This is a genomic window from Aquamicrobium lusatiense (genome assembly GCF_014201615.1).
Taxonomy (GTDB): domain Bacteria; phylum Pseudomonadota; class Alphaproteobacteria; order Rhizobiales; family Rhizobiaceae; genus Mesorhizobium; species Mesorhizobium lusatiense.
On record NZ_JACHEU010000004.1, the window covers coordinates 115,137 to 230,479 of the forward strand.

Below are 115,343 nucleotides of genomic sequence, written 5' to 3' on the forward strand. Positions count from 1 at the left end.
GCTGATCGCCTCCATCCAGGGCAATGTCGAGCGGCTGCGTTCCGCCTATGTGCAGACGCTATCGCTGGCCATGATCATGGCCGTTCCCATGAATCTGGGCCTGCTGGCGGTGGGCGACCTCGCCATCCGCGTGCTGTTCGGCGAAAAATGGCTCGATGCGGCACCGGTGATGTATGCCTTCGTGTTCATGGGAATTCTGGGGGCGATCAGCGGCGTGCAGCGATCCGTGGTTCAGGGCGGCGGGCGGCCCGACATGTGGTTCCGCATACAAGTGGTGCATACCATCGCCAACATGGCGGCGATCGTGGCGGCTGCGTCCTTCGGCATTTTCGCAATTGCCTGCGCGATGCTGCTGAGGGCGGTGCTGCTCAGCCCTCTGGCTTTCATCGCGGCGGGAAAGATGACGGGGGTCGGCAGGCGCCAGCATCTCGCCATCATGCGCGCTCCGGGCGAAGCCGGCCTCGCCATGCTGGTGGCTGTGCTGCTGGTTCGTGCAATGCTGCCCGCCGGCCTCGCGCCGGTGCTGTCGCTGGCGATACTGGTGACGCTCGGCGCGGCGGTCTATGCGGGAGCGCTGGCCCTGATCGCCAGAAGCGAGTTCCTGCATGCGCTGTCACTGGTCATGCCGAAAAGCCTGACCATGAAGCTGCATTCGCTTCGTGGCGGCACATCCTGAAAGGACGACCGGAACTGTTTTCCGGCATCGCGGCGTTTCATCCATAAGGGTGGGCGCAACGAGCCGCGGCCTCCCAAAGACTCAGGTCCGACGACCTGACGGGCGCGCGCCTCTCTCCTGAATGATTGGCACTGCCGCCTATTGCTGCGTCGCAGCACTTTGCATCTGCGGTTATCGTCTGAGGTCGGCGGATTTCGGTTCGTCGGGCTGCGGGGTCTTGTCGAGAGGGGCAGGGGAGGGACTGTGTTGAGCGATCCGATCCATACGGGTGCGGGGCCCGCTGCTGCCGGCCAGCCGGGCGAGGCTGCCCCGGCGCGCAGGGTCATGCTCATAGTCGCCATGCCGGGCGTCGTCTCGACAAGCCTGATCAGGGCGCTCGAACTGGAGTTCCCATGGATCGTCGTGGAGCAGCGTCCCGACATTTTTGCGGCCTGTCAGCCTTTTGATGAACCGCTGGCGCTGATCCTGTGTGAAGCGCATGTTCTGCCTGCGGTCGAGGCAATTTCATCTGAAATACTGCGCATTCATCCGCTCGCGAGCGCCGCCGTGATCGAGCAGGGTGATCGTGAACCGTCGTTTCGCCTGAAGGATGTGCTGGGTTCGCGGCTGGTGCGGGGCATATTGCCCATGAGCCTGAAGCTCGATGTCTGGCTCTCGGTCGTCCGCCTGCTTCTGCATGGAGGGGAATATTTCCCGGCGCGGATGCTTTTCAGCCAGATTGCAAGGGAAGCGGCATCATCCCCCGTTTCGGGCACCATCAGTCCGCCCTATGCCATTTCGGATGACGACGATCTGGCGACGCTGACGGCGCGGGAACTTCAGATTCTCGAGATGGTCGCGCGCGGCCTGCAAAACAGGACGATTGCGGCCGAATTTTCCCTGTCCGAGCATACGGTCAAGGTCCATCTCCACAACATCATCGGCAAACTTGGGGTCCGCAACCGCTCTGAAGCTGCGGCCTGTTTCCGCAAGGGCATGAACTTGCGGGCAGACGGGATGTTCCGGATCCGAAGATAACCACCCCGGCTCACGGGCACGGCGTTTCAGTGCACGGGCGCCTGATCGAGATAGGCAATCTCGAAGCCGGTTATATCCGCAGCGCGCTTGATATCCTGAAATTCCACCACGCCATCGCGAAACACGACGATCCTCGCTTCACGCAGCTGACGCAGCACCCGGTTGATGTGGATCGCGGTCATGCCAAGCGCATCGGCCAGAATGGACTGGGAAATAGGGCACGGATAGGTGCAGCCGTCGCCGATGCCGACCAGCTTGAGGCGTTCGCCGAGTTCCAGCAGAAAATGCGCCGTTCGCTCGAACGCGTCGCGCCGTCCGATACTGACCAGATGCTCCACCACCATGGCCTCGTCGCGGGACGCCGCCCACATCAGCCCGACCGCAAGCCTTGGCGTGCGACGGAATACCTCCAGCATCCGCTGCCTGTCGAGCCGCGCCACCTCGACGTCAGTTATGGTAAGAAAGCTATGGTCCGAACTGCGCAGCAGCAAGCTGCGAAGCCCGAGGAAATCTCCGGCTATCTGTATGTCGATGATTTGCCGGCTGCCGTCACGCAGCTGCTTGTAGGAACATGCCCAGCCTTCGCGCAATATATAGGCTGAATGCGGATACTGCCCCTCGTATACGACTTCTCTGCCAGCCTCTATCAGCGAGCGCTGCCTCTGCAACTCCCGCAGCATGATCAGGTCTTCGGGCCCCAGCCCTTTGAATGCCTGCAGTTTTCGGGTAAGCGCATCGCGCGTTTCATCCATCCGATCCCCCTTCTTGTTGTCTTTCCTCCTAGATTTCGCGCTGCAAGAGGTTGCTTCCAAACGGCGGTCTTCATCCGATGGTGCTCCAAAAGGCTACCAAAGGTTGTCTCAGGTTAACTTAAATCAATAAATAAAACAGTCCCTCGTTTGTGGGAGCTGCGTCACACTTCTTTATCGGAGCAGTTTTGTTTTGATCCAATGCCGTAAAACTGACCAGTAGTACTGCAGCGCAACATACATATCCGCAGGAAGAAATCTCTTCGTGCCAGGGGCACGCCATTGGAGTGGGAAGTGGCGTGCATGCAGAGCGTGCAGGGATTTCATGTCCCCGGCGTCCGGCTGTTCGATGGCTCCTTCTGTTCCTGAGACGGATGATCTCGCTCCCCCATAAGATGTACTCCCGGATTTAGCTTGATTAACGATCAGTTAATCTGGGTTAATTTTATGGTCCACGAAAAACGCTAAGGTTGCATTCGGCTTCGGGGGGGATTGCCCGGCCATGATATCACCACGGCTGGGGTTTCAACGTCGCGAATACCACTCAGAGCCGATGTCAGAACCTAAAGTTCAAAGGGGATTAAACCTATGAGTACGGGTATCGCTTTCAATTTCACAAAAACATCGATCTCTGAAACGCCGGTCAATTCTCCCATTTCACTCCATCGCATACATGATCCCGGCACCGAGCCCCCCGGAGGAGCGGAGGACGCGGGCCAGTCTGATCGAACGCTCGTCATCATCGACAATCGTGCCCTTGAGCGGGAATGCTTTGCCCAGAGCCTTATCGCGCGCGGCGTGGGACTGGAGGTGCTGGCGGTCGGCAGCATCGAGGAGTATACGGCCCGACGCGACGAGGTTCCGCCTGTTTGCGCTATTCTGCTCAATCTTGGCGGAAGACGTGTCGGCGATGCGCAGGTGGAGCATGAAATCCGGCGCCTTTCTGCCGAATTTGGAAAGATTCCCCTGATTGTTCTGGCCGATACGGATGAGCTGCCGCAAATTCTGCAGGCTCTCGAATATGGCGTAAGGGGCTTTATTCCAACCTCGGTCGGCATCGGTGTCTGCATAGAGGCAATCGGGCTGGCCATGGCAGGCGGCGTCTTCGTTCCCGCCAGCAGCGTGATTGCCATGCGGCGGCTGGTGGAATCCCGCCCGGAGACGCAGCCGCTGTCGGGCATGTTCACGCTGCGCCAGGCCGAGGTGGTGGAAGCGCTGCGCCGGGGCAAGGCCAACAAGATCATTGCCTACGAACTCAACCTGCGGGAAAGTACCGTCAAGGTCCATATCCGCAACATTATGCGCAAGCTCAAGGCGACCAATCGCACCGAAGTTGCCTTCAAGATCAATCACATGTTCCCCGGTTATGCGCAGGCAGGCGGATCGCACGCGACGCATCCGCGCTAGAAACCGCATCAGTCGCCTCCGGATAATTCCACGACCGGCGATTTTGAGGGGCTGTACGTGCGGTTGAAAAAGCAGCCTGCTCGCAATTGCGGCAACGACCAGATTGTGGGGCATGTGATCGCGCCCCTCAGCTGTTTCGCCGGACATTTCAGCAGCGGCTTGCGACGCGCAGTTGCGAATGCAGTCAGGAACTGCTCATCCGCTTTGTCCGTGGCGCTTCCGCCCGGAACACCACCAATGCCGGGATGGCTTTGCCGTTGGAAGTGAACATTCCAACGGTATCCACAGCCGCCGGGCCGGCGTTCCCGACCGGAATGTTCCGGCCGGCTCCGTCTGCCTTTTCAGAGCGGAAAACCGTGGCGGCGGGCGAGGGCCCAGATGTCGCGGTTGGTTTGCGCAAGCCTGCCAATCGAGCGGGTGATGTTGGCGATCTCGTCGGCGTCGATGGCATCCATCTTGCCGTATCTGAGCTGGTCACCGGTTTCGGAAACCCGCATCAGCAGGGTGGAGACGTTGTCGCCCGTGTCGTCGAACGAATAGATGCAGTGGTTGTATTTGTTGCGCAGCTTGGCTTCGGCCATCATCTTGCGGGTAACGTCGAGCACGTCCTTGCGAACGGGCGGCGGCGTGCGCGCCATCTTGGCCAGTCGCTCGACCAGATCGACGCGGGCGCGCGTGGTGTTGAGCGTCAGGAAGATGATGGTGGCCGTTTCCTTGTCCACCCCGGCGAGCCCGGCGATCAGGTGGATGAGAAGGCTTTCGGTGTTGGTCCAGGTGTAGTTGAGCTGACCCAGAAGGGTCAGCACATCCCTGAAAGGCGGCGCCGGTCGGTTCATCGCGAGGCTGCCTGCTTGCCCAAGACCGCAGCGATCCTATCATCCGGACCGCCCGGCGTCTAATTATCGTCTAATCCTCCCGGAAGGCGCGGTTCATGCTGTCGCGGATCGGCTTCGAGAGATAGTCGAAGAAGGTGCGCTCCGCCGTCTGGATCAGCACCTCCGCCGGCATGCCGGGCGTCGGCAGGAACCCATGCACACGCGCCAGCTCGCTGGACGAGAGGCGCACGCGGGCGAGGTAGATCTCGCGCACCTCCTGCACCGATTGCTCGCGCAGCGCATCGGCCGAGACGTAGTAGACCGTGCCGGTCAGCACCGGCGTGGTGCGTTGGTTCAGCGCGGTCAGCCGCACTGTCGCCTCCTGTCCGGTGCGGATGGCGTCGATCTTGGTGCGCGGTATCTGCGCCTCGATGATGAGCGGAACGTCGGACGGCAGGATTTCCGCGATGCTCTTGCCGCTTTCGATGACGCCGCCCGCCGTATGGTAGTAGAGCCGGACCACGGTTCCGCTGACGGGCGCGTTGATGGTCGCCCGCCGCAGCACGTTCGTGGCCGCGCGTGACTGCTCGCGCACCGAATCGAGTTCGGCCTCGACGCTCTGCATTTCGTCGAGCGCCGCCTGCCGGTATGCGGCGAGCGTCTGCTGCTTCTGCTGGCGGTAGCGCGCCATCTGGGACCGCGTCTCGTCGATTTCCGCCGCCAGCCGCCCGCTCTGGCCGTCCGCTTCGGCCATGACGCGCTGGATCGCCGAAATCTCGGGCTTGCGCAGCAGTCCCTGCTCATAGAGCTTGCGCTTGCCGACATATTCCTCCCTGAGGAAGCCGATCTGCTGCGACAGTGCCGCATGCTGCGCCTCATAGCCGCCGACACGGAATTCGAGGGCGGCGATGTTGTTGTTCAGAAGCTCGATTTCGCCGGTGAACTTGCGCTGCGAGGCCTCGAAATTGAGGCGCTGGCTGGCCAGGATTTCCGCAATCTCGGGATCGATGGCGTTGCTGGTCAGCTCGGCCGGAAAGGCGATGCTTTTCTGCCCCTCGGATTGGGCGGTAAGCCGCGCGACGATGGCATCGAGCCGCGCACGGCGCAGGAAAAGCTGGCGCTCGTTGGCCAGCGCGGAGGTCTCGTCCAGTTGCACCAGCGGTTGCCCCTCTTTCACATGGTCGCCCTCGGAAACGAGGATTTCCCTGATGACGCCCCCTTCCAGATGCTGGACGATCTTGTTCTGGCCGGTGGCCACGAAGCTGCCCTGCGCGATGACTGCGGCGGCAAGCGGCGCGAAGGTGGCCCACAGGCCGAAGCCGCCGAAGCACGCCACGAGCAGCACGACGCCGGCGATGCTTTGCTTTCTGATGGAACGGGGAACCCCGGCATACCAGGTGAGGTCCTGGAGTTTGGCGATATCCGTGCTCATGCTGAACCTGCTCTGGTCATATTGGCCGGCGCTGCATTGGGCTGCATCGCGCCCGGCCTGGGAAGATGCTCGCCGAACGGACTGTCGGGCAAATGGCCGGCGGTATGGGCCGCAAGGGCGCGCAGCACCTCGTCGCGCCGGCCGAACATGGAGATGGTGCCGTTGGTCATCAGCAGGATCTTGTCGACATGGCGCAGCAGCGCCGGCCGCTGGGTGATGACGATCACCGTGATGCGGTTTTCCTTGGCGTGGCGCAGCGCGCGTGCAAGTGCGGCATCGCCGGCCGCATCGAGATTGGAATTCGGCTCGTCGAGCACGATCATGCGCGGATCGCCGAAGAAGGCGCGGGCAAGGGCAATGCGCTGCTTCTGCCCGCCCGACAGGGGCGAGCCGTCGGCCGCCACCTGCGTTTCATAACCTTGCGGGAAGGTGGCGATCATCTCGTGAACGTCGGCGAGCACGGCGGCCCGGTAAATTTCGGCGTCGTCCACATCGTCGCGCATGCGCGCTATGTTGGCCTTGATCGAACCGGGGAAGAGCTGCACGTCCTGCGGCAGATAGCCGATATTGTCGCCGAACTGGCGCTGGTCCCAGTTGCGCAGGTCCATGAGGTCGAGGCGAACGGCGCCCGATGTCGGCAGGATGGAGCCGACCAGCATCTTGCCGAGCGTTGTCTTGCCCGCCCCCGAATTGCCGATCACGGCCAGTGAATCGCCCGGCTGAAGCGAGAAATTGATGCCGTTCAGCACCACGCGCTTGGTGCCCATCGGCACATAGAGCACGCGCTCCACATCGAGCCGGCCTTCCGGGTTGGGCAGCACCAGCCGTTCGAGATTAAGCGGGGAGGAACGCAGCAGCGCGCTGATGCGGCTGTAGGCGCCGCGCGACAGGATGAACTGGTTCCAGCCTTCGATAGAGCCTTCGATCGGGGCGAGCGCGCGGCCGGCGATGATGGAGGCGGCGATCACCATGCCGCCGGTGATCTCGCCCTCGATGGCAAGGAACGCGCCCCAGCCCAGCAGCGCCACCTGCGTCAGCAGGCGGATGGCGCGGGAGGTGGCGGCCGAGACGATGTTGCGGTCCTGCGCCTTCACCTGCGCCTTCAGCGATCCGGCCGTGTCCTGCCCCCAGATCTTCACCGCCTCGGGGATCATCGCCAGCGCATTGATGATCTGCGAATTGCGGGCCATGGAATCGAGATGCAGGTTGGCGCGGCTCTGGTAGACATTGGCCTCGCCGAAGGGAGCGGCGGTCATGCGCTGATTGACGAAGGCGACGATCAGCAAAAGCACGCCCGACAGGATGATGATGCTGCCCAGATGCGGATGCACCAGATAGACGGCCAGTATGAACAGCGGCGCGAAAGGAATGTCGAGGAAGGACAGCAAGGTTCCGGATACGAGGAAGGAGCGCAATTGCTGGAGATCGCCAAGCGTCTGGTATTCGCGCCCCGACCCATGCAGAGAGGCGCGGGCGGCAGCGCTCAGGATCGGCGCGCCGAGCTGTGCCGCGACCTCGACGGCGGTGCGCATGAGGATGAAGCGGCGGATCGCATCGAACGTCGCCTGCAACAGCACGGCGCCGACGATGACGATGGTGAGCATGATCAGCGTGTCGGTCGAGCGGCTGGTGAGCACCCGGTCCGAGATCTGGAAGAGATAGACCGGAATGGCCAGCACCAGAATGTTGCTGGCATTGGTGAACAGGAACACCATCAGAAGGTTCCTGCGCACCGCGCCGAGACCGGCGCCGAGGCTCCTCGACAGATCGACCGGCCCGAGGCGGCGGTGGAAGGTTCCGCTTTTTCTTTCCCTGCCGCCTGTGCCCCTATCATCGGCAACGGCATAGCGACCGGGTGCGGGCGGCTGTCCGCCGTCCTGATCCTTCGGTTGCGGCCGCGCCTCTATCGGGCCGCTCGCGCCTTCCAGCATGACCGTGGCGCCCGGTCTGGCCGGTTCGGGTCCGCAATCCTGCGATTGTCGCATCGTGGTCTCCGGGGCGGGATCGTTGCGCATCCTTTCGGACGCGGCCTCACGATCCGCCTGCTCGTTCGTGCGCCGGTGCTCTGACACGGCATCCTCGAGGGAGAGTTCGATCTCCCTTTCGAGCGCTGCCAGCACCCGTATCAGTGACCCGGGGTCGGGCTCGCGAAATGTCGTGTTGCCTGTCGCGGCCACATGTGCCGCATTTGCCTGAAACCTCTCCATGAAGACGCTCCCGCCCCCTCCCGTCCACACTGGTCAGTATGGCTCGTATCAACTCAGCATGGTCTGCATCAGATCGGCGGACCCGATGTCCGGTACCCCGCCGTCATGGGCGGTTGCGCCATCAGCGGTGTCGGGCGCCAGCAGGTCGTCGCTCAGGAACACCACGGCCTCGCTGACCAGCGCATTGGCGTCCTGCGTGTAGAGTCCGCTGTCATGCGAGATCAGCTCGGCCTGGATGAGCAATTCGTCCGAATACACATTGCCGCCGGCATAGACCGTGGAATCGACGCCGCCGTCGACGATGTGGGCATGGTTGACGAGTGCGTTGGTGCCGGTCGAGATGGTCCAGTCTGCATCGGCATATGCGCCTGCCTGATCCATGGCCAGCGCCACCTGATCGGCATCGCCGAGAATGTTGGTCTGGCTGATGTAGTTAAGGTCGACCACATTGCCGGAAACATAGAGCACCTTCAGCCCGCCCACGCCGCTGAAGGCTTCGTGCCGGAGCAGATCGGCCGGCGCGTCGGCGGGACCGGAGGCGAGCTTGTCCGCGGCCTCCCTGAACGACGGCGGAAGCCCCCCGAAACTCATCGTCCCGAACTGGGTGATCGACGCCTGGTTCCACAACAGATTGCCACCCGTCGACAGCGACGCTTCGCCCTCCGTATGGAAGTCGCCGACCGTACCGACGAGATCGTCGTCGAGCAGGATGTTTGTCTGGCTGATGATGTTGCCGTGATAGACGCTGCCGCCGACGATGATGAAATCATAATAATTGCCGAGCTCAGCCACGGACGCGATGTTGACGGCCGTGTTGTCGCCGAGCGTGATGGTGGTGCCGCCGCCGCAGGCCGCCATGACCGTGACGTCGTTGTCCTGCACGAAGCTGATCTGCCTGATCCAGTTGGCGATCACCAGATCGCCGTCGATCCGCGCAACCTGCCAGTAGGCGGGAAAGCCGGATCCTTCGGCAGCCTGCCCGCCATAGGCCGGGTTGGCGATGGTCTCGATGGTCGCCACATTATAGGCCTGCGTCGGCGTGTCCGTCAGCCGCTGCCAGCCGCCCAGCGCATCGGAGACCGCATCGCAATCGCTCCAGACATTCGTCTGGCTGATGGCGTTGACATGCATGTAGTCGCCGACCGCGGCAATCACCGGGGCGCCATGCCAGTTGTTCACCAGCACCGCCTCGTTCACCAGCAGATTGCCTCCCGCCTCCAGCCCGATCATCGGCGTGAGCGAATGGTCGACGCCGGTGGGCACCGGCGCGGCGTCCTGCGTCTGCGCGGATGGGTCTTCTGCGGGGGACTGGAATTTCACCGGCAGCAGATCTTCCAGAACCGGTGCTGCGTCGAGGCCTGCGCCGTTGACATGGATGCCAGCGGCCGCCGCACCCTGCGCCACGAACAGGCTGCCGCCCTCAGGCGCAGCGTCGGGTAGTGCATCGGCGGCGGCGGCCACCTGATGGATGAAATCGCCAGCACCGGATGGCGAATGCAGGCTGTCCATGTCGGCGACTGGCTGAAGCTGCGCAGCGTCTTCCATCAGCTTCGCCAGTGCTGCGACCGGGTCGCCTGCCGATTGCATCGCAAGCCCGTGATCGCCGATCGACAGATAGTCATTGTCGACAAGCTGTGCTTCCTGCCGCAGATAGACCGCCAGAGAGCCGATCGGCTCATATTCGGGGATCACCCTCTCACCGGCTCCCGGCACGTCATGCTGGCGGGCGGGACCGGCCACGCCGGCCATGTTGCCCGGCGGGATATGCACGGGGATTTGATGGGTGGGTACCGAAGTGGTCACGCTCGCCGGCACGATGTCGTAGGACGGCGGCGAATAGGTTACCTTCGGCGCGAACTGCCCCAGCGTGTAGGGGCTGGTCATGGCGAGCTTTATGTCGGGCAGCTCTCCCGCTTCAGGCGGCGCTTCGCGCTGGGCGGTGAATTTCGCATAGTCCAGCCGCAGCCGCACGTCCTCGACGGTCTGGGAAAACACTCCGATGAAATGGGCGATGATCTCGGTGGTCGAGTCCATATGCATGGTGCACTACCTCGCTGGCTTGCCAGCAGAACCGTTCGTCAGGGCCGCCCGCCCCTTGCAATGCCCGGGCATGCCGCTCTGGCGAGCGGCGCAGGGCTTCATTCCAGATCTGCTTCCCCCGTTTTCCGTGATTGCCCGCTGCGGGCATGAAGGGAAAAGTGCGGAGCTGTGCACGGGGACCATGCACAGCTCCAGAACCCGGCGCTCTTGGGGGGCGAGAGCGCCGGACCCGTGGACGGCATTTTTATCCGTCATCTTCCCCGACCAGCGTGCTGATCAGGTCGCCGCCGACCACAGTCATGTCAACCGTATTGCCAAGGACGTTTGCGCCCATGACGATCTGCTGGTTGAAGGCACTCGTATCGACGAGCGCGCTGGCAGAGGCCTGCGAGGAGCCGGTGACGTAGCCGTCATCGCCGTTGTTGGAGCCCCACACGCCGCCTGCGCCGCCAGCACCGCCGGCACCCGTAGTGGCTATGCCACCCATGCCGCCGAAGCCGCCATTGCCGCCCGATACTTCTCCTGCCCAGGCCGCGCCACCGTCACCGCCGGCCGCCAGAGCCCATCCGCCGAGGCCCGCACCGCCGTCGCCACCGGCGCCGCCGAGACCACCGCCAAGGCCGAGGCCGATGCCCTGACCCGCGCCGAAGCCGAGGCCGCCGCCGCCATCGGCGTCGCCGCCGGTGCCGCCTGCGCCACCCATGCCGCCCATGCCGCCGGTGCCGGAGCCGCCGAAGCCGCCGAAGCCGTCACCGCCGAGGCCGCCATTGCCGACGCCGCCAGCGCCGCCGGTGCCACCGGTACCGCCAGTGCCACCCGCTGCTGCTGCCGCTGCCGCATCAGCCGCCGCCGCACCCGCCAATCCGGACGCCGCCGCCGCTGCTGCATCGGCTGCCGCCGCACCTGCACCGCCATCGCCGGCCGTGCCGCCGCTGCCGCCGGTTCCACCGGCACCCGATCCGCCGGGGCCGCCGCTGCCTGCGCCGCCAGCACCGCCATAGGCAGAACCACCGGAGCCGCCGCCGCCACCTGCGCCGCCGTCACCGCCAGTGCCGCCGCTGCCACCGGCACCAATGCCGGCGCCAAGGCCGCCGAGCCCGAGCCCGAGGCCGGTGCCTGCCGCACCGTCGCCACCGGCCGCGCCATTGCCGTCGCCGGCGCTGGCGCTGGTGTGGCCGCCGAAGCCGCCGAAGGCGTCGGAACCATATGCCGAGCCGCGTCCGCCGGAGCCGCCATCGGCATTGGCATCGCCTCCACCGGTGCCGCCGCCACCGCCGGCATTGATGCCGTCACCGGTCTTGGCGAAGCCGCCCGTGGCGCTGCCCTGCTGCTGGAAGTTTGCGTTGTTGTGGACCTGCGGGTCGCTCAGCGTGTCGTTGTCGACCAGATCGTTGACCTGATTGAACACGAAGGCATTGTTGCCGGATCCGTTCAGCGAGCCGTTGAGGATGTCCTCGAAGGACACGTCGTCGCCCGGATCGTAGGAAATCACGCCGTCGCGATTGATGAAGAGCTGATCCACACTGGCGCCGCCGTAGAGATCGACGTCGGCGAAATCGTTGTCGCTGGGAATGATGCCGTCAAGGCCGACATTCACGGATGTCGATACCGAGGTCGCGACGTTCGTGGCGACATTGGTAGCGTTGGTGGCGACATTCTCCGCCACATTGCTGGCCGCATTCTCGGCCGCATTGGCCGCTGCATTGCTGGCTGCGTTGTTGGCCGCATTGCCGGCCTGGTTCGACGCGCCGTTTTGAGCGGCGTTCCCGGCAGCATTGGCGGCGTTGTTGGCCGCATTGTTACCGGCGTTGTTGGTGGCCTCGTTGTTGGCCGTATTCTGCGCGGATTGTTCCTGATCCTGGTTCTGCCAGGATTCCTGGTCCTGATGCTGGTCCTGCCCCTGATCCTGATGCTGGTCCTGATCCTGGCTTTGGTCCTGATTGCCGAGCGGCCAGCCAGGAAGATAAAGGCCAAACCCGCCAAACCCGTTATTGTTACCCATGATCGTGTCCTCGATTAAAGAACCGTGCGACACGATCACCCGTCATCTGTCAGGCGATATGGTGCCGGCACGGTTCCACTGGTTCGACGACCGAAACGGCCGTCGTCTGCTGTGTGCATCCCCCCCACGAAGATGGACAATGCACTGCTGTTTTGGGCACTGCTTGTTGGCCGGGAGCTTTCTGTCCGGAGACGCGGGACCCCCCTTGGTCAAGAACCCTCGTTCCCATTCCGGAAATTCTGGCTTGTCCGGCGTCTGGACTGTCGCGCCGGGAACTTCCATTGAACAGTTGCACCTGCGTCGTAATCCCCTGCGCAATAAGGCAATGGGCGCGCATTCCCTCATCCGGGAGGATGGGATTAGGGACGGGAGCTACGTCCCTTTGGCTACGCGTATCGGATGGTATCCGGGCCGTTTCAGCTCTGGATGCATGGGTGGCTATGGCTCTGCAGAACAAACTGAAAGCAGTTCTTCCGATGCATTCCGAGCCTGAACGAGGTCGCGGTCGCTGCGGATCCAATCGACATTCCAAGCGGGGACAGGCCGGACGCCACCGGCCTTGGGAGCTTTGCCGGGCAGGGCGGAAGCCGTGGTACAGCCCCCGATCACACCTGCTGCTATGAAGAGCCTGATCTGTCAGCCCTTTCGGCTAAGGATCTGGTCGTTCTTTCTTTGTGCATGCCCTTGCGTTTGTCATAAAACCGTTATCGGAAAACGGGAGAAACCGGCGTCCTCCCAGGACAGTTCAGGCAACAATCCAGGAATACAGGAAGCCACCCAATGAGCAACGTCACAAACCCGAACCGCTGGACGCTGCGCGCAGCGCTTGCGGCTCTGGCCTTTTCCACGGCCATGGGGCTTTCTGCAGCCCATGCCGACAGCATCACCGTCTATACCTCGTATGAAGAAGACGAGATCGCCGCTTTCCTTGAGAAGGCCAAGGCGGATCTTCCGGACCTCGACGTCAATGTGCTGCGCCTTTCGACCGGCGATCTGCACGCCCGCATTCTGGCTGAAGCCGCCAACCCGCAGCACGACGTGATCTGGGGCTGGGCCGTCACCTCGATGATCGATCCGCGTATCGGCGAGCTGCTGGAAGCCTATCAGCCGCAGGGCATCGACCGCATCGCCGACCAGTTCCGCGACAAGGATGGCAAGTGGTTCGCCACGACCGGCTACATGGCCGCTTTCTGCGTCAACAATGAAGTTCTGAAGGCCAAGAACCTGCCCATGCCCACCTCGTGGGCCGACCTCACCAAGCCTGAGTACAAGGGCGAGGTGGTGATGCCGAACCCGGCGTCTTCGGGCACCGGCTATCTGATGATCGCTTCGATCCTTCAGATGATGGGCGAGGAAAAGGGCTGGGAGTACCTCAAGGCTCTGGACGCCAACATTGCCCAGTACATCAAGAGCGGTTCGCGCCCCTGCAACGCGGCGAGCGAAGGCGAATTCGCCATCGGCGCCTCCTTCGCCCTGCGCGCCATCAAGAATATCGGGGAAGGCTATCCGATCACGATGGTCATTCCCTCGGAAGGTGCAGGCAACGAACTGGAGGCCAACGCGCTGATGGCCGGCTCTAAGAACAAGGACGCCGCCAGGCGCTTCCTCGACTGGACCGTCTCGGAAAACGCCGTGAACGAGTACTACAACTGGAAGGAAATCGTCACCGCTACCGGTGGTGCGATGCCTCAGAAGTTCAGGGACGCCGGTCTTCCCGAAGACATCTCTTCAGTGATGTGGAAGATGGATTTCGCCTCCTCGGCTGAAAACCGGGCCCTGGTTCTGGAACGCTGGCAGCGCGAACTGGAGCGCTGAGGCTTTCCTTTTTGCTATGCACAAGGCGGGGCGGGGCGCATAGGCTGCGCCCCGCCTCCCTTATCGAGATTATTGCAGGAAGATTGCGTGACGCTCACCCTCAACCACGTGACGAAGCGCTTCGGTGATACCGTTGCGCTCGACGACATTTCCCTCACCATAGAGCGTGGCGAGTTCATCAGCTTCCTGGGGCCTTCGGGCTGCGGAAAGACGACGCTGCTTCGCATCATCGCAGGCCTTGAACTGGCTGAGGAAGGCGAGGTGCTGCTCGACGGACGCGATCTGTCCGATACGCCGGCGCGCAAGCGCAATTTCGGCGTTGTTTTCCAGTCCTATTCGCTGTTTCCCAACATGACGGCGCAACGCAATGTCGGTTACGGGCTGGAATGCCGTCGGCAGCCGCGAACCGAGATTGAAACGCGCTCGGCCGAAATGCTGCGCCTGGTCGCGCTTTCCGAACATGCGCATAAGTTGCCCTCGCAGCTTTCCGGCGGGCAGCAGCAGCGTGTGGCGCTTGCCCGCGCACTGGCGCCTCGCCCTGACGTGTTGCTTCTCGATGAGCCGCTGTCGGCTCTCGATGCCAAGGTGCGCGAGACATTGCGCCTCGAAATCCGGGAGCTCCAGAAACGGCTCGGCATCACCACCATCATGGTCACCCACGATCAGGAAGAAGCGCTGACGATGGCCGACCGCATCGTGGTCATGAACACCGGCCACATTGCGCAGGTGGGCACCGCGCGTGAGCTTTATGACCGGCCCGCTACAAGGTTTGTCGCCGAATTCATCGGCCGCATGAACATACTGAAGCTGGATGAGGGGCGCTATGCCGGCAGGACAGTGGAACTGCCCGGCCAGCACCGGGATGCGAAGCTGATCGGCATTCGCCCGGAAGATGTTCGCGTTCATGCCGGCATCGCCGTGCCCAACGGCGGATGCTTTCAGGCCAGCCTGCGCAACGTCGTGTATCTCGGCAACCTCGCTCATCTGGTACTCGACATTGAGGGCGCACAGGGCGAAGTGGTTGCCGAAGTTGCAGGCCATGCGCTGCACGACCTCACCGCGGCCGGTCAGGTGGCTGTCGGGTTTCCACGCGAATCCATAAAAGTGCTCGGATGATTGCCATCAATAAGGAGGGCGCGCGGCCCGTCACCGTGCGCAGGCGCAACTGGCTGGCGCCCGCGCTGCCGGCGCTGATCGTCGCCATTCCGCTTGTCCTGTTCGTCCTTTATCCGCTCATCCATATCCTCGGCCGGTCGTTCTCGACGCCGGACGGGCTGGGTCTGGCCAATTATGTGGCGATGCTCGGCAATGAGCGGTTCCTGCGCATCACCGCAAACTCCTTTGCCGTCACCATCGTCAGCGCGGCGCTGGCGATCGTGCTTGCCTATGCGTTCGCCTATGCCGTGCAGCGCTCCACCATGCCCCTGCGCAATCTGTTCCGCCTCATTGCCGTGCTGCCGCTGTTCGCGCCATCGCTGGTGCAGGCGCAGGGGCTGGTCCTGCTGTTCGGCCGTAACGGGCTGATCAACCGCAGCTTTGGCCTCAGCATCGATCTTTACGGTTACTGGGGCATCGTCATCGCTTCGGTCCTCTACGTGTTTCCATACGCGTTTCTGATCCTTTCAGCTGCGCTCGCGGTGGCCGATGCGCGCATCTATGAAAGCGCGGAAATGCTCGGGGCCTCGAAGTGGCGGGCCTTTCGCACGGTGACGCTGCCGGGGACCCGGTATGGCCTCGCCGCTGCGATTTTCGTCTGCTTCACGCTCGTCATCACCGATTTCGGCAACCCGATGGTTATCGGCGGGGACTACATCGTGCTGGCGTCGGAAGTGTACAATCAGGTGATCGGTCAGGCGAATTTCGAAATGGGAACGGTGATCGGCATGGTGCTGCTCGTTCCCGCGGCGATTGCCGCCATCGTCGAAAAACGAGTCAGCGCCCGACAATTCTCGCTGATCAACGAACATTCGAAACCGCTGATCCCGCAAAAAGACCGTCTGCGCGACGCGCTGCTTCTTGGCGTCGTCCTGCTGATTTCGATGGCGATATTGTCGATCGTTCTGGTGGTTGTGTTCGCCTCATTCGTGCATCTGTGGCCATACAGGATGACCTTTTCGCTGCGCCACTACGCGTTCGACGTTCAGAACGGCACCCAGCCGCTGTGGAACTCGATCTATGTTTCACTAATGGCGGCGGGCATCGGCGTCATGGCGGTGACGGCGGCGGCCTACGTCATCGAGAAATTCCCGTCTCCGGCGGCGCGGGGGCTCTACTTCCTGTCAATTCTTCCGGCGGCTGTGCCGGGCATGGTGCTGGGCCTTGGCTATATTCTGGCCTTCAACAATCCCGCCAACCCGATATACGCCATCTATGGCACGCTGCTCATCATCGCCATCGCCAACGTCTATTACTATCATGCCCACGGTTTCCTGATCTCGGGAACCAGCATGAAGCAGATCAGCGGGCGCTTCGATGAAGCCTCGGCCACGCTGGGCGGCAGCCGGTTGCAGACCTTTGCCAGGGTCACGCTGCCGCTTCTGTTTCCGACGCTGGTGGGGATTGCCGTCTTCTTCTTCATGCGCTCGATGGTGACGTTGTCGGCGGTGATATTCCTCATCACGCCCAACACGCAGATGGCTGCGGTATCCGTGCTTTACCTTCAGGACCGGGGCGCAACCAATCAGGCCGCAGCTTTCTCGGTCTGCATCATCGCCATCATCATGATTGTGCTGCTGGCGATGCGCCTGCTGCTCAACGCCACCGGACACCGTCACATATCTCTGATCCGCTGAAGCGCGCCGCGATCTTTCCAGCCTCGCTTCGATTTCCTATTCTTGCTCATGTCGCCCGAGAACGGTGTTCTCTTTCGGGCGATATGCTTCAGGCATTTCCAATTGCCCGTGGACATGCAAGCGCCGTGTGCGCGCTGCAGCCTTGTGCTCCGAAGCGGAAACATCTCTCAGCGCAGGGATGGCGGGACATGCCCGCAGAGCGGCCCATTTTTTTCCGCTTGGTATAAGTGGTTTCGGTCCGGTGCCTGATCCGGCTTCCGTCCCTGGCTGACAAGCAAAGCTCGTGACGATCTAAGATACAACGCCTTCGGGCTTTGCCGTGCGTGCCCGGCACGATCTTCATGAAGCCAGCTGTCGGGTCAGGCTGTTTCCTCGCGGCTGCCGGCCTCGGCAGCGAAAAACCCCGCCGCATGGCGCGACGGGGTTTTCAAAACAGATCGGGAAAGGCCGGTTCGATAAAGATGAACCGGGCGGGTTCGCCTGCCTCAGACGAAGCGGAAGTCGTCGGCTCGCAGGGAGTCGAGCTGGGTTTCCGCCAGCGTCAGCGAATTGTCCGCATCGAAAGTGATGATGACATGGTCGCCCGCCTGAACCGCTGCGGCGAGCATGGCATCGAAATCGGTGAAGATCGATGTGTCGAACTCGATGGTGTCTTCATGCCAGTCGCGGAAGTCGGTGATCGTGTCGTTTCCGAAACCGGCAGCGAAATGGAAGACGTCATGGCCCGAGCCGCCGGTCAGGATGTCGTCGCCGGTGCCACCTTCGATGCGGTCGTCGCCGGAGCCGCCCGAGATGACGTCGTTGCCGGCCCCGCCGAGCAGGATGTCGTCACCCGAGCCGCCGGACAGGATGTCGTCGCCTTCGCCGCCATCGAGATGATCGTCGCCGGAGCCGCCATTCAGCGTATCGTTGCCCAGACCGCCGATCAGGGTGTCGTCGCCCGCACCGCCGGACAGGATATCGTCGCCGGCGCCGCCGTCGAAGCTGTCGTCGCCATTGCCGCCGGTGATGATGTTGTCGCCATCGCCGAAGGCAAGGTTTTCGATGCTGGTGAATGTCAGCGTACCGATGCCGGTGCCGGCTATGCGGCCCGAAGCCATGTCGACGAAAAGCGGTCCGGTTGCGGCCGACAGGTCGAGCGTGTCGTAACCGTCGCCGCCGTCGATGACGTCGTTGCCCGGACCGGCGATGATGATGTCGTCGCCTGCGCCGGCGTAGATCGTATTGTTGCCCGCGCCGCCGCTGATGATGTCGTTGCCTGCGCCGCCATAAATGGTGTCGTCACCATCTTCGCCGTAGAGGACGTCGTCGCCGTCGCCGCCATCGAGATGATCGTTGCCCGCACCGGCATGGATCGTGTCGTTGCCTGCACCGCCGAGCACATGGTCGGCACCGCCGCCCAGATGGATCACGTCGTCGCCTTCACCGGCGTCGATCTCGAAGCCCGCGGAGGAGGTGGAGGTGACGATGTCGTTGCCCGCGCCCAGACGGATGAGGCCTTCGACGGTTGCGCCGACATGCAGTGTCAGCTGGTCGTCCCCGTCGCCCATGTCGATGGCGGTGCCGCCGGTGGCGACGATGGCGCCGGAATTTTCCAGCTTGTCGTTGCCGCCACCCATGGAGACGCCGCCGACGATGCGTCCGGTGCCGGCGTTGATCATCTCGTCGTCATGGTTGCCAATGAGGTTGATGGCTTCGTTGCCGCGCAGGTCGAAGCGGGCGGCATCCTCGGCACTGACGTTCTCAGGGCCGTTTCCGTCGCCCTGGATCAGGCCTCGATTGACGATCAGCGTGGCGCCGAGGGCGTTCTGATTGCTCGAATCGTCAACCTGAATAGCGCGGCCATAGCCGTAGATGCGGCCGGTCTCCTCGTTGACGATGGAGCCGCCGCCCATCGAGATGCCTTCGGAGACGTTCGGCTCGCCGTTCTTGTAGCCGTTCGCGCCCAGACCCTCGACCGAGCCGGAGTTGATCAGGGTCAGCAGGCCGTCGACGTCGATGGCATCGCCATCGCTGTCGGCCAGAGCGGCCGAGCGGCCCTGCATCACGCCGCGGTTGGTGATGTAGATACGGTCGGCTTCGGAGCCGTCGCTGTCGATGTTGACGGCCGAACCGTTGCGGCCGATCATCGTGCCATCATTGACGATGGTGATGCCGCGCTCGCCGGTCACGGCGTGCTTTGCGCCTTCGATGAGGCCGCCGGCATGGTTGTTGACCTTGCCGCCCGCGTCGTCCTGAAAATCGATGGCGTCGCCTCCGGCCACAGCACCGGCTTCAGCGGAGATGATGCCCCAGTTGTTGACGGTGCCGTTCTGGCCCGGACGGATGATGTCGGTGTTTTCGCCATACTGGCGGATGATGCCGCCCGCGAGGTTGTTGATGGTGGCGCCGGCGCCGTTGTCGTCAAAGTCGCGGAAGTCGATGACGCGGCCGTCGGCTTCGATCACGCCGCTGTTGTTGATGATGATGGTGGCGTCGGCAGCGCCTGCCTTGTTGGGCTTGAGCGCACCCTGCAAGGTGCCGCCTTCCAGATTATTGATGGTCAGCGAGCCTGATGCACCCGCCGTCACCTGCAAGAGGCGCTCACCATCATCTGCTGCGACGAGGCCGGCATTGGTGAGCACCGCGTCGCCGCCGCCGGCCCAGGTCACCACATTCTTGTCAGCCCTGATCTGGCCGCCCGCGGCGATATCGACCACGTCGTCCTCATCGATCAGGATGCCGGAGGTGAGGGTCGCGCCGCTGTGAACGGAGATCCGCTCGAAATCCGGGCTGGCAATCACGTCCCACTCACCGGATTCGACTTCCAGCGTTTCGATGCCGGCGGCATGTTCGATCTTGCCGGCGCCCGTGCCTTTCAGCCTGAGCGTGTCATCGCCTTCGCCACCGTCGGCAACGATCGCGGCGTTGCCGCCCGCATGCGCCTCGATGGTGTCGTTGCCTTCGCCGCCCTCGGCAACGTCGCCGGCTCCAACGACGATGCGATCGTCACCCGCGCCGCCGATGAGGATGTTGGCGCTGTCATTGCCGATCAGGACGTCATTTCCGGCTCCGCCGATGACGTTTTCGATGTTGAGAAGCGTGTCACGGCCGATGCCGTCGCCATGAGCCTTGCCGGTGCTCAGGTCCACCGTCACGCCATGGGTATCTTCGGAATAGTCGACGGTATCGTTGCCTTCGCCGCCATCGATGTAATCATTGCCTTCGCCGCCGATCAGAATGTCGTCGCCGTCGCGTCCGAACAGGAAGTCGTCGCCGGCTCCGCCACGGATCCGGTCGTCGCCGTCACCGCCGTCCAGCACGTCGTCGCCGTCACCGCCATCGAGATAGTCATCGCCGGAGCCGCCACGGATCAGGTCATCGCCGTCGCCGCCGGTGACGAAGTCGTCGCCCGCGCCGGCATCGATCACCAGGTCATCCTTGACGCCGATGGCGGTCAGCGTGTCGTCGCCATCGCCAAGGCGGATTTCGCCATAGATCTGCGAGCCTTCCAGCAGGGTCACCCGGTCGTCGCCGTCGTCCATGTCGATGGCAACGCCGTCCTTGCCGATGATGGTGCCGGAGTTGACGAGAGTATCGTCGCCGCCCTTCATGTCGACGCCGTCGAGGATGACGCCGTCATTGATCAGCGTGTCATTGCCGTCGCCGTAACCGCTGCTTTGGCCGGGATTGGTCGGCGTACCGTTATCATCGCCGTCACCGCCCGGTGTGACGGTTCCGGGTCCGGTCGCGCCCGGCGTGCCGCCATTATCGGTATTGGTGGTTTCAGGCACGGATGAAATGCCGGACTTCGCGGCGCGGGCCTGGCCGCCGGTAGCCGTGCCGGAGGTGACTTCGGAAACCTCGACCGTTGCGAGCCCGGCCAGCGTCCTGATGCGCACGGGGTCGATGTTCAGGCCATCGGCTTCGATGACGCCTTCTTCATCCGAAGCCGTTTCACCGGCATCGGTGGTCAGCGCCTTAAGTGTCACGGTGGCGCCGGCGGGCAGGTCCTGATCGGCCACCCACGCCCAGCTTGCGCCCTGACCCTGGCCGAGATTTTCAAATCCGGAGTCATCGATGGCAACGATGTTGCCCTCCAGCACAGGTTCCAGAACCCGGAAGACGATGCCATCGGCATCGGAATTGTAGCCGGCAAAGCCGGCTGCACTGACTGTATGCGCCATGATAAAATCCTTGCAACGAGAGTAGGCGACAGTCCCGTACGGCGCGTGCCGGACGGAATCTGCCTGAATTGGGTTCGGCGCATTAATGACTTGTTAAGGATGACAGATTTTTAACAGAAATGGATAAGTTCTTATTTTCCGATCTGGAAAGATCAAAATTTAATTTCCGTTAAAATCACGCAAAATAATCCATAAGATCCGGATGTATTACGGACATGTAGATGAAAATAGGAAATAATAGATAGATGTGTTTGGATATTACTGAAATATCCGAAGATGACGCTTCAAAATCAGAAACGTTTGTCGGTCTCAGGGGGAAGTGACTGCTTCCCGGGCGCAAGGCCACGGCGAGAGAGGTTCGCCGGAATGAGAGTAATGCTGCCCTGAAGCCGAAGCGAATTCATATACGCAATAGTGGGCATTGTGATTTTCAATGCCTGTCCGGCCGCCGGATTTCACCGAGTTGTCATGCGCGACTTTTATGGGCCGTCTCGTCATCATGCCGTTCGGGACGTGGAAAACGTGTTGCCCAGATCCAGTAAGAACACAGCCAGTCAGGCGCTCGCTTCCTGCCGCTCGGCGTTTTTCGCCGTTGCCCTGTTTTCGGCCTTCGTCAACATTCTGATGCTGACGGGCTCGATCTACATGCTGCAGGTCTATGACCGGGTGTTGCCTTCCAGAAGCGTGCCTACCCTCGTGGCCCTGTCGATCATCGTGGCGGTCCTCTATATCCTGCTCGGCTTGTTCGACTGGCTGCGTCAGCGCATCCTGAGCCGCGTGGGTGTGGAACTTGAACGCAAGCTTGGCGGACCTGTTCTGCGCGCGATCCTCGGCGCTCAGGTGCGCGGTGCTCCCGGCGGCACCCAGCTTTCGCGCGATCTCGACAGTGTTCGCAGCTTCCTGTCCGGACTTGGACCCACCACCCTGTTCGATCTGCCGTGGATACCGCTCTATGGCGGGCTTTGCTTTGTCCTCCACCCCTATCTGGGCTGGACGCTGGTTGCCGGCGGAGCGGTCCTCGTCGTGCTGGCGCTGCTGACGGAAGTTCTTTCGCGCCGTCCCAGCACGGAACTGGCGCGCACGGGCGGGGAACGCGCATCCATGGTCGAGGCAGCCCGGCGCAATGCGGAGGCTGTCACCGCCCTTGGCATGGGCGGACGGGTTGCCGGTCTGTTCGAGCGTGTCACCGACCGGCATGTCGCCGCCAGCCTTGGCGCAGCAGATATCACCAGCACGCTTGGCGGTATCTCGAAGACGGTGCGTTTCATGCTCCAGTCCGCCATGCTTGGGGTGGGGGCATGGCTGGTGATGCACGATGAGGCATCATCCGGCGTTATGATCGCAGCTTCGGTGCTGAGCAGCCGGGCGCTGGCGCCGATCGAACTTGCCATCAACAGCTGGCGTCCCTTCATCGGTGCGCGGCAGGCCTGGGGGCGTCTGGTGGCGGGGCTGTCGGCTGAACAGTCCGCACCTTCCGTCGCGCCCGAGCGTCCGCACCGCGCGATGACGCTCGACCGTATCTCCATTGCGCCGCCCGGCAGCCAGACACCTACTGTGAGGGATGTTGCCTTCACGCTGGAGGCAGGGCAGGGGCTGGCGATCATCGGGCCTTCCGCTTCCGGAAAATCCACGCTCGCACGCGCTATGGTCGGTGTCTGGCCGGTTCTGCGTGGCAGCCTGAGGCTCGACGGGGCGACGCTGGACCAGTGGCCGGAAGAGGAGCGGGGAGCCATCGTCGGCTATCTGCCGCAAGACATCCAGCTTTTTGCCGGAACGGTGGCTGAGAACATTGCCCGCTTCGACCCTTCCATGACGGAGGATGCTGTGCGCGCGGCGGCGGCCGCTGCCGGTGCCTATGATCTGATTGTGGGACTTCCGAAGGGGTTCGATACGCCGATTGGCGAAGCGGGCGGTATCCTGTCCGGCGGCCAGAGGCAGCGGATCGCCCTGGCGAGGGCACTCTATCGCGACCCCTTCCTGGTCGTGCTCGATGAACCAAATTCCAGCCTCGATGCGGATGGCGATGCAGCGCTGACGGCGGCGATCGCCGGGGTGCGCGCGCGAGGCGGCATCGTCATCGTCGTGGCGCACCGGCCTGCCGCACTGGCGGGAATAGATCTGGTGCTCATTCTTGCCGAAGGGCAGATGCAGGCATTCGGGCCGAAGGACGAAGTGCTCCGAAAAAGCCTCGTTCCCGCCTCGCAGCCTGCTTCCCCTGTTGGTCCCGAAATGTCCGGATCCAAAAAGAGCGGCCCCAAAATCGTGAAGGCAGCAGCAGATGCGCGCGGTTAATGAAAACAGCCCCCATGGAGGCGCAGCAGGTGAAGAAGCTCGTCGCGCCGATCCGCGCCGGGATATCCGCCGCGCTTCGTTCTTTGGCATTGCAACCATTGGAATCCTGTTCGGAACGGTGGGCCTGTGGGCGGCGACGGCACCGCTGGCCGGCGCCGTCATTGCATCAGGCAAGGTGGTCGTTGAAAGCAATGTAAGGCGCATCCAGCATCCGTCCGGCGGCGTGGTCGCTGAAATCCGCGTCAGGGATGGCGACTATGTGCGGGCGGGCGATGTTCTGATCCGTCTCGATGAAACCAATGCGAAGGCAAGTCTGGCGCTGATCGATATCGAGCTTCTGCGCCTGCAGGCCCGCAAGGCCCGGCTGGAAGCGGAGCGCGATGGTCTTTCCCGTCTGGTTTTTCCGGAAGCCCTGCGCGACCGTGCCGATGACAAGGCTGTGATCGAAGCTGTCCGCAGCGAGGAGCGTCTGTTCGATATCCGCAAGGCCGCCGCCGACGTGCAGCGCTCCCAGCTTCGCGAGCGCATAGAACAGTCGAATGAGGAGATTACGGGGCTGGCTGCCCAGATAAATGCACGCAACAGGCAGACTGTCCTCATCGGTCAGGAGCTGGAAAGCGTCCAGAAGCTGTTTGACAACGACCTCGTGGCCCTGTCGCGGCTTACATCGCTCCAGCGCGAGGCTTCACGACTTGAAGGCGAGGCGGGCAGCCTTGTTGCAGATACGGCGCGCGCCAGAGGCCGCATCGCCGAGATCGAGTTGCAGATCATCCAGATCGACGAGGATCTGCGACGGGAAGTCTCCACGGAACTGCGCGATGTCGATGGCAAGATCGCCGATCTGCTGGAACGCCGCATTGCCGCGCGTGACCAGCTCGACCGTATCGAAATGCGCGCGCCGCAGGATGGTGTCGTTCATCAGCAGACGGTGCATACGATCGGCGGCGTCATCGGCCCTGCCGAGCAAATCATGCTGATCGTGCCGGAGACGGACGGGCTCGTCGTCGAAGCGCGGGTGGAGCCCGCCATGATCGACCGCCTGCATGTCGGGCAGAAGGCGATGGTGCTTTTCCCGGCCTTCGACAGCGCCACGACTCCGGAACTGGAAGGCAGCGTGGTGCATGTATCCGCCGATTCCAGCACCGATCAGCAGACCGGAGCATCCTACTATACGGTGCGTGTCGCTCTCGGAAAGGAGCAGGTTCAGCGTCTCAGCGGCAAGGAACTGTTGCCCGGCATGCCTGCGGAAGCCTTCATCCAGACCGGATCGCGCACGGCGTTTGCCTATCTGGTGAAGCCCGTGGAGGATCAGCTCGCCCGTGCCTTCCGCTACGATTGAAGACTTTTTCAGGACAGGGCTTCAAGCCTCCCTGTTCATGAAACGGCGTTTTCAGCCGGCAGCGGGTGCGGGTGCAGGGGATTGCGCCGGAAACTGGGCCGGAGACTGAAACGAGTCCAGAGCGCAGCGAAAGAATTCCGCGATCATCGGCAGCCGCCGCCGCTCGTCCAGGCAGACCACATATTCGTTGATGGGGAAACGTGCGTCCTGAAGCGGCAGGAAATGCAGGCGCGGATCATTGCCGAATTCGAGATCCGCAATCGCGCCGACCCCAAAGCCGGCGGCGACCGCATCGCGCACGCCTTCTCTGGTCGACACCTCGATTACGTCGCCCAGCGTCACGCCGTGCTCGGTAAGATTCTGTTCCAGCACCTCACGCGTGCGCGAGCCGCGTTCACGCAGCACGAAAGGCTGTCCCTCCAGATCTCCGATGCTGACGGATCCGCGCGGAACCCATGGATGGTCTTTGGGCAGGAACACGCCCACCTTCATGCTGGTGAGCGGCTGGCTGTGGAGGCGGGCATCCTTCGGAAGCTGGGCGGTGATGCCGACATCGACGCGGTACTGGATGATCTGCTCGATCACACTGTCTGAATTCTCAACCTGAATGGAAAAGGTGAGCCTCGGCCGCCGCCTTCGCAGCTCGCCCAGAATGGGAAGTGTGTGGGCGGTGCCATCGGCCGCCACCCGCAATCGACCTCCCTCGACCCGGCGGCTCTTGAGCATGGTGCCGGCTTCCGAGAGGGCCGAAAAAAGGCGCGAGGTGACTTTATAGAGCGCTTCGCCATCGGGAGTGAGGCTGACACCCCGCGGGCCCCTCTCGAACAGCGTGACGCCGGAGATCGCTTCGAGCTGGCGGACCTGCCCGGAAAGCGTTGACTGGCTCACCGCCATCTCGCGCGCCGCCTGCGAGTAGCCACCCGATGTCGCCACGAAATGAAATGCACGCAATTGTGTGACGGGTGCCATGGTCCAGACTCTGCCGGCTTGTTTCAGGGTCCGCCAGAAACGTATCCGGTACCGCCGGGCAACTGCTGCTGGCAGGACAATGCGTCTCCCTAGCCTCCGTATGCTGCGAATTTGTGACAAGGTGACGGTGGCAGGTCCTGCATCAAATTCAAATGGTTAGCCGGATAATTGGCTGATCGATGCCAATGCTGGGTATGGCAATTTTAGATGGCGCCGCACTGGCCGCTTTCAACGATCTGTCATGTTGGCTGCTTACCGCTGACAACGAATTTTAAACCACGTCGGACGCTCGCGTTCCTCGTGGCTGACTGCAACAACCCCAGGAGAGTTCCCATGGCTGTGATCAGCAATCGTATCCTCGACTATATTGCCAAGCGGGGGGCGGAAGACCGCGTCATCGATCTGTCGACCGTGTTTTCCGGCTCTGGCCTTACCTATACGGTGAGCAGCAGCGATCCGGGCATCGCCGATGTCGTCATCGAAGATGGCAAGCTCGTTATCGATTACACCGACGCGCTTGGCCACACCGACCTGAAGATCACCGCCACCGACGCCTCCGGTCACAGCGTTACCGACAATGTGCGCGTCCGCGTCGCCGGTGAGAACGCCTATACGATCGCCGTGCTGCCCGACACGCAGGACTATACGAATGCCTCGCGCGTCGGCACGTTCAAGACCATGACGCAGTGGCTGGTCGACAACAAGGACAGCCTCGGCATCCAGTTCGTCACCCATGTTGGCGACATCACCACCGAAAACAGCACCACCCACTGGGGATACGCAAAGGAGGCGCTGAGCATTCTCGACGGCGAGATCCCTTACGGCCTGACGCTGGGCAACCATGACGGCGTTTCGGGCAACTTCGATTCCAGCCGCATCAACAGCTACTTCTCCATCGAGGATCTGAAGGCCGCCAATGGCGAGCATTTCGGCGGGGCCTACGATCAGGAGCCGACGCTTTCCAACAACACCTACTCGACCTTCACCGCTCCGGACGGAACCAAGTGGATGGTGCTGAACCTGGAGTTCGGTGCGCGCGCAGATGTGCTGCGCTGGGCCGGCGAAGTGATCGAGGATCACCTCGATCACCGTGTCATCCTCACCAACCACTCCTACATGACCTGGGCCGGCCGTCACGACGCCACCGGCGCGCCGCTCTATGATGAGGGAACCGGCTACGATTACGGCCTCGGCAACTCGAAAGAGGCGGCCAGCGACGGCGAGACCATGTATCGCCAGCTCGTGCAGAAATATCCGAACGTGACGTTCACCTTCTCCGGTCACATCTTCGGTGACGGCGCCGAGACGCTGGTTTCGTACGATCAGTTCGGCAATCCGGTTTACCAGATGATGGTGAACTATCAGAACGGCGTTTCAACCGAGATCACGGGCAATGCCGGGCAGGCCAGCGGCAGCGCCGGCGGCAATGGTGCCATCCGCCTGCTGACCATCGACCCTGAAACCGGCTCGATCTACACCTCGACCTACTTCGCGGCGCTCGACGATTACATGGACAGCGTCCGTGGCGACGGGGAACTCGACCGTGATGGCCTGACCGGCCCCTATCGCGGCCATCAGGAAACCATCACCGGTGTCTATCTTGGCCCGCCGGAGGTGCCCGCGATCGCCAAGGCCGGCAACGATCAGTTCGTTTCGGCGCAGGAAGGCGAGGAAAAGGCCCTTGTTACGCTTGAGGGCAACCTCACCCTCAACCCCGCCGATGACGATGATCTGAGCTATGTCTGGACCGATGAGGACGACAACGTCGTGGCCATTGGCGCCACGCCTTCGCTTGAACTGGATGCCGGCCAGCACGCCTTCACGCTCACCGTTACCGACAGCGCCGGTCGCGTTTCCGCGGATCAGGTGCGCGTTGTCGTCTCCAACGGAAACACGCTTCTCGTCGATAACTTCAATGACGGCGCTGCCGAAGGCTGGGGTCTTCCCGGTCAGGCCGTGAATGTCAGCACCGGCGCCCCCTCGGATTACGGCATTCCCGGCCTTCCTGCCGGCCAGACGGCAGCCGTCATTGCGGATGATTTCGCGTTCGTTCCGAAGGCGACTGCCAGTCAGGGCATCAGGGTCGCGCCTGCGTTCCAGCTTGCCGAAGGCCAGTCGACGCTCGGCTCCTATTCGATCGTTCTCGACCTGTATGTTCCGGCCTACAGCGGCGGCAGCAACTATACCGGTCTGCTGCAGATCGACGGCGGTGCGAGCGATGCCGACGCCGAGATGTTCATTCGAAAGAGCGGTTCGTCTGCCGGCATCGGCACGATGCAGAACTATCAGGGCAGCTTCACCTATGATGCTTGGCACCGCGTTGCCTTCACCTTCGTGAAGAATGCGGACGGTTCCGTCACCATCGGCAAATATATCGACGGTGCGCTCGCCGGCAGCCAGACGCTTTCCGCCAGCGGCGCCGCACGCTATGAACTCGACCCCTCCAAGGGGCTCACGCTGCTTGCCGACAATGACGGCGAAACCAACAACGCCTACATCTCCAGCGTGCTCGTGACCGATCACGTGTTCACCGCAGCCGAGGTTGCCTCGCTGGGTGGCGCGAAGGCTGGCGGTATCGTCTCGACGGCGCCGAGCGACAATTCGGTTCAGTTCGATTTCAATGCCGCCACAGCGCAGGAGCCGACCATCGGCAATGGCGTCCTGACGGTTCTTGGTGGCCAGCAGGTTACTTATGACTCGGTCGCCGATTTCGCGATCCCGGCCCTGCCGCAGCCTGCCGTCGGCAGCGGCGACGGTGCCGACGTGACCTATGTTCCGGGCCTGACCGCCACGCAGGGGCTGCTGCTGCAGCCGGCTGCTTCGGTGCCGGCCGGTACGGTCGTCAAGTCCTACACTCTGGCCTATGACCTGCTGGTCCCGTCGACCGGCGGAAACTGGTTCTCTTTCCTGCAGACGGATCCGACCAACGGCAGCGACGCGGAACTGTTCCTGCGCAAGAGCGGCAGCACCGGCGGCATCGGCATCAACTCCGATTACGAGGGCAGTTTCAAATATGATGTCTGGCAGCGGGTGGTCTTCACGATTACGGAGAATGCCGGCAGCGTCGTGATCAACAAGTATATCGACGGTGTGAAGGTTGGCGATACGGTGATGAGCGGCAGCAATGCCGGGCGCTATGCCATCGACCTCTCCAAGGGTATTCTGCTGTTTGCCGACGAGAACGGCGAGACCTCTCCGGCATATGTGTCGAGCTTCCTGTTCACCGACAAGGTGCTGAGCGATGCCGAGGTAGCGGCGCTGGGCGGCGTCACCGCCGATGGCATTCTGGACGAGCAGCCCACGCCTTATTCGGTGCAGATCGATTTCAGCAAGCCGGACTTCCCGGATGTCTGGGGGAATGCTTCGCTGGTGCCTTCACAGCTCGGCACGAGCATCGGCAATTTTGTCGTCAAGGGCACGGTTCACTCCCGCGTCGATGCGGAAGAAGGACAGGCCGCTCCTGAAGGACGCCTCTACCAGCAGTCCGACTCCGCCGACAATATTCTGGTGTGGGCCGGGCAGGGTTCGCAGAACTGGTCCGATTATGTTTACGAGGCCACGCTGCATGCCACAGACAATGACGGGATCGGTGTCGTCTTCTACTACACCGACGCCAGCAACCACTATCGCGTTGTGCTTGACGCAGAGACCAATACCCGCTCGCTGATCAAGGTCCAGAACGGTACAGAAACCGTGCTTGCCCGCGAGAATGGCGGCACGCCATGGAGCCGTGACTTCCAGATCAAGGTCGTGGTGGTCGATGACCAGATCAGCGTGTTCCTCGACAACAGCAGCCTGTTTGGCGAAGTCGTCGACCCGTCGCCGCTGGCGGCCGGAACCGTCGGCTTCTACTCCAACAACCAGCGCAGCTCGCAGTTCGACAATGTCACCGTCAACAAGGTGGCGCTGACGGCCCATGCCGGCGACAAGCTGCGTCCGATCGACCTGGATGGCGACGGCAAGGTCGTGGTGGAGCTGGATGGTGAAGGCAGCTACGGTCTCGGTGAGATCGTCAGCTATGTATGGACCGATGCCGACGGCAACATCGTGGCAACCGGCGAGAAGGCGGAAGTCGAGCTTTCGGCAGTGAAGCAGACCCTCACCCTTACGGTGACCGACGCTTCCGGCAGAACCGCGACCGACAAGGTCACGGTGGACGCCATCTCGAAGGATCGCGTGATGCTCTCCGAGAATTTCGGCGGTGAGGATTTCGCGCGCTGGACCATCGTCGACGAAGGCGAAATGGGCGGTGTGGGTCCGGATGGCAAGTCCTCGCAGTGGGAGCTGCGCGACGGTGCGCTGGTCCAGCTTTCCGACATCAAGAGCCGCCAGCTCACCTGGAGCGGTGCCTCCAGTTCGGACCCGTGGAAGAAGGGCTGGAGCCCGCTGGGTGACGGCGTCAACGTCCTGCGCAAGGGCACCTATGCCCTTTACAATGACGAGGCCGCCAAACTGTGGAAGGATTACGCCGTAGAGGCGACGATCCAGACGCCGGACAATGGCGCCCTTGGACTGCTGTTCTATTATCAGGACGCCAACAACTACTATAAGCTCGAACTGGACGCGAACGGCGACTACGACCGTTCGGCCAGCAATGGCGCGGGAAGCCTGTTCCAGCTCATCCAGGTGAAGGACGGCGTCGAGAAGTATCTCAACCAGTTCCCTGCCAAATATACGGTGGGCGAGGAGCTTCAGCTTCGCGTCGAGGTGAAGGACGGCAAGATCCAGTCGTATGTGAACGGCATGGCGCTGTTCGCCTACGCCATCGAGGATCGTGCCCAGACGCAGGGAACGATCGGTCTGTTCTCATGGGACAGCGCCGGTGTGTCCTTCGACGATGTGGTCGTCTATGACCTGTCTGGTGAAACCACCCAGCCGGGCGGAGACCCGATCCTCGGCACGGCGGGCGATGACGTGATCGCCGGTACGGCCGGCGACGACATCGTCTATGCCGGAGCCGGTGATGATGAAGTGCGCGGCGCTGCCGGCAATGACATCATCTACGGTGAGGCGGGTGACGACACGCTCTACGGCGATGAGGGGAATGACCTTCTGATCGGCGGTGAGGGTGATGATCGTCTTTTCGGCGGCGCCGGCAACGATGTGCTGCGCGGAGATGCCGGAGACGACCTGCTCGATGGTGGCGAAGGCATCGATACTGCCGACTACAGCTCCGATACGGCGGGCGTGACTGTCGACCTGTCGGCCGGCGAGGCCGAAGGCGACGATGCCGGTTATGACGAACTGGTTTCGATCGAGAACGTCATCGGCGGTTCGGGCAACGACACGCTTATCGGCGACGACCGTGACAACATCCTCGTTGGTGGTGCCGGCGACGACCGGCTCTACGGCGGTGCCGGAAACGACGTCCTCATCGGCGGTGAAGGCGACGACTATATCGACGGCGGTGAAGGCTTCGACACGCTCGACGTGTCGGCTGCGACCGGCCCCGTCAGCGTCGACTTCTCGACCGGCCGCGTCTCTGGAGCCGGGATCGGAACCGACACCTTCGTCAACATCGAAAAGCTGCGGTTCGGTTCGGGTGACGATGTCGTCACCGGCGGCAATGGCGATGATGCGCTCGACGGCGGTGCCGGAAACGACACGCTCAAGGGCGGTGCCGGAAACGACACGTTGTGGGGTGGCGAAGGCAACGACGACCTCGACGGCGGTTCGGGCGACGACATCATCTACGGTGGCGCCGGCAACGATGCCATCAAGGGCGGCTCCGGCAACGACAGGATCGATGGCGGTGACGGCGACGACGTGATCGAAGCAGGCTCGGGAGACGATGTGATCCTTGGCGGCGCCGGTAACGATGTGATCGACGGTGGTTCGGGCAATGACCGGATCGAAGGCGGCGCGGGCGACGACATCCTGTCGGGCGGCTCGGGTCATGACGTCTTCGTGTTCGCGGCCGGCTTCGGCAAGGATACGATCACCGACTTCCGCACCATGGGTTCAAGCTCGGATGTGCTGGAATTCTCGGTCGATGTGTTCGCCGACTTCGATGCGGCAATGGCCGCTGCCGAGCAGGTCGGTTCGTCAACGGTGTTCACCATCGATGCCGATACATCGCTGACCCTGAAGGGCGTTCAGCTCTCCACTCTGTCGAACGACGACTTCAGGTTCGTCTGAGCCGGAGCTTCAGAATAAACAAAGAAAAACCCCGCCGATCTTTCGGCGGGGTTTTTCTTTGAGAAGAAAGAAACAGGCCTTCCTTTTTAGCTCTTAGTCGTCGTTGCAGGCCAGTGAGCGGCAGCCCAAAAAGTGCGGCGGCCGGACAGGATCAGTCGTGGCTGGCCTCCGCTTCGTCCTCGCTTTTGCCCCTGCGCCAGTAAGACACCACAAGCTGCTCGGCCTTGCCCAGCCCCTTTTCCTTGCGCAGAAAGGTTCGGATCGCCCTGAAGGCCTCGAACTCGCAGGCCGCCCAGGCATAGACCGTGCTGCCGTCCTGCGGGAAAGCGGTCTCGCGCACCGCGTCATAGAGCAAGGTCGTCGTGCCGGCGGCCCTGCCGTCGCGATGCAGCCAGCGGACCGAAACGCCGGCAGGCAGGCGCAGCGCCTGCTCCTCAGCCGCGTCCGCTACCTCGATCAGAGCCACGCCGCGCGCCGTGTCCGGCAGCGTTTCCAGCATGCGCCCGATGGCCGGGAGCGCTGTCTCGTCGCCGGCGAACAGATACCAGTCGGCCGGCTTCAGTCCGCCGCCGCCCGGGCCGACGACGCCGACCTGCTCGCCCACGCGGGCGCGCGCCGCCCATGCCGAACCCGGCCCCGCATCGGCATGGATGACGAAATCGATATCCATGGTCCCGGCCGCCCGATCGAGCGAGCGCACCGTGTATTTGCGCAGTTGTGGCCGGTGGGTGCCGGCGGGCCAGCGCACCAGCCCGTTGCTGCCCACGCTCGGCCATTGCGGGGCAACGGCATCGGGGTGCTGGATGATGACGCGCAGGTGCAGCGCCTGCAAGGTGTCGAACCGGGCGAGATTGTCGCCGGCGAGCGTGATGCGGCGCATGTGCGGGGTGACGTCGCGCACGGCCACAACCTCCAGTACGTCGAAATTGGGCGGCGCGGCAAGCTGCGTGCCATCGCCCGTCCACGCGATTTCAGGCGTCTCGTCGCCGGCGAATTCGATGATGTGCGAGGCGATGCCCATCTTGATGAAATAGAGCGATTGCAGGTCGGCGGCCTCGGCGCGCACGACGATGCTGTCGTCCTCCTGCCGGAAGCTGCTGGTCGCCATGTCCATGGCCACCACCCAGGTGTCGCCGCTCAGCGTGATCTCGGCCCCGTGCTCCTTCAGGTGTTCGCACACCGGGCCGATGATGGCCCCCGGATCGTCCAGTCTGATACGCGCCTCGGCGACAAAACCGCTCATGAAAACTCCGTTCAGGCAACTGTGACTATTGCTGCGGCGGCTGACCGCCGGCGTCGAGGCTGATCCAGTAGGTGCCCGCAATCGGCAGCGCTGAAAAGCGCCGGTTGATCTCGTCGAGCGTGCTGGCCGGATCTATGTCGTGGAACAGATCGGGATGGATCCAGCGCGCGAAGGCGTCGATGACGACGATGTTCAGCGCCCCGTTCAGCGGCATCCACACCCCGTGCGCGCGGCCCTCCGCCACGGCCCGCAGGTCGCGGACCACCGGCCGCAGCACGACCGCCTGCAGCGAGGCGAGCGCCTGTTCGGGGGCGCGGCCGGTGCCAAGCACCAGTCCGCCGCTCGCTTCCAGATAGGCGCCGCCGGTGCCGATATAGACATCGGGATCGGCCTGCAGCACATATTCGGCGCTGAGTTCCCCGATGGTGCCGGGTATCACCTCGGCCCCGATATTGTGGCCCCCGGCGAACTCGATCAGATCGCCGATGCCCACGCTCTTGCCCGTCGAGGCGCAGCAGCCGCCTTTGCCTGCGTGGGCCTCCAGCAGCACGCGCGGCCGCCTTGCGGGACCGGCGGCGGCAAGCCGCGACCGGATCTTTTCGACATGCGCCTCATAGAAGGCGAAGAAGCCGGCCGCCCGCTCGCTGTTTCCCGTGAGTTGCGCCAGCAACCTCAGTCCTTCCAGCGGATCGGCCGCACGGATCTGCGGCGCGATGTCGATGATGGCGACCGCGATGCCGGCTGCCTCCAGCTTGTCGACGACCGAGCGGTCGTTGGCATAATAGGGATGCAGCAGCACGAGATCGGGCTCAAGCGCGATGACACGCTCGACCGGGAAGCCACCGGCCCATGTGCCCTTCAGCACCGCAATGGCGTCAATGGCCGGGGCGGTGGCGCGGAAGGATGCCATGGTGTCGGCGTCTATGCGCGCGGGGTTCCACGCCACCACCCGGGCGACGGGCTGCGGATCGATCAGGGCCAGCCCGATCATGTCCGAGCCTTCCGAGAGCACGATGCGCCGCGCCGGTTCCGACAGCTTGACCTTGCGGCCGGCCTGATCGGTTATGCTGATCCCGGTGGCGGTGGCGGTGGCGGTGGCGGTGGCGGGCGGTGCCGATGCCAGCACCAGCAACGCCGCGGCAAACAGCCAGTGAAGGCCGGCGCGTACACTCACCAGCGATATCTCATCGTCGCCAGCGCCGAGCGGCCTTCGCCATAGACGCAGGAGCCGTAGCCGTTGCAGGCCGCGACATATTTCTTGTCGAACAGGTTGTTGATCTTCACGTCCAGGCGCAGCCCCTCCAGGCCGGGGTTCTTTCTGCCGAAATCATAGCCGAAGGCAAGATCGACCAGCGTGTATCCCGGCACCTTCGAGGGCAGCCCGGCGATCCATTCATTGGTGTCGGTGCCGAAGGAGGGGCCGATATGGCGAACGCCGCCGCCGAGGTTGAGCCCCTCCAACGTGCCGCTGCCGAAGGTATAGGACGCCCACAGCGAAGCCATGTGCTCGGCCACGCCCACCGGCCGCTTGCCGATGAGTGCGGCATTGTCGCTTTCGGTGATCTCGACATCGGTGAAGCTGTAGGCGGCAATGAGGTCCAGCCCGTCCAGAATGCTGGCGCGGGCCTCGGCCTCGAAGCCCTTCGACACCACCTCGCCGTTTTGCGTGATGCACCGGTTCTGCGGCAGGCCCGGGCAGACATGGCTGATGTCCGGGTCGGTGGCGGTCACGTTGTTCTTGGCGATGTGAAAGGCGGACAGGGTGAGCGAGGCGTCATAGCCTTGCGGCTCAAACTTCAGCCCGGCCTCGAACTGCCTTCCCTTCATCGGCTTCAGGGCGTTCTGATGATAATCCATGCCGAGCGCCGGCTCGAAGGAGGTCGAGTAGCTGACATAAGGCGCCAGACCGTTGTCGAACAGGTGAACCAGCCCGATGCGGCCGGTGAAGGCGTTGCTGTCGGCTTCGGACCTGCCGCCATTGGCACCCGTGACCATGTTGGTGATCTGCGACTTCGATTTTGCCCAGTCGTGGCGGCCGCTCAGCCACAGGCGCCAGTTGTCGTAGGAAATCTGGTCCTGCACATAGAGGCCGACCTGATCGAGCGGCTCCTTGCGGTCGAAGGTGAGCGTGACAGGCGTGATCGGAATGCCGTAGACCGGGTTGGTCCAGTCGATCGACCCTGCCGCACCCTGACCATAGTTGAACTTGTTGCGATAGCGCTGATAGTCCAGCCCGGCGAGCAGCGTGTGGTCGAGGGCGCCGGTGGCGAACTTCGCCTGAACCTGATTGTCGACCGAGAAGCTGCGGTCCTCATGCACCGAATAGGCGGCGTTGCGGTTGATCGTCCTGCCGTCGGCGGCAAGGCTCAGATAGTTCACGCTCTTGATGTCGTCTTCCATGTAGGCGTAGCGCAGGTTCTGGCGCACCGTCCAGGTCTCGTCGAAGCTGTGCTCGAACTGGTAGCCGATATAGGCCTGCGTGCGCTCGAAGCGGTTGTAGTTGGGGTCGCCCTGAAAGAAATGACGCGGAATCTGGCCATAGGGGCCCGGCAGCACGGTGCCGACCGGCGGCAGGAACGCCGCGTCCGAAGTGCGCGGATCATGCTGGTAGAGCGCATGAACGGTCAGCGAGGTGTCCGCATCCGGCGCCCATGTCAGCGACGGCGCGATCAGCACCCGCTCGTCGTCCTGAAAGTCGATCTGGGTTTCGCCGACCCGTCCCATCCCGGTCAGCCGGTAGAGCAGCGTCGCATCCTCGTTGAGCGGGCCGGTGAAGTCGAAGCCGCCCTCGACCCTGCCGTAGCTGCCCACCGAGGTAAAGACCTCGTTGCGGGCGACGTCCGACGGCTGCTTCGACACCATGTTGACGAAGCCGCCCGGCGTCGCCTGTCCGTAGAGAACCGAGGACGGACCACGAAATGTCTCCACCCGCTCCAGCAGATAGGGATCGACCTGGATCGAGGTGCGCGGGCCATGGTGCCATTTCAGGCCGTCGAGATAGGTCGCATAGGTCGCGGCGGCTGAAAAGCCGCCGAAGCCGCGGATGAACACCGGGTCGAAGCGCTTGCTCTGCAGGCCCGCGGTTCCGGTCAGCACGCCCGGCGTGTAGCGCAGCGATTCCGAAACCGTGGTGGCGCTCTGGCGGTCCATCTGCTCGCGCGACACCACCGAAATGGATTGCGGCGTCTCGATGAGGGCGGCATCGGTCTTTGAGGCGGTGGCCGAGCGTCGAGCCACGATGCCGCCGACCGGACCCAATGCGGTTTCGGCCTGGCCCTCGACATTGACCGTGTCCAGAACCACGGAGCCGTCGGGGTTCGTGCGTGCGCCCGCTGCAGCGGCGGCGGGATCGTGAATGGTCACCGCATTGGCGCTGGTGAAGGCATAGCGCAGGCCCGATGTCGCCAGCAGCCGCGCCAGCGCCTGCTCGCTGGTCATTGTGCCGCGCACGGCCGGGGCCGTGGTGCCGGAGGCGATCGCCGTGCGGTAGGCGATCTGCAGCCCGCTCTGCCCTGCAAGCGCCCGCAGCGCCTGGCCGAGCGGCTGTCCTGGAATGTTGAAATCATGCGTGCCTGCCGTCTGCGCGGCTGCCGGCGCGACCGCCGCAACCGGGGGCAATGCGACCACGCACAGTGCCGTTCCCACCAGAAGGTGGCGCAGAAACCCGCCGCGCCCCGCCTGGAAACCCCTCTTCCCTACCCCGTACGTCATGATCGAATCCCAAACCCTTCGTTTTCAGAAAAAGACCTTTCACAAGGTCCGCCGAAGGGTGTGGGTGGTTCTTTGCCTGAACCCTTCACCCCTATGACGGGTGAAACGCTGCTTTGCCTAAAGACGGAGATGAAGTTTTTTTGGAGGAAAACTCCCGTCAGGAGATCAGCACCATGACGCGCGGAATGCGGCGCACGGTGAGGCCCTGTGTCCGGGCCAGCGCCTGCATGGCCGCGAACGCCTCGCTGGTGGAGAAGATGGCGCTGACCGGCACGTTGCCGTCGACGCCCGGCCGCATCACGATCCGCTCCGGCATATAGCGCGCCAGTTCGGCCACGGCGCTGGCGAAAGGCCGCCCCTCGAAAATCACCCTGCCGGACCGCCAGGCAAGCACGGTTTCCGTGTCGACCGCCACCACCGGCTGCGGCGCGCCGCCCTCGGCATAGGCCGTCTGCTCGCTGGCGCCGAGCTCGACGCGGCGTGGGGCCGCCTCCGCCCTGTCTTGAGCCGCTGCCGGCCCCGACACAAGCACACGCCCCTCGCTGACGGTGACGGTCGCCATGCCGTCGAGGGCGCTGACGGTGAAGGTGGTGCCCAGCGCATCGCTGTTGCCGCCGAGCGCCGCAACCCGGAACAGGGAGCCCTCGTCGCGTCTGACCTGGAACTCGGCTTCGCCCCGGAGCAGCTTCACCAGCCGCATCTGCGGGCTGAAGTCCACGGCGATGGCGCTGTCTGTGTTGAGGACGGCGATGGAGCCGTCCGGCAGGTTCACCTCAGCCCGGTCGCCGACGCCGGTGGTGAAATCGGCGTTCCACCAAAGCTCCATGCGCGGAAGCGCCACGATGGCGAGGCCTGCCGCCGCTGCTGCCCCGCCGCCGGCCAGCACAGCGCGGCGGCTGATGGCTGTCCGGCGCGGCGGCCTGAACGGCAGGACGTCGCCCCGTGGCTCCTCCAGCCCCTGCAATTGCTGCCAGAAGGCGCGCTCGCGCTCGAAGGCCAGCCGGTGCTGCGGCGAACGCTCGCGCCAGGCCTTGAAGCGGGTTAGCTCCGCATCGCTGACATTGCCGGAGGTGAGCCGCACGATCCAGTCGCGGGCATCGAGAGCGGCCCCCCGGTCGTCGTCAGCGTTTTTGTCTGCCTCGTCCATGTGCCGATAGCGAAGGTTGCCGGATCCCAACGTACTGACTGTACGCTTCTACCCAAGTTGACGCGCAAGGATAGGCTTTGCCTAAACAGATCTGCAAAAGAATCAGCCGGCGAAATCGTCGCGCAGCCGCGCCAGCCGTTCCAGCGCACGGCGCACATGGTAGTAGACCGCCTCATCGGTGATCCCCATCTGCTCGGCAATGCGCCGGTGAGGAATGCCGTCGATGCGGTTCATGAGGAAGATGCGGCGCGTCTTCTCCGGCAACTCGTCGAGCGCGGCCCGCACGGCATCGAGATTTTCGCGGCCGATCACGGTGCGTTCGGGCGACACCTCGTCGATGCCCTCCCACAGGAGGCCGGAAACCTCGCGGTCGATCTCCGACCGGCGCCGTTCCTTGCGCAGATGGTCGCTGACGGTATTGCGCGCCACCTGGGCGACAAAGCCGGCCGGGTTGTCTATCGCCGCAGCGGTGCGTGCCTTTTCGAGCTTCACCCATGTGTCCTGAACGAGATCCTCGGCCGTGGCCGCGGAACGAACGCGGGCGAGTGCCGCCGCTTCGAGGCGCGGCCGCATCTTCACGAAGGCGGCCATCAATCGCTTGAGGTCGAGCTTTTCCACGCCAGCCTTGCCGGAAAACACACAATGATCCGGCAGACCTAAAGGAGCCGGCAAACTGGCGCAATGGCGAGTGACTGTGTGGTTGCAGGGTCTTGCATAAAACCTGTTCCTGAAACTCAGGTTTAGTGCTTGATTTTATTGGGTTCACGGCAGACACCGCTGTCCTTCAGTGTTTCTGCATGCCGCGCGCAGTCTGTTCCATTTTTCACCCCCAGTTGCCGAACAGCAACAAAATGACGGTTCAAAGTGCTGAAAGTCGACATCACGCGGTCCGCCGGAGAACGCCCGAAAGAGCAATTGCTATGGAACATGGCCTTGCGGGAAACAGCATGTGATGTTGCTGAAGCTGAACCACAGCTGATAGGGCGGGCTTCATGATGTATTCGATGCGTCAAACCCGCTGCGAAGCCATTTTCGCCGGTTTCAGCAGGCTGGCCGGAAATGAATCGAGCGCTGCCCGGGCAAAATTGGCCATTGCAGAAGGCGATGGCTCTATGGTTAGGGTTGCAGCCGTCCACATCCGGGTTGCTTCCGAAGGTTCGCTCATGTTCCTGCCCGGAGTAAAACAGGCAGCATGCAGCGCCCGGAAGGTTGTTCCATGATCCGCATTCCCGTGTCTCTTTCAAGCGTGCCGGCCGCATCCTGCGCGCCGGTGACCGGCGGTATCCGATGACAGCACCCGGCGCGCTGGAGCCCGTCAGCACCGACGGCGGCAGGCAGGTACTGGAAGTTCATGCCCGCCTCATGCGGCGACGCGGGTTTCTGGTGGCACTCATGGCGGTCATGACCCTTCTGGCGATCATGCTCGACATGACCACCGGTCCTTCGGGCATGGGATTGAGCGAGCTCTGGAAAGTCGTCACCGGGCATCCCGACACCACCCGCGCCATGGAGGTGATCTTCTGGAACGTGCGGCTGCCCATCGCCATGATGGCGGTGCTGGTGGGGGCGGCGTTGTCTCTGGCCGGCGCGGAGATGCAGACCGTTCTCGACAATCCGCTGGCCAGTCCTTTCACATTGGGTGTCTCCTCCGCCGCATCGCTGGGCGCATCGCTTGCCATCATTCTCGGCCTCGGGCTTCCCTTCGTTCCGCCGCACATGATCATCGCCGGCAATGCCTTCGTCTTCGCGCTCGGCTCGGTGCTGCTGCTCCAGTATCTGGCGCGCGGTGGCGGTGGCATCGAGACGCTCGTGCTGTTCGGCATCGCGCTGGTCTTCACCTTCAATGCGCTGGTGGCGCTGGTGCAGTTCATGGCTTCGGCCGACGCACTCCAGCAGCTTGTGTTCTGGAGCATGGGCAATCTCGGCGCGGCCAGCTGGGAAACGGTGGCGGTGCTGGGTCTCGTCACGGTGCTGCTGTTCCCGTTTTCGCTCGCCTCGTCGTGGAAAATGACGGCGCTTCGGCTTGGTGAAGAGCGCGCGGCAAGCTTCGGTATCGACGTTGGCCGCCTGCGGTTCTTCTCTCTGCTGCGCGTCAGCCTGCTTGCAGCCACCGCTGTCGCCTTTGTCGGAACCGTCGGTTTCATCGGCCTTGTCGGTCCTCATATCGCCCGCCTGATGGTGGGCGAGGACCACCGCTTCCTTTTGCCGGCAAGCCTGTGCAGCGGGGCGCTGGTGATGTCGCTCGCCTCCGTTGCATCAAAGACGCTGGTGCCGGGCATGCTGCTGCCGGTCGGCATCGTCACATCTCTGGTCGGTCTGCCGATCTTCTTCGTCCTGATCCATCGGAGGCGCAGGCGTCCATGAGCAATAAGTCCCTGCACATCAGCGGGCTGACGGTGAGCTACGGCCGCCGTGCGATCATCCGCGACCTGCACGTCTCGCCCATACAGGCAGGCGGGATCACCGCGCTGGTCGGACCCAACGGCGCCGGCAAGTCAACGCTGCTGAGGGCTATCGCCGGCCTTTTGCCGGCCTCCGGCAAGGTGTGGCTGAACGGGCAGAACCTGCTTGCCATGTCGCGCCAGCAGCGTGCCGCTTATGTCGGCTTCATGCCGCAGTCGCTGCCGGCCGGAGTGGGGCTGAGTGTTCTGGAAACCATCGTCACGGCCCTCAAGGTGGCCTCGCCGACGGGAAACGAAAAGCTGCTGCGTCGCAGGGCGGTCGCGGTTCTGGAACGGCTGAACGCTGTTCATCTCGCGCTTGAGCCGCTTGATCGCCTTTCCGGTGGACAAAGGCAGATGGCCGGACTCGCACAGGCGCTGGCACCTGATCCTGAACTGCTGCTGCTCGACGAGCCGACCAGTGCGCTGGATTTGCGGCACCAGTTCCACATCATGCGCACCGTGCGGGAACTCACCCGCTCGGGGCGCTCCGCCGTCATCGTGCTGCACGATCTGGCGCTGGCGGCCGAGTGGGCCGATACGGTGGTGGTGATGAGCGGCGGCGGCCTTTACGTGGAGGGCAGGCCGACGGATGCCGTTACACCCGTCATGTTGAGGGATGTATACGGGGTTGTCGCCGATGTCGTGGCGCTTCCCAGCGGCTCGCTGCGCATCGATATCAGGGATCTGACGGATAATGGCGCCGCGGCGCGACAAGCAGCCGGAGACGCAGCATGAACGGGCATTTTCCACTGATGGCCGAGGCAACGGTCGCGATCGCCGATGCCGCCCGCTACATTCCCGATATCGCCGGGCATCTGGAAAGCCATGGTGCGCGCGCATCATCGCAGGGAGAAGCGACGGTTCTGGATTTCGATTTCTGCCGTGGCGTGCTGTCGCCGCAGGAAGGATCGCTGCATCTGCGCGCCGAAGCGGCAGACAGAAGCCTGCTTCAGGAAATCAAGATGGAACTGGCCGAGCATGTCGTGGAATTCACCGGCGTTTCGGCGAGCGATATCGTCTGGACCGGAGACAAAAGCGAAAGCGGGGCGCCACCCAATTTCCGGCTGATGCGGGTGGTCAGCACCAGACGCATCACGCCGCACATGCAGCGCATTCGCCTGGCAGGTGAAAATCTGCTCCGGTTTTCGGGGCTCGGCAACATCCACTGCAAGCTGCTGGTGCCTCCGGCAGGTGTGGAGCCTGAGTGGCCGGCTCTCGATGCGCAGGGCAGCTTCCGCTGGCCCGGTGGGCCCGGCAAGCCGTCGGTGCGAAAATACACGATCCGTTCCGTGGATGCGCAAGCAGGAACGCTCGACATCGATCTGGTTGTGCATGGCGACGAAGGGCCGGGCTCGGCGTGGGCGATCGCCGCGAAGCCGGGCGATCTGATCGGAATGGTCGGTCCGGGTGGCCGGGGAATCCGGCAGGCCGGCTGGCATCTTCTGGCAGGCGATGAAACTGCATTGCCTGCCATCGCGCGCGCCCTTGAGAACCTGTCGCCCGACAGCCGCGGCGTGGCCCTGATCGAAGTGGCGGACAGCGCCGAGGAGCAGGATATCGTTCTGCCGCAAGGCTTCGAACTGAAATGGCTGCACCGAAACGGCGCGGCCGCGGGAACGACCACGCTGCTTGCGGATGCGGTGCGGTCAGTGGCGGTGCCTGCAGGTGAAGAGCGGGTGTTCGTCTGGGCCGGTTGCGAATTTTCGGCCTTCAGGGACATACGCTCCCATGTGCGCAACGTGCTCAAGCTTGGAAAGGAACAGCACCTCGTCACCTCCTATTGGCGTCGCGGCATCAGCGAGGATGGTGCCAGCCGTCTGGACGCCGTCTCGACTGTGGTCACGAAGATCGGAAAACGTCTCGGCCTGCCGGTGGGAGACTGAGGTTCCGGCCTGAAAGTCTGCATCGATCGCACAGGCTCTCATACATTCCGTAGCAGGCATGGCTTCCAGAGCATCATGCGGGATCAGATGGTAGCCATAGGCTCCGCTGTCCCGACGACGGGGCAGGGTGCCGCACCTGTGCATGGCAGACGTCCGTCCGGCCACGCATTGTGCTACTGCAGGCTGAACCGATATGCATGAACGATCCCCTCCGTTAATTTCCGGCACAGAAGAACATGGCTGCCTCCTCCCTCGAAATTCTCAAATCCGTCTACGGCTATGACGCGTTCCGGGGTCCGCAAGCGCGGATCGTGGAGCATGTTATTGCGGGCAACAACGCCTTCGTGCTGATGCCGACAGGTGGCGGCAAGTCGCTGTGCTATCAGATTCCGGCGATCGCCCGTCCGGGTCTGGGGCTCGTCGTTTCGCCGCTGCTGGCGCTGATGGCCGATCAGGTGGCCGCACTCCGACAGGCTGGTGTCCGGGCGGCCGCGCTCAATTCCGATCTCGGACCGGATGAGAGGCGCGAGCTGTGGCAGTCCGTCAGCACCGGCGGGCTCGACCTTCTCTATGTCGCGCCCGAAACGCTGCTGCGGCCGGACGTTCTTGACCGGCTCGACGGGGTGAAGCTGTCGCTGATTGCCATTGATGAGGCCCATTGCCTCTCGCAATGGGGGCATGATTTCCGCCCCTCCTATCGCCAGCTCGATGCGGTCGTGCAGCGCTTTGCCGACACGCCGCGCATGGCGCTGACAGCCACGGCCGATGAGCCGACGCGTGCCGAAATCCTGACGCATCTGAACATTGCCGGGACCGATGCCTTCATTGCCGGGTTCGACCGGCCCAACATTCGCTACGCCATCGAGGAAAAGGACAATCCGCGCGCCCAGCTTAAGGATTTTCTCCGCCGCCACGAGGGCGAGAGCGGCATCGTCTACTGCCTGTCGAAGCGCAGGACCGAGGAAACCGCCGCATGGCTGCGGGATCAGGGCTATGATGCGCTGGCCTATCATGCCGGCATGGACAAAGCCGCGCGCGAGGCCAACCAGACGCGTTTCCAGCATGGCGAAGCGGTGGTGATGGTGGCCACCATCGCCTTCGGCATGGGCATCGACAAGCCGGACGTGCGCTTCGTGGCCCATATCGATCTGCCATCCAGCATCGAAGCCTATTATCAGGAAACCGGTCGCGCCGGGCGCGACGGCCTGCCGTCGGATACGCTCATGCTCTACGGCCATGACGATATCGCCCTGCGCAGCCGTTTCATCGAGGAATCCGACGCGCCCGAACAGCGCAAGCGCATGGAACGCCAGAAGCTCGATGCGCTGCTGGGGCTGGCCGAAACCGCAACCTGCCGGCGGCAGGTGCTGTTGTCCTATTTCGGCGATGAGTGCGAGCCTTGCGGAAATTGCGACACCTGCGCGGAGCCGCCCATCCTTTTCGACGGCACCATAGCGGCGCAGAAGGCGCTTTCCTGCATCTACCGCACCGGCGAGCGCTTCGGGCAGGCTTACATCGCCGATGTGCTGCTCGGCGTGGAAAATGAGCGCATCGCCGGGTTCGGGCATGATCGCATATCGACATTCGGCATCGGCACCGAGCACGACAACCGCACATGGCGGGCAATCCTGCGGCAGCTGATTGCGCTGCGCTTCATCAATGTCGATCTGGCCGGTCATGGCGGCCTGTCGATCGCACCCGCCGGCCGCGAATTTCTGCGCGACAAGCCCGCGCTGATGCTGCGCTCGCCGCGGCCGCCACGCGCGCGTCGTGGCAGGGTGGCCCGCGGCGGCGCCGAGTCCGCCATAGCAGAGGCGGATCGTGCCCTGTTCGCGGCATTGCGGCAAAAAAGGCTGGAGATCGCGCGCGCACAGAACGTGCCGCCCTATGTCATTTTCCACGACAAGACGCTGATCGAGCTTGCGGCGGCAAGGCCGGCCTCCCGCCGCGAAATGGCGGAAGTGCCGGGTGTCGGCGAGGCCAAGCTCGACCGCTACGGCCCGGCTTTCCTGTCGGTCATCGCGGAGCACGCCTGAGGATTTTCAGAGCGCCGCTTGCCGATGGCAGGCGGACGCGTTTATCCGGCAATTTCGATGGCCGGTGACTGCTGCCGCAGCCCCGTGGCCACCACCGAAACCCTGAACCTGCCCTGCAGGGCCTGGTCAAAGATGGCGCCGACGATGATGTCGGCATCTGCATCGACCTCCTCGCGGATACGGGTGGCTGCTTCATCCACCTCGAACAGTGTCATGTCCTGGCCCCCGGAGATCGAGACCAGCACACCCTTCGCGCCGCCCATCGATGCTTCGTCGAGAAGCGGATTGGCGATTGCCGCCTCTGCCGCCTTCTTTGCCCGGCCTTCGCCTGTGGCCTCGCCGGTGCCCATCATCGCGCGGCCCATGTCGCGCATCACCGAGCGCACATCGGCGAAGTCGAGATTGATGAGCCCTTCCTTCACGATCAGGTCGGTGATGCAGCTGACGCCCGAATAGAGCACGCGATCCGCCATGATGAAGGCATCGCCGAAGGTTGTTTTCGCATCGGCGATGCGAAAAAGGTTCTGGTTCGGGATGACGATGACCGTGTCGGCGCATTCGCGCAGGCGTTCGATGCCACGCTCCGCAGCCTGCATGCGGCGCGTACCTTCAAAAACGAAGGGCTTGGTGACAACGGCAACGGTGAGAATGCCTGCCTTGCGGGCGGCATCGGCGATGAGGGGAGCCGCCCCGGTACCGGTGCCGCCGCCCATTCCGGCGGTGACGAAGCACATATGCGTGCCGGCAAGAAGCTCCATGACTTCGCCCAGCGATTCCTCGGCGGCTGCGTAGCCGATTTCAGGCAGGGAGCCGGCGCCAAGGCCTTCGGTGGTCATGGCTCCAAGCTGGATGCGCTGCGATGCCTTCGACATGGCGAGGGCCTGCGCATCTGTGTTGGCGGCGATGAAGTTTACGCCTTCCAGCTGTTCGGTAATCATGTTGTTGACGGCGTTGCCGCCCCCGCCGCCGACCCCGATCACAGTGATTTTGGGCTTGAGTTCAACGATGTTCGGTCTGGTACTCATGTCCATACTCCAGAATACGGAAGGTCAGGTCGTCCGGCGATGCGGCGACATTTGAATCACAACTCTATCCGTATCGTTCCGAATAAGGGACTTATTTAAGTCATTGGCTGGAAAGGAAGGCAGAATGGCGCGGCGGCATGGCCACGACAATGCATCGGAACGGTCGGTTCTCTCCCTGAATTCAGCAGGGCTGCCCGTCGTTTTCTGCCTTCTGCTGCGAAAATCCGGCTTCGCTGTCGAAATGCACATGAGGCGTGAAGGCCATGTTCCCGCCAGCCCGGCGTTCGCCGTTCCAAAGAAAAGCTCAAAGCGATCTGGTGCAGAACTCAGTTTGAAGCTGGCACAGGGATTGGCGTTGAAAATGGATGAGGCGATGAGCTTGCGGCAACATCTAAGATGGCCGGGAAAAGGTCCTGCCCGGCTGTCCTGCAAGCGACGGTCTTTCGGCGTCCGTAATCTGAAAATTCGGAAATCATCCGATATCTACATGAAATCACTATGGAAATCAGCCTGCTAAGGCGTGCATGAATACTGCGTCGACCTTGCCGGAATGACGAAACCGGAACGCTGACCTGTCTCGCATCCCGTTGGCCGAGACGGCACAAATTTCATCAGACTCGATATGCGTATTGCACTGCACGCCGTTGAGAAATTCGGTTCCGGCAATGATTCATTGTCAGGATGATGTTGTCATTGTCAGAAAAATCGCGCAACTGAGTGGCCGCCTGGTAGCTGGCGTGGTTCAGAAACTGCCCGATCAGTTTCTCGGAACCTTGCAGTACGGCTCCAGACGAGCGCCAATGGGATAAAGCGTGTTGCAGGGGAGATAAACTTGAAGATCGGAGCATTAAGGGAAACTGCTGACGGCGAAAGCCGGGTGGCGTTGACGCCGGACTCGGCGCGGCATCTGCAGAAACTCGGTCATGAGTGTCTGGTTGAAGCCGGAGCCGGCGAGAAAGCCGGCATTACCGATGAAGCCTACGCCGAAGCGGGCGTCACGGTACTTGCCGATGCCAAAGCCGTAACCAAAGCCTCCGATCTGCTGGTCAAAGTCCGGGGTCCGGAAGCTGACGAGCTTGAGCGGATGCGTGAAGGGCAGACGCTCATCTCGTTCTTCTGGCCCGGCCAGAATCCCGAGCTTCTGGAACAGGCGAAGCGCAAGGGCGTCACGGTCGTCGCCATGGATATGGTGCCGCGCATCAGCCGTGCCCAGAAGATGGATGCCCTGTCTTCCATGGCCAATCTGGCCGGCTACCGCGCCGTCATTGAGGCCGCCAACAATTTCGGCCGTTTCTTCACCGGACAGGTGACGGCAGCCGGCAAGATTCCCCCCGCCCGGGTTCTGGTGGTGGGCGCCGGCGTGGCCGGTCTGGCCGCCATCGGCGCCAGCATCAGCCTCGGCGCCATCACCTATGCCTTCGACGTTCGTCCCGAAGTGGCCGAGCAGATCGAAAGCATGGGCGCGGAATTCGTGTTCCTCGATTTCGAACCGGCGCAGGATGGCTCGGCCACCGGCGGTTATGCCGCCCCATCCTCGCCTGAGTTCCACGCCAAGCAGCTTGCCAAGTTCCGTGAACTTGCGCCTCAGGTCGACATCGTCATCACCACGGCCCTCATCCCCGGCCGCCCGGCGCCCAAGCTGTGGACCGAGGACATGGTCAGGGCGATGAAGCGCGGATCGGTGGTCGTGGATCTGGCGGCCGAGCGTGGCGGCAATTGCGATCTGACGGTGCCGGACGAGCGCATCGTGACCGACAACGGCGTGACCATCATCGGTTACACCGATTTTCCGAGCCGCATGGCCGCACAGGCGTCCAGCCTCTACTCCAACAACATTCGCCACATGCTGAGCGATCTGACGCCCCAGAAAGACGGCGTCGTCGTTCACGACATGGAAGACGACGTGATCCGCGGCTCGACGGTTGCGCATAAGGGCGAGATCACCTGGCCGCCCCCGCCGCCCAAGGTCAAGGCCATCGCGGCCGCCAAGCCAAGGGAGAAGCCGAAAGAGCTGACTGCACAGGAGAAGCGGGCTCAGGAAGCGGCGGCCTTCAGGTCTCAGACCCGCAATCAGGTGGCCCTGCTCACCACCGGCGGCGTTCTGTTGCTGCTGGCCGGCTATTTCGCGCCCGCCAGCTTCATGTCGCACTTCATTGTCTTCGTGCTGGCCTGTTTCGTCGGCTTCCAGGTCATCTGGAATGTCAGCCACAGCCTGCACACGCCCCTGATGGCGATCACCAACGCCATTTCCTCGATCATCATTCTGGGTGCGCTGCTTCAGATCGGTTCCGGCAGCTGGCTGGTGATCGTGCTGGCCGCACTCTCCGTGCTGATGGCAGGCGTGAATATTTTCGGCGGCTTCCTCGTCACCCGGCGCATGCTCGCCATGTTCCAGAAGTCGTAAGGGAGAGGGTTATGGAAATCGGTTTCACAACCGCCGCCTATATCGTCGCGGCAGTCCTGTTCATCCTCTCTCTCGGTGGCCTGTCGGGTCAGGAAAGCGCCAAACGCGCCGTCTGGTACGGCATCGTCGGCATGGCACTGGCGGTCATAGCCACGCTCGCAGGTGCGGGTTCGGGTCTCTGGCAGCTTTCGCTGGCCGTTCTCATCGTCGGGGGCGCCGCCGGCTGGATCGTCGCCCAGCGGGTGCAGATGACCGAAATGCCTCAGCTTGTGGCCGCCATGCATTCGCTGGTGGGTCTGGCTGCCGTGTTCATCGGCTTCAACACCCATATCGAGATGACCGGCGTGGCAGCAATGGCGGCGGACGCACGCCTTGCCCTGACCGGATTCGCCGCCGGCATCGCGCATAAAACCCCCGCCGAAATCTCCATCCTGCGGGTGGAAACCTTCCTCGGCGTCTTCATCGGCGCGGTGACCTTCACCGGGTCGGTGATCGCCTTCGGCAAGCTCGCGGGCAAGGTGGACGGCAAGGCAAAGAAGCTGCCCGGCGGTCACATCCTCAATGCGAGCGCCGCGCTCATCTCGCTGGTGCTGCTCGTCGTCTATCTGAACACGGCCAGCACCGCTGCGCTGGTTGTGATGACGGTGGCGGCGCTGTTCATCGGCTATCACCTGATCATGGGCATCGGCGGCGCCGATATGCCGGTCGTCGTGTCGATGCTGAACAGCTATTCGGGCTGGGCAGCGGCAGCGATCGGCTTCTCGCTGTCGAACGATCTGCTGATCGTGACCGGTGCGCTGGTCGGTTCGTCCGGCGCGATCCTGTCCTACATCATGTGCAAGGCGATGAACCGTTCCTTCATTTCCGTCATCCTTGGCGGGTTCGGCACGACGACGGGCCCTGCCATGGAAATCGAAGGCGAGCAGATCGCCATCGACGTCGACGGTGTGGCGGCAACGCTGAACGAGGCCGACAGTGTCATCATCGTGCCCGGCTATGGCATGGCGGTGGCGCAGGCCCAGCAGTCCGTTTCCGAGCTGACCCGCAAGCTGCGGGCCGCCGGCAAGAATGTGCGCTTCGCCATTCATCCGGTCGCCGGGCGGTTGCCGGGTCACATGAACGTGCTGCTGGCAGAGGCGAAGGTGCCTTATGACATCGTTCTGGAAATGGACGAGATCAACGAGGACTTCCCGGAAACGGACGTTGCGATCGTCATCGGCTCCAACGACATCGTCAACCCGGCCGCGCAGGAAGACCCCAATAGTCCGATTGCCGGAATGCCGGTGCTTGAAGTGTGGAAGGCCAAGCAGGTTTTCGTGTCGAAGCGCGGTCAGGGAACCGGCTATTCCGGCATCGAAAATCCGCTCTTCTACAAAGAGAACACCCGCATGTTCTATGGCGACGCCAAGAAGAGCCTCGACCAGCTCCTGCCGCTGATCGGCTGAAAACCGGCTCCGTAAGATTGCTCCCGGCAAGGATATGCTTGCCGGGAGCATGAAGTTCAAGGCCTGACCGGGCAGGCGGGCTTTTGCGAACCTTCGGAAAATACCCGCCACTTCTTCTGACGCGTGCCGGCAACGCATTTGCGTGTGACCCTGACGATGGGGCGCTGCGACCACGCGAAATCATGACCGGCCTACCGGTCATGAATGACGAGTTCCCGAACACACGTCTCGAAGACCGTCAGGACATCGGTGCCGATCGGCAAAGATGCTGTCAATGTCGGTAGATGAACGACGTGATCGCCCTGCGCCGATCATGAAGCCGCTGCTGAAAACGGCCTCCCTCACGGATGCCGTGATTTCAGATCACGCCTTTGCCTGAATGGCTTCCTGTTCCGGAAAGCGTCGCGCGGCATGGGCGCGCACGTCGTCGCCGAACGCGCGAAACAGCTTTTGCGACACCGGGTCGTTTTCGGCTGCGAATTCGGGATGCCATTGCACGCCCATGGCGAAGCTGCGTGCATCCTGTACCGATACGGCCTCGGCAATGCCGTCCCCGGCGGCCGCTTCCACAACGATGCCGCTGCCGGGCCGCGCGATCGCCTGCCGGTGAAGCGAGTTGACCATCACGGGCTCATCGCCGATCAGCCCCGCCAGATGCGAGCCGGGGGCGGCCCGGATGCTGTGTTTCACCGCAAAGCGCTCCGCGCGATCCGGCGACTGCGGCGCGCGGTGGTCGAGATTGCCGTCGATGGACTGGATTTCCGTCTGCAGCGTGCCACCGCGCGCGACGTTCAGCTCCTGCAGGCCGCGGCAGATCGCCAGCAGCGGCAAGCCGCGCTTCAGGGCAAGCTCCAGCAAGGCGAAGCTGGTTGCGTCGCGGGCCGGATCGTAGGGCTCGTTGGCAGGGCTGACCTCGCCTCCGTAGAGCGCGGGATAGACGTTGGAAACCGAGCCGGTGAGCAGCAGTCCGTCCACGGCGTCGAGCACGGCCTCGCAGTCGAGTTCCTTCCCGAGGTTCGGCACCAGAAGCGGCGTGACGTCGGCCGCGCGCGCGGCTGCCATGACATACTGGCGCTGCGTGGCGAACCATTCGGTTCCGGCGAACTCGATGGTGTCGGTGGCGACGGCGACGCAGGGCCTTGCCATCACACCATCTCCATATAGGTTTCGAGCTCGAAGCTGCCGACCTTGCGGGCAAAGGTATCGGCTTCCTGCTGCTTGCAGGCGACGAAGGCATCGCGCAGTTCCGGAGCGAAAAGCGCCTGCATCAGTTTGCCCTGCTCGAATGCGGCGATCGCCGCCAGCCAGTCTGACGGCAGGCGCGGCAGATCGTGGGAATCGACATCCATGGCGATGGGCTGGCCGGGATCGCAGGCCTCTTCCATGCCGATCAGGGCCGAACCCAGCACGCTAGCCAGAACCAGATAGGGATTGGCATCGGCGCCGGCGACGCGGTGCTCGATGCGGCGCGCCTTGTGCGATCCGCCGGGAATGCGGATCGCCACCATCCGGTTCTCATAGCCCCATGCCACGGCGGTGGGCGCATAGGATTTGGGCCGCAGCCGGCGGTAGGAGTTGAAGTGCGGCGCGAAGATGAGCGTGCTCTGCGCCATGCCGCGCAAAAGCCCGCCGACGGCGTGGCGCATGATGTCCGTGCCCTTCTCGGTGCCGTCGTCGAAGACATTGTTGCCATCGCCGTCGAGCAGGCTGAAATGCACATGCAGGCCGCTGCCCGCCCGGTCGCCATAGGGCTTGGCCATGAAGCTGGCGATGAAGCCGTGCTTGCGGGCGATGCCGCGCACCACCCGCTTGAACAGGATGGCGTCGTCCGCCGCCTTCAGCGCATCGGCGACGTGGTTGAGGTTGATCTCGAACTGGCCGACCCCGTTCTCGGCAATGGTGGTGTCGACGGGAATGTTCTGCGCCCGGCAGGCGGCATAGACTTCCGAGATGAAGGTCTCGAACGCGTCCAGTTCGTCGATGGACAGGGCTCCATCCGCATTGAGCCTCCTGCCGTTCACCGGCGAGACCGGCCCGACGGGTTCATTGGAGGCGGCATCGAACAGATAGAATTCAAGCTCGGTGGCAACGACCGGCGTGAGGCCGCGCGCGGCATACCGCCTCTGGATTTCCGCCAGCGCCTGTCTGGGATCTCCCGGAAAGGGCCGCCCGTCATCATAGGCGAGCGTGAGCGGGATGAGGGCGGTCGGCAGAGGTGTCCAGTCCACGGGAACGATCGGCCGGCCGGTCCAGTGGCACACCGCATCGGAATCGCCGGTGCTGTAGACCAGCGGATTGCCTTCGATGTCCTCTCCCCAGATGTCCATGCCGATCAGCGAATAGGCCATCCGCATGCCGCCATCGAGCGCCTTGCGCGCCTGATCGGCGGCAATGCGCTTGCCGCGCATCACCCCGTTGAGGTCGCATATGGCGACGCGCACGCTTTCCACCTGCGGATTGTTTTCAAGCCACGCGATCGCGGCATTCCGGCTTTCCTCAGACTGCAATCATTTCTCCCGTTGTCAGTGACGATGGCGGATCCAGGTGGTCCGCAGTGCAGTGTATTTGTCGACGGCGTGGCGCGAGAGGTCGCGTCCGTTGCCGGATTGGCGAAAGCCGCCGAAAGGGACGGCGGGATTGACGGGGTCGACGACGTTCACCGCCACCACGCCGGCCACGATGCGTTCCGAAACCCGGTGGGCGCGCGACAGGTCGTCGGTGAAGATCGAGGCAGCGAGCCCGTAGATGCTGGCATTGGCGAGGCGGACGGCCTCGTCCTCATGCTCGAACGTCGAGACAGAGAGCACGGGTCCGAAAATCTCCTCCTGCATGATCGACGCTTCCTGCCGCACGCCGGTGAAGATGGTCGGCTCTATGAAGCTGCCCGCTCCGTTCACCGTGGCCGTGCAGCCTCCGGTGGCAAGGTCGGCCTCCCGCTTTCCGGCCTCCACATAGCGCATGACGGTGGCGGCGTGCCTGGCATCGACCATGGCGCCGAGGCCGGAAGCGGGATCGAGCGGGTCGCCGGGGCGGTGACGCCCGGCGCGCTGCACCAGAAGATCGGTGAGCCGGCGGGCAATCGGGGCATGAACATAGAGGCGGGAAGAGGCCGAGCACACCTGCCCCTGATTGTAGAAGATGCCGGCGGCGATCTGGTCAGCGGCATGATCGAGATCGGCGCAGTCGGAAAAGACGATTGCGGGGGACTTTCCGCCGCACTCGAGCCAGACCTGCTTCATGTTGGATTCGCCCGCATAGCGCAGGAACAGCTTGCCGACGGCGGTGGAGCCGGTGAAGGCCAGGCAATCGACATCCATGTGGCGGCCAAGCGCTTGCCCGGCGGTTTCGCCAAGCCCCGGCACCACATTGAGCACGCCTGCCGGAATGCCGGCCTCAAGCGCCAGCTCGCCAAGGCGCAGGGCGGTGAAGGGCGACTGCTCGGCCGGCTTCAGCACCACGCTGTTGCCGGCAACCAGTGCGGGAATGCACTTCCACACCGCCATGTTGAAGGGGAAGTTCCATGGCACCACCGCGCCGATGACACCCAGCGGCACACGCCGCACGATGCCGAGATTGCCGGGCGGCAGCGGCGCCACCTCGTCATAGATCTTGTCGGCTTCCTCCGCATGCCACTGAAGAATGCTGATGGCGTTGGCGATGTCGTTGTCGTGGGCATCGCGCACCAGCTTGCCCATGTCCAGCGATTCCAGAACCGCCAGCCGGGGCAGTTCCACCCGCAGCAGTTCCGCCAGTTTCAGGAGCACGGCCTTGCGCTCGGCCGGCGCGCGGTCGCGCCACACGCCCTGCTCGAAACTGCGGCGCGCGGCGGCGACGGCAAGATCGATGTCGCGGCCGTCGCAGGCGGCCACCTCGGCCAGCACCTTGCCGGTGGCCGGGTTCACCGATGCGAAGGTTTGCCCCGACACTGCCGGCACCTTGCGGCCATCGATGATGGCGAGCGTGGGAAAGCTCACGGTCTCTGCCAACTGGTGCCAGTCGGTGCAATCGGCCATGTGAACTCCTCTCAGGCGGCATGGATGAATCTGGATTTCAGGGTATTGCAGGAACGGCTTGTCGTTGAAAAAGCGAATTTCTTCGACCCGTCATTCCATTTTCATCCTGATACATTGTGCGATCTGCGATCGCAATATATATGTGCAGAAATTCTTGAATCACGGCGCGAAGACGGCGTGCGCGAAGCCATGCCTTCCGAAGCGGGCCGACCCCTGAGGCGGGTGCTGGGCCATGCCTGAGCCGCGCAAGAGTTCTGTACGACGACGAAATCCGCCTATACTGGATGACGAATGACAACTGCGCCCATGACCATCGCCGGCCTGACGATCTTCCCGCTGAAGTCGGCGCGGGGGATGCCGGTGCTGTCGGCGCGTGTCGGCTCCAAGGGGCTTCTCGACGACCGCTCGATGATGGTCGTCGACGAGACGGGCTGCGCCATCACCGCGCGCGCTGCTCCGCTGCTGATGCAGGTCAGGGTGGTGCTGGATGGCGGCGAGGTGATCCTGTTCGCGCCGGGCAGGCCGCCGATCGGATTTCGCCGGGAAGAGCTGAAGCCTGCCTGCGGGCCGGTTTCCGTGTGGGGTAGCGAGGTTTCAGCCGGCGATGCCGGCGATGCGGTGGCGGACTGGCTTTGCGGGCATCTGGAACGGCCATGCCGGCTGGTGGTGCAGGACGACCGTCAGCCCCGCGCACTCGACATCGGCAGTGGCGGGGTCGTCAGCCTTGCCGATACCGCGCCGCTTCTGCTGGCCAGCACGGCGTCGCTGAAAGAACTGAACCTCTATCTCGAGCAGCCGGTGGAAATGGACCGGTTCCGGCCGAATGTCGTGGTGGCGGGCGAGCTTCCCTTCGACGAGGACGCATGGGCCGAAATTCGTATCGGCGACATGCGCTTCGAGGTCGCCGGGGCCTGCGACCGGTGCATGATGACCACGCTTGACCCCGCGAGCGGTCAGGCGCGTCAGGATCACGAGCCGCTGAGCATGCTGGGAAAGCAGCGGCGGGGTGAAGACGGCAAGGTCTATTTCGGCCAGTTCCTGATTCCGCATTCGGCCGGCCGTATCCATCTCGGCGATGCGGTCGAGGTCCTGTCGCGCAGGAAGCCGGTGGCGCTGCTGCCGGGTTCGGCGCGGAAGGTCACGCGCCTGCCCACGGCGGCCGCGCAGGGGCTTCAGTCCGGCAGCCGGCAGGTGGAGCTTACATGTGTGGCGGTGATTGACGAGACGAACGACATGAAGACATTCCGCTTCGTGGCGGAGCCGTCCTTCACCTATTCGCCCGGCCAGTTCATAACGCTGATGCCCGTCATCGACGGCGAGATCGTGCGCCGCAGCTATACGATCTCGTCCTCTCCCTCGCGGCCCCTGCACATGTCGGTGACCGTCAAGCGGGCGCAGGACGGTTTCGTGTCGTGCTGGCTGCATGAGAACCTGCGTGTCGGCGACCGGCTTCAGGCCTCCGGTCCGAACGGAAAGTTTCATCTGGGCGCCGCCGGGGATGCGAAGAAGCTGTTTCTGGTCTCGGCGGGAAGCGGCGTGACGCCGATGATCTCGATCCTGCGCACCATTGCCGATGCCAATCTCGATCGGGATGTCGTCTACCACCACAGTGCCCGAACCGCGGCCGACATGCCGTTCCGGGACGAACTGAAACTGCTCCAGCATCAGCTCGGCGACCGGCTGCGCATTTCCTGGAATCTTTCCGCGAAAGGCGCGGACGATGCCGTTGATGCGCCGGGCATTGTGCATGCCGGCAGGTTCGACGAGAGCATGGCGCAGATCGTCTGCCCCGACCTGTCCGATCGCATCGCCTTCTGCTGCGGCCCGACGGGCTTCCGCAACAAGGTGCGCGATGTGTGCACCAGCCTGGCGGCGCAACCGGCGCTGGCCTATCTGGAAGAGAGTTTCGGGGCGGACGAAAGCGCTGTCGATCTTCCCCCGATCGGGCGCTACAGCGTTTCGTTCCAGCGGTCCGGTAAGACCGTGGAGGGAGAGGGCACCACCACGCTTCTCGCGCTGGCGCGCGGTGCCGGCGTCAAAATCCAGTCCGATTGCGAGGCCGGTATCTGCGGCTCATGCCGTTGCACCGTGGTAACTGGGGACTGGCGCATCGCGGCCAATGCTGCCGACCGCGACCGGTCCGTGCTTTCGGATGAGGAAAAGGCGGCGAATGTGGTTCTCGCCTGCTCGACCTCCCCCATAGGCGATGTCGTCGTGGAGCTCTGAAGGGGTAGCTCTTTGTCTGCGCAGATGCCCTGAAGCAGGCGCTGTTTTGTGGAGTTCACCAAAGAGGTATCATTTTGTCAGCTTTTATATAACTCTCTGATAAAAAGGTTTATTGCTGCTTTCTGTGAGCAGAATAAAAATTCATGCCTCGCACAATTGCGCGATCTGCGATCGCAATATATAGAGATATAAGCGCCTTGCGGATCATGATCCGGTCATGACATTCTGCGCAGGCTAGGGCGGGCTTCGGCTGGTGCCTTGACAGGTCGAAATCATCCGGGAGCGGGGAGGCGATCCAGACGAATGGCGAGTGTGAGCGCATATCGGTCAGGACATGAGGTTCGCACCGTCGCGGTGATCGGATGTGGCCTCATTGGCGGCATGTGGGCGGCTTTCTTCCTGCATCGCGGGCTGGATGTGCGTGCATGGGACCCTGCGCCGGATGGAGAAGAGCGACTGGCGGCTTTCGTCGAAGCGGGGCTGGGTGATCTCGATGCGGTCGGCCCGTCTGGCCGTGAGCGCGGCCGGCTGATCTGGTGTGCCACGATCGCGGAGGCAGTCGAGGGCGCGGATTACGTTCAGGAAAACGCACCGGAAAAACTGCCGCTCAAGCAGGCGCTGCTGGACGAAATCGATGCCGCAGTTCCCGCCGATGTCGTCATCGGATCGAGCACTTCTTCTTTTCCCGCAAGTCAGTTGCAGGCCGAATGCGCCAATCCGGAGCGCGTCATCGTCGCTCATCCCTTCAATCCCCCGCATCTGGTGCCGCTGGTGGAACTGGTGGCGGGCGAGAGAGGGGCGCCTGCGGCAGTCGATGCCGCCTATGCCTTCTTTGAGGCGATCGGCAAGGTTCCGGTGCGTGTGGCGCGCGAGGCCGTCGGCCATCTCGCCAACCGCATGAGCTCGGCGCTGTGGCGCGAGGCCGTCAACATCGTGGCCGAGGGCATCGCCTCGGTTGAGGATGTGGACCGGGCGATCCGATTCGGGCCGGGGCTGCGCTGGGCGGTCGAAGGCCCGCACATGCTCTATCATCTGGGCGGCGGCGAGGGCGGGCTTGAGGCCTATCTCGACCATCTCGGCCCCGCGCAGGAGGCAAGATGGGGGACGCTCGGCACGCCGCGCCTCGATGCGGAGACGAAGCGCAAGCTGGTCGAAGGCATGCAGGCCGAGGTTGCCGGGCGCGCAATGGGCGAACTTACACAGCGCCGTGACCGGCTTTTGATCGCGCTTTTGCGCCTCATGGCTGAAGACGAAGCCGGGGCCAATGAAAAAACCGGGAAGGGCGCACGATGACCGGCCTTCCGCTCATCATGGTGGCGCCGAACGGCGCGCGCCGCACCAAAGCCGATCACGCGGCACTGCCGATGACCGTTTCCGAGATTGCCGAGACGGCTGAAGCCTGCTGGAAGGCGGGGGCTGACGCCATCCACGCCCATGTGCGCGATGAGACCGGCCGGCATGCGCTCGACGCCGATCTCTATCGCCAGCTCATCGGGGCGCTGGCGCAGCGCGTTCCGCAGATGGCCGTGCAGGTCTCCACCGAGGCGGTCGGCATCTACAGCGCGCCCGAGCAGATGCAGCTTGTGCGCACCTTGCAGCCGCGCGCCATTTCTGCGGCCATTCGTGAACTGGTTCCCGATGCCGCGAGCGAGGCGGAGGCCGCGCGCTTCTATGGCTGGTGCCGGCAGGAGCAGATCCACGTTCAGCACATTCTCTATGACGATGCCGATGTGGCGCGGCTGGGCGACCTGATGGCCCGGCAGGTGATCCCGGCCGGTCAGCCTTCGGTCATCTATGTGCTGGGCCGCTATTCGGCTAACCAGCAGAGCGAGCCCGGCGATCTCGATGCGTTCCTGCGCGCGGCCACGGACCTGCCGCAATCGCCCGACTGGATGGTGTGTGCCTTCGGCCGCAGCGAGACGGATTGCCTTGAGGCTGCGATGCGAGCCGGCGGCAAGGTGCGTGTGGGTTTTGAGAACAGCCTGTGGAATGCGGACGGCAACCTCGCCGCTTCCAATGAGGAGCGCGTCGCCGAAATCGCCGCCCGCGCCCATCTCCTTGGCCTTGGGTGACGAAAATGTCGGAAACGCCCTACCGTGTCTTCAATGTCCGGCTGGCCGAGCGCCGGCTGCTGACGCCGAACATGGCACGGCTGGTGTTTGCGGGCGCCGATCTGGCTGCCATGACGACGCTTGCACCGGACCAGCGCATCAAGCTGTTCTTTCCGCGTGAGGATGGAACGCCGTCAGCCCTTCCCGTCAGCCCCGACTATCTGAAGGTCTACAAGGCGCTGCCGCCGCACCAGCGCGCGCCGATGCGCACCTACACGATCCGCGCCATCGATCCGGCCCGGCAGCTTCTCACCGTCGATTTCGTCGTCCATGGCGACAACGGACCGGCCTCGCGCTGGGCGATGAGCGCAGAGCCGGGTGACCGGATTCAGATTACCGGCCCGAACAAGGAATATGACGGTGAGATTGCCGGTTTCGACTGGGAGCCGCCACCGGGGCTGAGCGATCTGCTCATCATCGGCGACGAGACGGCGCTGCCGGCCATCGCCGGCATTCTGGAACAGATCGCCTTGTGGGAGGTCAAACCTCGGGCGACGGTTCGTGTCGAACTGCCCTGCATGGAGGATGCACAGCCGGTTCCGTCGTGGGATGGTCTCGACCTGCGCTGGCTGCCCCGCGACGCAGGCAACCATGGCTATGGCGAGCTGATGGCCGGCGCAGCACTTGCCGCGGATCTTCCCGGCAGCGCCAGGCGTACGGGCCCGGCACAGCCGGAAGCGGTCGATGTCGACAAGGACACATTATGGGACCGTGCGGCGCCAGCCGACAACAGCTTCTACGGATGGATCGCCGGTGAAACGGCGGCCGTCAGCCGCATTCGTACGCATTTTCTGGGCGAGCTTGGCATAGACCGCAATCAGCTCACCATGATGGGCTACTGGCGTTATGGCAAAGCCCATGCATAGCCATCGCCGCTGCCCCCTCCTGTCCGGCTGTACGCTCACGCAGTCGCCCCGCACGCGGCGGGCCGAGCTTTTGCTGCTGTGCGCCCGCATCGGCTATTCGCCGCCTTCTTCCTTCGCCTCCGCATAACTGAAAAACAGAGGAAGGAAGACATCACATGACTGACCAGACCATTTCGCGCGCCAATCTGCAGGCCATCGATTCCGCGCATCATCTCCACCCCTTCACCGACCACAAGGAACTGCGTGGCGCCGGCGCCCGCATGATCGTGCGCTCCGAGGGGCCCTATATCTATGACAGCGAAGGCGCCGAGATTCTGGACGGCATGGCCGGCCTGTGGTGCATCAATGTCGGCTATGGCCGCGAGGAACTGGCCCGTGTCGCCTATGACCAGATGAAGGAACTGCCGTTCTACAACTCCTTCTTCCGCTGCACGACGCCGACACCGGTGCTGCTGGCGGGCAAGCTGGCGGAACTGGCGCCCGACAACGTCAATCAGGTGTTCTACGGCTCGTCCGGTTCGGAAGCCAACGACACGGCCCTCAAGCTGGTGCGCCATTACTGGGCGCTGGAAGGCAAGCCGTCGAAGCGCATCGTCATTTCGCGGAAGACCGGCTATCACGGCTCCTCCATTGCCGGCGCTTCTCTGTCCGGCATGGACGGCATGCACAGCCAGCTTTACGGCGCGGTGCCGGGCATCGTCCATGTCATGCCGCCCTATTCGTTCGAGCTTGCCCTGCCGGGCGAGAGCGAGCACGATTTCGGCCTGCGGGCGGCACGTGCCGTCGAAGACGCGATCCTTGAGGCGGGCGCTGAAAACGTCGCCGCCTTCATCGGCGAGCCGGTGCTGGGCGCTGGCGGCGTGAAGATCCCGCCGGCCAGCTACTGGCCGGAAATCCAGCGCATCTGCGACAAGTACGACGTGCTTCTGATGATCGACGAAGTCATCACCGGCTATGGCCGCACCGGCGAATGGTTCGCTTGCAAGACCTTCAACATCAAGCCCGACACCATCACCACGGCCAAGGCGCTGACCTCCGGTTACCAGCCGCTGTCGGCGCTGCTGGTCGGCGATCGCATCGCTTCCACCCTGATCGAGAAGGGTGGCGAATTCTACCATGGCTATACCTATTCGGGGCATCCGGTGGCCTGCGCCGTGGCGCTGAAGAATCTGGAGATCATCGAAAAGGAAGGCCTGATCGAGCGCGTGCGCGAGGACACCGGGCCTTATCTCGCCAGGGCGCTGGCCGAGCGCATCGGCACGCATCCGATCGTCGGCGAAACCCGCGCCATCGGCCTGATGGCGGCCATCGAGATCGTCAGGGACAAGGGCGATCGCAGCCGCTTCAAGGGCAAGCATGCGGGCGACAAGGTGCGTGACCTGTCCATCGACAACGGCTTCATGGTGCGCGCGGTCGGCGATACGATCATCATGTCGCCGCCGCTGATCTGGACCCGCGAGAACATCGACGTGGCCTGCGAGAGGCTGCTGAAAGCGCTCGATGCGGCGGAAATCGAGCTGCGCCGGCTCGAAGCGGAAAGCCCGGCCAGCGAATGATGGGAAGAGGGGCCGCAGCGAAGCCGCGTCCCCGCAACCTTGGCCCCCCTGCCTGTCACCGTCCAGCCGCCGGCAGGCATGGTGCGGCCGCTTCCGCACAGCTTATTATCTGCTTGATACGCGATCGCAGATCGCACACACTCATTGCCATAACCTCGAAACCAGAGGCTTTACATGACCGCCGAACTCCCCTTCACCCGTGCCGACATCAATCTCGGCAACTGGCGCGAGCGTCCCTATTCCATGTCGACGTTCCAGAACGTCGCGGAATATGTTCCCTCCGCCCAGATCATCAGCGCCCGCATCGCCGAGACGCCGGTCCGGCCATTCGGTCATTTCGCCGACATTCCCGTTTCCAACGTGGCGGGAAATACGCTGCGGCTGGAGGATTTTCTGGAGGAAAGCCACAGCGATGCGCTGGTGGTAATGCGCAAGGGCGAGGTCATCGCCGAATGGTACGCGCCTTATGTCGACCCGGCGCGCGCCCATATCGTATTCTCGATCTCCAAGTCGTTCACGGGCATGCTTGCCGGCGTTCTGGAGGCGGAGGGCAAGCTGTCCTTCGACCAGATGGTGACGGATTTCATCCCCGATGCCGTCGGTTCGGCCTACGAGGGGCTGACGGTTCGTGATCTCTTCAACATGACGGTGGCGCTCGATTTCGACGAGCTTTATCTGGACGAAGACGGCAGTTTCGACCGCTATCGCCGGGCCATGCTGTGGAAGCCGCAGCGCGCCGGTGATCCGACCACGAATTTGCGTGATTTCCTGTGCTCGCTGCCGCGCGCCGCTCACCCACACGGCACCCTTCATCGCTATCGCTCGCCGAATTCCGACATGGCCGGTCTGGTGGTCGAGGCGGCCTCCGGCATGCGCTTCGCGGACCTTCTGAGCACGCGCGTATGGCAGCCGATGGGTGCGCATACGGATGGCTTCATCACCGTCGACAGCGCCGGCAATCCGCGCACGTCGGGCGGCATTTCCGTCACCGCGCGCGATCTTGCCCGTCTTGGCGAGTTGCTGCGCGTCGGCGGGCGCGGCGTGCTGCCTGCGGAGTTCGTGGAACGGCTGTGGGCCGGCGGCGACCGCGCCATCTGGGCGGCGGGCGACCAGTGCTTCCTTTATCCGGGCGGCAGCTATCTTGCCTACTGGTACGAGACCGGAACCGGCGCGCTGGCCGCCATGGGCATTTTCGGCCAGTTCCTGTGGATCGACCGCGCCTCGGAAACCGTCGTCGTGCGCCAGGCTTCGGAGCCGCTGCCGATCAGCGACGATCTCGACCAGAAAACCATTGCCGCGCTGAAGGCAATCTGCGCAGCCTGAGAACGCGCACCAGCCAGAAAGGGAGGCCGGAAAATTCGCACGCAAACGGGAGTGGAAGCGGTGACAGCGGGGACGGTGCCGGCCATTGCGGCCAGCAAACTTTCAATCAGCGTCGGTACAGAGGGCGCGCTGGTGGTCGACGATGTCGACTTTTCCATCGAGCCCGGCGGCATGCTGGCGCTGGTGGGCGAGTCCGGATCGGGCAAGACCATGGCCGCGCGCGCCATACTGGGGCTTCTGCCGCATCCGCTCACCGTGGTGCCGGGCAGCAGCATCCGCTTTCAGGGCACCGAACTGATCGGCCTTGGCGCGCGGGAACTAAGGGCCGTGCGCGGTGCGCAGATCGGCATGGTCTTTCAGGAGCCGATGGTCTCGCTGAATCCCTCCATGACCATCGGCGAGCAGATGGCCGAGGGGCTGCGACTGCACCGCAATCTCGGCAAGGCCGAGATCCGTGACTTGTCGCTGGCCATGCTGGAACGCATCCGCATCCAGAACCCCGAGCGCTGCCTGAACGCCTATCCGAACGAGTTTTCCGGCGGCATGCGCCAGCGCATCATGCTGGCTTCGGTCATGCTTCTGAAGCCGAAGCTGCTGATCGCAGACGAGCCCACCACCGCGCTCGACACGCTTGTGCAGCGCGACGTGCTCGACCTGATGGTGGAACTTACGCAGGAGAACGGCACCGCCGTTCTGCTCATCAGCCATGACCTTGGCATGGTGTCGCATTATGTGCGCGATGTCGTGGTGATGCATCGCGGCAGGATGGTCGAGGTGGGGCGCAGCGCCGATGTTCTGAAGGCGCCCGCGCATGACTATACGCGCCGTCTCGTCGATGCCCTGCCGCGCCGGCCGGCCATTGCCAGACCCGCCGTTGACAAGCCCGAGACCATCCTTGAGGTGGACAACATCGTCGTCGAATATCCCGGCCGCCAGACGCTGCTCCAGAAACGCGAGGCCAAGCGCGCCGTGGACGGCATCACGCTGACCGTGGCGCGGGGCGAGACGCTGGCGCTGGTCGGCGCTTCGGGGTCGGGCAAGACCACGCTCGGCCGCACCATCGTCGGCCTGCAGGCCCCGACCGACGGGCGGATGCGCTTTCGTGGCGTGGAGATCGACTATGCCCGCAGCGACAAGGCAAAAGCCCAGCGCAGAGACATTCAGATCATCTTCCAGGATCCCTATTCGTCGCTCGATCCGCGCCAGACGATCGCCGGGATCATCGGCGAGCCGCTGCTGCTCGAACCGGGCATGACCAAGGCGAAGATCGAGGAACGGGTGCGCGAGGTGATGACGGAAGTGGGCCTTCCGCACGAGTTCACGACGCGGCTGCCGCATCAGCTGTCGGGCGGGCAGCGCCAGCGCGTGGCGATTGCCCGCGCCATCGTGCGCGATCCTGCCTTCGTGGTGGCCGACGAGCCGGTATCGGCGCTGGATATGACGGTGCAGAAGCAGATACTGGAGCTGATCCGCAAGCTTCAGGAGAAGCGCGGCTTCGCCTGCCTGTTCGTGTCCCATGATCTGGGTGCCGTCGAGCAGGTGGCCGATCGTGTGGCGGTGATGGAAAATGGCCGTATCGTCGAGATCGGCGACCGCGACGAGGTGTTCGATCGTCCGAAACACCCCTACACGAAGCGGCTTCTGGAGGCGGCCATGCTGCTCGACCGCAAATTCGAGGGTGCCGCATAAGGCTTTATCGCCCGAGCCGGAATGTCACAGATCGCTGTGCGTCTCTTCGCACGCACAAAGGGCGATCTGAATGATCGAGAGCGCATCGGACCGAAAACCGGATTTCCCTTTCCGGCCCGATGCTCTAACAGCCATCCCGTCTGGCAGGCGGAGTGGGTCATATGGTTGCGGAACGCATCTACGCGATTGGCGATGTGCATGGCCGCGCAGACCTTTTGCGCGCGCTCCTCGCCCATATCGGCGGGGAAGCTCCTGACGGGATGGTGATTTTCCTTGGCGATCTGATCGACCGGGGGCCGGACAGCCGCGGCGTCCTCGATCTTGTCGCGGCGCACTTGCGTGCGAACCCGGCTTCGCGCCTGCTGCTTGGCAATCATGACTGGTTCCTGAGGGAATTCCTGCAAGGGTCGCTCGATGCATCGGGCCTTGAATTGTGGGCGGATCGCTATGGCGCGATGGGTGCCCTGCGTTCCTATGGCATTTCCGATCCGGCTAGCGACTGGCAGGCGGCGCGCCGGGTCGTGCTGAAACGGCACCCCAGTCATCTGCAACTTCTGGCGGGCGCGGAATATTGCGTCGTCAAAGGCGATCTGTGTTTCGTGCATGCCGGTCTTCGCCCCGGCGTACCGCTGTCACAGCAGTCGCCAACCGACATGATGTGGATCAAGGAGGACTTCCTCGACCATCGCGTGTCCTTCGGGCATCTGGTCGTGCATGGGCATTCGCCGACGCCGTCGGGCCTGCCGGAAATCCATTCCAACCGCATCGCGCTCGACACGCATGCCTTCAGGTCCGGCCATCTGAGCGCGGCTGCCTTCGATGGTGGGGCGCTGTCGCATTTCCTGCGCACGACCGTTACACCCGATGGCGCTGTCGGCATCGAACACCTCGGCTGAAACCGGCCTCCGGCGCTGTCATCGAACTGTTATGAAGGCGGCATATTGCACGCGCAGTTCCTGCAGCGAAGCCTTTGCGTATGACAAACCCGATCGATCTGCCCGTAAGCGCCGTTTCCGCGCGTGGCCTTGCGCTGCATTACGGGGAGACCGTCATCCTCAGGAGCATCGATCTTTCGCTGGCCAGGGGCCGCACGCTGGCGCTGCTCGGGCCTTCGGGCTGCGGCAAGACCACGCTTTTGCGGCTCGTGGCCGGGCTTTTGCAGCCGACGAAAGGCGCGGTCAGCATAGCGGGACAGGTTGTGGCGGATGCCGGCACCGGGGTCTTCGCGCCGCCCGAACGGCGCAATCTCGGCATGGTGTTTCAGGACTATGCGCTGTGGCCGCATCTGACGGTTGGCGGCAATGTCTCCTTTCCTCTGGAAATGCGCGGCATCGGCAGGGCCGAGCGCAATGAGCGGACCATGCGCGCCCTGCGCCGCGTCGGGCTGGAAGCCTATGCGGATCGTCGCCCCAGCGATCTTTCCGGCGGCCAGCAGCAGCGTGTCGCCATCGCGCGTGCCATCGTTGCCGAGCCCCAGCTCATCCTCTTCGACGAGCCGCTCTCCAATCTTGATCGCGAATTGCGCGAGAACATGGTCGGCGAACTGGCCGGCCTGATCGCCGAGCTTGACCTGACGGCGATCTATGTCACCCACGATCATGCCGAAGCGCTGACGCTGGCCGACGAGGTTGCGGTCATGCGCGGGGGCGAGATTGCCCAGCTCGCATCGCCCGACGATCTGATCGCCCGCCCCTCGACCCCAGAAGTGGCCGATTTCCTGCGCCTCGGCGGAACGGTGAATGTCGTGTGGCGCGACGGACACTGGTTCGTCGGCGACAGCGCCCATGCGCTGGTCAGCGATGCCACGCAGCCGCTGCAAGGTGAAGCGCAGGTGCTGGTGCCTCTCGATGCCGTATCGGTATGCGGCACTTCGGCGGACGCCTTGCCGGCAAAGGTGCTGCGTTCGCAATTCCGCGGTGACGGCCATCTGGCGACGGTCATGCTGGCCTGCGCGCCGGGCGTGGAACTTCAGCTTCCCAGCGCCGCGCGGTTGCGGCCGGGCGAACAGATTGGACTGTCCATCGATCCCGACCGGATTCGCTGGTTCGGGCAGGGCAGCCATGGAACTCCAGAAAAGAAGGTTGCGACATGTTGAAATCGATCAAGGGGCTCGTCTTCGGCGCTGCATCGACCCTGCTTCTGGCAGGCGTCGCCCATGCCGACATCACCGTTTACACGGCCGGCCCGCAGAGCCTCATCGACAAGCTGGCCGAAGGCTTCACCGCGCAGAGCGGCATCAAGGTCAATGTCTTCCAGGCCACCACCGGCAAGATCATGGCCCGCATCGAGGCTGAGGCCGCCAACCCTGCGGTCGACGTGCTGATCTCCGCTTCCTGGGAGACGGCCACCGACTTCGCCAAGCGCGGCTGGCTCGTTTCCTACACCAGCCCCAATGCCGAAAAGGTTCCGGATTTCCTGAAGAACGAGACGGCCGTGGCGCAGGGCGTTTCCGCGCTCGGCATCGCCTGGAACACCAAAAGCGGCACACCGAAGCCGGCTGAGTGGAGCGATCTGGCAAAGCCGGAGTTCAAGGATCTGGTCAACATTCCCGATCCCGCGCAGTCCGGTTCGTCTTTCGAGCTCACCGCGGCGCTTGCCGGGCAGGATGATTTCGCGCTGTTCAAAAGCCTGAAGGACAATGGCGCCATCATTGCCGGCGCCAATGCCGAAGCGCTGAACCCGGTGCTGCAGGGCGCCAAGGGCGCCGTCTTCGGCGCGGTCGACTACATCACCTTCGGCAACAAGGCCAAGGGCGAAAGCATCGACGTGGTCTTCCCCGAGTCCGGCACGGTCATCGCGCCGCGCCCGGTCATGATCCTGAACTGGTCGAAGAACCAGGACGAGGCCAAGAAGTTCGTGGACTACATGCTCTCCGACGAAGGCCAGAAGCTGGTCGCCGGCACCTATCTGATGCCTGCCCGCAGCGACATTCCGGCCGACCGCCCGCTGATCTCCGACCTCAAGCTGATCGACTATGACGCGGCGGCGATACAGGGCAAGCGCAAGGAAATCCTTCAGCAGATTTCCGATATTTTCGGCGCCAATTGAGCCTGATCGAATGAGTGCGAAGGATATTGGCGGCGTCGCGCCTGCCGCGTGGCTTGCCCTGAGCGGTCTGGTTGTCGTCGTTGCCGTACCCTTCGCCGCGATCGTCCTGCAGGCGATCTTTCCGGAACTGGGAGCGGGCTCCTTCGCCAGGCCCTTCTCCCTGCTTTCGCAGACGCTGGGCGACGTGCGCCTGCTGAGAATGACGGGCAACACCGTTCTTCTCGGCCTGTGCGTCGTCATCGCATCCGCGTTGCTCGCCATTCCGCTGGGCGTTGCGCGGGCGCTCTACCGCATCCCGCTCGCTCCGGTGTGGGATGTGCTGCTGCTCGTTCCCTTCATGATCCCGCCTTATATCGCGACGCTCGGCTGGATCATGACGCTGCAACCGCGCGGTTATATGGAGCAGCTTTTCGGCTTCAACCTGACGCCGGTTCTGTTCTCGCTTTTCGGCATGACGCTGGTCATGACCTTCAACACCTTTCCGGTCGTTTATTTCGCGGTATCGCGCACCGTCGAGGCCATCGGCCTGCGCTATTCCGATGTCGGACGGGTTTTTGGCGCCACGCCGGCACGCGCCTTCTGGCGCATCACCCTGCCGCTTTCCGCTCCGGGTCTGGCCGCCAGCCTGCTGCTCGTCTTCGCCGCGGCAATCGAGGAATACGGCACGCCCGCAGCGCTTGGCCGCCGCGCCGGCTTCGAGGTGCTCGTCACCGGCATCGACACGCGCGTCGGCGACTGGCCGATCGATCTGCCGGGGGCGGCCACGCTGTCGCTGGTGCTCGTCATCATGTCTCTCGCCGCGTTCCTGCTGCAACGCTGGATCCTGACGCGGCGCTCGTACCAGACGGTTGGTGGCAAGCCGCAGAATGCGGAAAAGCGCGAGCTTGGCCGTCTTACCATTCCGGTGATGCTGATGTTCGGCATCGTAGCCTTCCTGTCCACCGGCGTGCCCATGCTGGCCATTCTGGGCACGGCGCTTTCGGGCACCATTTCCGGCGGTCTCGCCTTCGACAACCTGACGCTGCGCCACTTCGCGGATGTGTTCGGCAACTCGGCCGGAGCGCTCGGCGCATTGACCAACAGCCTCACGCTCGGGCTGGCGACGGCGGTGCTGACCGGCCTGATCGGCGTGGTCGCCGCCTATGTCGTGGTCAAGACCCGCATCCGGGGCCGCGCCCTCATCGACATCATGACCGTCCTGCCCAATGCCTTGCCGGGCATCGTGGTGGCGGTTGGCCTCATTCTGGCGTGGAACATGCCGGGGCTGCCGTTCACGCCCTACAATACGGGCTTCATCCTGCTGCTGGCCTATTGCTGCATCCTGCTGCCGCAGACGGCGCGCTATGCCACGGCCGCCTTCCTCCAGATCGGCGACAATCTGGAAGCGGCGGCACGCGTGGCGGGTGCCTCCGGCGCGGTCGCTTTCCGGCGCATCCTGCTGCCGCTCGTGTTTCCCAGCCTCGCTTCGGCCATGCTGCTCGTCTTCGCGCTCGCCTCGCGCGAACTGGTGGCTTCGATTGTCGTGGCGCCCGTCGGCATGCAGACCATCTCAACCTTCATCTGGCGTCAGTTCGAGCAGGGCTCGGTTGGGCTTGGCATGGCCATGGCCTTCGTCACCATCATCCTGACGACCCTGCTGCCGCTCCTGTTCCTGATGCTGCTGCGGCGTGGCGGTCTGGTACGGGAGTAAGAGCGCCGCGCAACTCCGGGAGGGTTGCTTCCTCCGCACACAGCACGATCCCTCGCCTGCATGTCCTTGTATCGCGGGGGCGATACGGGATAGGTGTCATGAAGCGCCTGCTAGGCGCGCATGATGCATAAGCGGACGGAAACGGGCATGGCTGACAAGAGCTTTTCAATCGAGCGCGCGATCGATCAGGGCGTCGGCCGCGAGCCGGCCGATCTGGTGCTGAAGGGAGGCCGCTTCTTCGATCTCGTCACCGGCGAGCTGGTGGAAGGCGACATCGCCATCTGCGGCGACCGCATCGTGGGCACCTGCGCGAAGTACGCGGGCGTGCAGGAGATCGACATTTCCGGCCGCATCGTCGTGCCCGGTTTCATCGACACCCATCTGCACATCGAATCCTCGCTGGTGACGCCGCATGAATTCGACCGCTGCGTGCTGCCCTGCGGCGTGACGACGGCGATCTGCGATCCGCACGAGATCGCCAATGTGCTGGGGCTGGATGGCATCACCTATTTCCTCGACAGCGTCGCCGAAACGGTCATGGATATTCGCGTGCAGCTTTCGAGCTGCGTGCCGGCAACGCATCTGGAAACCTCGGGCGCGGAGCTGACGGTCGACGACCTTCTCCCCTTCGCCGACCATCCAAGCGTGATCGGTCTTGCCGAGTTCATGAATTTTCCGGGCGTTCTGGCCAAGGACCCCGGCTGCATGGCCAAGCTGCAGGCGTTTCAGGGCCGCCACATCGACGGCCATGCGCCGCTGGTGCGCGGCTACGACCTCAACGGCTATCTGGCCGCCGAAATCCGCACCGACCATGAGACGACCTCGGCCGAGGAGGCGTTGGAAAAGCTGCGCAAGGGCATGCATGTGCTGGTGCGCGAGGGCTCGGTGTCGAAGGACCTTGCCGCGCTGATGCCGATCATAACCGAGCGCAATTCGCCTTTCATCGCTTTGTGCACCGATGACCGCAACCCGCTCGACATCGCCGATCAGGGCCATCTCGACTACATGATCCGCACGGCGATCGCGGCCGGGGTCGAGCCGCTCGCCATCTACCGCGCCGCCTCGATCTCGGCCGCCCGCGCCTTCGGGCTGAAGGATCGCGGGCTGGTAGCGCCCGGCTGGCGCGCCGATCTGGTGGTGGTCGATTCACTGGAAAGCTGCCGCGCCGAAATCGTGCTGTCGGCAGGGCGTGTCGTCGGCGACGATCTCTTCGCCGCGCGCAAGCCGGTCGCCCCCGTCGGCCGTAACAGCGTCAGGGCCCGGCGTGTGGCAGCCTCGGATTTCCGCGCCCGCTCCAACAGCGGCCGCACCCGCACCATCGGCATCGTTCCGGGCCAGATCATCACCCGCGACCTCGAATTCGATCTTCCGGTCGGCGAAAACGGGGTTGGCATCGATCTCGCCAATGACGTGGTCAAGGTCGCGGTGGTCGAACGCCATGGCCGCAGCGGCAACATCGCCACCGGCTTCGTCAACGGCTTTGGGCTGAAGTCAGGCGCGATCGCCTCGACCGTCAGTCATGACAGCCACAATATCTGCATCGTCGGCTGCTCGGACGAGGACATGGCGCTGGCCGCCAACCGGCTTGGCGAAATCGAAGGCGGCTTCGTGGTGGTGCAGGATGGTAAGGTTCTGGCGGAGCTTGCCCTGCCGGTTGCCGGACTGATGAGCACGGCCAGCTACGAAACGGTGCGTGACGAACTGAAGACGCTGCGCGCCGCTGCCTTTGCTCTCGGCTCGACGCTGGAGGAGCCGTTCCTGCAACTCGCCTTCATCGCCCTGCCGGTGATCCCGCATCTGAAGATCACCGACATGGGGCTTGTCGATGTGAACCGCTTCGAACTGATCGGCACCTGAGCGGTCGCCTCACCCTTGCGCAATTCGCAGCGATTGCGGAGAGGCAAACCGGAACCATCGTGTTCCGGTCTTGTTGCGTCAGAAGCTGTTTCGCTCGTGATATGTTCTGAGGAACGCCTGAATGCGCGGATCTTCAGGGTGATGGAGGATGCGGGCAGGGGCGTCGACGCCGACCAGCTCGCCCTTCTCCATGAAGGCCACCTGATCGGCGACATGGGCGGCAAAGCCCATCTCGTGGGTGACGACGACCATGGTGATGCCTTCCGAGGCCAGCGCCTTCATAACGTTGAGCACTTCGCCCACCAGTTCCGGGTCGAGCGCCGAGGTCGGCTCATCGAACAGCATCAAGCGCGGTTCCATGGCAATGGCGCGGGCGATTGCCACGCGCTGCTGCTGGCCGCCTGACAGGCGCGAGGGATGGTTGGCCATCCGGTCGGCCAGACCCACCTTGGTCAGCGCCTCGGCGGCGCGCGCCTCGGCCTCGGCCTTCTTCATGCCGCGGACGCGGATCAGGCCCTCGGCCACGTTCTGCAGGGCCGTCATGTGCGGCCACAGGTTGAACTGCTGGAACACCATGCCGATGGAGCGGCGCATGTCGCGCAGCTTGCGCCCGCTCATCTTCGCGCCGCCGGCGGTCTCGTAGCCGATCAGCTTGCCGTCGATGAGAACCTCGCCGGAATCATACTCTTCCAGAAAGTTGATGCAGCGCAGCAGGGTGGACTTGCCCGAGCCGGAGGGCCCGATCAGACAGGTCACCTTGCCGGGCGGGATCGACAGGTCGATGTCCTTCAGCGCCTGGAACTTGGAGTAGTATTTGTTGACCTTGCGGATCTCGACGGATGATGCGGCAATCATCTTACGTCCTTTCGATGAGGTAACCGGTGATGCGCTTCTCCAGCCGGCGGCCAGCGCGCGAGATGGTTTCGACCAGCGCCCAGAAGAACAGCGCCAGCGCGAGATTGGCTTCCAGATAGCGGAAGGTCTCGGTGGACATGCGCTGTGCCTGGTACATCAGCTCGGGAACCGTGATGATCGACAGGATCACCGTTTCCTTGGTCAGGATGATGGAGAAGTTGACGAGGGCCGGCAACGCCGAGACCAGGCCGATAGGCAGCAGAATGCGGCGCACGATGGTGGCCTCCGCCATGCCGATGGCGCGCGCCGCCTCGATCTGGCCATGGGGGACGGCCTGAAAGGCGGAGCGGAAGATTTCAGCGAAATAGGGGCTGCCATAGATGGTAAGGCCAAGAATGCCGGCGGGCAGCGCATCGAGGCGCAGGCCGACCAGCGGGCCGCCATAATAGAGCACGAACAGCTGCACCAGAAATGGCGTGCCGCGGATGACCTCGATATAGGCCTGCATTATCCAGCCGACCGGGCGTGGCGCATAGCGCTGGATCAGAGCAATGACGAGGCCCAGCACCATGCCGAAAAGCGTGCCCAGAAGCCAGCAGAGGATGGTGAGGCCAAAGCCGCGCAGCAGCATTGGCCCATATTGCTGAAAGATGCTCCAGTCCATCAGACGGCCATCCTGTGTTCGAGATAGCGGCCGAGCGCGGCCAGGAACAGGTTGATGAGGAGGTAGATGCAGGCCGCAGCCAGATACACTTCCAGCGGCCTGAAGGTGGTAGCGGCCTGCGCCTGGCTGGCGCGGGTCAGTTCCAGAATGCCGACGACGGAGACCAGCGACGACACCTTGACCAGCAGGATCAGCTCATTGATGAGGGCCGGCAGCGACAGTCTCACGGCCTGCGGAAGAATGATGCGGGTCCAGATGTCGCGCGGTCCCATGCCGATGGCAGTGGCGGCTTCGGTCTGACCCTTCGGCAGCGCGTTGATGGCGCCCCGCCAGATCTCGGAAATATAGGCGCTGGCGCAGACGCCGATCGTGACAACGGCGGCGACCATTGCCGGCACGTCGATGCCGATGACGGGCAGCAGGTAGTAGAACAGGAGCAGTTGGACAAGCAGCGGCACGCCCCGCAGGAAGCTGACCCACAGACCGGCAAAGCGGCGCAGCCATATCTGCTTTGAGAGGGCAGCGGCACAGATCAGGGTTCCAATGACGAGCCCGAGGGCGATGCCGAGCACGGAGATCAGCAACGTGTAGCGGGCTGCCCAGAAGAGGGGCCCGAAACTGTCGAGGAAAGTCTGGAAGGAGAACATCGCGGCTCGCCAGTGGTGAGGGCAGACAAGATCATTTCATCAATTCACAGAAACGATCTGTTTGTTGGTTATCGCATTTTGCAGCGCCTGAGTTTTCGTTCGGCGCGCAAAATGCGCAAGGCAATGCGGGCGAGGCAAGCCCCGCCCGCATCTCAGAACTTACTTGGTGGGGACTTCGAGCGGCAGCTCGGTGTAGCTGCCCAGCCACTTCTCCTGAATGGCCTTCACGCGGCCGTCCTTGGTCATCTTGATGACGGCGTCGGCAATGGCCTTGGAGAAGCTCTCGCTGTCATCGCCCTTGCGCAGCACCCAGGCGAAATAGGTCGGCTCGCCGAAGGAGGCCGGCTCGAACAGGGCGAAGGTCTCGCCGCGGTTCTTGACCAGATAGGTGAGGTTCGGCAGCGAGCCGGCGACAGCGTCGAGGCGGCCGGCCGCGAGATCGGCATAGGCTTCGTCGGTGGTGCCATATTCCTTGACGGTCACGCCGCCGAGCTTCTCACCGAAGGCCTGCAGCTGGCGGAACTGAGCCGTGCCCTGCTGGACGCCAACGGTCTTGCCCTTGATGTCTTCGGGTTTCTTCAGCTCGGTGTTGTTTGCGGCGCGCACCAGCGAGACGGTAGCGTCGGCGATCGGCAGGGTGAAGGTGTAGCGCTCGATACGCTCAGGCGTGATGGTCACGGGAGCGATCACGATGTCGAACTTCTTGACCTCGAGGCCCGGCAGTTCGGCCGTCCACGGAATATCCTGATAGACCGGCTCGACGCCGAGTTCCTTGGACACTTCGTCGAACAGGTCCTTGGTCATGCCCTGATAGACGCCGTCGATCAGCATGTCGAAGGGAGCGTAGTGCATATCGGTCGCGGTGACGATCTTGCCGGCGGCCTTGATGTCGGCGAGCTGGTCAGCGCTGGCGGGAGCCGCCAGAGCCATCAGCGCGATGCCGGCGAGCGCCGACTTCAGAATTCTGGAAAGTGTCATTTCGTTCTCCTTGCTGGACGGTTATGTCGGGAGTTCATGAGAATGAGCGCAGCGGCTGCTTCCGGTGGATGCAGTGTCCGGTATCTGCATTTTCATGCGGCTGCCGGGCATTTGCCTCTGCTCTCATGCGCGTGAGTCCGTGACCTCGTTATTGTTCATTTTTCAACGTGTTACCAGTCACCCGGACACGAAGCCTGCCAAAGTCTAACTGGCCCGTCAGGCCAGCATATTGCCCGAGATGATGATACGCTGAATCTCGCTCGATCCCTCGTAAATTCGCATGATGCGAAGATCCCGGTTGATACGCTCGACGGGAAAGTCGCGCGTATAGCCGTAGCCGCCATGCAATTGCAGTGCGATGTCGGCAATTTTTCCCGCTGCTTCCGACGCGCCGAGCTTGGCCATCGAGGAGGCGAGCGAAAAACGTCCGCCATGCTCGTGGGCAAGGCCGCGCTGGCGTGCGGCCTCCTGCGACAGAAGCAGGGCCGAGGAGTAGGCGATGCCCATGTCGGCGATCATCCAGCGTATGCCCTGGCGATCGGACAGCGCCATGCCGCCGATGACGCGGTCCTTCGCGTAGACGATGGCGGCGTCCATGGTTGCCTTTGCCATACCGAGACACTGGGCGGCGACTTCGATGCGGCCATTGTCCAGCACCTGCATGGCGGTACGGAAGCCCTTGCCTTCTTCGCCGAGCAGGGCATCGTGCGGGAGCTGGCAATCGAGATTGAGGGTGAAAACGTGGCCGCCCCTGAGGCCCATGGTCTTCTCGGGCAGGCCGGCTTCGAGCCCCGGCGTGCCCTTCGGCACGATGAATGCCGAAATGCCGCGATGCGCCTTCTCCGGATCGGTCACGGCGTAGACGATGATGAAATCCGCCACGCCGCCATTGGAGATGAAGCACTTGGTGCCCTTGAGGTGCCAGCCGCTTTCGGTGCGCCGCGCCCGCGTCTTCATGTCGGCGGGATCGGAACCGGCGGTCGGCTCGGTCAGCGCGAAGGCGGCCAGCGCCTCGCCCGCGGCGGCCTTGGGCAACCATTCATGCTTCTGCTCCTCAGTGCCGCCGATGAGCACGGAATCTGTCGCTAGATAGTGCGCCGTCAGGGCCGAGGCGGTCGAGCCGCAGGCGCCGGCCACGATCGATACGGCCCGCAGCAGGGCAGGGGCGGAAATGCCGCCGCCGCCATAGGCTTCCGGCAGATTGGCGCCCATCATGCCCGCTTCGCCGAGCGTGGCGAGCTGCTCATGCACGAAGCGCGACGTCTCGTCGGTCTCGGCCGCAAGCGGCGCGATCTTGTCGGCGCACATCCGTTCCAGAACCTCGCAGAACATGCGCTCCTCTTCGGACAGCATGTGCCAGGGATCGTCAATCTGCGTCATGCGCGTACTCCAGTCCAAATTCCTTGAGAACCGCCTCGATATCGCCGCCGAGACGCGGCGCGGAGGTCGGGCTGACGGGCTTGTCGCCGTCGAAACGTACGGGCTGGCCGACAACCGGCGCGCGCCCGAGAACAGGATGCGGCAGCTCGCTGACCAGACCGCGCGTCGAGGCATGCTCGTTGTTGGCGGCCTGCGCGATGTCCCAGATCGGCGCGGTGGGCAGGCCCTGTGCGGACAGCGCGGCGACGGCTTCCTCCGTCGTCAGCGTGCCGGACCATTCCTCGATCAGCGCGCGCAGGGCGGGCTCGTTCTCCGTGCGGCTGCTGTCGCTGGCGAAGCGGGGATCGGCTGCGATCTCCGGCTTGCCGATCAGCGCCGCCAGACGCTGGAACTGGCCGCCATTGAGCACGGCGATGACGACCTGCCCGTCGCTGGTGCGGAAGCAGCCGAACGGCGTGGAAAGCGGATGGCGGTTGCCGACCCGGCCGGGCATGACGCCATCGTAGAGATACTGGGCGTGGCTGGTCGTCAGCATGGAGAAAAGGGCGTCATACATGGCGACGTCGATCGTGGCGCCCTGTCCGGTCGCATTGCGCTGCACCAGGGCCGCCATGATCGACCAGCTTGCGAACAGGCCGGCGATGAGATCGGCCACGCTTTCGCCGGTCTTGAGCGGCGCGCCGCCTTCCTCGCCGGTCGAGGCCATCAGGCCGGACATGGCCTGCACCACCAGATCGTAGGCGGGCAGGTCGGTGAACGGCCCCTGCTGGCCGAAACCGGAAATCGAGCAGTAGATGAGGCGCGGATTGGCGGCGCGCAGCGCTTCTGCGCCAAGGCCCAGCCGCGCGGCGACGCCGGGGCGGAAGTTTTCCACAACAACGTCGACGCGGGCGGCCAGCTCCTGCGCGAGCTTCAGATCGGCCGGCTTCTTCAGGTCGAGCGCAAGGCTCTGCTTGCCGCGATTGTTGAGGGTGAAGAGTGCGCTTTCGCCTTCTTTGAACGGACCGATGTGACGATAGTCGTCGCCGGCCGGCGGTTCGAGCTTGATGATCTGCGCGCCGAGATCGGCCATCAGCGCAGTGCAGTAGGGACCGGCCAGAACGCGCGAAAGGTCAAGGACCCTGATCCCGGAAAGCGGCCCGCTCACAGACAGCATCCCGGCATGAAGGCGGCGCTTTGCGCCAATACGGCCATGGCAGTCTGGCTTGTCGCCAAAACGAATTCGGGCATGTCAGCCTCCCGGTGCGGGCTGCGCATACGTGGCCGATGCGGCAGCGAAACTCTGTCGGGTCTGGATAGCCGGGACGCCTCTCGGGCGTCCTCATCATTCTCCTCACCCTGACCGACCCTAACAACAACTCCACCTCTATGTCTATACTTATATTGGGTCTATGTATAAACTTATTTAGGGGGAAGGCTTCACGCCCAATGGCGCTGAACAGGGGGCGCTGAACAGGCCGCTGGGAGCGAGTGGGACAAAGTGTTGCGCGTAAAGACAGGTGGAGGAAACGCGCCACATCGGGCATGAGATCGAACCGCAACCGATTCCGGTTTCCGGACCTTTACAGAAGGTTGCAAGGTGACAGGAGCATGAGGCTGGCATGATCGACAAGCCGTTGGGATCGACGTCGCCGAAAGCGCAGAATATCGCCAACGAGGTGCGCCGGCGTATCGTCGAGCGCGAGTGGAGGCAGGGGGAGCGCATCCCCGATGAAGCCGACCTTGCCATCGAGTTCGATGCAGCGCGGGCAACCGTCAACAAGGCATTGCAGCTTCTGGCGGACGAGGGACTGCTTGAGCGCCGCCGCAGGGCGGGCACCCGGGTCACCATCAATCCCGTCCGCAAGGCGACGGTGACGATTTCCATCGTGCGTGAGCAGGTGGAGCAAGCCGGCAGGGTTTATGGTCACAGGGTGGTGGCTCTGCGCCACAGCCCCGCGCCCCCTGCCATCGCGGCCAGGCTCGGCCTTTCGCCGGGCAAGGTTCTGGTGCACATGCGCGCGGTGCATTATGGCGACGGGCAGCCGTTTCAGCTCGAAGACCGCTGGATCAACACGGATTCCGTACCCGAACTCAAAACCTTCGATTTCTGGCAGCTCAACGCCAATGAATGGCTGGTGCAGAACGCGCCCTATCTGGGCGCCGAGTTGACCTTCAGCGCGGCCAACGCGGATGCGCGCGAGGCGCGATTGCTGCAGACGCAACCGGGACAGGCATTGCTGATCATGCACCGCACGACATGGAACGATCTCGGGCCGATCACCACGGTTCGGGTGGCGTGCCAGCCGGGACATCTCATCAGCACCGAAGGAATTTACCATCGCGGCAGCTGGACGCCGGATGAAGGCAGCGCGCCGGCCGTCTGAATTCCGGCGCGGCTGCAACTTCCCGTTTCCGTTCAGTGTGACAGGAGTACGGGCATCACGAGGTTGTTGAGGACGCCTTCCGTAGCGCCGCCAAGCACGAAGTCGCGCAGACGCGAATGTCCGTAGCCGCCCATGACAAGCAGCTGGCACCCGCGCTGAAGGGCTTCCTGCTGAAGCGCCTCCGCGATGGGACGGCCCTGTGCTTTCACGGTAGAGGCCGTGGCATTCACGCCTCGCTGGCGCAAAGCCGCCGCAAGGCGCTCTTCATCGCCTGCGTTTTTCAGCGGCTTTTCGTCCACCACGGTGATGACGGAGACGGCGGAAGCCCGTTCGAGGAATGGCCGCGCATCTGCCAGGGCCCGCGCGGCGACACGGCTGCCATCCCAGGCTATGGCGATGTTGTCGAAAGCGGAGGGCTTCGTCGTTTCCGGCACAAGGAGGGCGGGTCGGCCCGAGCCGAAAACCACCGCCTCGGCGGTGGCGCGCGCGGTCTGGTTTCCTGCATCCAGCCCGACGAGGCTGAAATCATAGTAGCGAGCCTGCTGCGCGGCGGTTTCCGCCAGCAAAGGAAGGGCCACGGCAATCGTCTGAGCGTCGAATTCAGCCGCCGCTTTATGAGCGTTTTCCCGAAGCAGGTCGAGCAGATGCTCCCCGCGACGCCGGCTTTCCGCTTCGGCCTGCCTGATCAGGTCCGGAGTGTTAAGCAACAGCTTCGACAGCGCCGTCGAGACATTGGGAATGCTGACATTGATGGCAAGCGCATGGATGCCCGCGTCCATGCCTGCCGCGATCGCGGCAACCTGTCCGGCCAGCCCGTCTGCATTGGCATCGGGATGCGTGACGAGAGGAACGAAGAGCTGCGTTTTCAAGCTGGTTCTCCTTTGTCGTCGCGCCGTTTTTCCCGAACGGAAAACGGCATCATTCCGCTTTTTTACGCCGCAATGGCAAAAGCCGGGTTGATCCAGCGCAAACGTAGCCGCTTCTGCCTCTCCGGTGCAGCAGGAATTTCAGGTTTCCCGCGACCCTTCCTGCGAGAGGAACCAGGCAACGAGTTCAAAGGAGTTGCGCACTGCCGCTATCCTGCAGAGCCGCAACCTGTGCGTTTCTATGGTGCGGCGGGAAAGGCCAAGCTCCCGTGCGATTTCCTCGCTCGTCTTGCCCTGCGCGATCAGTGTGAGGATCTGGCGCTGGCGATCGGTAATGACGGCCATGGTCTGCGACACCGGCCGGTTCATCGGCTCGAAGCAATAAAGCGCGTCGGCGAAAGGATCGCTGGCATGGCGGGATTTCCCGTTGACGCTGCACCAGAAGGTGCGGCCGTCCCGGCTCATCATGATGCGCTCGTCGTAATAGGTCTTGCCGCCGGAAAGATGGGTGCCCCACATATAGCCGGTACGGATGAAGTCCGCGATCTTCGGGTAGAGGCGCGAGAAGCTCTGATCCACCAGTTCGGCGCGTTCATAGCCGAACAAGGATGAAAACTCGCTGTTGCAGTCGCGGATGATGCGATGCGTGGCATGAACCATCGGCAGCGGGATGTCATCCAGCCTGAAGGTGGTGGTGCCGGGAACCAGATTGGTCGGTGGTCTGGGGCTCATTGCGTATAAATACGACATGGTGCGGGTCCCGCAAGATGGCGCGGGCAGCAGGCACACATCGCGATACGCCTTGAGGTTTTGCCCCCGAGCTTGCCGTCCGAAAATGATTCTCATTTTCGGACTGCTTGGCCGGGTCTAGCCGACGATGGTGGCTTCCGTTGCGGCACGCAATTCCGCTTCACTGACGCCGGCTGCGCATTCAACGATCTTCAGGCCGCCGGGCACAACGTCGAGCACGCCCAGATTGGTGATGATGCGGTCAACCACGCCCTTGCCGGTCAGCGGCAGGGTGCAGGCTTTCAGAACCTTGGTTTCTCCGGCCTTGTTGGTGTGGTCCATGACGACGACGACGCGGCCGACACCGGCCACCAGATCCATGGCGCCGCCCATGCCCTTGACGAGCTTGCCGGGGATCATCCAGTTGGCGAGATCGCCGTTCTCGGCCACTTCCATGGCGCCGAGGATGGCCATGTTGATCTTGCCGCCGCGGATCATGGCGAAGGAGGTGGCGCTGTCGAAGAAGGCCGTCTGCGGCAGTTCGGTGATCGTCTGCTTGCCAGCATTGATCAGGTCGGGATCTTCCTCGCCCTCATAGGGGAAGGGGCCCATGCCCAGCATGCCGTTCTCCGATTGCAGCGTGACCTCGACGCCTTCGGGGATGTAGTTGGCCACCAGAGTCGGAATGCCGATGCCGAGGTTCACATACCAGCCGTCCTGAAGCTCACGGGCGGCGCGTGCCGCCATCTCGTTGCGATCCCAGCCAGCCATCAGACCGTCTCCCTCTTGCGGGTGGTGCGCTGTTCGATGCGCTTCTCATGCGGGCCCTGCACGATGCGGTGCACATAGATGCCGGGCAGGTGGATGTGGTCGGGCTCGAGCGAACCGAGCGGCACGATCTCCTCAACTTCCGCCACGCAGACCTTGCCGCAGGTGGCAGCGGGCAGGTTGAAGTTTCGGGCGGTCTTGCGGAAGATGACGTTGCCGGAGGGGTCGGCCTTCCATGCCTTCACGATCGCCAGATCGGCAACCAGTCCGCGCTCCAGAATGTAGGTTTCACCATCGAAGTCGTGGTGTTCCTTGCCTTCGGCGATCACGGTTCCCACGCCAGTCTTCGTGTAGAAGCCGGGAATTCCGGCGCCGCCGGCGCGCATGCGTTCAGCCAGCGTGCCCTGCGGGTTGAATTCGAGTTCAAGCTCTCCCGCCAGATATTGCCGCATGAATTCGGCATTCTCGCCGACATAGGACGAGATCATCTTTTTGACCTGCCGGGTTTCCAGCAGAACGCCGAGGCCAAAGCCATCGACGCCGGCATTGTTGGACGCAACGGTGAGCCCCGTGACGCCGCTGTCCCGGATCGCCGCAATCAGCAATTCGGGAATGCCGCAAAGGCCAAAGCCACCCGCCGCAATCAGCATGTCGTTTCGCAAAAGCCCGTCGAGCGCCGCACGGGCATCGGGATAGATCTTTGTGTGTTTCATGAAACCTCCCAGTCCTTCAGGCGAGTGTTCCGGGCATAGCGGAGCCTCACCTGCATTCCAGGCTCACAATCCTTTATCAGGCCGCTCTCGGGAATACGTAAAAATACGTAAGAGCGCTTCGGTCCGGCGTCTGTTTGGCCGGGCAAAACTGAAGAGCCCGGCCCGGCCATGCAACCACCTATTCATGCTGTCCCGAATAGGCCTCGGGGCAGGCGATTCCTTTGGTTCAGGAATTTCCATTGACAAGATATCTATAAATTATCGATGATATGCAAAAGAAGGGACGAGAATGGGTCGGGTACAAAGCAGAGCATTACCTATTGCGGTCATCGACACGCAGGCGAGCGAGGAGCCCGGAAATATCGGAATCGGGCCGGTCGTTTCGTCGGCGCATCTGGCGGCCGGACGCTCCCCCGCCCTGTCTGAAGTCGAATATGGGCTGATGATTGCAACCAGCGCCTTCAACCGCTGGATGGTCCGCTGCATGGCGGCCTCCGGCCAGCCGGGCCTTTCCTCCACGGAAGTGGCCATTCTCCATTCGGTTGCCCATCGCGGCCGGGAAAAGCGGATGGCCGACATCGCCCTGGTGCTCGACATCGAAGATATTCATGTCGTCTCCTATGCCGTGAAGAAGCTTGAGGCGGCCGGGCTCATCAAGACGCGCCGTGCCGGCAAGGAAAAGATGGTGGAGATCAGCGACGCCGGCTTCGAGGTCTGCCGGCGCTACGGACAGCTGCGTGAAAAGCTGCTGCTGGACATTGCCAGCCAGGCGCGCATTCCCGAATCCGAGCTGTCCCATCTCGGCTCTCTTCTGCGGATGCTTTCGGGAACGTACAATCAGGCTGCGCGGGCCGCCGCCACCTTCTGAGGATTTTGATGTCGCTCCCTGCTGCCAATGATCTGCTTCGGGTCGAGGGTCTTTCGGTGAATTTCGGGGAAACCCGCGTTATCGATGATCTCAGCTTTTCCGTCCGCGCAGGCCGCACCACCGCTATCGTCGGAGAGAGCGGTTCCGGCAAATCGGTCACGTCGATGTCGATCATGCGTCTGGCCGACATGGCCGGGGCCAGCTACCCGCAGGGCAGAATTCTCTTTTGCCGGGAACAGTCGCAGGTCGACCTGCTGGCCGCCGATCAGAAGGCGATGCGCCGCATCAGGGGCAATGAGATCGCAATGATCTTTCAGGAGCCCATGACCTCGCTCAATCCGGTTTTCACCATCGGTGACCAGCTGGCGGAAGTGCTGATGCTGCATGAGGGAATGACCAGGGCGGCGGCGATGGCCGAGGCGGAGCGGCTGCTGACGCTTGTGCGTCTTCCCGATGCCGCCAATCTGCTGACCCGTCATCCGCATCAGCTCTCAGGCGGTATGCGCCAGCGCGTGATGATCGCCATGGCGCTCGCCTGCCGCCCCAGGCTCCTGATTGCGGACGAGCCGACGACCGCTCTGGACGTTACCGTTCAGGCCCAGATTCTCACCATAATCCGGGAATTGCAGGCCGAACTCGGTATGGCGGTGATCTTCATCACGCACGACATGGGCGTGGTGGCTGAGATGGCCGATGATGTCGTCGTGATGTGGAAGGGAAAGAAGGTCGAGGAAGGCGCGGTCGGGAAAATCTTCGCCGCGCCACAGCATCCCTATACAAAGGTGCTGCTTTCAGCCGTGCCGCGCCTCGGCTCGATGGCTGGCCGGCCGCTGCCGTTGCGCGAAGCCCTCACGGTCCTGGACGGCGACAAGCCAAGGCTCGTAGGCGAAACCCGTGATCAGGATACGGCGGATTATTCCGGCGCGCCATTGCTTCAGGTGCGCGATCTGCTGGTACGTTTCGACATCAGGAAAAACTTCTTTGGCCGGGCGACGCACAGATGCAGCGCGGTCAACCATGTCAGCTTTGACATATATCCCGGGGAGACACTGGCGCTTGTCGGTGAATCGGGCTCGGGAAAATCCACCATAGGCCGGACTATCCAGCAGCTTCAGAACCCTGTTTCGGGTGAGGTGAGGTTCAGCGGAAAACTGATGTCCGCAATGAGCCGCGGCGAGCGGCAGCGCCTGCGCCGCGATGTGCAGTATATCTTTCAGGACCCCTTTGCGTCGCTCGATCCGCGCAAGACCGTGGGTTATTCCATAGCCGAGCCGATCCGCACCCATGGCATTCTGGACAACAATCGCGACATCACGCTGCGGGTCGGCGAACTGCTTGAGCGTGTCGGCCTCCAGCCTTCGATGGCGTCGCGCTATCCGCACGAGTTCTCCGGCGGCCAGCGTCAGCGCATCTGCATAGCCCGCGCGCTTTCATCGAAGCCGCGTCTTATCATCGCCGATGAGGCGCTTTCGGCGCTGGACGTGTCGGTGCAGGCGCAGATCATCAATCTGTTCATGGACCTGCAGAAGGACGAGGGCCTGTCCTATCTCTTCATCTCGCACGACATGGCGGTGGTCGAAAAGATGAGCCATCGTGTTGCGGTGCTCTACACGGGCCAGATCACGGAACTCGGCAGCCGCGCGCAGGTCTTTGAACAGACGGCCCATCCCTACACGCGGCGGCTTCTGTCCGCAGTTCCGGTTGCCGATCCCGCCCGGCGCGTTGAACGCCCGGCGCTGGAAGGTGAAATTCCTTCGACCACACGTGCCGTCGGTGATGAGCCGCCCGTCATTCCGCTTCAGGAAATTTCGCCCGGTCACTTCGTGGCCGAACATTTTGACACCTTGAAATGAACGACAATGGGAGATTCAGATGTCGCCACTTAACATCTTCAGAGCCGGAGCCACAGCGCTTCTGCTGGCCACCACGGCCTTTACCGCTCCGGCCTTTGCCGAGGGCAAGCTGGTCGTGTCTTCGCCGCAGGATCCGGGCTCATGGGACCCGATCGACACCTTTCTCGTGAACTGGGCCTCGGCCGCCACCAACATCTTCGACGGGCTGACCTATCGCGGCCCCGACATGAAGATCGTGCCGGCGCTGGCCGAATCCTGGGAAGAACTGGACGAGGGCAAGCGCATCCGTTTCAAGCTTCGCGCCGGAGTGACGTTCCACAATGGCGAGCCCTTCAATGCGGAAGCCGTCAAGTTCACCTTCGATCGCCTGCTCGGCGATGAGGGCGGGAAAGGCCCGCAGCGCTCGAACTACACCTCGATTACCAAGGTCGAGATCATCGACGACCACACTGTCGATCTGCATCTGGGCGCCCCCGACCCGGTTCTTCTGACCAAGCTTGCCGGCTATGGCGCGATGATCGTGCCGCCGAAATATGTTTCGGAAAACACCGAGGAGTTCTTCAACCTCAATCCGGTCGGCACCGGCCCGTTCAAGTTCGTCTCATACGATCCCAAAGTTTCGCTGAAGCTTGAAGCCTTCGGGGACTTCTGGGGCGACAAGGCGAAGGTTTCCGAGCTCGAATATCGCTTCATCACCGAGCCGGCGACCGCTGTTGCGGAACTGCAGGCAGGCCGTGTCGACGTCGTCATCCCGCCGACCATTCCGGTAGCCATGGTGCCGACCATCGAGGCCGATCCAAATCTGGAACTGGCTTCGGTAACCTCGCCGACCGTCTGGGCGCTGCGCTACAACACGCGCGACGGCATTACCGCCGACGTGCGTGTGCGCAAGGCGCTGATCATGGCGGTCGACCGCGAAACCATCGTCAAGGAAATCCTTGGCGGACAGGCCGATGTGATCGCCAGTTTTCAGAGCCCGCTTTCCTTTGGCTACGATCCGGAGCTGAAGCCTCTCCCCTATGATCCGGAAGGCGCCAAGGCGCTGCTGGACGAAGCTGGCGTCAAGCCCGGCGCGACCGTGCAGATCGACGTGCGCGGCAACGACGCAACCTTCGGTGAGGTCGCACAGGCCGTTGCCGCCTATCTGTCGATGGTCGGCGTTACCGCGACCATCCAGCCGATCGAGCTGAACACCATGCTGAACGACATCATCCCGCAGGGCAAGACCGGCGCGATGTTCCAGCAGGGCTGGGGCGGCTGGACGTTCGATTACGACAACACCGCCTACGCGATGTATCACACCGGCGAAAAGTGGAACCCCTACGACAGCGACCCGAAGCTGGACGAGCTGCTGGAGAGTCAGCGTCCGCTGACAGACCGCGCAGAGCGGGAACGCATCCTGAAGGAAATTGCCGTTTATGCGGCGGATCGGGTCCTTGAGATGCCGCTTTACAACTCCAAGGCGCTCTACGGCATCAACAAACGCGTGAAAAACTTCGACCCGGCGCCGGACAATCGTCTGCGTCTCAATGCAGTTGAAGTCCAGTAATGAACTTTGCCCCCGGATACTTCCGGGGGCATCCCAAAAACAGGTGACGACCCGTGATCGGCTTTATTCTGAAAAGACTTCTGCAGGCGGCATTCGTGGTCGTCGCGGTCAGCCTTGTCGTGGCCGTCGCCATCCGCATGACCGGCGATCCCGCACTGATGATCTCTCAGGGCGCGACGAACATCACCGAGGCGGATCTGCAGCGCATTCGCGAGGGGCTGGGGCTCAACGAACCCTTCGTGGTTCAGTATGCCAACTCGCTCATCGGCCTTCTGACATGGAACTTCGGCAACAGCTTCGTCGGGGGCACGCCCGTCAACATCCTGATATCGCGGGCGCTTCCGGCCACCCTGATGCTGGCCTTCACCTCGCTGCTGCTCTCCATAATCATCTCGGTTCCGCTCGGCATCAGGGCTGCGGTTTCGAGGGGCAAATGGAGCGACCAGCTGATACGCATCTGCTCGCTTGTCGGCCTGTCTTTCCCGAATTTCTGGCTCGCGACGATGCTGGTTCTGCTGTTCGCGGTCACGTTCAGGCTGCTGCCGCCTTCCGGCATGTCGGGCTTGGAAAGCTTCATCATGCCCACGCTCACCATGGGGATCATCCTGACGGCGACCAATGTGCGGCTGGTGCGGACCACCATGCTGGAAACGCTCAATTCGCAATACATCATGGTCGCCCGCGCCAAGGGTCTTTCCGAAAACAAGGTGCTCTACAAGCACGCGCTGCGGAACTGCGCGATCCCGCTCATCACCTATTTCGGGCTTCAGTTCGGTGGTCATCGAGCGCGTTTTCAACTGGCCGGGCATGGGCACTCTGGCTTTCGATGCCGTGGCCGCGCGTGACTACCCGGTGCTGCAGGCCGTCATCATGATCCTCTCGCTGATGATCGTGCTCGTCAATCTGATCGTCGACATCGCCTATGGCTTCGTCGATCCCCGTATCCGCAAGGAATGAGCGCAATGGCACGTCTCCTTCGCTCACAGGCACTGCAGCGTTTCGCCTCGCTGGAATTCGTGCTTGGCGCCGTTTTGCTCATCGCGATAGCCGGCACGGTCATTCTGTCCGGCTGGCTGCTGCCTGACCCGACCAAGATTTCACTCTCGTCGCGCCTCGTGCCGCCGCTGGTGAATGCCGCGCATCCGCTCGGAACGGATGCGCTGGGCCGGGATATTCTCGCACGCGTTGCCAGCGGCGGCTGGATTTCGCTGCAGGTGGGGTTCATTTCGGTTGCCGGCTCCGTCGTGCTGGGCGTCGCCATGGGGTTGGTGGCTGGCTATTATCGCGGCATCTGGGATATGATCTTGATGCGCTTTGCCGATGTGCAGCTGGCGCTGCCCTTCATCCTGCTTGCCATCACCTTCGTCGCGATCGTCGGCGGCTCGATCACCAACACCATCATCCTGCTGATTGTCAGCCAGTGGGTGCAATATGCGCGTCTGGTGCGCGCTTCCGTCATGTCGCTGCGCGAGCGTGAGTTCGTGCTGTCGGCCCGCGCCATCGGGGTGGCGGACCGCAACATCATCATGCGCCATCTGCTGCCCAATCTGCTTGGCCCCGTCGTGGTGCTGATGACGCTCAATGTCGCCAACAACATCCTGCTCGAAAGCTCGCTGACGTTCCTTGGACTTGGGGTCGATCCCTCGATTCCCTCATGGGGAGGGATGCTGGCGGAAGGTCGCACCTATCTGCAGACCGCATGGTGGATTTCCGTGGTGCCGGGGCTCGCCATTCTGCTGACCGTGCTCGGCCTCAACCTGCTTGGCGACTGGCTGCGCGACCTGCTGGACCCCACCGGGAGAACGAGCCGTTGATCCTCTTCGAGAAGACCTTTTCCTCCACGCTTCGCGAGCTTGCCGAAACGCTTTCCGCCGCAACGGTGGAAACGTGGACCTTCGACGATCTGCCAGCCCGTCGCGCCGCCGAAGCCGCTTTTTCAGCGCGCGGCGTCAGCGCGAAATGCCGGTCGGCCTACAAGCCTCTGGTGGTCGCCTTTCGCGACGAAATCGACACAGAAGCGCTCGTGCGGGCCGACATCGTGTTTCCCCGGCATCCTCAGGCGGGTCCCCGCCGGTTTCTTCTCGAAACCTATCCGCTCGTCGCCATGTTCCCCGAAATCCTTTTCTCCTTTATGGAAGGGCCGGAAAGCGATGACTTGCCGGTATACGGCGTCAGGCTGACCTACGCCGACGGCCGCGTGGAAGATCTGTCCGTCACCGCTCCCAATCGCGTGCATGAAGATTATGCGGGCAACGCGGCGCTGTCGCCCTGCGGGTGGCTGCGCATCGATGGAACAGAGCAATCGCTCGACACGGACTATGAGCAGATTTTTCATCAGACGATGGAGGCACTTGCTGGGGGCAATTGGAAGAAAGAGCCGTTCTTTCAGGAACTGTTCATCGGCGTGTCACTGCCGGCCAGCGACGAAGACCTCGGGGTTGGCGATGAGGTTCTGTCGTTGCGTGAAGCGCTGCATGAGGACTTCTATTTCTCGGCTCTCGAACTGCTGGCGAAGTTTTCCGGCCGTCCTGCAGGATACCGGGATTTTCAGCCGGGACAGATCGTGCCGGATATTCGTCAGGGCGAGAAATTATCCGTCACAGTGGAGCTGCGCCCTTATGATGCGGCTTCCCGTTCCGATCACATCCAGGATCTGGAAAGTGCGGGACGCGCGCTGTCGCAGGTGCAGATCGCGGCGGAACTGGAGAAGATACCGGGCCGGCGTTATTTCGCACGCTCGGTAGCCGGACGTGAAATCGCGGCGGTATATCATCCCGGCACGGATCGTGGCGTGATCATTTCCGCGGGCCAGCACGCCAACGAGACCTCCTCGCCGGTGGGCACGCTGCGCGCGGCTCACCGTCTCATGGGGCGTTCAGGCGCGCATTTCGCGTTCTGTCCTCTGGAAAATCCCGATGGCTATGCGCTTCATCAGCGCCTGATCAGAAACAATCCCCGCCATATGCACCATGCCGCCCGCTACACCGCGCTGGGCGACGATCTTGAATACCGCACAGGCGAGGTGCTGTTCGAGAAAGCAATCCGTCTCGAAGCGGAAAAGCTGCTGCCGGCTCTCCTCCATCTTAATTTCCACGGGTATCCCGCGCATGAATGGACGCGTCCTCTGTCGGGCTATGTGCCGCGCGGGTTCGAAGTCTGGACCATTCCGAAAGGCTTCTTCCTCATCATGCGCCATGGCGAAGGCTGGGAGAAGGCGGCGCGCAAACTGATGACGCAGGTCACGGCGCGCCTCAATGACGTGCCGGGCCTGCGGGCTTTCAATGAGGCCCAGATTGCCTTGTTCGAGCGCCATGCCGGGGAAACCGGCTTTGAGATCCTCAACGGTTTTCCCGTGATGATCTCTCAGGACGACCGCCACCGGCTGCCCATGACCCTCATCACCGAATATCCGGACGAAACCGTCGAGGGCGATGCGTTCCGGGCAGGGCATGAGGCACAGATGGCGACGGCGCTGGCCGCTTACGACGCCCTGCAGGATCTTTCCCTGGACCTGTTTCCCTCGCCACTGGTCGCCTGAGCGGAAGCGGCAACGGAGTTCTTTTGCGATGACGATGATCGATCTCAACAGCGATCTGGGCGAAAGCTTCGGCCCCTGGCCGATGGGCGACGATGATGCAATGCTCGCTCTGGTGACCAGCGCCAACATTGCCTGTGGTTTCCATGCAGGCGATCCCGCCGGCATTCTGCGCAGCCTCCGCTCCGCGGCGGAGCGGGGCGTCATCGTCGGCGCCCATATCGGCTATCGCGATCTCGTCGGCTTCGGGCGCCGCAACATGGAGCCTTCCGATGCCGAGCTGTTTGCGGACAGCATCTATCAGATCGGCGCTTTGCAAGGCCTTGCCAAAGCTGCGGGAACCCGCGTTGCCTATGTGAAGCCGCATGGTGCTCTTTACAATACGATGGCGCATGATGCCCGGCAGGCAGCCGCCGTCATCGCCGCCATCAAGGCACTGGACCCCGCCCTGCCGCTGATGGCGCTTTCAAATGCGCCGGTGGTTGCGCAGGCGCGGGCGCAAGGCATCACCGTGATCTGTGAGACATTCGCCGACCGTGCCTACATGGCCGACGGCTCGCTGGTTTCGCGTTCGCGTCCAGATGCGGTGATCCACGATCCGAAGGAGATTGCAGGTCGTATGTTGCGCCTCTTGAGGGAGGGGCTCATCACGGCAGTCGATGGCACCGATATCAGGCTGGAGGCGCAGTCCATCTGCGTCCACGGGGACACGCCCGCGGCTGTGGCGATCGCCCGCAGATTGCGGGCTGACCTCACGGAGGCGGGCATCAAGCTTGCCTCGTTCATACGCTGAGGCCGGAGTGGCAAATGCGCTTTCTTGCAGCCGGGCTGGAGGGTATTCTTGTCGAAACCGAAGACCTTGAACAGGCCCTTGCCCTGTTCGACAGCCTGCGCGTTGCAAAGCTGAAGGGCGTGGCGGAGCTGGTGCCGGCGGCACGTGCGGTGCTGGTGCGGTTCAATCCCTTGTTCGCAAGCAGAGCGGGATTGCGTGAAGCCATCGCCGCGATGGAACTGACGTGCACGGAAACATCGCCCGGCCAGATGGTCGAGATACCTGTCGTCTATGATGGCGAGGATCTGGCGGAGGTGGCCGCGATCCTCGGCTGTTCCGAGGCGGAAGTGATCCGGCGTCATACCGGGGCCGTGCACACGGTGTCATTCACGGGCTTCGCGCCCGGTTTCGCCTATATGAGCAGCGACGATCCGGGGTTGGATGTTCCGCGCCGCAAATCACCACGCGTGCGCATTCCGCGCGGCTCCGTCGCGCTCGCCGGCCGGTTCAGCGGCGTCTATCCGACCGAAAGCCCCGGCGGATGGCAACTGATCGGGCGCACCACCACCCGCATGTGGGACCTCGCGCGGGAGCGTCCTGCCCTGCTGGTGCCCGGCGACCGGGTGCGCTTCCGTCAGGTCGAGGCCGGCGACGCAATCATTGTTCCTGCCTTGTCCCGGGCCGCGACGGCAACGGTGAAGACGGACGCCTGTGTGACGATCTTGCGCACGGAACGCCCTTTGATGCTGGAGGACGAAGGCCGACCCGGACAGGCGTCGCAGGGCGTGTCCGGCTCGGGCGCGCTGGATCGGGCCAGCTTCCGCGCGGTAAACGACGTTCTTGGCAATGCGGCCAATGCACCAGCGCTTGAGATTGTCTTCGGAGGCGTTGAACTTCGCGCCGACAGGCCTGTCACGCTGGCCATGACCGGCGCGCCCTGCAAGCTAGTGCTGACCGGCAATGACGGGCGCAGGATGGTTCTGCCGACAGGCCGGGCTTTTGCGCTCGATGCGGGAGATATTCTCGATATCGGCGCTGCCGGTCAGGGCATGGTCAGCTACCTCGGTATCCGCGGTGGCTTTACCTGCGATCTGGTGATGGGATCGGCTTCCCGCGATATGCTGGCCGGCATTGGCCCCGAACCCGTTGTGGCCGGTGCAACGCTTTGCGCAGCGCCCGGCCCGGCCCGCGCCGTCAGTGCATATACGGTTCCGGCCGCAGCGCTGCCGAAGAAAGACGAGGCGACCACCGTGGATATAGTCCTGGGGCCACGCGATGACTGGTTCACCGACGCGGCATTGCAAACTCTGACAACGCAGGACTGGCGCGTAACGCCTGAGGCAAGCCGGGTCGGCAAACGGCTTTCCGGTCTGTCGCCTCTGGAGCGTATCGATGCGGCCGAATTGCCGTCAGAGCCGACCGTGCCCGGTGCGATACAGGTGCCGCATAGCGGCCAGCCTGTGGTCTTTTTGGCCGATCATCCGGTGACAGGAGGCTATCCTGTGATTGCTGTGGTCGCGCGCTACCATCTCGACCTTGTGGCGCAAATCCCGCCCGGCGCGTCGATCCGTTTTCATCCCGTCAGCGAGGATCATTGAGCAATGAAGAAGCTGCTCGTCGCCAATCGAGGCGAAATCGCCCTGCGCATCATTCGTGCAGCGCGCGACTACGGGATTGAATCGGTTGCCGTTTATGCGGACGCTGACGCCGCATCGCTTCATGTCGAATATGCGGATGAAGCGTGGGCGCTCGGTGCCGGGCGCGCTTCGGATACCTATCTCGCCATCGATAAGATTATCGACATTGCGGCGCGCTCGGGAGCGGATGCCGTCCATCCGGGTTACGGTTTTCTCTCCGAACGGCCTGAATTCGCGCAGGCGGTGCTCGACGCCGGACTGGTCTGGGTGGGTCCCTCACCGGATGTGATCCGCATGCTGGGTGACAAGATCGAGGCGCGCCGCATAGCAGCCGGTGTCGGCGCTCCGCTGGTCAGCGGCTCCGATGGCCCCCTCTCTTCGGCAAAGGAAGCTGTCGCGTTCGCTGAGCGTGCCGGGTTGCCGATTGCGATCAAGGCTGCATTCGGCGGTGGTGGGCGGGGCATGAAGGTCGCCCGCTCGCTTGCGGACGTCGGCGACATGTTTGAGTCCGCGGTTCGCGAGGCAACCGAGGCCTTTGGGCGCGGTGACTGCTACGCCGAACAATTTCTCGACAAACCCCGCCATGTCGAGGCGCAGATTCTGGCAGACAGCCATGGCAATATTCTGGTGCTCGGAACGCGCGACTGCTCCCTGCAGCGCCGCAATCAGAAACTGGTCGAGGAAGCGCCGGCCCCGTTCCTGAGCGCAGAACAGAGGCAGCGGATCCACGACGCTGCCCGAAAAATCTGTTCCGCTGCCGGATATGTGGGGGCGGGCACGGTGGAATTTCTGCTGTCGCGCGACGGACTGATTTCCTTTCTGGAAGTGAACACGCGCCTTCAGGTCGAACATCCCGTCACGGAAGTGACGACCGGCATAGACATCGTCGTGGAACAGTTGCGTATCGCCGACGGGCTGCCGCTGCGTGTGAAAGAAACGCCGGAGCCTCTGGGACATGCCTTTGAATTCCGCATCAATGCGGAAGATCCGGGTCGGGGCTTCCTGCCGACGCCCGGACGCATCACCCGTTTTCGCGCGCCCTCCGGACCCGGCGTGCGGCTCGACAGCGGCGTCGAAGCCGGATCCATTGTCCCGCCGCTCTATGATTCACTGTTTGCAAAACTCATCGTCTTCGCTTCCACCCGTGACGAAGCGCTTCATCGGGCCAGACGCGCCCTGCGGGAATTTCAGGTCGAAGGAATAGCAACTGTTCTGCCGTTCCATCGCGCAGTGCTTGAGGAAGAGGCTTTTACGTCGGCCGAACATTTTGGCGTCCATACCAACTGGATCGAGACCGAACTCGCCCTGCCGCCTCCCGCCCCCCGGGTTGAGGCGCAGGAAGACGATCTGGTTCGCACCTACATTGAAATTGATGGCAAGCGCCATCAGCTTGCTCTGCCGGCTGCATTCTGGGGGAAGCTTGCTGCTGCGCCGGCTTCGCCGGATGGTGCGCGCGAGGCTCCTTCATTACAGGACGCGGAAGGCGAAATAGTCGGCGTACCGATGCCGTCCATTCTGCAGGGGTGGCTCGTTGACGACGGAGCCCGCGTTCGCAAGGGTGATGCGATTGCCATCATAGAGGCGATGAAAGCGGAAATGCGGATTGCCGCGCCTGCAGATGGTGTCCTGCAGCATAGAGCAAAACCCGGTTCTGAGCTCATGGCAGGCGATATGCTCGCCGTCATCCTGCCCGGCGGATGATTTCCTCCGACTGGTTTTATTCCCTGCCAATGTCATTTCGATCGTGAAAAAGAGCACGCCAAGCAACTTCCTGCTGGCCGGAAGATGGACAGCTGACGCGGCTTGCGAGATCTTCCGGAACCACTCTGCGCTGTGTGGGAATGATTTCGGCTCCAGCGTGGATTTGTATCCGGCCTGTCTTTAAACAGGCGCGGCGCTCTTACGAAATGCTGAAAGAATGGCTATCATGAGGCTCAGCTTGACCGACGGCCTCCCGGCTTCATTGAATGGAGGCGGGACGGCTGCAGGAAATCCGGTACTTCAACAGAATTTGCAATGCGGACTGTGAATGGCGAAATCTCAAACCCGCGCCGCTCATAAGACGGGTAAAAATGCGCGCGAGATCATTCTGAACGCGGCGCGGGCGGAATTCGCCGAGAAAGGTTTCAACGGAGCCCGTGTCGACAGCATCGCCGCCCGCTCCGGCCTGAACAAGCAGCTCGTCTACTATTATTTCGGCAGCAAGGACGACCTTTACCGCGTCACGCTTGAGGAAGCCTATACCGAGATACGCCTGCGCGAAAAAGACCTCGACCTGCGATCGCTACCCCCGCAGGACGCCATCGTGCGCCTCATCGATTTTTCGCTCAGCTATCTGGCGCGGCATCGGGAATTTATTCGCATGCTGGCCGACGAGAACGCGCTGGGTGGACCCCACGTCAAGGACTCCGATGCTTTTCAGCGCACGAACTCGCCACTGATCGAGATGATCGGGGCGACCCTGCGCGAAGGCGAAGCGCAAGGCGTGTTTCGCAAGGGCATCGATCCGCTCGACCTCTACATCTCGATCGCGGGCATGACGTTTTTCTATTTCGCCAACGGCGTCACCATGTCGGCGATTTTCGGGCGGGATCTTTCCACGCCGGAAGCTCTTTCCGTCTACCGGGATCATATCGTTGCGCTGACGCTGGCGGGTCTGCGGCCCTGATGCCGTCTTGCGTGCGCCCCGGCGCGGGCTTACCAGCCGCGTTGCAGAGCGCGGGCTGATCGTTGCCGATCCTCGATTCAACCAAATAGTTGAAACCGCCCCCGGGGACGGTCTACCCTCCTGATGCAAATGCCGGAGGACGCCCTGATCATGATTCCCGCCATCGTTACCGACGAGTTGTCGGATTCGCCCGAAACCGCCTTCGAGCTTGGTCTGGAATGGGGCGTGCGGCATTTCGAGCTGCGCGGCATGCACGATGCCCGCGTGCCGCGCCTGAGCCCGACGCAACGGCGGCGGCTGTTGCGGGCGATCCGTGACTTCGATGTGCGCATCAGTGCCATCTCTCCGGGACTCTTCAAGATTCCCCTGCCGCCGGACTCTGCGCAAAGCTCCAATCTGGCGTGGATGGACCGCGAGTTTCACGACGCATGGGCGGACGCGGAGGCGCTGCTGCGCGATCATGTCGAACGGCTTCTGCCGGAATCGCTTGAGTTTGCCGTGGCCAGCGGCGCGCAGCACCTGATCGCCTTCAGTTTTCACCGCGGCGGCCGACCTTCGGGACGTGCGCCCGGACGGGTCGCGGATGTGCTCGCCCACGCCGCCGAACTGGCGCAGAGTGCGAATGTATCCCTGATCATCGAGAACGAGGAGAGCCACTGGGCCAATACGGGCGCGCTTTCAGCGGCCCTGATTGCGGCCACCGGCGCACCGATCGGGATCAACTGGGATCCCGCCAACGCGCTGATCGACGGCGACACCCCCTGGCCGGACGGTTATGCCGCCTGCCGTCATCTGGTCCGCAATGTCCACTTCAAGGACGCCCGCGTCCATGCCGACAATTCATGGGAGTTGCTGGCCGACGGGGACGTCGACTGGGCCGGTCAGGTGATGGCGCTTGAGGAGGATGGCTATGCAGGTTGTGTCGCCATGGAACCGCATCTGTGGCCATCCGTAGCCTCGGTGAGAAACGCTCTCTCCAGATTTAACGCATTGAAAAACAATTGAAATATTGCGGCGGAAAATTTCCGTCAAAAATTCAACCAAATAGTTGAAATCTTCTTTCGCTGCGGATAGTGTCATCGGCAAGAAAAGAACATGAGGGAGCCGATCTTGCATCAGACAGTCGCCAATGATTCCGGTCTGGCCGCCACCGCGCTGCCCGAGAGCTTCGGTTCCGTTGAGGAACTCGAAGAATACATGACCCGGCCAACGCCCGCTCTGGTGCGCGATCTGGCCTCGGTCGACGGTGACATCATCATCCTCGGCGTTGCGGGCAAGATGGGCCCGACGCTGGCGCGCATGGCCAAGCGTGCGGCACCCGAAAAGCGGGTGATCGGCGTTGCCCGCTTCAGCGAGCCCGAGTTGCAGGCGCAGCTTGAATCCTGGGGCGTCGAGACCATCAGGGCCGATCTGCTGGACGAGGCGCAGGTGAACGCCCTGCCCAAGGCGCGCAACGTGATCTTCATGGCCGGTATGAAGTTCGGCGCTTCGGGCAATCAGGCGCTGACCTGGGCGATGAACACCCATTCGCCGGCGCTGGTCGCAAATGCCTATCGCGACTCGCGCATCGTCGCCTTCTCCACCGGCAACATCTATCCGCTGATGGATGTGCTCCAGCAGGGCGCGCTGGAGACGACACCGCCGGAGCCGCGCGGCGAATATGCCATGTCCTGCCTCGGCCGCGAGCGCATGTTCGAGCATTTCTCGCGCGTTCACGGCACGCCCGGCCGGCTGTTCCGCCTGAACTACGCCATCGATCTGCGCTATGGCGTGCTTTACGATCTCGCCAGCCGCATCAAGGCCGGCACCCAGATCGATCTGTCGCTGATGGGGCACGTCAACGTGATCTGGCAGGGCGACGCCAATGCGCAGGCGCTGCGCTGTCTGGCTCATTCCACCGAAATCACCAGCCCGATCAATGTGTCGGGTCCGGAAACCCTGTCGGTGCGCTGGCTGGTCCATGAACTGGCAAAGCGCCTTGAAGTCGAGCCGCGCCTGTTCGGTTCCGAGGCGACCACCGCCTGGCTCACCAACACCGCGCAGGCCAACCGGCTGTTCGGCTATCCGTCGGTTCCGCTGACGGCGATGCTCGACTGGACCGCCGACTGGGTTGCCCGCGGCGAAATTGCCTATAACAAGCCCACCAAGTTCGAAGCCCGGAGCGGAGCGTTCTGAACATGACCGGACAAGCCACTCCTCAGGCCCGGCAGGCTGCGATGGATCTCCTGCGCGAAGGAACCGTCATTCCTGCCCACCCTCTGGCGCTGAATGCCGATCGCCAGCTCGATGAGCGCCGGCAGCGGGCGCTGACGCGCTACTATCTCGATGCGGGCTCCGGCGGTCTGGCGGTGGGTGTGCACACCACCCAGTTCGCCATTCGCGAAGTCGGGCTCTATGAGCGGGTGCTGTCGCTTGCCGCGGAAGAGGCTGCAAGCTGGACCGACCGCACGCTGGTCATGGTTGCCGGGCTTGCCGGTCCGACCGCGCAGGCGGTGAATGAGGCGAAGACGGCCGTATCGCTTGGCTACCATGCTGGCCTGCTCAGCCTCGCCGCCCTCAAGGGCCAGAGCGAGGATGTGCTGATTGCGCATTGCGAGCAGGTTGCCGCCGAAATTCCGCTGATCGGCTTCTATCTGCAGCCGGCGGTCGGCGGGCTGCATCTGTCGGCGCATTTCTGGGCGCGCTTTGCCGCCATCCCCAATGTGGTGGCGATCAAGGTTGCTCCCTTCAACCGCTATCGCACCGTCGATGTGGTGCGCGGCATCGTCGATGCCGGGGCCGAGGACAAGGTCACGCTCTACACCGGCAATGACGATCACATCGTGCTCGATCTGGTGACGCCGTTCACCGTGATGCGCGACGGCAAGCCCATCACGCTGCGCTTCAAAGGCGGCTTGCTCGGCCACTGGTCGGTGTGGACGAAAGGCGCGGTCGACATCTTCGAACGCTGCCGTGCGGAAGCGGCGAAGGATGCGGTTTCGGCCGACATGCTCGCGCTGGATTCCCGCGTGACCGACTGCAACAGCGCCTTCTTCGATGTCGTCAACGACTTCCACGGCTGCATTGCCGGCTGTCACGAAATCCTGCGCCGGCAGGGCCTGCTGGAGGGCATCTGGTGCCTCGATCCGGAAGAGGGGCTTTCGCCGGGACAGGCGGAAGAGCTGACCCGCGTCAGCCGCCTGCATGCCGACCTTGCGGATGACGACTTCGTCCGCGCCAATCTCTCGCGCTGGCTGGACTGATCCGATGGCGAAGCTGCGCGAGAAACTTCTCGAACTGGTGCCCGCCATCGTTCTCTTTCTGGCGATCATGGCCATCTGGCAGGCGGCCGTGAGCTGGGGCGAGATCAAGCCCTATCTGCTTCCAAGCCCGCGCTCGGTGCTGGATGCCATGCTCGACACCTCGATCGACTGGTGGGGGCACATCTGGGCCACCGGCCTTGCCATCGTGGGCGCGTTCCTGCTGGCGGCGGCCAGCGGCGTTCTGCTGGGCACGATGATCGCCTGGTCGCCGGTGCTTTCGCGGGCGCTGATGCCGTTTCTGGTGTTTCTCAACACGCTTCCCAAGGTGGCCATCGCGCCGCTGTTCCTGATCTGGGTCGGCTACGGCATCCTTCCCAACATATTGATGGGCGCGCTGATCGGCTTCTTCCCCGTGGTCATCAACACGGCGGTGGGCCTCTCGCAGATCGATCATGACATGATCGATCTCGGCCGCGTCTTCAGTGCGCCGAAATGGAAGGTGTTCGCCAAGATCCGCATTCCGAACGCCTATCCCTATATCCTGTCGGCGCTGAAGGTCACGGCGACCTCCGCCGTCGTCGGTGCGATCGTCGGCGAATTCGTCGCTTCGCAGACCGGGCTCGGCTACGTCATCGTGACCAGCCAGAGCAGCATGAACACCGCGCTGGCTTTCGCCGCGCTCATCTATATCTCGATCATCGGTTTGCTGCTGTTCGCGGCCGTCGGGCTGATGTCGCGCTATCTGGCGCCGTGGGCCGAGGGAACCGACGCCTGAGCCGGAATTACCGTCACCATCCGATAAACGCAAAAATGGGAGCGAACGGGATGAAGACTGCACTGATGATCACAACGGCCATGGTTGCAGCACTTGCTGCGGCACCGGCCATGGCCAGCGAGAAATTCACCTTCGCGCTGAACTGGTTCCCGGTTGGCGACCATGCCGCCTACTGGGTGGCCAAGGAGAAGGGCTACTTCGCCGAGAAGGGCCTCGACGTGGTGATCGAGAACTCCAAGGGTTCCGGCGATTCCATCGCCAAGGTTGACACCGGCCGCGCCGACGCCGGACTTGCCGACGCGGCGGTCGTCATCGGCTCACGGGCGCGGGGAACCACGGTGAAGGTTGTCGGCATCATCTTCGACCGCACGCCGATGAACTTCTTCTCCAAGGCCTCCGCTCCCATCACCAAGCCCTCCGACCTTCCCGGCAAGACCGTGGGCGCACCTCCCGGCGACAGCCAGCGTCTGGTGTGGCCGGCTTTCGCCAATGCCAACGGCATTGATCCCAATTCCATCAAATGGGTGAACATCGAGCCTTCGGCAAAATATGTGGCGCTTGCGGAAGGGCGCGCCGATGCGGTGTCGGACTACACGACCGGCCTGCCGCTGGCGGAAAAGGCCGTCGGCAAGGGCAATGCCGTGACGCTGAACTGGGCCGACTACAATTTCCAGCTCTACGCCATGTCGATCATGGCCAGCGAGGCCACCATCAAGGACCGGCCCGAGGCGCTTCGCGGTTTTCTGGAAGCGTCCTACAAGGGCTGGCAGGATGTCATGAACGATCCTGAAGGCGCGATGGAGATCTATAAGAAGGCCGTGCCTGAGATCGATGTGGTGGCACTGCGCGAAAACATGGATCTCGGCTTCGAACTGATGAAGACGCAGACCTTCAAGGAAAACGGCATCGGCGCCATCGACAAGGAAAAGATGTGCGGATCGGTCGACCTCGTGAACACCTATATGGGCCTGCCCACCAAGGTAGATTGCGCGGACGCCTATGACGACACGTTCCTGACCAAGATTGAGCTTCCGTTCGACGTTCAATAACCTCTGAAGACAGGCTAGACAGAGTGGACACTATTTCCATCCAGCTCGACGGGGTCTCGATGACCTACGGCACCGCATCGGGGCCGGTCGAGGCGTTGCGTGACATCAATCTGGCGGTTCGGCAGGGCGAGTTCATCTCGCTCGTCGGCCCGTCCGGTTGCGGAAAATCCACCCTGCTGCGCGTGGTGGCCGGGCTGCGCGAGCGCAGCGCCGGCACCATCATGGTGGATGGCCAGAGGGTGACGAAGCCGATCCCCAATGTGGGGATGGTGTTTCAGGCGGCCGTGCTGCTGAAATGGCGCACCATCCTCGACAACGTGCTGTTGCCGGCGGAGCTGGCAGGCCTCAACCCGCGCAACTACCGCGAGCGGGCCATGCAGCTTCTCGAACTCACCGGGCTGAAGGAATTCGCCAACAAGCTGCCGCGCGAGCTTTCCGGCGGCATGCAGCAGCGCGCCGCGATCTGCCGTGGCCTGCTTCTGGACCCTCAGCTCTTGCTTATGGATGAGCCCTTCGGCGCTCTCGATGCGATGACGCGTGACGAGATGAACCTGGAACTGCTGCGCATCTGGGGCGAGGCTTCCGATACCCGCAAGACCGTTCTGTTCGTCACCCACTCCATTCCCGAAGCCGTGTTCCTTTCGGATCGGGTGGTGATCATGTCGCCGCGTCCGGGACGCATCGACACGGTGCTCGATATCGATCTGCCGCGCCCGCGCACCGTCGAAAGCCGCATCACGCCGGAATTCGGCGCGCTGTCGCTGAAGATCTACGACATGCTTACCGGTCGACAGAGCGGCGATGACCCGCGCTTCGTGCCGGCATGACGGTACGGCTTCGGGTCGTTGACGTCTGCTGCTACGAGCGGCCTTACCGGCTGCGCATCCCGTTTCGCTTCGGCATAAAGACCGCGACGGGCGGACGGCAGGCGGTTGTCTCGGTCCGCATCCGTCTGGAAAACGGGCAGGAAGCCACCGGCTGGGCGGCAGAGGCGCTGAGCGCCAAATGGTTCGACAAGAACCCTTCGCTCACCGATGACCAGAACCATCACCAGCTGCGCCGCTCCATCGAGCTGGCCGCCGAGGCCCGCCTCGGCTCCGGCCTGCAAACGGCATACGGGCTTTTCGAGACCAGCTATTTCGACCTGAATGATGCATGTGCCGCGCAGGCGCTCAATCCGCTGATCGCGAGCTTCGGCATGGCGATGCTCGACCGCGCCATTCTCGATGCCCTGTGCCGGGCGAAGGGCACGAGTTTTGCGCAGGCCATGTCTGCCAATCTGGGGGGCATTCATACGGGGCCGCTGGTGCCGGAGCTGGATGGTTTCGATCTCGATGCTTTCCTTGGTTCCCGTCATCCCGCATTGAGCATCGACATCCGCCACACCGTGGGGCTGGTCGATCCGCTGGTTCCCGGCGATCAGGAAAGCCGCGTCAATGACGGTTTGCCGGAGACGCTGTCGGAAGTCATCGCGACCTATGGCTGCCGCTACTACAAGATCAAGATCGGCGGCGATGCGGACGCGGATCTGGACCGGCTCGGCCGGATCGCTGCGCTGCTGGACCAAAGCGGCATCGATTACCGCGTGACCCTCGACGGCAACGAACAGTTCGCCGATGGTGAGGCCATTGCAGCATTCTTCGCGCGGGTGGAAGCCGATCCGGCGCTGCGCCGGTTCAGCAGGTCTCTCCTGTGCCTCGAACAGCCGGTGCGGCGTGACCGCGCGCTGGCAGAGCCGGTGGACCGTCTTGCCGCCCGCATTCCGGTGATCATCGATGAATCGGATGGTGGGCTGGATGCGTTCCCGACAGCCCGCGCGCTCGGCTATACGGGCGTGTCGTCGAAGACCTGCAAGGGCTTCTACAAGTCGATACTGAACGCAGCCCGGGCTCAGGCCTGGAACGGCGACGGCGCGTCGCGCTATTTCCTCTCTGCTGAAGACCTGACCTGCGAACCCGGCATTTCCCTGCAGCAGGATCTCGCGCTCGTCAGCTGGCTGGGGCTCACCCATGTGGAGAAGAATGCCCATCATTTCATAGATGGCTTCGGCAATCGTCCTCACGGTGAAGCGCAGGCTTTTCTGGCCGCGCATGGCGACCTTTATCATCTCCAGAACGGTGTTGTCCGGCTGAGGCTCGAAGGTGGCAGGGTCGCGATCGGCTCGCTCGCAGCTTCCGGATTCGGAACGGCATTGTCGCCTGATATTGCCGGTCTGGAGCCCATGCCTCCCGCAGACTGGAGTTAGCCCGCTCCCCGCGCAGAAGCGTCCTGATGCCCTGCCGCGCGTGGGCATGAGCGCCGTGGATTTGCGGTGGCGATTGGGGCAGCTGCTGTACCCAACAAGGGCTGGTACATTTGCCTCAGGGGCAGTGATCCTTGCCAACATCAAACTATTTCTGAACAACGGCACCTGTCGGGGCCGTCAGCCACGGCTGAGAGGCGGTAGGGGCCAGCCCCGGCCGGAACCCTGCCTGATGAAATGAATAATGAAAGGGAAGATATGAACGGCGCCGACATGCTTTGCGATGTGCTTCTGGTGAACGACATTGACGTTTGCTTCGCCAATCCGGGAACCTCCGAAATGCATTTCGTTGCCGCGCTTGATCGCAAGCCGCAGATGCGCTGCGTGCTGGGTCTGGCCGAGGGCGTTGTGACAGGCGCCGCCGACGGTTACGCGCGCATGGCCGACAAGCCTGCCGCCACCCTGCTGCATACGGGGCCGGGGCTCGCCAACGGTCTTGCCAATCTGCACAATGCCCGCCGCGCCCGCACACCCATGGTCAATGTGGTGGGCGATCATGCCACCTATCATCTGAAGCATGATGCGCCGCTGACAAGTGACATCGAAGGCCTTGCCCGGCCCATGTCGCACTGGGTTGGCCGTATCGAGAGCGCCGCCGGAGTGCGCACGCGCACGGAAGAGGCTTATCGCGAGGCGCAGATGCGCCGGGGTGTCTCGACGCTGATCCTGCCGGCGGACGCGGCGTGGGGCGAGGTTCAGCCCGAAACGCTCGGCCCCGTAACCCTGCCGCAACCGCCCGCCATTTCCGCTGACCTGCTTTCCGCTGCCGGAGCGGCGTTGCGCAGCGGCAGGCGCGCGGTCATCATTCTGGCCGGCCGGGCGCTGCGCGCCGGTGCCCTCGAAACCGCGGGGCGCATCGCGGCTGCCACCGGTGCGGCGCTGTTTTCGCAGACCTCCGACCGCACCGCGCGGGGTGCCGGCAGGGTTGCGGCCCGTCCTGTGCCTTACAATGTCGATCAGGCGGTGCAGGCATTGCGCGAGTTCGAGGTGGCGATCTGCCTCGGCGGGCATGCGCCGGTCGGGTTCTTCGCCTATCCCGGCAAGCCCGGCGCGATGCTGCCGGCCGACTGCGAGGTCATCCAGCTTGCAGAGCATGAGCACGATCTGGCCGGCGCGCTTGAGGCGCTTGCCGCCGAAATCGGCGTGCGCGGCGATGCTCCGTTCGTGGCCGGTCGTTTCAACCAGCGCGAGATCGCTGCTCCGAATGGCGTGCTCGATGCGGACAGCATTTCCGTGGCGGTGGCGCGCGCTCTGCCTGAAGACGCAATCCTGATCGATGAGGCGATCACCTCGGGCGGGCGTCTGACGGCGTTGTCGCCGGGGCTCGTTCCGCATGACCATGTGCCGCTGACGGGCGGCGCGATCGGCGAAGGCATTCCGCTGGCGGTTGGTGCCGCCATTGCCTGTCCGCAGCGCAAGGTGGTGGCCATGCAGGCCGACGGCAGCGGCATGTACACCGTGCAGGGCCTGTGGACGCAGGCGCGCGAAAATCTCGATGTGGTGACAGTCATTCTGTCAAACCGTGCCTATGCCATTTTGCAGGGCGAAATGCGCAATGTCGGCGTCAACAATTTTGGGCGCAACGCACGGCGCATGCTCGATCTGGATTCGCCCGACCTCGACTGGTGCCTGATCGCGCGCGGCATGGGTGTGGAAGCTGCCCGTGCCGACACGATCGAACAATTCATCGATCTGTTCGGGACGGCGCTGACGAGAAAAGGGCCGTTCCTGATCGAGGCGCGGATCTGAAGCCTTGCCTGAAGGCTGATCGTAAATCGCAAAGGGGGTGCCGAGGCATCCCCTTTCAGCAGGCGCGCATGTCGCGGTAGACCAGCTGCAAAGCCTTGAAGGCTGCGTAGCGCTCTGCGTGCAGATCGGCGATGGCGCCTGTCGCGGGCTGATGGACGCTGCCGGAAGCCGAAAGCTGCGCCATCGCTTCGCCCATCGTGGCGAAGGCGCCGCCGGCGACCGCACCCAGAATGGCGGAACCCAGCAATACGGGCTCTTCGGTGCGCGGCGCCACCACCGGTTTGCCGCCGGCTTCCGCCAGCAGGGTGCGCACGAAATCGCTCTGCCCGGCACCGCCGCTGATCACCACCTGTTCGACATGGGCACCGGCTTCGGCCTGAACCTCGATGATCTGGCGCAGCCCGTAACCGATGCTGCAGATGCCGGCGACATAGAGCGCGACGAGGCTGTCGAGATCGTCTTCCATGCCAAGACCTGCGATCACGGCCCGCGCCTCGGGGTCGGCGAAGGGGGCGCGGTTGCCGAGGAATTCGGGCACGACATGCAGCCCCTTCACCAGCCGCACGGCCTCCGTGGCGGTGCCGGCACGCTCAAGGGCGAGGTCGGCGAGCAGCACGGGAAGGGCGACGCCCTTCGCATCGGCGCGGGCTTTCGCTGCGCCATGGGCGGGATGCATGGCGATAAGCCGTTCGATGGCCGCACCCGCTGCGCTCTGGCCGCCTTCGTTCAGCCACATGCCCGGCACCATGGCTGAATAATAGGGACCCCAGACGCCGGGAACGAACACCGGCTCGCTGGTCGAGGTCATGGTGCAGGAGGACGTGCCGAAGACATAGGCGAGGTTGCGCTGCGGCTCGCCGCCGATGCCGACCGTGCCGATGCCTCCCGCATGCGCGTCGATCATCCCGGCGGCCACGGCGGTGCCCGCGACGAGACCCATGGCTGCGGCTGCCTCTTCAGTCAGGCCGCTGCCGAGCGCGGTGCCCGGCTCGACGATGCGCGTGCCGATGCGCGAAAAACCTTCATCGGCAAGCACATCGAGGCCGATCTTGCGGAAGTAGCTTTCATCCCAGCGCTGTTCATGGGCGAGATAGGTCCATTTGCAGGTGACGGTGCAGATGGAACGGGCGAGATCGTCGCTGGCGCGCCATGTCAGATAGTCGGCGAGGTCGAAGAATTGCCATGCGGCGTCGAAGATCTGCGGCCGGTTTTCCTTCAACCACAGAAGCTTGGGTGTTTCCATTTCCGGCGAAATGCGCTCGCCGACATAGCGCAGCACCGGATGGCCGAGTTTGTTGATGCGCTCCGCCTGTTCTGTGGCGCGGTGGTCCATCCACACGATGATGTCGCGGCCGGCATCTTCGCAGGGGCCAACCGCAAGCGGTGTTCCGCCTTCGCCCAGCACCACCAGCGAGCAGGTGGCGTCGAAGCCGATGCCGGCCACGGAAGCCGGATCGATACGGGCTGCCGCGACAGCCTCCTTCACGCTGGCGCAGACGGCGTCCCAGATTTCAGCGCTCGACTGCTCGACCATCGATCCCGCTTCGCGAAAAAGGGCGATGTCGCGTTTTGCGGTGGCCAGCATCCGGCCTTCGAGGTCGAACAGGCCAGCGCGGGCACTTCCTGTGCCGACATCGATACCGATCACATAGCGGTTGGCTCGGGCCGTATCGCGCGGCGCGGAAGCACCGGTCGTCGTGCTCATGGGTACACTCTCAAGACTCAAAAAGAGGACGAAGGGGCGGGCTTCCCCTCTTACAGATCGACGCTGTTTGGCAGGATGACCAGATCGCGAATGGTGACGTTGCGCGGGCGCGACAGCATGAACAGCACGGCTTCGGCCACTTCCTTCGGCTGCATCAGGCTGCCATTGGCGAGCGCCTCCTCCATCTTGGCTTTCGGCCAGTCGTCGAGCAGGGCCGTCACCACCGGGCCAGGCAATACCGCGCCGACGCGCACACCATGCTGCGCCACCTGACGGCGGGTGGAATGAACGAAGGCCTGCACGGCGAATTTCGAGGCGGTGTAGATCGGCTCCCACACTACCGGCACCACACCGGCGATGGAGCTGGTGAACAGGATGTCGCCGCTCTTCTGCGCGATCATGTGTGGCAGCACCGCATGGACCGAGCGGAACGCGGCGTTGATGTTGAGGTTGAGCATCCGGTCCCATGCGTCGGGATCGCCTTCGGCCACCGGCCCGCCGATATAGGCGCCGGCATTGGCGTGGAAAATGTCGAGACGACCGGCAGCGTCGAGAATACGCGGCAACATGCCCGACACGTCTGACGGCGAAAGAAGGTCGACCACCAGCGGTCTGGCGCGTTCGCCCAGCTCGGCGCACAGGGTTTCGAGACGGCCCGCGGCCCGGTCGATCAGCATCACCGTGGCCCCTTCGGCCAGCAGCGTGCGCGCGCATTCGAGGCCGATGCCCGATGCCGCGCCGGTGATGGCCGCGACCTTGCCCTTCATGATTTCCGCCATGATGTTTCCTTCCTGTGGATCAGGCTCTGCCGTGGCTGACGCGGGAGCGGCGGGCGAGCGAATCGACGATGACGGCGATGGCCAGAACCGCGCCGGTGATCATGTAGCGCAGCGAAGAGCTGAGATTGAGCAGTGTCAGGCCGTTGGAAATGGCCTGAATGACGATGATGCCGAGCAGGGCGGAATAGGCGCTGCCGCGTCCGCCGAACAGGCTGGTTCCGCCGATGACGGCAGCCGCGATGGCATTGAGATTGACGTCGCCGGTGCCGGCCTGCTGGCTGGAGGAGGCAAGGCGGGAGGCGGCCAGAATGCCGCCAAGGGCTGCCAGCGTCGAGCACAGCATGAAGGCCGACATGTAGATGCGGCGCACATTGATGCCGGAACGCCGTGCGGCTTCGCGATTGCCGCCGACGGCGAACATGGAGCGGCCCCAGCGGGTGCGGGTCAGCGCATAGTCCAGCAGCACCACCAGTGCCACGAACAGGCCGAACATCCACGGCACGCCGCGCCCCAGATTGAGATAGTAGACGGCGAACTGGATGACCACGGTGAACAGACCGGCCTTGAAGGCAAGCGCGCCGAGCGGTTGCGAGGAAAGGCCGACGGCATGGCGGCGGGCGCGGTTGCGCAGGCCCAGCACCACCATCACCACACCGGGAAGCAGCGCCAGCAGATGGGATGTCCAGCCCGGCATCACCATGACCTGTCCGAAACGCACCAGCGGCGAGGCATAGGGCAGGTTGATGGAGCCGGTCGGACCCAGAATGTAAAGCTGCAGGCCAAGCAGGGCCAGAAGTCCGGCCAGCGTGGCGACGAAGCTCGGCATGCCCAGCCTGTTGTAGAGCATGGCGTAGAGCGCGCCCATCGCGGCTCCGGCAGCAAGTGCGACGGCAATACCGCCGGCAATCGGCCAGCCGGCATTGACCCACAAGACGCCGATGATGGCCGAGGCCAGACCGCTCATCGAGCCAACCGACAGGTCGATTTCGCCCAGCAGCAGCACGCACACGATGCCAAGCGAAATAACGCCGATGGTGGCGCTGTCGAACAGCAGATTCACCAGATTGTTGGGTGCGAGGAAAACCGGATTAAGGATGCTGAACACGGTGGAGATGACGATCAGCCCCACTGCAACCGGCAGCATGCCGAGATCGCCGGTGCGGACGCGCGCGAAGAAGCTGCGCACCATGCCGCCAATGCTCTCATCGGGGCGCACGCGCTCGTCGGAACGGTCGAGCGCCGCTTCTGCGGTGGCATTCTCATCGGATGAGGGTTTGGTGGAAACTGGCGTGGTCATGCTCTTGCCCCGCTGATGCCGTCGGTTTTATTGCCGGCGTCCAGACGGGCGCGGCGACGCGACACTGCGTTTTCGGTGGCGCCGGTAATGGCGGTCACGAGTTCGTTGTTGGTGGCGTCCGGGCTGAAAACGCCATTGTTGCGCCCAAGGCGCAGCACCACGACGCGGTCAGCCACGGCACGGACGTCTTCCATATTGTGGCTGATGATGATGACGCCGAGGCCGCGATCGCGCACCCGCTCGATGAGGTTCAGCACTTCCGCCGTCTGGGCTACGCCAAGGGCCGCGGTGGGCTCGTCCAGCATGATGATCTTGGGATCGAGCAGCAGCGAGCGGGCGATGGCGACCGTCTGGCGCTGACCGCCCGACAGGGAAGCGACCGGCTCGCGAACTGAGGGGATGCGCGCGGCAAGTTCGCGCAGCAGCGTCCATGCCTTCACCTCCATGGCCACCTCGTCGAGGTTCCATGGCGACAGCTCATGGCCGAGAAACAGATTGGCGACGACGTCGAGGTTCTCGCACAGCGCCAGATCCTGAAACACCGTGGCGATGCCCAGTTCCAGCGCCCGCCCAGGGCTGTCGAGCGATACGGTTTCGCCGCAGAATTCGATGGTGCCGGAGGACGGCTGATGCACGCCGGCCAGAATCTTGATGAGCGTCGATTTGCCAGCGCCATTGTCGCCGACCAGCGCCACCACCTCGCCCGCATGAACATCGAGATCGATGTCGGTCAGCGCCGAAACGGCCCCGAAGTTCTTGGAGATCTGGCGAAGTTTAAGGATGGGGCTGCCCGGTTGTGGGCCTGCGCCGGCTTGCTGGTTCATCTTTGAATGGCCTCTGCTTGGCAGGATAAGCCCGGCCGGCCGGAGCCGGCCGGGCACAGGCATATTACTCGGTAATGCCGAGCTTCTTGCAAGCCTCGGCATATTCGCCGGTGCAGACCTGCTCAGCGGTCTGGATGCCCTTGTCGAAGATTTCAGCCTTGATGTTCTCAGACGTCACCACTGCCGGAACGAACAGCTCCGAAGGCGTGTCGTAGAGCGTGGTCTTCGCCTCGGGCGTTTCGCCCTTCACGAACTGCACGGCCACCTTTGCAGCGGCAGCGGCAACGATCTCCGAAGGCTTGGAGATGGTGTTGTACTGGTCGCCGGCGATGATCAGCTGCAGGGCGGCGATGGTGGCGTCATTGCCGGTCACCGGAGGAACGGGCTGCACGCCAGCGGCCTTGAAGGCTGCAATGACGCCGCCGCCGGTGCCGTCATTGGCGGCAACCACGCCCCTGATCTTGTCGCCGAAGCGGGTGATCTGGCCGGCGGCCCATTCCTGCGCCTTCGGCGGCGCCCATTCCGGCGTGTCGAACTCGGCGAGCGTCTCGAAACCGGATTCCTTCAGGCCCCGATGGATGCCGTCGCGGATCAGGCCTGCGGCAGCGTCGGTCGGCGAGCCGTTGACCTGCAGCACGCCCGCGCCATCCTCGACGCCATTCGCCTTCATGTGGTCGACCAGGGATTTGGAGATGGCGTAGCCGATGCCTTCATTGTCGAAGGAGACATAGTAGTCGGCCGGCTTGTCCGGGATCGGGCGGTCATAGGCGACGACCTTGACGCCCTGCGAATGGGCTATCTCGACGAGACCCGCTGCGGCAGCGGAGTCGACCGGATCGAGCACGATGACCTTGGCGCCCTGCGCGATCACCGAGTTGAACTGCTGCTGCTGGAGCGAGGCGTCGGCATTGGCGTTCTGGTAGATGACCGTGCAGCTGGCGCACAGCTTCTCCATCTCTGCCTTGAAGCCCGGATAGTCATGCTCCTCGTAACGCGTCGATGCCTGATCCGGCATCAGGAACGCGACGGTGGCGGCTTCATCTGCCTGCGCCTGCGCCGTGCACAGAACGCCGGCGGCAGCCGTCGCCATCAGGAAAGTGCGGAAATTCATGGTGTCCTCCTTGTAAACGACAAATCCGTGCCGGGAAGTTGATGCCCTGAAACCGGCACGGACCGGGTCAAAGGCCGGGAGCCTCATGCGCGACGTCTCGGAACTGCTCCACGACGTGGCACATGCACCGGTTCAAGCTTCAGAATACTCCCGAACGCCTCCCGATCGGTCTTCGATATGCAACCGCCTTCATCGATTGTGCATGATAGCTCAATCGATGAAGCAAAAATTGCCACCTTCAGATATTGATGTCAAGCTGGCGCAAATCAGACGGGGTGGATAAGAGCTTTACGCTGCGTCTTATGCATGGCGGGCACTGCCTCGCAGGTGAAAAGCGCGGGAGATGGCGGCAGCGCGGGGGGAAGCGGAGCGGCCACAGAGGAGAGAATTCTGATGGATGGCGGCAAGCCGACCAGAAAGACGACCATCTACGATCTGGCGACACTGGCCGGCACCTCGGCCAGTGCCGTCAGTGCGGTGCTCAACGGCACATGGAAGAAGCGCCGTATCAGCAGCCAGCTGGCCGAGAAGATCACCAGGCTGGCGCAGGAGCAGGGCTATGCGGTCAACATGCAGGCAAGCCTGCTGCGCCGGGAGAAATCCCGGATCATCGGCATGATCGTGCCGAAATACGACAACCGCTATTTCGGCTCCATCGTCGAAACCTTCGAGGCGATGGCCCGCCAGCGCGATCTGTTTCCGATCATCACCTGCACGCGCCGCGATCCCGACCTGGAGATGGAGGCCGCGCGCACCATGCTCTCCTATCAGGTCGAATGGCTGATCTCGACCGGCGCCACCAATCCCGACCGTATCACCGATCTGTGTGGGCCGGCCGGCGTGCGCAGTCTCAATCTCGATCTTCCCGGCTCACATGCCCCATCGGTCATCTCCGACAACTTCGCGGGTGCGCGGGAACTGACGCGCCGTGTTCTCGTCAATTGCCGTCAGAGGCTTGGACAGGCACTGCCGCTGCTGTTCATTGGCGGGCGCGGGAACGACCACAACACCAGCGAGCGCATCCGTGGCTTTCGCGCGGCGCATGAGGAGGTTGGGATCGAGGTGGACGAAAACCACATTCTGGCCTGCGGCTATGCGCCGGAAAAGGCCGAAGGCGCGCTTGGCGCGCTGGCGCAGCGGGAAGGGGTTCTGCCACAGGGCATGTTCGTCAACTCCACGATTTCCCTTGAGGGGGTGATGCGCTGGATACGCCGTTCCGGCCATTACGAGGGCCGTGCGCCGGTGATGGGTTGCTTCGACTGGGACCCCTTCGCGGCTCTGCTTGCCGACGACATCGAGATGGTGCGTCAGGACGTGCCGCAGATGCTGGCGGCCGTGTTCGACATTATAGAAAACGGCGCGCCGCAGAACGCGCGTATAGAGATACCGCCCGTTTTCGTCAGCCGCGGCTAGAAAACATGGCTGCCGATGAGGGCCTGAACGCGAAAGGCCGCCGCGACTGTATCGCGGCGGCCTCTTTCAGGCATGGCGGCAGGCGAGCCTGCCGTCCGTTCTCGTGACCTGGCTTGACAGGGTCAGGCCTACTTGGCGCCGACCCACTCCTTCACCTTGTCCGGGTTCTCGGAGATGTATTTTTCGACCGCCTTTTCATAGGAGGTTTCCTGCGCATCGAACATGGCCGCTTCCAGTTCCGGAATCTCCACCTTCATGCGCGAGAGCAGTTCGGCCACCTTCGGGTTGTCATCCTTGAAACCCTTGCGGGCTAGGATGTCGATGTGCTCCGCCTTGCCGAGCGACTCCTTGGGGTCGTCGATGTAGCGCAGCTTGTACTTGCCGAACATCCAGTGCGGGCTCCATGCGGTGGCCACGAACCATTTCTCGGTGCGCATGGAGCGGTCGACCGTGGTCAGCATTCCCGCTTCACTGGAAATCTGAAGCTTGTAGTCGAGCCCGTAATCGGTGATCGCCTTTTCGGAAAGACGGGTCAGGCCGGCGCCCGGATCGATGCCCTGCACCTCGCCGCCGAGCTTTTCCTTCACCTCGGCCTTGCCCAGATCCTCGATCGAGGAAATCTCGCTCTCGGGGATGTAGTCGGGAACCACCCAGCCAAGCTTGGCGCCGTCATAGATGGTGCCGAGCGTATCGACCTTGTCTTCGATCCGCTTGAAGTAGTCGGCATGGGTTTCCGGCAGCCACGCCATCATCATGGCGTCGATGTCGCCGCGGCTCACGCCCTGATAAAGCGGCGCCACGTCGGTCTGAACCAGTTCGACCTTCTGGCCGAGTTCGTCCTCGATGAGCTTCGCGGCAAGCTTGGTCACGAATTCCGCGTCGGACCATGCGGCCCAGCCGATTTTCACCGGCTTGCCGTCCTGCGCGAGGGCGGCCGTTGCCATGCTGCCCGCCATCAGGGCAGCAAGGCCGATGCGCGTAAGTTTCCTGATCATATCTTCTCCTTCTTGTTTTCGGAGCTCAAGCGGCGGCTGACCGCTGCTTGTCATCGGCAGCCGGAACCTTGGCCGGCGCTGACGCCTGCAAACGGTCCCCCGCCTTTCGGAAGGCAAGGAGGCTCAGGAAGCCCGAACCGCCCTTGCCGAAGCTCTGGGTGATCCTGTCGAGGACCACGGCCAGAATGACGACGGCCAGGCCGCCCTCGAAACCGGCGCCCACGTCAAGGCGCTGGATGCCGGTCAAAACATGATTGCCGAGCCCGCCGGCGCCGATCATCGAGGCGATGACCACCATCGACAGCGACAGCATGATCGTCTGGTTGATGCCGGCCATGATGGAGGGCAGGGCATTGGGCAGTTGCACCTTGAACAGAAGCTGAGAGGGGGTGCAGCCGAAAGCCTGCCCGGCCTCGACCAGCTCTTCCTGAACCTGCCGGATGCCCAGATTGGTCAGGCGCACCACCGGCGGCATGGCGAAGATCACCGTGGCGATTGTGCCGGGCACGGCGCCAAGGCCGAAGAACATGGCGGCCGGGATCAGATAGACAAAGGCCGGCATGGTCTGCATCAGGTCGAGCACGGGCCTGAACAGGCCGGCCACCCGGTCCGAGCGGGCCATGGCGATGCCGGCGGGAATGCCGACGACGACGGCGATCACGGTGGCGGAAAGCACCAGCGACAGCGTCTGCATGGTGCTTTGCCACAGGCCCATATGGTTGACCAGCGCCAGCGACACTATCGTGAAGAGCGCGAACTTCCAGCTCACCCTCCACAGCGAAAGCAGGGTCAGGATGGCGATGCCGACCAGCGGCGAGGTGCCGGTGAGCAGCGATTGCAGGCCGCCTGTGACGAAGCCGATCGCCGCCGCGATGCCGTCGAGCGCCGGGGTGAAGTTGTCGAGTATGTAGTTGACGGTGACGTCGGCGCCGTGGCCGACGTTGAAATCGAAGTCCATGTAGTTTCCCTTCGGTTCGGCTCAGCCAGCGCGGTCGAGCGTTTCCAGAAGCGACGACTTGCTGAGGGAGCCGACATAGCGCCCCCGCTCATCGACCACGGGTACCGGCCAGCGGCTCGCTGCAACGAGTCCCAGCACATTCGAAAGAGGCTCGCCCGCGGGAATGGGCGTCACATCCTGAAGAAAGGCGTTGCGATACGGGTCCGCATCCTTCGCCCTGATCTTCTGGACCAGCACGTCCTGGCTGATCATGCCGTGATATTTCTTGTCGCGGCCGACGACGATGGCGACGTCACGGTCGCTTTGCGACATCTGCTCAAGTGCCGCCGCAGCGGTGGCCCCGCGCCGATCCACGAGGGTCAGCTGGGTGCGGCGCGCCACGTCTCCGGCCTTGAACACCTGCGAGACGTCCACATTGCGGAAGAAGGAGCGCACATAGTCGTTGGCCGGTTGGGAGACGATCTCGTCCGGCGTTCCCACCTGCACCACCTTGCCGTGCTGCATGATGCAGATGCGGTCGCCGATGCGCATGGCCTCGTCAAGGTCGTGGCTGACGAAGATGACGGTGCGGCTGTGCTCGGCCTGCAGGCGCATCAGTTCATCCTGCATTTCGGTGCGGATCAGCGGATCAAGTGCGGAGAAGGCTTCGTCCATCAGAAGGATGGTCGGCTCGCTGGCGAGCGCCCGGGCAAGCCCCACGCGCTGTTTCATGCCGCCGGAAAGCTGGTCCGGCCGGCTCATGGCGTAATCCCTGAGGCCGACGGCCTCAAGCGCTGCCATCGCCTTTTGCGTACGCTCAGCTTCGCCGACGCCGGACACTTCGAGCCCGAACGCGGCGTTGTTCAGCACATTGCGGTTTGGCAGCAGGGCGAAGGACTGGAACACCATGCTCATGTCGCGGCGGCGAAGCTCGATGAGGTCGCGTGTCGACAGCCTGGTTATGTCTTCGCCATTGACCTCGATGACGCCCGAGGTGGGCTCGATGAGGCGGTTGAGAAGGCGAAGCAGCGTCGACTTGCCGGAACCTGAAAGGCCCATGATGACGAAGATCTCGCCATCCATGATGTCGAAGCTGACATCGTCGACACCGATCGTACAGCCGGTGGTTGCGTGGATTTCGGTTTTGCTTTTGCCAGCCCTCGTCATATCGAGAGCGCTTTTGACGTTGCTTCCGAAGATTTTATAAACATTCTTCAATCGAAGTTTTACTTCGGAATGTCCATTCGATCCGTTTTTTTCGGTCGTTGAAGTCATAATCAATAGAGCACCCGCTTGGCTTGGCGAGTAAAATCTCCTCTGTTATAAGAAAAGCCAAGAATAACATCCGGCCGCGAAAAAATAAGCGATTGCGCTAGGTCAATGCTTTCCCGGCGCGATCGCTTGTTGCAATTTTTATATCGTACTGAAAAACCGATGTCCACCCGCAAAGGCACAAATGCGGGCGGGCGTCTTTTCCGGCAGGTTGCGCCGGACGCTTTCCGGGAGCCTTGCCGCAGGGGCCATCGCCAGCGTTCGCCTGCCTTTGCAAGGTCTGCGGCGTGCGTACTGACGACATGCGGAAAAGAAACCGCAGCGCGGCTGTTCGCTGCAAATCCCGGGTAAGATTCCGGCTCCTCCCGATCACGGAAAGCCGTTCCGGCCGAAGCAGGCGCTCCCCTGCATGGCATCGTGTCCATCCGCGTCCTCCCCGCAGATCATCACCATCCGGCAACTGCCGGCGACTTGCGCGCCGTACAGGAAACCGGTGCGCCTCAGGGCGCCAACAGGCAGGATCATGCGCCGGGGTCGGGGCGTTCGCCGGTGCAACCGCGACAACGGCGTGTCGAAGACCGACATCGAACCGGCGCGGACAGGGTTCCGCGACAATTGGCAGGTCGCGGCGCAGGGCTCTTGTCAGGCCCCGCGTGCCGAAGACCGGGCGCGGGTCAAAACTCAGATGTCGTCGGGGTTGGCGGCGGAGTAATGGGCGCGCTTGTCTTCGTACATGAGAAGGTCCGCCCGTCTGGCGACGGCTTCCAGCTTCTCGCCCGGCAGGCTCGTGGCTGCTCCGAGGGAAAGCTTCAGTTCCATCTGCGAATAATACTGGTTGTTGATGCCGATGAGCCGCCTGATGTTATCGACCATGGCCTCGGCGCCGCGTTCGTCGATATAGGGCAGAACGACAGCGAACTCGTCGCCGCCAATGCGGGCGGCATGGCCTGGCTGTGTCACCGCTTCGTTGAGCACTTCGCCAACGCGGCGCAGCAACCCGTCACCTGCGGCATGGCCCCATTGATCGTTTGCGGTCTTGAGGCCGTTGAGATCGAGAATGATGATCGAAACCGGCGCCTCGCCCTTGCGCTCCAGCCGGTTGAGCTCATCGACGTAATAGGCGCGATTGTGCAACTTGGTGAGCACGTCGTGCTTGCCGAGATATTCCAGATAGGCTTCGGCCTTCTTGCGGGCGGTGATGTCGGTCAGCGCCACCTGCACAAGCGACCAGTCGTCTTCGCGTCCCGGCAAAACCGAGAATTGCATGAGAACATGGCGCTCGGACCCGTCGAGCGCATAGTTCACCACTTCGCGCCTCTGGAAGAGGATGCCGTTCCACAGGTCGATAAGCTGCTCGCGGAAGTGCGATGCCATTTCATATCGGAAGATTTGCGGCAGGCTCTGCAACAGCGTCTTCTTGTCGTCCGCGAGAAATAGGGCCAGCGTCTCGTTGTTGATGTCCAGCACCCGGATCTCGCTGAGGCACTGGTGCACGAATTCGGGGTGCACGTCGGTGAACACGCGAAAATCGACGATGCCGCGCTGGCGCACATCATCCATCAACTGCTTGATGCGGCTGAAATCCTCGACCCACAGCGAAATGGGCGAGTGCTCGAAAAGCCCCTGTGCATATTGCTTGTGGCGATCCTGTTCGCGCAGCGCATCCTCGCGCGCGGTGACATCCTCGATGGCCAGCAGAACCCGATCCCAGCTTTCCTCGTGGCCGGGAAGTATGCGGCCCTTGAGCTGGATATCGATGCGCCGGCCGCCCAGCGAATAGTTCACCGTGTTGCTGCTGAAATGGTCCGAGCCGTTCCAGAGCTGGACCATTTCCCCGATGTGCGGCTCCAGCATGTCGGCATTGAAAATCCGATGCAGGTTCGCCACCAGATGATCGACGTCATCGGCCTCGAACAGCGAGAGCGTCTTGCGATTGACCTTGAGCACGCGGATCTGACTGGTGCACAGATCGAGGCGGCTGGTGTCTTCTCTCAGAAAGGCGCCCAGATCCGAAACGCCCTCGGCACGCCAGATGTCGAACTGCCTGCGCAGACCGCTGTAGTCTTCCAGCCACAGGGAGATTGGCGCCAGCTCGAATATGTTGGCGCTGTCGATCAGTGCGGCGTCGATGCTCATTGTCTTCCCGTTCTCTTCCGCTGCGCGGGCCACGCATGCCAGGTCGAACCCGTACAGCCTGTGACCTGTACGACATTTTGCTAAACATTGGTTATCGCCTGAAGCCTTTTGTTGCGTCCAACAGGTCAGAAGTGGACGCGGGGAGCAAGGCAACCGGACAACGAAAAGGCATGTATCGCAAGCAGAATAAAGGGCAAGGGCTAGACAGCCAGCTTTGCCCGCCGGGAAACCGGAATGCCCCACCGGGGAAGAAGGGGAGAGCGGGCGATTGCAACATTCGGGCCGATGCCCGCAGAACAGGTCAGGGCCTGTTCAGGCAAGGCAAAATGAAAAACGGCAGGGATACGGAATTCCGCGTCCCTGCCGCCTGCAAAGCCTGGCACCATGGAATATACGGGCGCCGGCAGAAAATCCCTCCGGCTACTGGCCTGACGCCGCCGCGAGATCGGGAGCTGCATGCGACTCCAGCTTATCGCCGGTCGAAAGACCCAGCGATTTCGCGAATGCCGCTGCCGACATCTTCTTTCCCGCTTCCGTGCGCACCTTGGCGATCTCCACCGTGCCGCCTTGCACGGATATGGTGATCGTTTCCTCCGCAATCCCCACGATCTCGCCCGGCTTGCCCTGAACGTCGCCAAAGCGGCGCACCTGATGCTTTCTGGCCTCGAACAGCCGCACCTTCTCACCAAGCACGGTCGTCCATGCGCCGGGTGCCGGGTCACAACCACGGATGAGGTTGTGAATCATGTCGATGTGCGCGCTCCAGCTGATCCTCGCCTCCGCATCGCGACACCAGCCTTCATAGGAAGCCGCGTCCTCGTCCTGCACGGTTTCGGTGTGACGTCCTTCGACCACGAGGTCGGCGGCCTCCAGCATCGCTTCGACGCCGAGCGGAAACAGGCCGTCGAAATAGACGGTGCCGAGCGTGTCCTCCGGCCCGATGGCAACGCGCTTCTGGAGGATGACCGGGCCTTCATCCAGCCCGTCAGTCGGGCGGAAGATGGTGAGGCCTGTCTCCGTGTCACCCTTGATGATCGGCCAGTTGATGGAACTTGGACCGCGATATTTCGGCAGCAGCGAGGGATGGTACTGGATGGTGCCATGCCTTGGAATGTTGACGAAGGACTGCGGCGCGAACTGCAGCACATAGGCCATGACGGCAAGATCGACGTCGAGCGCGCGTAAAGCGCCTTCGGCCGTCGGGCTTTTCAGGTTGGGAAGCTGGAATACGCGCAGCCCAAGTTCCTCCGCGGCCAGCCGCAACGGATCGGGACGCGCGCCCGGCTTTTCGGGGGCACAGAAAACGCCGGCGACTTCGTCGCCCCGGGCCAGAAAG

General features: G+C 63.2%; 86 protein-coding genes and 1 pseudogene (2 of these 87 cut by a window edge). 49 read left to right on the forward strand and 38 right to left on the reverse strand.

Going from position 1 to position 115,343, the window contains the following annotated elements:
- Together HNR59_RS17635 and HNR59_RS17640 are read left to right on the forward strand one after the other, a co-directional pair.
- A protein-coding gene (locus HNR59_RS17635; protein WP_183832353.1) for an oligosaccharide flippase family protein crosses the window boundary here: on the forward strand, positions 1-676 show its final stretch. The gene continues 803 nt to the left of window position 1, outside the view; the window shows 676 of its 1,479 coding nt (coding positions 804-1,479); the start codon falls outside the window, past its left edge; it ends in the stop codon at positions 674-676.
- A 246-nt stretch (positions 677-922) separates the two neighbouring features.
- Complete coding sequence (locus HNR59_RS17640; protein WP_246374817.1) at positions 923-1,693, forward strand: helix-turn-helix transcriptional regulator; 771 nt, start codon at positions 923-925, stop codon at positions 1,691-1,693.
- Positions 1,694-1,719: 26 nt separating this feature from the next.
- Here the strand turns inward: HNR59_RS17640 and HNR59_RS17645 are convergent, their stop codons facing one another.
- Positions 1,720-2,445 (reverse strand): Crp/Fnr family transcriptional regulator, encoded by a 726-nt coding sequence (locus HNR59_RS17645; RefSeq protein WP_183832354.1) that lies wholly within the window; start codon positions 2,443-2,445, stop codon positions 1,720-1,722.
- Between the two features lie 585 nt (positions 2,446-3,030).
- On the opposite strand from HNR59_RS17645, the gene HNR59_RS17650 reads away from it, so the two are divergent.
- Complete coding sequence (locus HNR59_RS17650) at positions 3,031-3,849, forward strand: response regulator transcription factor (RefSeq protein ID WP_183832355.1); 819 nt, start codon at positions 3,031-3,033, stop codon at positions 3,847-3,849.
- A 341-nt stretch (positions 3,850-4,190) separates the two neighbouring features.
- On the opposite strand, the gene HNR59_RS17655 is transcribed toward HNR59_RS17650, so the two are convergent.
- From HNR59_RS17655 to HNR59_RS17675, 5 genes are all read right to left on the reverse strand, one after another.
- Complete coding sequence (locus HNR59_RS17655) at positions 4,191-4,685, reverse strand: hypothetical protein (RefSeq protein WP_183832356.1); 495 nt, start codon at positions 4,683-4,685, stop codon at positions 4,191-4,193.
- 70 nt (positions 4,686-4,755) lie between these two features.
- A complete protein-coding gene (locus HNR59_RS17660) occupies positions 4,756-6,096 on the reverse strand; it encodes an HlyD family type I secretion periplasmic adaptor subunit (RefSeq protein WP_183832357.1) in 1,341 nt (446 codons plus the stop codon).
- Positions 6,093-8,303, reverse strand: a complete 2,211-nt coding sequence (locus HNR59_RS17665; protein ID WP_246374818.1) for a type I secretion system permease/ATPase — start codon at positions 8,301-8,303, stop codon at positions 6,093-6,095. Before HNR59_RS17665 ends, HNR59_RS17660 begins: the two co-directional genes overlap by 4 nt.
- A gap of 48 nt (positions 8,304-8,351) precedes the next feature.
- Positions 8,352-10,343, reverse strand: coding sequence for a type I secretion protein (locus tag HNR59_RS17670; protein WP_183832358.1), 1,992 nt, complete (start codon positions 10,341-10,343; stop codon positions 8,352-8,354).
- A 244-nt stretch (positions 10,344-10,587) separates the two neighbouring features.
- On the reverse strand, positions 10,588-12,345 hold the full coding sequence (locus HNR59_RS17675) for a hypothetical protein (protein WP_183832359.1): 1,758 nt from the start codon (positions 12,343-12,345) through the stop codon (positions 10,588-10,590).
- A 780-nt stretch (positions 12,346-13,125) separates the two neighbouring features.
- Between HNR59_RS17675 and HNR59_RS17680 the strand changes: the two genes are divergently transcribed.
- From HNR59_RS17680 to HNR59_RS17690, 3 genes are all read left to right on the forward strand, one after another.
- Positions 13,126-14,160 carry an ABC transporter substrate-binding protein gene (locus HNR59_RS17680; RefSeq protein ID WP_183832360.1) on the forward strand — a complete coding sequence of 345 codons (1,035 nt, stop codon included), beginning with the start codon at positions 13,126-13,128 and terminating at the stop codon, positions 14,158-14,160.
- An 87-nt stretch (positions 14,161-14,247) separates the two neighbouring features.
- On the forward strand, positions 14,248-15,276 hold the full coding sequence (locus HNR59_RS17685; RefSeq protein WP_183832361.1) for an ATP-binding cassette domain-containing protein: 1,029 nt from the start codon (positions 14,248-14,250) through the stop codon (positions 15,274-15,276).
- A complete protein-coding gene (locus tag HNR59_RS17690) occupies positions 15,273-16,952 on the forward strand; it encodes an ABC transporter permease subunit (protein WP_183832362.1) in 1,680 nt (559 codons plus the stop codon). The genes HNR59_RS17685 and HNR59_RS17690 overlap by 4 nt, the downstream gene beginning before the upstream one ends.
- A 485-nt stretch (positions 16,953-17,437) precedes the next feature.
- On the opposite strand, the gene HNR59_RS20835 is transcribed toward HNR59_RS17690, so the two are convergent.
- Positions 17,438-21,118 carry a hypothetical protein gene (locus tag HNR59_RS20835; RefSeq protein ID WP_246374820.1) on the reverse strand — a complete coding sequence of 1,227 codons (3,681 nt, stop codon included), beginning with the start codon at positions 21,116-21,118 and terminating at the stop codon, positions 17,438-17,440.
- A 468-nt stretch (positions 21,119-21,586) separates the two neighbouring features.
- Here HNR59_RS20835 and HNR59_RS17715 point away from each other — a divergent pair, with 468 nt between their 5' ends.
- Both HNR59_RS17715 and HNR59_RS17720 read left to right on the forward strand, forming a co-directional pair.
- Positions 21,587-23,410 (forward strand): type I secretion system permease/ATPase, encoded by a 1,824-nt coding sequence (locus HNR59_RS17715; protein WP_183832363.1) that lies wholly within the window; start codon positions 21,587-21,589, stop codon positions 23,408-23,410.
- A complete protein-coding gene (locus tag HNR59_RS17720) occupies positions 23,397-24,749 on the forward strand; it encodes an HlyD family type I secretion periplasmic adaptor subunit (protein WP_183832364.1) in 1,353 nt (450 codons plus the stop codon). The genes HNR59_RS17715 and HNR59_RS17720 overlap by 14 nt, the downstream gene beginning before the upstream one ends.
- Before the next feature lie 51 nt (positions 24,750-24,800).
- Here the strand turns inward: HNR59_RS17720 and HNR59_RS17725 are convergent, their stop codons facing one another.
- Positions 24,801-25,718, reverse strand: coding sequence for a LysR family transcriptional regulator (locus tag HNR59_RS17725; RefSeq protein ID WP_183832365.1), 918 nt, complete (start codon positions 25,716-25,718; stop codon positions 24,801-24,803).
- A gap of 333 nt (positions 25,719-26,051) precedes the next feature.
- Here HNR59_RS17725 and HNR59_RS20840 point away from each other — a divergent pair, with 333 nt between their 5' ends.
- On the forward strand, positions 26,052-31,856 hold the full coding sequence (locus HNR59_RS20840; RefSeq protein ID WP_246374821.1) for a 3-keto-alpha-glucoside-1,2-lyase-like domain-containing protein: 5,805 nt from the start codon (positions 26,052-26,054) through the stop codon (positions 31,854-31,856).
- Between the two features lie 151 nt (positions 31,857-32,007).
- Here HNR59_RS20840 and HNR59_RS17735 read toward each other — a convergent pair whose 3' ends face one another.
- The 6 genes from HNR59_RS17735 to HNR59_RS17760 all read right to left on the reverse strand — a co-directional run bounded on the left by HNR59_RS17735 (position 32,008) and on the right by HNR59_RS17760 (position 39,201).
- Positions 32,008-33,099: a siderophore-interacting protein gene (locus tag HNR59_RS17735; RefSeq protein ID WP_183832366.1), complete on the reverse strand. Its 1,092-nt coding sequence runs from the start codon at positions 33,097-33,099 to the stop codon at positions 32,008-32,010.
- 25 nt (positions 33,100-33,124) lie between these two features.
- Complete coding sequence (locus HNR59_RS17740) at positions 33,125-34,273, reverse strand: ABC transporter substrate-binding protein (protein WP_183832367.1); 1,149 nt, start codon at positions 34,271-34,273, stop codon at positions 33,125-33,127.
- On the reverse strand, positions 34,270-36,810 hold the full coding sequence (locus HNR59_RS17745; RefSeq protein WP_183832368.1) for a TonB-dependent siderophore receptor: 2,541 nt from the start codon (positions 36,808-36,810) through the stop codon (positions 34,270-34,272). The genes HNR59_RS17740 and HNR59_RS17745 overlap by 4 nt, the downstream gene beginning before the upstream one ends.
- 157 nt (positions 36,811-36,967) lie before the next feature.
- Positions 36,968-37,957 carry a FecR family protein gene (locus HNR59_RS17750; protein ID WP_183832369.1) on the reverse strand — a complete coding sequence of 330 codons (990 nt, stop codon included), beginning with the start codon at positions 37,955-37,957 and terminating at the stop codon, positions 36,968-36,970.
- 102 nt (positions 37,958-38,059) lie between these two features.
- Positions 38,060-38,596, reverse strand: coding sequence for a sigma-70 family RNA polymerase sigma factor (locus HNR59_RS17755; RefSeq protein ID WP_183832370.1), 537 nt, complete (start codon positions 38,594-38,596; stop codon positions 38,060-38,062).
- A gap of 101 nt (positions 38,597-38,697) precedes the next feature.
- Complete coding sequence (locus HNR59_RS17760; RefSeq protein WP_183832371.1) at positions 38,698-39,201, reverse strand: hypothetical protein; 504 nt, start codon at positions 39,199-39,201, stop codon at positions 38,698-38,700.
- 43 nt (positions 39,202-39,244) lie between these two features.
- On the opposite strand from HNR59_RS17760, the gene HNR59_RS17765 reads away from it, so the two are divergent.
- From HNR59_RS17765 to recQ, 4 genes are all read left to right on the forward strand, one after another.
- On the forward strand, positions 39,245-40,321 hold the full coding sequence (locus HNR59_RS17765) for a FecCD family ABC transporter permease (protein WP_183832372.1): 1,077 nt from the start codon (positions 39,245-39,247) through the stop codon (positions 40,319-40,321).
- On the forward strand, positions 40,318-41,136 hold the full coding sequence (locus HNR59_RS17770) for an ABC transporter ATP-binding protein (RefSeq protein WP_183832373.1): 819 nt from the start codon (positions 40,318-40,320) through the stop codon (positions 41,134-41,136). The genes HNR59_RS17765 and HNR59_RS17770 overlap by 4 nt, the downstream gene beginning before the upstream one ends.
- Positions 41,133-42,284 (forward strand): siderophore-interacting protein, encoded by a 1,152-nt coding sequence (locus tag HNR59_RS17775; RefSeq protein ID WP_183832374.1) that lies wholly within the window; start codon positions 41,133-41,135, stop codon positions 42,282-42,284. Before HNR59_RS17770 ends, HNR59_RS17775 begins: the two co-directional genes overlap by 4 nt.
- 236 nt (positions 42,285-42,520) lie before the next feature.
- Positions 42,521-44,320 (forward strand): DNA helicase RecQ, encoded by a 1,800-nt coding sequence (gene recQ, locus HNR59_RS17780; protein WP_183832375.1) that lies wholly within the window; start codon positions 42,521-42,523, stop codon positions 44,318-44,320.
- Positions 44,321-44,361: 41 nt separating this feature from the next.
- Here the strand turns inward: recQ and ftsZ are convergent, their stop codons facing one another.
- Positions 44,362-45,351, reverse strand: coding sequence for a cell division protein FtsZ (ftsZ, locus tag HNR59_RS17785; protein WP_183832376.1), 990 nt, complete (start codon positions 45,349-45,351; stop codon positions 44,362-44,364).
- A gap of 118 nt (positions 45,352-45,469) precedes the next feature.
- Here ftsZ and HNR59_RS17790 point away from each other — a divergent pair, with 118 nt between their 5' ends.
- The 3 genes from HNR59_RS17790 (at position 45,470) to HNR59_RS17800 (ending at position 49,194) form a co-directional block, all read left to right on the forward strand.
- Positions 45,470-45,862 carry a hypothetical protein gene (locus tag HNR59_RS17790; protein ID WP_183832377.1) on the forward strand — a complete coding sequence of 131 codons (393 nt, stop codon included), beginning with the start codon at positions 45,470-45,472 and terminating at the stop codon, positions 45,860-45,862.
- Between the two features lie 315 nt (positions 45,863-46,177).
- Positions 46,178-47,749 carry a Re/Si-specific NAD(P)(+) transhydrogenase subunit alpha gene (locus HNR59_RS17795; protein WP_183832378.1) on the forward strand — a complete coding sequence of 524 codons (1,572 nt, stop codon included), beginning with the start codon at positions 46,178-46,180 and terminating at the stop codon, positions 47,747-47,749.
- 11 nt (positions 47,750-47,760) lie between these two features.
- Entirely contained in the window at positions 47,761-49,194 is a 1,434-nt protein-coding gene (locus HNR59_RS17800) for an NAD(P)(+) transhydrogenase (Re/Si-specific) subunit beta (RefSeq protein WP_183832379.1), read from the forward strand.
- Between the two features lie 363 nt (positions 49,195-49,557).
- Here HNR59_RS17800 and HNR59_RS17805 read toward each other — a convergent pair whose 3' ends face one another.
- Genes HNR59_RS17805 through HNR59_RS17815 form a run of 3 tightly spaced genes read right to left on the reverse strand, consistent with a single transcriptional unit; the run spans position 49,558 to position 53,207 of the window.
- Positions 49,558-50,340 carry a gamma-glutamyl-gamma-aminobutyrate hydrolase family protein gene (locus HNR59_RS17805; RefSeq protein ID WP_183832380.1) on the reverse strand — a complete coding sequence of 261 codons (783 nt, stop codon included), beginning with the start codon at positions 50,338-50,340 and terminating at the stop codon, positions 49,558-49,560.
- Positions 50,340-51,701: a glutamine synthetase family protein gene (locus HNR59_RS17810; protein WP_246374822.1), complete on the reverse strand. Its 1,362-nt coding sequence runs from the start codon at positions 51,699-51,701 to the stop codon at positions 50,340-50,342. Before HNR59_RS17810 ends, HNR59_RS17805 begins: the two co-directional genes overlap by 1 nt.
- A 15-nt stretch (positions 51,702-51,716) precedes the next feature.
- Positions 51,717-53,207: an aldehyde dehydrogenase gene (locus tag HNR59_RS17815; RefSeq protein WP_183832381.1), complete on the reverse strand. Its 1,491-nt coding sequence runs from the start codon at positions 53,205-53,207 to the stop codon at positions 51,717-51,719.
- Positions 53,208-53,231: 24 nt separating this feature from the next.
- Here HNR59_RS17815 and HNR59_RS17820 point away from each other — a divergent pair, with 24 nt between their 5' ends.
- From HNR59_RS17820 to ade, 13 genes are all read left to right on the forward strand, one after another.
- The gene (locus HNR59_RS17820) at positions 53,232-53,447 is read left to right on the forward strand and encodes a hypothetical protein (protein WP_183832382.1); all 216 of its coding nucleotides are present in this window, start codon (positions 53,232-53,234) and stop codon (positions 53,445-53,447) included.
- A 51-nt stretch (positions 53,448-53,498) separates the two neighbouring features.
- Positions 53,499-55,433, forward strand: a complete 1,935-nt coding sequence (locus tag HNR59_RS17825) for an MOSC domain-containing protein (protein WP_183832383.1) — start codon at positions 53,499-53,501, stop codon at positions 55,431-55,433.
- Positions 55,434-55,736: 303 nt separating this feature from the next.
- Complete coding sequence (locus tag HNR59_RS17830) at positions 55,737-56,726, forward strand: 3-hydroxyacyl-CoA dehydrogenase NAD-binding domain-containing protein (protein WP_183832384.1); 990 nt, start codon at positions 55,737-55,739, stop codon at positions 56,724-56,726.
- Entirely contained in the window at positions 56,723-57,505 is a 783-nt protein-coding gene (locus HNR59_RS17835) for a beta-keto acid cleavage family enzyme (RefSeq protein WP_183832385.1), read from the forward strand. Before HNR59_RS17830 ends, HNR59_RS17835 begins: the two co-directional genes overlap by 4 nt.
- Positions 57,506-57,510: 5 nt before the next feature.
- Positions 57,511-58,410, forward strand: coding sequence for a siderophore-interacting protein (locus HNR59_RS17840; protein ID WP_183832386.1), 900 nt, complete (start codon positions 57,511-57,513; stop codon positions 58,408-58,410).
- 155 nt (positions 58,411-58,565) lie between these two features.
- The gene (locus HNR59_RS17845) at positions 58,566-59,966 is read left to right on the forward strand and encodes an aspartate aminotransferase family protein (protein ID WP_183832387.1); all 1,401 of its coding nucleotides are present in this window, start codon (positions 58,566-58,568) and stop codon (positions 59,964-59,966) included.
- Positions 59,967-60,140: 174 nt separating this feature from the next.
- Positions 60,141-61,289: a serine hydrolase domain-containing protein gene (locus HNR59_RS17850; RefSeq protein WP_183832388.1), complete on the forward strand. Its 1,149-nt coding sequence runs from the start codon at positions 60,141-60,143 to the stop codon at positions 61,287-61,289.
- 60 nt (positions 61,290-61,349) lie between these two features.
- On the forward strand, positions 61,350-62,978 hold the full coding sequence (locus HNR59_RS17855; RefSeq protein ID WP_343060860.1) for an ABC transporter ATP-binding protein: 1,629 nt from the start codon (positions 61,350-61,352) through the stop codon (positions 62,976-62,978).
- A gap of 161 nt (positions 62,979-63,139) precedes the next feature.
- Positions 63,140-63,874: a metallophosphoesterase gene (locus HNR59_RS17860; protein ID WP_183832389.1), complete on the forward strand. Its 735-nt coding sequence runs from the start codon at positions 63,140-63,142 to the stop codon at positions 63,872-63,874.
- A gap of 80 nt (positions 63,875-63,954) precedes the next feature.
- On the forward strand, positions 63,955-65,073 hold the full coding sequence (locus HNR59_RS17865; RefSeq protein ID WP_183832390.1) for an ABC transporter ATP-binding protein: 1,119 nt from the start codon (positions 63,955-63,957) through the stop codon (positions 65,071-65,073).
- Positions 65,067-66,026 carry an ABC transporter substrate-binding protein gene (locus tag HNR59_RS17870; protein WP_183832391.1) on the forward strand — a complete coding sequence of 320 codons (960 nt, stop codon included), beginning with the start codon at positions 65,067-65,069 and terminating at the stop codon, positions 66,024-66,026. Before HNR59_RS17865 ends, HNR59_RS17870 begins: the two co-directional genes overlap by 7 nt.
- 10 nt (positions 66,027-66,036) lie before the next feature.
- Entirely contained in the window at positions 66,037-67,716 is a 1,680-nt protein-coding gene (locus HNR59_RS17875; protein WP_183832392.1) for an ABC transporter permease, read from the forward strand.
- Positions 67,717-67,863: 147 nt separating this feature from the next.
- The gene (ade, locus tag HNR59_RS17880; protein WP_246374823.1) at positions 67,864-69,573 is read left to right on the forward strand and encodes an adenine deaminase; all 1,710 of its coding nucleotides are present in this window, start codon (positions 67,864-67,866) and stop codon (positions 69,571-69,573) included.
- 78 nt (positions 69,574-69,651) lie between these two features.
- Here the strand turns inward: ade and HNR59_RS17885 are convergent, their stop codons facing one another.
- The 6 genes from HNR59_RS17885 to HNR59_RS17910 form a co-directional block, all read right to left on the reverse strand.
- Positions 69,652-70,428, reverse strand: a complete 777-nt coding sequence (locus HNR59_RS17885) for an amino acid ABC transporter ATP-binding protein (protein WP_183832394.1) — start codon at positions 70,426-70,428, stop codon at positions 69,652-69,654.
- A gap of 1 nt (position 70,429) precedes the next feature.
- On the reverse strand, positions 70,430-71,092 hold the full coding sequence (locus HNR59_RS17890) for an amino acid ABC transporter permease (RefSeq protein ID WP_183832395.1): 663 nt from the start codon (positions 71,090-71,092) through the stop codon (positions 70,430-70,432).
- Positions 71,092-71,739, reverse strand: a complete 648-nt coding sequence (locus HNR59_RS17895; protein ID WP_183832396.1) for an amino acid ABC transporter permease — start codon at positions 71,737-71,739, stop codon at positions 71,092-71,094. Before HNR59_RS17895 ends, HNR59_RS17890 begins: the two co-directional genes overlap by 1 nt.
- Before the next feature lie 159 nt (positions 71,740-71,898).
- Positions 71,899-72,717 carry a transporter substrate-binding domain-containing protein gene (locus HNR59_RS17900; RefSeq protein WP_183832397.1) on the reverse strand — a complete coding sequence of 273 codons (819 nt, stop codon included), beginning with the start codon at positions 72,715-72,717 and terminating at the stop codon, positions 71,899-71,901.
- 216 nt (positions 72,718-72,933) lie between these two features.
- Positions 72,934-74,097 (reverse strand): acyl-CoA dehydrogenase family protein, encoded by a 1,164-nt coding sequence (locus HNR59_RS17905; RefSeq protein ID WP_183832398.1) that lies wholly within the window; start codon positions 74,095-74,097, stop codon positions 72,934-72,936.
- Complete coding sequence (locus HNR59_RS17910; protein WP_343060861.1) at positions 74,084-75,244, reverse strand: CaiB/BaiF CoA transferase family protein; 1,161 nt, start codon at positions 75,242-75,244, stop codon at positions 74,084-74,086. The genes HNR59_RS17905 and HNR59_RS17910 overlap by 14 nt, the downstream gene beginning before the upstream one ends.
- Positions 75,245-75,698: 454 nt before the next feature.
- Between HNR59_RS17910 and HNR59_RS17915 the strand changes: the two genes are divergently transcribed.
- On the forward strand, positions 75,699-76,463 hold the full coding sequence (locus HNR59_RS17915; RefSeq protein ID WP_183832400.1) for a histidine utilization transcriptional repressor HutC: 765 nt from the start codon (positions 75,699-75,701) through the stop codon (positions 76,461-76,463).
- 32 nt (positions 76,464-76,495) lie between these two features.
- On the opposite strand, the gene HNR59_RS17920 is transcribed toward HNR59_RS17915, so the two are convergent.
- From HNR59_RS17920 to HNR59_RS17935, 4 genes are all read right to left on the reverse strand, one after another.
- Positions 76,496-77,332 carry a universal stress protein gene (locus HNR59_RS17920; RefSeq protein ID WP_183832401.1) on the reverse strand — a complete coding sequence of 279 codons (837 nt, stop codon included), beginning with the start codon at positions 77,330-77,332 and terminating at the stop codon, positions 76,496-76,498.
- A 138-nt stretch (positions 77,333-77,470) separates the two neighbouring features.
- Positions 77,471-78,079: a PAS and helix-turn-helix domain-containing protein gene (locus HNR59_RS17925; RefSeq protein ID WP_246374824.1), complete on the reverse strand. Its 609-nt coding sequence runs from the start codon at positions 78,077-78,079 to the stop codon at positions 77,471-77,473.
- Between the two features lie 117 nt (positions 78,080-78,196).
- Positions 78,197-78,829 carry a 3-oxoacid CoA-transferase subunit B gene (locus HNR59_RS17930; protein WP_183832402.1) on the reverse strand — a complete coding sequence of 211 codons (633 nt, stop codon included), beginning with the start codon at positions 78,827-78,829 and terminating at the stop codon, positions 78,197-78,199.
- Entirely contained in the window at positions 78,829-79,539 is a 711-nt protein-coding gene (locus HNR59_RS17935) for a CoA transferase subunit A (protein ID WP_183832403.1), read from the reverse strand. The genes HNR59_RS17930 and HNR59_RS17935 overlap by 1 nt, the downstream gene beginning before the upstream one ends.
- A gap of 289 nt (positions 79,540-79,828) precedes the next feature.
- Here HNR59_RS17935 and HNR59_RS17940 point away from each other — a divergent pair, with 289 nt between their 5' ends.
- The 18 genes and pseudogenes from HNR59_RS17940 (at position 79,829) to HNR59_RS18025 (ending at position 101,538) form a co-directional block, all read left to right on the forward strand.
- Positions 79,829-80,407: a winged helix DNA-binding protein gene (locus tag HNR59_RS17940; RefSeq protein WP_183832404.1), complete on the forward strand. Its 579-nt coding sequence runs from the start codon at positions 79,829-79,831 to the stop codon at positions 80,405-80,407.
- An 8-nt stretch (positions 80,408-80,415) separates the two neighbouring features.
- Complete coding sequence (locus tag HNR59_RS17945; protein WP_183832405.1) at positions 80,416-82,260, forward strand: ABC transporter ATP-binding protein; 1,845 nt, start codon at positions 80,416-80,418, stop codon at positions 82,258-82,260.
- Between the two features lie 19 nt (positions 82,261-82,279).
- Positions 82,280-83,809 (forward strand): ABC transporter substrate-binding protein, encoded by a 1,530-nt coding sequence (locus HNR59_RS17950; RefSeq protein ID WP_183832406.1) that lies wholly within the window; start codon positions 82,280-82,282, stop codon positions 83,807-83,809.
- 53 nt (positions 83,810-83,862) lie between these two features.
- A pseudogene (locus HNR59_RS17955) lies at positions 83,863-84,766 on the forward strand (ABC transporter permease).
- A 5-nt stretch (positions 84,767-84,771) separates the two neighbouring features.
- On the forward strand, positions 84,772-85,623 hold the full coding sequence (locus HNR59_RS17960) for an ABC transporter permease (RefSeq protein WP_183832407.1): 852 nt from the start codon (positions 84,772-84,774) through the stop codon (positions 85,621-85,623).
- Positions 85,620-87,347, forward strand: a complete 1,728-nt coding sequence (locus tag HNR59_RS17965) for a M14 family zinc carboxypeptidase (protein WP_183832408.1) — start codon at positions 85,620-85,622, stop codon at positions 87,345-87,347. The genes HNR59_RS17960 and HNR59_RS17965 overlap by 4 nt, the downstream gene beginning before the upstream one ends.
- Positions 87,348-87,375: 28 nt before the next feature.
- The gene (locus tag HNR59_RS17970; protein ID WP_183832409.1) at positions 87,376-88,137 is read left to right on the forward strand and encodes a LamB/YcsF family protein; all 762 of its coding nucleotides are present in this window, start codon (positions 87,376-87,378) and stop codon (positions 88,135-88,137) included.
- A 14-nt stretch (positions 88,138-88,151) separates the two neighbouring features.
- Positions 88,152-89,714, forward strand: coding sequence for a 5-oxoprolinase subunit B/C family protein (locus HNR59_RS17975; protein ID WP_183832410.1), 1,563 nt, complete (start codon positions 88,152-88,154; stop codon positions 89,712-89,714).
- Positions 89,715-89,717: 3 nt separating this feature from the next.
- Entirely contained in the window at positions 89,718-91,454 is a 1,737-nt protein-coding gene (locus tag HNR59_RS17980; protein WP_183832411.1) for an acetyl/propionyl/methylcrotonyl-CoA carboxylase subunit alpha, read from the forward strand.
- 328 nt (positions 91,455-91,782) lie between these two features.
- On the forward strand, positions 91,783-92,421 hold the full coding sequence (locus HNR59_RS17985; protein WP_183832412.1) for a TetR/AcrR family transcriptional regulator: 639 nt from the start codon (positions 91,783-91,785) through the stop codon (positions 92,419-92,421).
- A 150-nt stretch (positions 92,422-92,571) separates the two neighbouring features.
- Positions 92,572-93,426, forward strand: coding sequence for a sugar phosphate isomerase/epimerase family protein (locus tag HNR59_RS17990; RefSeq protein WP_183832413.1), 855 nt, complete (start codon positions 92,572-92,574; stop codon positions 93,424-93,426).
- 105 nt (positions 93,427-93,531) lie between these two features.
- Complete coding sequence (locus HNR59_RS17995; RefSeq protein ID WP_246374825.1) at positions 93,532-94,596, forward strand: NAD-dependent epimerase/dehydratase family protein; 1,065 nt, start codon at positions 93,532-93,534, stop codon at positions 94,594-94,596.
- A 2-nt stretch (positions 94,597-94,598) separates the two neighbouring features.
- The gene (locus tag HNR59_RS18000) at positions 94,599-95,663 is read left to right on the forward strand and encodes a dihydrodipicolinate synthase family protein (protein ID WP_246374826.1); all 1,065 of its coding nucleotides are present in this window, start codon (positions 94,599-94,601) and stop codon (positions 95,661-95,663) included.
- Between the two features lie 4 nt (positions 95,664-95,667).
- Positions 95,668-96,438: an ABC transporter permease gene (locus HNR59_RS18005; RefSeq protein ID WP_183832415.1), complete on the forward strand. Its 771-nt coding sequence runs from the start codon at positions 95,668-95,670 to the stop codon at positions 96,436-96,438.
- Positions 96,439-96,488: 50 nt separating this feature from the next.
- The gene (locus HNR59_RS18010; RefSeq protein ID WP_246374828.1) at positions 96,489-97,487 is read left to right on the forward strand and encodes an ABC transporter substrate-binding protein; all 999 of its coding nucleotides are present in this window, start codon (positions 96,489-96,491) and stop codon (positions 97,485-97,487) included.
- 23 nt (positions 97,488-97,510) lie between these two features.
- Positions 97,511-98,314: an ABC transporter ATP-binding protein gene (locus tag HNR59_RS18015; protein ID WP_343060862.1), complete on the forward strand. Its 804-nt coding sequence runs from the start codon at positions 97,511-97,513 to the stop codon at positions 98,312-98,314.
- A complete protein-coding gene (locus tag HNR59_RS18020) occupies positions 98,311-99,732 on the forward strand; it encodes an enolase C-terminal domain-like protein (protein WP_183832416.1) in 1,422 nt (473 codons plus the stop codon). Before HNR59_RS18015 ends, HNR59_RS18020 begins: the two co-directional genes overlap by 4 nt.
- Positions 99,733-99,987: 255 nt before the next feature.
- On the forward strand, positions 99,988-101,538 hold the full coding sequence (locus HNR59_RS18025) for an acetolactate synthase large subunit (RefSeq protein ID WP_183832417.1): 1,551 nt from the start codon (positions 99,988-99,990) through the stop codon (positions 101,536-101,538).
- Between the two features lie 55 nt (positions 101,539-101,593).
- On the opposite strand, the gene HNR59_RS18030 is transcribed toward HNR59_RS18025, so the two are convergent.
- From HNR59_RS18030 to HNR59_RS18050, 5 genes are all read right to left on the reverse strand, one after another.
- On the reverse strand, positions 101,594-103,243 hold the full coding sequence (locus HNR59_RS18030; protein WP_183832418.1) for an FGGY-family carbohydrate kinase: 1,650 nt from the start codon (positions 103,241-103,243) through the stop codon (positions 101,594-101,596).
- Between the two features lie 50 nt (positions 103,244-103,293).
- A complete protein-coding gene (locus HNR59_RS18035; protein ID WP_183832419.1) occupies positions 103,294-104,022 on the reverse strand; it encodes an SDR family oxidoreductase in 729 nt (242 codons plus the stop codon).
- Positions 104,023-104,041: 19 nt separating this feature from the next.
- The gene (locus tag HNR59_RS18040; RefSeq protein ID WP_183832420.1) at positions 104,042-105,319 is read right to left on the reverse strand and encodes a sugar ABC transporter permease; all 1,278 of its coding nucleotides are present in this window, start codon (positions 105,317-105,319) and stop codon (positions 104,042-104,044) included.
- Positions 105,316-106,143, reverse strand: a complete 828-nt coding sequence (locus HNR59_RS18045; RefSeq protein WP_183832421.1) for an ATP-binding cassette domain-containing protein — start codon at positions 106,141-106,143, stop codon at positions 105,316-105,318. Before HNR59_RS18045 ends, HNR59_RS18040 begins: the two co-directional genes overlap by 4 nt.
- Before the next feature lie 64 nt (positions 106,144-106,207).
- Positions 106,208-107,233 carry an ABC transporter substrate-binding protein gene (locus tag HNR59_RS18050; RefSeq protein ID WP_425488678.1) on the reverse strand — a complete coding sequence of 342 codons (1,026 nt, stop codon included), beginning with the start codon at positions 107,231-107,233 and terminating at the stop codon, positions 106,208-106,210.
- Positions 107,234-107,647: 414 nt separating this feature from the next.
- Between HNR59_RS18050 and HNR59_RS18055 the strand changes: the two genes are divergently transcribed.
- Positions 107,648-108,667, forward strand: a complete 1,020-nt coding sequence (locus tag HNR59_RS18055) for a LacI family DNA-binding transcriptional regulator (protein WP_183832423.1) — start codon at positions 107,648-107,650, stop codon at positions 108,665-108,667.
- Positions 108,668-108,795: 128 nt separating this feature from the next.
- Here HNR59_RS18055 and HNR59_RS18060 read toward each other — a convergent pair whose 3' ends face one another.
- From HNR59_RS18060 to HNR59_RS18080, 5 genes are all read right to left on the reverse strand, one after another.
- Positions 108,796-109,662: a glycine betaine ABC transporter substrate-binding protein gene (locus tag HNR59_RS18060; RefSeq protein ID WP_183832424.1), complete on the reverse strand. Its 867-nt coding sequence runs from the start codon at positions 109,660-109,662 to the stop codon at positions 108,796-108,798.
- A gap of 25 nt (positions 109,663-109,687) precedes the next feature.
- Positions 109,688-110,620, reverse strand: a complete 933-nt coding sequence (locus tag HNR59_RS18065) for an ABC transporter permease (protein ID WP_183832425.1) — start codon at positions 110,618-110,620, stop codon at positions 109,688-109,690.
- Between the two features lie 21 nt (positions 110,621-110,641).
- Entirely contained in the window at positions 110,642-111,874 is a 1,233-nt protein-coding gene (gene proV, locus HNR59_RS18070; protein WP_183832426.1) for a glycine betaine/L-proline ABC transporter ATP-binding protein ProV, read from the reverse strand.
- A gap of 678 nt (positions 111,875-112,552) precedes the next feature.
- Positions 112,553-114,007 (reverse strand): sensor domain-containing diguanylate cyclase, encoded by a 1,455-nt coding sequence (locus HNR59_RS18075; protein WP_183832427.1) that lies wholly within the window; start codon positions 114,005-114,007, stop codon positions 112,553-112,555.
- 420 nt (positions 114,008-114,427) lie between these two features.
- Positions 114,428-115,343, reverse strand: partial view of a methionyl-tRNA formyltransferase gene (locus tag HNR59_RS18080; RefSeq protein ID WP_183832428.1) — the 3' portion only. Its footprint extends 53 nt past the window's final position; only the last 916 of its 969 coding nucleotides appear in the window; its start codon lies off the right edge, out of view — the gene reads right to left on this strand; the stop codon is at positions 114,428-114,430.

Bases quoted from the DNA above. Each gene is read 5' to 3' on its own strand.
- recQ (WP_183832375.1), top strand. From the start codon at position 42,521: ATGGCTGCCTCCTCCCTCGAAATTCTCAAATCCGTCTACGGCTATGAC.
- HNR59_RS18050 (WP_425488678.1), bottom strand. From the start codon at position 107,233: ATGGCGACGGCTGCCGCCGGCGTTCTGTGCACGGCGCAGGCGCAGGCA.
- HNR59_RS17980 (WP_183832411.1), top strand. From the start codon at position 89,718: ATGAAGAAGCTGCTCGTCGCCAATCGAGGCGAAATCGCCCTGCGCATC.
- HNR59_RS17715 (WP_183832363.1), top strand. From the start codon at position 21,587: ATGCGCGACTTTTATGGGCCGTCTCGTCATCATGCCGTTCGGGACGTG.
- HNR59_RS17745 (WP_183832368.1), bottom strand. From the start codon at position 36,810: ATGACGTACGGGGTAGGGAAGAGGGGTTTCCAGGCGGGGCGCGGCGGG.
- HNR59_RS17935 (WP_183832403.1), bottom strand. From the start codon at position 79,539: ATGAAACACACAAAGATCTATCCCGATGCCCGTGCGGCGCTCGACGGG.
- HNR59_RS17675 (WP_183832359.1), bottom strand. From the start codon at position 12,345: ATGGGTAACAATAACGGGTTTGGCGGGTTTGGCCTTTATCTTCCTGGC.
- ftsZ (WP_183832376.1), bottom strand. From the start codon at position 45,351: ATGGACATGAGTACCAGACCGAACATCGTTGAACTCAAGCCCAAAATC.
- HNR59_RS17725 (WP_183832365.1), bottom strand. From the start codon at position 25,718: ATGGCACCCGTCACACAATTGCGTGCATTTCATTTCGTGGCGACATCG.
- HNR59_RS17870 (WP_183832391.1), top strand. From the start codon at position 65,067: ATGTTGAAATCGATCAAGGGGCTCGTCTTCGGCGCTGCATCGACCCTG.
- HNR59_RS20835 (WP_246374820.1), bottom strand. From the start codon at position 21,118: ATGGCGCATACAGTCAGTGCAGCCGGCTTTGCCGGCTACAATTCCGAT.
- HNR59_RS17660 (WP_183832357.1), bottom strand. From the start codon at position 6,096: ATGAGCACGGATATCGCCAAACTCCAGGACCTCACCTGGTATGCCGGG.
- HNR59_RS17720 (WP_183832364.1), top strand. From the start codon at position 23,397: ATGCGCGCGGTTAATGAAAACAGCCCCCATGGAGGCGCAGCAGGTGAA.
- HNR59_RS17655 (WP_183832356.1), bottom strand. From the start codon at position 4,685: ATGAACCGACCGGCGCCGCCTTTCAGGGATGTGCTGACCCTTCTGGGT.
- HNR59_RS18075 (WP_183832427.1), bottom strand. From the start codon at position 114,007: ATGAGCATCGACGCCGCACTGATCGACAGCGCCAACATATTCGAGCTG.
- HNR59_RS17960 (WP_183832407.1), top strand. From the start codon at position 84,772: ATGGCACGTCTCCTTCGCTCACAGGCACTGCAGCGTTTCGCCTCGCTG.
- proV (WP_183832426.1), bottom strand. From the start codon at position 111,874: ATGACTTCAACGACCGAAAAAAACGGATCGAATGGACATTCCGAAGTA.
- HNR59_RS17895 (WP_183832396.1), bottom strand. From the start codon at position 71,739: ATGTTCTCCTTCCAGACTTTCCTCGACAGTTTCGGGCCCCTCTTCTGG.
- HNR59_RS17805 (WP_183832380.1), bottom strand. From the start codon at position 50,340: ATGGCAAGGCCCTGCGTCGCCGTCGCCACCGACACCATCGAGTTCGCC.
- HNR59_RS17820 (WP_183832382.1), top strand. From the start codon at position 53,232: ATGAATCTGGATTTCAGGGTATTGCAGGAACGGCTTGTCGTTGAAAAA.
- HNR59_RS17975 (WP_183832410.1), top strand. From the start codon at position 88,152: ATGCGCTTTCTTGCAGCCGGGCTGGAGGGTATTCTTGTCGAAACCGAA.
- HNR59_RS17750 (WP_183832369.1), bottom strand. From the start codon at position 37,957: ATGGACGAGGCAGACAAAAACGCTGACGACGACCGGGGGGCCGCTCTC.
- HNR59_RS18030 (WP_183832418.1), bottom strand. From the start codon at position 103,243: ATGAGCACGACGACCGGTGCTTCCGCGCCGCGCGATACGGCCCGAGCC.
- ade (WP_246374823.1), top strand. From the start codon at position 67,864: ATGGCTGACAAGAGCTTTTCAATCGAGCGCGCGATCGATCAGGGCGTC.
- HNR59_RS17930 (WP_183832402.1), bottom strand. From the start codon at position 78,829: ATGGCTGGCTGGGATCGCAACGAGATGGCGGCACGCGCCGCCCGTGAG.
- HNR59_RS17950 (WP_183832406.1), top strand. From the start codon at position 82,280: ATGTCGCCACTTAACATCTTCAGAGCCGGAGCCACAGCGCTTCTGCTG.
- HNR59_RS17970 (WP_183832409.1), top strand. From the start codon at position 87,376: ATGACGATGATCGATCTCAACAGCGATCTGGGCGAAAGCTTCGGCCCC.
- HNR59_RS17845 (WP_183832387.1), top strand. From the start codon at position 58,566: ATGACTGACCAGACCATTTCGCGCGCCAATCTGCAGGCCATCGATTCC.
- HNR59_RS17665 (WP_246374818.1), bottom strand. From the start codon at position 8,303: ATGGAGAGGTTTCAGGCAAATGCGGCACATGTGGCCGCGACAGGCAAC.
- HNR59_RS17650 (WP_183832355.1), top strand. From the start codon at position 3,031: ATGAGTACGGGTATCGCTTTCAATTTCACAAAAACATCGATCTCTGAA.
- HNR59_RS18055 (WP_183832423.1), top strand. From the start codon at position 107,648: ATGGATGGCGGCAAGCCGACCAGAAAGACGACCATCTACGATCTGGCG.
- HNR59_RS17765 (WP_183832372.1), top strand. From the start codon at position 39,245: ATGACAGCACCCGGCGCGCTGGAGCCCGTCAGCACCGACGGCGGCAGG.
- HNR59_RS17985 (WP_183832412.1), top strand. From the start codon at position 91,783: ATGGCGAAATCTCAAACCCGCGCCGCTCATAAGACGGGTAAAAATGCG.
- HNR59_RS17925 (WP_246374824.1), bottom strand. From the start codon at position 78,079: ATGTCGTATTTATACGCAATGAGCCCCAGACCACCGACCAATCTGGTT.
- HNR59_RS17835 (WP_183832385.1), top strand. From the start codon at position 56,723: ATGACCGGCCTTCCGCTCATCATGGTGGCGCCGAACGGCGCGCGCCGC.
- HNR59_RS18005 (WP_183832415.1), top strand. From the start codon at position 95,668: ATGGCGAAGCTGCGCGAGAAACTTCTCGAACTGGTGCCCGCCATCGTT.
- HNR59_RS17915 (WP_183832400.1), top strand. From the start codon at position 75,699: ATGATCGACAAGCCGTTGGGATCGACGTCGCCGAAAGCGCAGAATATC.
- HNR59_RS17860 (WP_183832389.1), top strand. From the start codon at position 63,140: ATGGTTGCGGAACGCATCTACGCGATTGGCGATGTGCATGGCCGCGCA.
- HNR59_RS18040 (WP_183832420.1), bottom strand. From the start codon at position 105,319: ATGACCACGCCAGTTTCCACCAAACCCTCATCCGATGAGAATGCCACC.
- HNR59_RS18025 (WP_183832417.1), top strand. From the start codon at position 99,988: ATGAACGGCGCCGACATGCTTTGCGATGTGCTTCTGGTGAACGACATT.
- HNR59_RS18020 (WP_183832416.1), top strand. From the start codon at position 98,311: ATGACGGTACGGCTTCGGGTCGTTGACGTCTGCTGCTACGAGCGGCCT.
- HNR59_RS17865 (WP_183832390.1), top strand. From the start codon at position 63,955: ATGACAAACCCGATCGATCTGCCCGTAAGCGCCGTTTCCGCGCGTGGC.
- HNR59_RS17645 (WP_183832354.1), bottom strand. From the start codon at position 2,445: ATGGATGAAACGCGCGATGCGCTTACCCGAAAACTGCAGGCATTCAAA.
- HNR59_RS18065 (WP_183832425.1), bottom strand. From the start codon at position 110,620: ATGGACTTCGATTTCAACGTCGGCCACGGCGCCGACGTCACCGTCAAC.
- HNR59_RS18010 (WP_246374828.1), top strand. From the start codon at position 96,489: ATGAAGACTGCACTGATGATCACAACGGCCATGGTTGCAGCACTTGCT.
- HNR59_RS17905 (WP_183832398.1), bottom strand. From the start codon at position 74,097: ATGACGCAGATTGACGATCCCTGGCACATGCTGTCCGAAGAGGAGCGC.
- HNR59_RS17825 (WP_183832383.1), top strand. From the start codon at position 53,499: ATGACAACTGCGCCCATGACCATCGCCGGCCTGACGATCTTCCCGCTG.
- HNR59_RS17775 (WP_183832374.1), top strand. From the start codon at position 41,133: ATGAACGGGCATTTTCCACTGATGGCCGAGGCAACGGTCGCGATCGCC.
- HNR59_RS18060 (WP_183832424.1), bottom strand. From the start codon at position 109,662: ATGATCAGGAAACTTACGCGCATCGGCCTTGCTGCCCTGATGGCGGGC.
- HNR59_RS17940 (WP_183832404.1), top strand. From the start codon at position 79,829: ATGGGTCGGGTACAAAGCAGAGCATTACCTATTGCGGTCATCGACACG.
- HNR59_RS17735 (WP_183832366.1), bottom strand. From the start codon at position 33,099: ATGAGCGGTTTTGTCGCCGAGGCGCGTATCAGACTGGACGATCCGGGG.
- HNR59_RS17670 (WP_183832358.1), bottom strand. From the start codon at position 10,343: ATGCATATGGACTCGACCACCGAGATCATCGCCCATTTCATCGGAGTG.
- HNR59_RS17945 (WP_183832405.1), top strand. From the start codon at position 80,416: ATGTCGCTCCCTGCTGCCAATGATCTGCTTCGGGTCGAGGGTCTTTCG.
- HNR59_RS17840 (WP_183832386.1), top strand. From the start codon at position 57,511: ATGTCGGAAACGCCCTACCGTGTCTTCAATGTCCGGCTGGCCGAGCGC.
- HNR59_RS17875 (WP_183832392.1), top strand. From the start codon at position 66,037: ATGAGTGCGAAGGATATTGGCGGCGTCGCGCCTGCCGCGTGGCTTGCC.
- HNR59_RS20840 (WP_246374821.1), top strand. From the start codon at position 26,052: ATGGCTGTGATCAGCAATCGTATCCTCGACTATATTGCCAAGCGGGGG.
- HNR59_RS17770 (WP_183832373.1), top strand. From the start codon at position 40,318: ATGAGCAATAAGTCCCTGCACATCAGCGGGCTGACGGTGAGCTACGGC.
- HNR59_RS17680 (WP_183832360.1), top strand. From the start codon at position 13,126: ATGAGCAACGTCACAAACCCGAACCGCTGGACGCTGCGCGCAGCGCTT.
- HNR59_RS17990 (WP_183832413.1), top strand. From the start codon at position 92,572: ATGATTCCCGCCATCGTTACCGACGAGTTGTCGGATTCGCCCGAAACC.
- HNR59_RS17800 (WP_183832379.1), top strand. From the start codon at position 47,761: ATGGAAATCGGTTTCACAACCGCCGCCTATATCGTCGCGGCAGTCCTG.
- HNR59_RS17885 (WP_183832394.1), bottom strand. From the start codon at position 70,428: ATGATTGCCGCATCATCCGTCGAGATCCGCAAGGTCAACAAATACTAC.
- HNR59_RS17890 (WP_183832395.1), bottom strand. From the start codon at position 71,092: ATGGACTGGAGCATCTTTCAGCAATATGGGCCAATGCTGCTGCGCGGC.
- HNR59_RS17815 (WP_183832381.1), bottom strand. From the start codon at position 53,207: ATGGCCGATTGCACCGACTGGCACCAGTTGGCAGAGACCGTGAGCTTT.
- HNR59_RS17830 (WP_183832384.1), top strand. From the start codon at position 55,737: ATGGCGAGTGTGAGCGCATATCGGTCAGGACATGAGGTTCGCACCGTC.
- HNR59_RS17850 (WP_183832388.1), top strand. From the start codon at position 60,141: ATGACCGCCGAACTCCCCTTCACCCGTGCCGACATCAATCTCGGCAAC.
- HNR59_RS18000 (WP_246374826.1), top strand. From the start codon at position 94,599: ATGACCGGACAAGCCACTCCTCAGGCCCGGCAGGCTGCGATGGATCTC.
- HNR59_RS17690 (WP_183832362.1), top strand. From the start codon at position 15,273: ATGATTGCCATCAATAAGGAGGGCGCGCGGCCCGTCACCGTGCGCAGG.
- HNR59_RS18045 (WP_183832421.1), bottom strand. From the start codon at position 106,143: ATGAACCAGCAAGCCGGCGCAGGCCCACAACCGGGCAGCCCCATCCTT.
- HNR59_RS18035 (WP_183832419.1), bottom strand. From the start codon at position 104,022: ATGGCGGAAATCATGAAGGGCAAGGTCGCGGCCATCACCGGCGCGGCA.
- HNR59_RS17900 (WP_183832397.1), bottom strand. From the start codon at position 72,717: ATGACACTTTCCAGAATTCTGAAGTCGGCGCTCGCCGGCATCGCGCTG.
- HNR59_RS17790 (WP_183832377.1), top strand. From the start codon at position 45,470: ATGGCGCGGCGGCATGGCCACGACAATGCATCGGAACGGTCGGTTCTC.